The sequence below is a fragment of the uncultured Helicobacter sp. genome (assembly GCF_949282165.1).
In the GTDB taxonomy this organism is placed as follows: domain Bacteria; phylum Campylobacterota; class Campylobacteria; order Campylobacterales; family Helicobacteraceae; genus Helicobacter_F.
The window spans coordinates 1-110,663 of sequence record NZ_CASDOV010000002.1; the positions used below are offsets into that span (position 1 = coordinate 1).

Sequence of the window (110,663 nt, forward strand, 5' to 3'; positions counted from 1 at the left end):
TAATCTCAAAAAAGCAGGAGAGAATCCTAGCATAAACTCCCCCACAAGAGAACTCATCAATAAGATCACAAGTGAGGTCAATGAGGCACAAGATGAGATGATAGAGGGCTTGGAGAGAGAGGGGCATAAGCAAATCCTGCGCGCGGAGCTAGCCACCACACTAGAGCCACTTATAGGCAAGGATATTGTGAATGCAAACGATGGACGCATAGCACAAATCTCTAAGAAAAACATCGCTAAAATGGGAGTGATGCAGCTATACAAAAGAGTGTGAATAATGGATTTAGCCCAGAGCAACATTTTGAAGCCTCTAAACAGGTGGATTCTCTTTTTGAAAAAGCAACATTTAAACAAAGTTCACAAGATACCAAAAGCACAAATCCAAATGTATGGATACATCGCTACTCCGCGCAAATAGACAAAGATACAAGCGCACTCATAACACTAAAAGAAAGCATAGATAAAGACACTACGAGGATTTACACGCTGGAGTTAGAAAGTTTGGCTAAGCCTAATGCTACCCAATGGGGGGATAGCAACTTAGCCAAAGAGTCTAAAGATTTTGATACTAGCCCAAATTCTAGTATGTCTTTAGACACTAGCGCAGATTCTACCACAACTCTACAAAAACCACAAGCAAGGAGTGATAATGAACTTATTCCAAATAATATTTTCAATCACATTGGGAGCAACCATCGCGGTGATGGGCTACCAAACTACGATACAACAATTCCAAGCACAGCTAGAGCTAACCAAAGAGGAGAATATACAACTAAAACACGAGATAGAGATACTCCAAATGCTGATACAAGCTCTCAAGGAGAGAGACAAACCACAGGACAAATAGAGGACATACCTTTTAGGGATTCTAAAGGCAAAGAGCACACACTGACCAAAGAGACACAAGCGCAGTGGCTAAAGACTTTTGAGCTAGAGAATCTGGAGCAAAGCTATATCCCAAAACATAGCGAGGAGATAAGGCAAGCACTAGGTGGTAAGGAAATACGACTACAAAAAGGAAGCTTGCTAAAGCTCGTTTCACAAGGTAGGGAGGAATTTATACCGCAGATTAAAGCAGTGCTAGATGAGCCTGAAGCAATTTTGCGCGATAGTGATAACTCATTTTTGTTTGTCAAGCACTTGAAAGATGAGGATTATTTTGTCAATGTAAGCGTGGATAAGGGCGAGTATGCAGTAAGTATCTCAAATGGGATAAAAGAGGCGTTTTATTTTTACAAACCATTTTTAGATTCTAAAGGCGTTTTAAATCTTGTTAGTGTGCAGATACCAAAGAGCAATAGACTACAATACAAAACAAGTTACATCGCAAGCAAACAAAGAATGATGAAAATACTAACGGAATATGAGTTGGTGTATGATGATTTTACATAGCGTATCAAGACCGCTTCAGCAAAGGGCTGGATTTACAGCACTTACATTGCGTATCTTACAGCTCCAAGCCTTGATACTTAGGGTGTATTATAACCACAGATTCATAGGAATTTTTGCAATGCTAAGAAATAATTTACACAAAAGCACCTATAATACAAGAAGTTTTCTAAAGGGGTATTGTGTGTCCGAGATTTTGAGAGAAAAACGATATTTTAGAGGATTTATTGCTTGCCAAAGCAAATGAGGATTATGAAACAAAATACCTAAAGGTTTTGCATAGCACAGAGCGATCGTTTTGGAATATGATATGCTCCTAGCCGACGCGCTTAACTCTATAAGCGGGGAAAGATTGGATTCTAGATTTAAATGTAACCTAATCCTATAGTTTCTAAAGCCATTTCAGAATCTACTTCCAAAGAATCCAATCAAGATTCATAAAACAAAATCATAAAATCTCAAGCGTTTTACAAAATCCCATTCAATAGATTCAGAATCTACGCAACTTACAGAATCCCCCAACACCAAAATCCCAATAAGACTTTGCCCAGCTCAAGTAATGGGCACGCAAGCACAAGGCCCAAGCGCAATTGCAAAATTGCGCCGTTTCTGCAGAGCAAAAACCAAATCAAAATGCTTTTAAGATTCTAAACTCACTCTTTCATCGTAACAGAATCAATAAAAGCCGCTACAAAAAGCAATCCAAGCAACACAAAAAAGCCAAAGATAAGCCCAATCACATAATACACTACAAAACAATCAAGCCAATTCCTAGCAAAGGTCAATCGGCTACGCTACACAAAGGAAACCCGATTAGAAAAACAATCCCAAAAAGATATGTATAAAAATTACTCAAGCTTTTCACCATAGCACATCCCTTGCGTTTTATCCAACACCACTGCCTTTTTAAGCCTCTTTGCGCTTTGCCTCTTTGAGAGCATCACACATACCCAAATACGCCGAACTCATAATCTCCCACACAAACTCCAAACCAATGCCAACAACAGCAATACCATAAAACAAAGTCAAAGAAAGCACAGCACAAATAGACAAACCTAGCAGCCACACGCCGCCCACATAGGCAAAGAGTTCATTATATCCGCCAAATATCGCTAGTCCCAAAGCCACAACCGTAGCAATCCCACCACCGATACCAAACACCTTCCAAAATACCTTTAACGCCCTCGTATAAGATTCTAGTATCCTATCTGCAAGAAACATCACGCCACCTCTTACCTTCGTTATGTTTTGTCTTCTTTGTATCGCTCATACTCCTCATCACTGACAAATTCTACAAAAATACTAAAAATCCCTTGCACAATCTTACAAGGCACATAAGATAGCAAAAACATAGGCAAACAAAGATAAAATAAAGCGACTACCAAAACGGCAGATAGGGCGACTAGCGCACCACCCATAGCCACATACTCTGCTAAAGATTCAAGTGAGGGGAAAAAGAAAGCTAGCACAATCAGCACAGGCATAATGCCAAAAAATCCTAACACAAGCAATGCCCCTAGTCCCACAAAAAAGTCTTTGATAGATTCTAGGTGCGAAAGTCGTATCTTTATCATTTTGCCTCTTTGTATAATTATAAATCGCAAGCCACCCTTGCGTTTTATAAAGCCTATAATGCCTCATTAATAACACAAACACAAGGATATTTTATGCAAACCGAATTAAGTCTGAGGATAAAGCCCGAGCAAGATTCTGTGAGTGATACTTGAGCATTTTGCGCTTTGCTCTCACCCCGCCTACTTCTATCCAAATGATACAATCGTGAGCAAAACGAGGCAAGCTCCTCATTTATTTAGCAACTCCGTATTTGACAAGCTAAATTCAGAATCTAGCCACTGCCTATACCTTCCTAATCCACAAAGATATACCGGCATAATGCTTTGCCATAGGCAGATTTTTGGCCACTTCCTCGTTATAGAGTTGCCCTAAATAGTTGTTAAAAAACACAATTTCAAAAGCAGTATTGTATGCCAAAAAGCTTCTAACCAAATACACCTCATTCCAGCCTCTTTTTTCTCTAAGCCAAGGTATTGGATTTTCAAACGGATAACCTATATCGTGAAAATGCACATACACACCACTACGCAACCGCGGCAAAATCTCAAACACGATTTTATTCACATCAGAGTTGATTTTAGACACATGTGAGGAATCCACAAAAAGAATATCGTTTTGGCCTAACACATCAAAAACATCTAGCGGGACTTCTTGGAGTCTTTTTTCGTATAGATTCAGTGTTGAAAAATCTTGAGGTTTTAGGAGGGATTTTAATCTATCTGGATAGGGCTCTATATGGGTAATATTTACCCCCCCCCCCCCCGATCTACAAAAAATCTCTCATTCACATCATGCATAAGTGCCGAGGAATACCCACTGCCAATTTCTACAATATTTTTTGGCTCAAGATAGCGCATAAAGCTATACAAAACAATCCCATCTCCATACCCAAAGAATCCATTATCTAGCCGATAGCGCAGCCCCTGCTCACCCTTTGGCGTAAAAGGCATCTGCTCATAAAATTTAGAAAATGCACGCAAAAGCCCAAGCTGCTTTTGTGTATTTAGCTCAATACCTTTTAGCATATTTGGATCGTAATTAAGATTTGCTATTCTCTCTTGCACATCCAGATTATTAGCAATAGGTGAATAATAATGCCCACTAGGCACAAAATCAACCTGACCAAATATCTGCTGCATCTTTCGGTATGGCTTACGCACCAAGGCGTAATAAGGCTTCCTAAATATGTTTCTCATTTTCCATTCTAGCAAGGCTATTTTTTGTTTTGTGCTCAACGACACGGCAACTCCTTTCATTGGCTGATTTCAAAAGCCGCCAATTATCTCACAAGTAAGCTAAAGCAAATCTTGATTTTTACGGCATAGGATAGTAAAATAACATTTTTATACTAACATTTTGCATTACTATCACAAAAAAGGATTATAGAAGATGTTTGAAGAATCGATTTTTTTTCTCTGTCAAAAGCTCGTGTTTATCACAAAAAATCACTTTAAACAGATGATTGCGACGCAATTTGGCTTTAGCGATGGCAGGGAGGTTGGCATACTCTTCATCGCGATGGACACGCAGCTCTCGCAGACAGAGATTGCTAACATTATGGAAATCGACAAAAACACCACGCGCTTTTTGATAGACAGCTTAGAATCTAAAGGCTTGCTAGAGCGGCGCAAAAACCCCACTAATCGCAAAGAAAACCTCATCATCATCACAGAAGAGGGCAAAAAACAAGCCAAAACGATCTTTGCTGCGACACTCCAATGCGAGCGAAGTCTCCTAAACGCACTTAGCGATGAGGAGTTCGCCACCTTGCACAAACTCCTTGTGAAGCTTTACCAATCTAGCAGCAAAATCTGCCACTGCTCCCACGACTAGGATTCCCACACCGCCTTTTGACACAACGACACTGCAGAATCTTAGATTTTAGAATCTAAGACTATCCCAACATTACTTCAAAAAATTCTTCACATCTCCAGAATACTTCATTTGCGCAATGGGCTTGGTATCGATAAGCTCGGCGATTTCATTCATATCTAGCCTACATTCCTCCAAATCCTGCATATAGCTTAGGTGCATATCCGCGCTTAGCACCCCATTTAGCGCGCTTATTTGCTTGAGCGATTGTATATCTGCTCCCGTATCGGGGGCTTCTATGGTAGCGATGATGACGCCCTTAGCCTTATCCTCTAGCGCGACTTCGCTATACTCTATCGCGCCAATCTCCTCTAGCAGCTTCTCCCAATCCTCGCGCTTAGCGCGCACGATTATGCTTGAAATATTCATAACACTCCTTGTAAAGAAAATACATAAATCTTGCTATCATCACAGCTCACAAGCACGCTTGTTTTGTAAAACACAATGCTATTGACAACGCCAGAAATCCCCTCAAGTGTGGCGATGGGCTTCTTGTCTTTGGCACGCAGGATTCGCACAGAGCCATTTTCATCGCTCATATAGCCGATATATTCACCTCTCTCATCTATCCCCGCTGCATAGATGAGAAACTCCGACTTCACCATCGCAGCATCCACAAGCCTACTGCCATTTTGCAGTGTATAGATGCTAAGCCGCTTATCCTGCCCCGCCCCCACGAGCCTATCGCCTCCAAAGCTGATAGTAAAGACTTTATCCTTATTGATACTATCATACTGCCCCACAAGCGCGCCACTCTTAGAATCTAGCGCATACACCACGCCAGATTCACCACTTGTGTAGAGGATAGAATCTCGCGAGTTATACGCCATATCGCTAAAGCTCGCTTGGGTGATTTGAGTCTGATACACCACGCGTCGCTCCTGTGTGCTAAAAAGCAAAATCTCATGACTCATCAACGCCACAAGCACTTGGGTTTGGCTCACCCACAAAGCCTTGGCGATACTCATATTTTCTAATAGCACCTCGAGATTCTCATCTTTGCACACATACAGATTGCGGCTTCCGTTTGCTCCTGTAGCGATAATGAGGATTTCCCCGCGCGCGTTGGTATCGGTATTAAACACCTTTGGGCGAAACGATGAGCCAAACAAATCCTCATAGCTAGGCAGCTCTATGCGCCGCACCAGTCGCAGTTTAAGATTCACATCGCCTGCAAGCGCATAGATTTGCACTTCGCCCTGTGAAGTGGAAACATAGAGATTTTCGCCCTTTTGCCGCATAGAGGTAACCTCGGCGTGTGTATCAAGCACCTGTGAGGGCAGCACACCTGCATACGCACTCGCGCACGCCACCCACACAGCTACACAAAGCCCAAATAGCCTCACGATTATTTCACCCCTTGGTTGAGCACCTCAAGCAAGTTGGATTGGTGCTTTTGGGACTGATCACTAAACTCGGGGCTAAAGGTGTTTTCTACAAGCGGTTTTGTCTGTGCTTGTGGCACGTGGCATTGCGTGCAGTTATAGCGCGCATCCGCTATGCTGCTTGCCGCCTTTTTCATCGTGCGCAAATCATAGATATGCGATGCTGGCACCGGCGTCGCACCCACGCCTTCAGCCACTTCCCTATCGTGGCAGCTAAGGCACATATTATCCTGCTGCGTGATAGGGAGCATACCCTCTATATCGTGGGGGATAAGCGGCGGGGCATTCTCAAAAGATCGCTCTATTTTCTCGCTCTCGCCCGCTGCCTTGGTAGTAAATGTATAATCCACAAGCTTCACGCTCTCGCCCTCAAGCGGCGCACTGCGCAATCCTAGCTGCGTCTCATCGACGCCCTGCATCTTTGCGCTCTCTACTTGTCTCTCCTCCTTACTATCGCCACAACCCACAAGTAGCACGCCCATTCCCAAAGCCACTATCACGGCTTTCCACACTAATGAAGTTCTCATCTTTTCTCTCCTTTTTGATAATGTAATAGACTAAAGCTTAGTGCGTCATCATCGCACACTTCGATACAACGACCGCACTTGATGCACGCCATATCCGCCACGCTCGCACTATGTTTGCCCACCATATGCAGGACTTGATTCTCGGGGCAGATTCTCACGCACTCCATACATTTGGTGCAATTTTGCACATTGTGCGCAACCTTTAGCATAGCTTTTGCACCAATAAGGCTATATGTCGCTCCTAGCGGGCATAAATGCCCACAAAACCCATTTTTGAGCACAAACAAATCGAGCAAAAACACGCACAAGATTCCAAAAAATCCCGCACCCATACCAAACACAACGCCACGATGCAACATAGAAATAGGGCTGATAGCCTCCCACGCCAACACGCCAAAGACAAATGAAAGCAAAAGGCTCAAAAATAGCACACCAAACTTCGTCCTGCGTGAGATGGCTAAAAAGCGCACATTTTGGATTCCAAGTTTCCTGCGCAAGAAGTTTGCCAAATCGCTCACCATATTGATAGGGCAGACAAACGCACAATACCCACGCCCCAAAAACACGCCATACACCACGACTACCACGAGCACACCAAGTAGCAAATCCATACTCATCGCCCCGCCAGCGAGGAAAATCTGCAAAAATGCCAGCGGATCGCTCATAGGGATAGATTCTAAAACCTTAGAACCGCTCAAATCGCCCTCTAGAATCTTAAAGGGCAAAACCTCGTGTTTGCTTTGTGCGATAGCGAGGTTTCTCTCCCCGCTAGTGAGCGAGCTGATATCGCCCTGTGCTACAAAATACCTCGTGCCATCGATAAAGACAAAAGAGCAATTTGCCACAAAAAACAACGCCAAGATTCCAATCTGTGTGAATCGGCGCAGGAGCAAAAATCTGTGTTTTCTTAACCACATCATAGCTCTCCATTGAGATATTCTAAGCTCTGCTTTTTATCTCCCTGCAGCTTGCGTATGGGGGCAGATTCTAGTCGCTGCTCATCGCGCTCTTCCCAGCCTTTGATATAGTTTGTCCCCATTTTGCCTAGGAGAGAATCTCTAGGCAGCACTCTAATGGAGGCGAGCTCTGTCACACAAGCCTTTTCGCATTTGCCACACCCAGTGCAGACATCATTTGCCACCATAGGCAATATCATAGAGTGCTTGCCGGTGCGCTCGTTAGACTTGTATTCTAGATAAATCGCCCTATCTATCAAAGGACAAGCGCGATAGCACGCATCACACTGAATCCCCGCATACGCGATACAATTGAGTGTATCCACCACCGCCACGCCCATACGCGCTTTTGTGATATCTAGCGCGCCCTCTGTGCTCACGAGATTCTCATCAAGTGCGTCAGTAGGGCAGGCAGTAACGCAGGGTATATCCTCACACATAAAGCACGGAATCTCACGCGGCACAAACACCGGCAAGCCCTTCAATCCATCTTGTGTAAGCCTAAGCGTGTAGTATGGGCACGCCTCCACGCAAAGCCCACATTTAATGCAGGTATTGACAAAATTCTCGCGCGCTCCCGGAGGATAGAGCCATAGGGGATTGGATTTGGCTTCTAGGACATACGCGCCCCATACCAATCCACCCACAGCCGCAAGCCCCATAGCCTGCAGGATAGAGCCGATTGCCTTTCTGCGTTGCAAATCCATAGGATTATGCCTTATACACCTTCACGGCGCATTTTTTAAAATCCGTCTGTTTAGAGAGCGGACAAGTCGCATCAAGGCATACTTTATTGATATAGACATTTTCATCAAACCAAGGCACATACACCAAGCCCTTTGGCGGGCGGTTTCTGCCATTGATATCCACGCGCGCCTTTACCTTGCCCCTGCGAGATTCTACCCATATGTGATCCCCGGCTTTAAAGCCCTGCTCTTTCGCATCAGATTCATTCATATAGCACAGTGCTTCTGGCACAGCGCGGAATAGCTCTGGCACCCTCATCGTCATCGTCCCGCTATGCCAATGCTCCAAAACCCTGCCAGTTGAGAGCCACAAAGGATAGTCAGAATCTGGCATCTCGCAGGGATCCATATACGGACGGAAGAAAATCTTTGCCCTATTTTTGATGGGCTTTTTCTCGCTGCCGGGCTTACTCAAATCGCCTTGCAAAAGCGCGGCTTCTTTATTGCCATAGAAGGCAAATTCTTTGCCCTCGCCGTATTTGCGTGCATAAGGATCGTATTTGGCATTAAACCTCCATTGTGTCTCCTTACCATCGACTACGGGCCAACGCAATCCACGCACTTTGTGATACACATCAAACTCCGCCAAATCGTGTCCGTGTCCAAGCCCAAAAAGTCGGTATTCTTCCCACAAATACTTTTGCACAAAGAATCCATAGCCCTCAAAGGCTTTATCATCGCTGCCCACGACTTTACGCGTATCGCCAAAGACTTCGGAGTTTAGCTGATCTTTTAGCATTGCATCTTTGGTGCTAAATTTCTTAGCCCTTTCATTAGCAAAGAGCACCTCAAAGAGCGTAGAATCTTCGCTATAGCCAAATGCCTTAGATTCAGCTAGCACACTCTTTAGCCCCAACGCCTCATAGTCCTTGCCCCACACTTCTTTGAGCGTGAATCGTTTGGCAAACTCTAGCACCTGCCAAGTATCGCTCATCGCGTTGCCCTGCGGGAGGACTTGCTGCTTCCAATGCTGCGTGCGTCGCTCGGCGTTGCCATACGCACCCCATTTTTCATAAATCATCGCAGAGGGCAGGATCAAATCCGCGACTTTAGCACTAATCCCCGGATAGCTATCACTCACCACGATGAAGTTATCAAGCTCCCTAGCGGCTTTTACCCAATGGTTAGCGTTTGCAGTGTTTTGCCACGGGTTATTAACCTGCACCCACACCCATTTCACCTTTTGATCCTCTAGTGCGCGCATAATGTCCAGATACGCATAGCCGGGCTTGCCATTGAGTGTGCCGGCGGGGAGATTCCATATCTTTTCAGAGATCTCTCGGTGCTTTGGATTTGCCACCACCATATCCGCGGGCAATCTGTGGCAAAATGTCCCCACCTCACGCGCTGTCCCACACGCACTAGGCTGCCCTGTGAGTGAAAACGCGCCATTGCCGGGCTTAGCCTGCTTGCCAAGGAGCATATGCACCATATAGCTTTGCTCATTGACCCAAGTGCCCCTTTGGTGTTGGTTAAAGCCCATCGTCCAAAAACTCACAACCTTGCGATCTTTTTGTGTGTAGTAATCAGCGAGTTGTTGAAGTTTAGCCTTAAAAGAATCGAGGCTTTCGGACTCATCGCCCTTAGCAAGTGTCGCGACAAAATCAAGCGTGTAGGGTTCTAGGGCTTTTTTAAAGTCCTCAAAACCAATCTCCCAATGCGCATCGGCTTCCTTTGCCCTGTCGTTAGTGAGTGTATCGCCGGCTTTTAAGCCCAAATATTGCAGCGTGATGCCCTCATTCTCGCTGAGCACTTTGCTCACTTGCTTTGCCACAATCTCTCTTTCTTGAGGTGCGAAGCTCTTGTGCTCGGGATTATCGCGCATACCATAGCCGATATTGACATATCCGGTGCTAAAGGTGCAGTAGTTTTTGACAAAGTCTTTGTCGATAGATTCTGGCTTGTTATACACGATCTCGCGCGCGATGAAGTTCCAAATCGCCAAATCGGTTTGGGGTTTAAAAATAATCTCGATATCCGCGATATCTGAAGTCCTGTTGGTAAAGGTTGAGAGATTGACAATCCTTACTTTGTTGGAGTTGGAGAGCTTCCTATCGGTTACGCGACTCCACAAAATCGGGTGCATCTCCGCCATATTCGCGCCCCAAGTAACAATCGTATCGGTGAGCTCAATATCATCATAGCAGCCCGCTGGCTCATCGACACCAAAGGTTTGCATAAAGCCCACCACCGCACTCGCCATACAATGCCGCGCGTTAGGATCGATGTTGTTTGAGCGAAAGCCAGCTTTCATAAGCTTGGCTGAGGCATAGCCCTCTTGGATCGTGTATTGCCCACTGCCCAAAATCGCCACGCCCGTTGGTCCTATCTCCTCATAGGCTTTTTTGAACTGCTTTTCCATCTCATCAAAAGCCCGTTTCCAACTCACAGGAGCAAACTTCCCTTTCTTATCAAATTCACCCTTTGCATTTACGCGCAAAAGCGGCTGCGTGAGGCGATCCTGCCCATACATAATCTTTGCACAAAAATATCCCTTAATGCAGTTGATACCACGATTTACGGGTGCTTCTGGATCGCCCTTGACAGCGACTATCTGCCCATCTTTGGTGGCGACCATTATCCCGCACCCCGTCCCACAGAATCTACACACGCTCTTATCCCATTTCCAAGACTTTTGGGCAGTGTTGGATTCTGCTAGGAGTGTGCTTGGCACGCCTAGTCCCGCAGCTGAAGCAGCTGAGGCAATGGCTGCACTTTTTATAAAACTCCGACGACTTACATTTGTTTGCATATTTCCTCCTTACAGAATGTCTAATTTCAAAGTTTATGTAATAATCCAAACAAAAGGCATTTGAAGAAAATCGCTTGTGCTCCCACCTCCTTTTTCTTTAGATAAACTGCGGATTTCCTAAGGCAGATTCTGCACAGAATCTAAACCTAAGCCATTACGCGACAGAAAATGTGGATTTTTCGCAGTTTTCTTAAAGTTTTATAAAACGAAAAATTATAACACAAAGCCGCACAGATGGAATCTATATCAATTCTTATATATAAATTTTTTATAAAACTTTCAGCTTTAAAGCTTAGAGATTCATTAACTTAAGTTAATTTTCAGAATAAAATTCTTATAATGCGTGCTCTTAAAACAATTCAAGTCAGCAAGGATTCTCTATGGAACTCACAAAAATAGCAACACAAGAGGACATCAATCGTCAGTGGATTGTGCTTGATGCTAAAGATCAAGTATTTGGTCGTCTCATCACGCAGGCAGCCACTCTATTGCGCGGCAAACACAAGCCCTGCTTTACGCCAAACATCGATTGTGGCGATTTTGTCGTCATCATCAATGCCACCGAGGTGAAATTCACCGGTATGAAACTCAAAGACAAAGAATACTTCACGCACTCTGGCTACTTTGGCAGCACCAAGAGCAAGACGCTTGAGGAAATGCTCCAAAAATCGCCCGAGAAGCTCTTCCACCTCGCGGTGCGTGGTATGCTCCCTAAGACAAAGCTCGGCAGAGCAATGCTCAAAAAACTCAAAGTCTATCGCGGTAACGAGCACCCCCACAGCGCGCAAATAAGCAAATCAACCCAAGCAGCTAAAGGAAAATAATATGGCAAAAGTATATGCAACAGGAAAAAGAAAAACAGCAGTCGCAAAAGTATGGCTACAAAGCGGTAGTGGCAAACTCACTATCAATGGACAAAGCCTTAATGACTGGCTTGGCGGACACGAAGCCATCAAGATGAAGGTAATGCAGCCCCTTATCCTAACCAAGCAAGAAAAATCTGTGGATATCATCGCTCGCACGCTTGGTGGCGGGTATTCTGCACAGGCTGAAGCCCTAAGACACGGCATATCAAAAGCACTCAATAGCTACGATATCGCATTCCGTGCGATACTCAAGCCAAAGGGCTTGCTCACACGAGATTCAAGAGTAGTGGAGCGCAAAAAATATGGTAAGAAAAAGGCTCGCCGCTCACCACAATTCTCAAAACGCTAAGATTGTGGGCTATGGGGCTCTTTGGATTTATCCCAAAATGCCCCATGGTGGTGCTCCTCTCACGAACTCGCTAGCTAGGTGTATTGCTAGGCAAAGAGTGGTGTTTGTGGGATAGGAGGCTTAAGATTCACAAAGGAGTTAGTATGCTAAAAGAAGCGCAATACATTTGGAAAGACGGCAAGCTCGTGCCGTGGGCGGAGGCTACCACACATATTTTGACTCACACTCTGCATTATGGCAACGCCGTGTTTGAAGGCACGAGGGCGTATATGACGCCTGAAGGTTTGGCGATTTTTCGCTTGCAAGATCACACAAAGCGACTGCTCAACTCGGCAAAAATCGTGTGTATCAAAAGCCCCTACACGCAAACAGAGCTCGAAAATGCCCAAATCGAGCTTTTGCGCGCCAACAAAGACGACTACAAAGCCAATGTGTATATCAGACCGCTCATCTATCTAGGCTATGGTGTGATGGGGCTCTATCACGCGAACGCGCCTGTGAATGTCGCCATTGCCGCGTGGGAGTGGGGCGCGTATCTGGGCGATGATGCGCTCAAATATGGTATCAAAGTCAAAACGAGCTCCTTTGTGCGCAACTGCGCCAAATCCCATATGGGCAAGGCAAAATCCGCGGGCGGCTACCTCAACTCCCAAATGGCAAAATACGAAGCCATAAGCGCGGGTTGTGAAGAAGCCCTACTCCTTGATGATAATGGCTTTATCGCGGAGGGAAGTGGCGAGTGCTTTTTTATCGTGCGCGATGGCGTGCTCATCACCCCGCCACACGACAACAGCTTAGAATCCATCACACAAGCCACCGTGGTAGAGCTCGCCAAAGATCTCGGTATCCCGCTAGAGCAGCGCAGAATCTCGCGCGATGAGGTGTATATCGCCGATGAAGCGTTTTTCACCGGGACAGCCGCAGAGATCACGCCGGTGCGCGAGCTAGATTGGCGCGTGATTGGCGAGGGCAAAGCCGGAGCTATCACTAAGAGATTGCAAGAAGAGTTTTTTGCCATCGTGCAGGGCAAAAACCAAAAATACAGGAAATATCTCACACTTATTTAAAGGACTGCTATGCCAATAGATCTCAATGAACATCTCAAAAACAAGCGCGCACAGATGAATAGCGACAATAAGTCATCAGAGCCAAAGCGCGACAATAATAACAAACCGCCTTTTGGTGGTGGCAGCAACTTTGATGGCTTTAATAACCTCAACAACTTCGTGCCTAGTGGCAAAAAGCTCACGATTTTGCTCATTCTCATCGCTATTGTTTTGATCCTTGTCATCCAACGCCCCTTTGTGATCATCAACTCCGGTGAAGTGGGGATTAAGGCTACTACGGGTAAATACGAGCCCACGCCATTGCAGCCCGGACTGCACTTTTTTATCCCATTTTTTCAAGAAGTGATTGTGGTGGATACGCGTGTGCGCACGATAAACTTCTCTCGTAGCGAAGATATGGGGGCGATAGCCAAAAACCAAGGGATATTTAGAAACGATGCGATCAATGTGCTAGATTCTCGCGGACTCACGGTGATGATTGAGCTCACGGTGCAATACCAACTAAACGATACCAACGCCCCGCTCACAATCTCTGTTTATGGATTGTCGTGGGAGCAAAAAATCATCAATCCCGTGGTGCGTGATGTCGTGCGCAGTGTCGTGGGGCGTTATCCCGCCGAGGAGCTGCCCACCAAGCGCGATGATATAGCCAAAGAAATAGCTCTCAATATGGAAAATGAAGTCAAGCGGTTTAAAAACGATCCCGTGATACTCACCTCCGTGCAGCTGCGCGAGATCGTGCTACCTGAAAAGATAAAAGCCCAAATCGAGCAAGTCCAAGTCGCAAGGCAAGAAGCCGAGCGCGTGCGCTATGAAGTCGATAGAGCCAAGCAAGAAGCCGAAAAAGTCGCTGCGCTTGCTAAGGGGGAGGCGGACGCAAATCGTGTCAAGGCTCAAGGTGTGGCAGACGCGATAACCATCGAAGCCAAAGCCCAATCCCAAGCCAACAAACTCATCGCCGATAGTCTTAGCCAACGCCTGCTAGACTTGCGCCAAATCGAGGTGCAGGGCAAGTTTAATGAAGCACTCAAAGAAAATAACAACGCCCAGATTTTCCTCGCTCCGGGCGGCTCTGTGCCAAACATCTGGGTAGATTCTAAAAGCAAGCGACAAAGCACCGTGAGCGCGCAATAGATGAACCCACACCCCACAGAATCTACGCAATCCACACACGAGGCAAGCACCGCGCACGCTCTCGCATCGGATTCACTCGCGCAATGCCTTGGTGCTATTGATTGGGAGAAATCCCCTCTAATCCCCACCATCGCCCAAAGCATAGAGGACAACTCCGTGCTAATGCTCGCCTACAGCAGCAAAGAATCTCTGCGCTTAAGTATGCAAAGCAAGCTCGCGCACTACTTCTCGCGCTCCAAACAGCGCATTTGGCAAAAGGGCGAGCAGAGCGGACATCTCCAACATATAGAATCTATCAAGCTAGATTGCGATGGCGACACCCTGCTCTTTATGGTGCGTCAAGTGGGCGTGGCGTGCCACACGGGGGCAAAAAGCTGCTTCTTTACAACCCTAGATTCTATAGAATCTACCAACAATTCTCACGCCACTTCCACGCCACTTATTGATACCACCAAGCTCTATGGCATTGTGGATTCTCTCTATCATACGATTATGCACAAACGCTCTAGCGATCCGCAGAGCTCTTATACCGCGTCTTTGTATGCTAAGGGTATCAATACCATTTGCAAAAAAATCATCGAGGAAGCTGGGGAGCTGACTTTCGCGCTCAAAGACGGCAGGAGTGAGGACATCATCTATGAATGTAGCGATCTCGTGTATCACGCACTTGTTGGGCTTGGGCTCTATGGCATAAGCCCCGATAGAATCCGCCAAGAGCTCCAAAGGCGGGAGGGTGTAAGCGGGATAGAGGAGAAAAACTCCCGCCAAGGCTAGATTATGCAAGATATCATAGTCCTTATCCAAAACTTTTTTGACACTTTCGCCTTTTATGAAATCGCCATTATGAGTATGCTCTTTGTAGTGTTTATTTTATTTTTTATGCTCGGGCTGCTGCTGCGAGGGCGTAGGTTTTCTTCTAAATTTTTCTTTTTTCTTAGTATCGTGCTTTTTATTAGCGCGCCTTTTATCCTGCAGTTTTGTATGCAGCAGCTCCTCTATAAGAGCGATATTGAGGTATTGCAGAGCAAACGCCTCGAATACACCAACGCATTTTTTGTGCAAGCAAATGTAACAAACATAGGCTTTGCGCCATTTAGCCTGTGTGAGGTGAGTGTAGATATCCTGCACGATGGGTTTTTAAAGCCCCTTAGCGGTATTTATCCCAAACGCCATTACAAGCAGATTATCCCCCTAGCCCTTTCGCCCGGACAAAGTCAAGAGTTTCAGCTCATCTTTGACAACTTCACTCCCACGCTGCCCTTTGACTACACCCTCCACATCGACTGCCATAGTAGCAATGGGCTAAACAAGCTCCTCCAATCCTACCAACACACGCCCTCTCATCAAGCCACAGAATCTAGCGCGCCTCACGCAGACGCTCAAGCACTGCCATAACGCGCAAGGTGTGCGCCCGATACTCCGCCTCGCCCCATAGCAGAGACTGCACATCTTTGTGAATCTCTAAGCGGGATTGCGTGCCGTTGTGCGTATTTTGGTGTGCCGCCTCGCCCAAACCACCCAAGCCATCCGCATTGCCCGCCTTATCTGTCTTATCCACGCTACTATCGGCGTTTTGCACGCTCTGGGCATTTTTCACGCTCCTAGATTCTGTATTCTCACGCATTTTTGTGCGCACCAATCGCACAAAGGTTTTGATACTCCTATCAAGTGCAAGCTCTTTAGTGATCTCTGGCGTTTGCACCTCGCCTAGGCGGTATTTAATCATCATTTGGTGCAGGGTAGGGGTTTGGAGGTTTTGCTCTAGCACTACGCCGCTTGTGTAGATTCTGAGTTTATCAGAGCGCGTCTCATCATAGATGGCAGTCTGCCTACTCCCACCAATGGTAATCTCACGCACCTTAATAGGCGAGAGCCACGAGACATTAATCATCACGATAACATTATTTGTAAGCTCTAAGCTTAGCACGGCAAAGGCGTCGTTGGGGTAGTTGAGGTATTTTTGCCTAAAGACACTCACACGCCTCACATCAAGCCCTATGAGATAATCAATAATACTCAAATCATGGATCGCTAGATCCCACACCACATCAGTAGCACTCTGAAACAACCCTAGATTGATACGCCGCGCGGTAATGGAGACGATATTGCCAAAATCAGCGATATGGGCTTTGAGATACTCCACCGCAGGCGCGTGCAAAAAGATATGATCGCAATAGAGCACGACATTATGCCTATCCGCTAGCTCATAGAGTATTTGTGAATGCGCATAGCTCATACACAGGGGCTTTTCGACAAAGAGATGCTTTCTAGATTCTATAGCCTTTTTGGCGAGGGCAAAATGCGTGTGTGGCGGCGTGATGATACACACGCACTCGATATTCTCATCGCCCAAAAACTCTTCAAAATCCTCATAAATGCGCAAATGTGGGAATGCTCCCAAAGCCTCCTTAGCGCGCGTAGATTCTATCTCACACAGCGCATAGAGCTCCGCGCACTCAAGAGATTCTATCGTGCGCGCCACATTCACACCCCAATACCCATACCCCACGACTCCACATCGCAACATCGCTAGCCTTTGTCTTAAATTGTCGCGCTATTGTAGCCAAACCACCGAGATTCTGCCAAGAATCTCCACAAAACCCCCACGCAAGCCTGTATTTTTTGACATTTTAAGGAAGAGTTAAAAATCTTTTGGCTAAAAACACTACTTTATACTTTCAAGGAGGCATAATGGCGTTAATGATAAATGATGAGTGTATTGCTTGCGATGCGTGCAGGGAGGAATGCCCAAATGAAGCAATCGACGCAGATGATCCATTTTATATCATAGATCCCGATCGTTGCACCGAGTGCATAGGGTATTATGATGAGCCAAATTGTATCCCGGTATGCCCCGTAGATGCGATAATCCCAGATCCTGACAATATAGAAAACATCGAAGAACTCCGTTACAAATCCGAGCAGCTCAAAAGGTCGGAGTGATGGCAAAGGTTACCAGCGTCATTGACATTGGTTCTAACTCCGCGCGGATGGCGATATTCCGCAAAACAAGCCGTTTTGGCTTTTACCTAATCCACGAGATAAAATCCAAAGTGCGTATCTCTGAAGGCTGCTATGAAAATGGCGGTATGCTCCAAGAAGCCCCTATGCAGCGCGCATTAGGCGCAATCAAAGAATTTTTAGACATAGCCAAAAGCTACAAAACCACCAAGCTCTTTTGTGTGGCGACTTCTGCCATTAGAGACGCGCCAAATGCTAGAGACTTCCTTGCACGCGTAAAAAAAGAATGCAAGCTTAGTATCAAAGTCATAGACGGACAAAAAGAAGCCTTTTATGGTGGCGTGGCGTGCGCTAATCTCTTACACAAAAAAGATGGTATCACAATTGATATCGGCGGGGGTAGCACGGAATGCGCCTTTATCCAAGGGGGCAAAATCACCGATCTTATCTCGCTTAATGTCGGCACGATTCGCATAAAAGAATTGTTTTTTGACAAGCGCAACGATATTGAGGGTGCGAGAGCCTACATCAAGCAAGAGCTTGCCAAAATCCCCGCGCATTACCACCACGAAAGAGTATTTGGCATAGGCGGGACGATTAGGGCGGTGGCAAAAATGCTCATCAAACACACAGAGTATCCGCTCAATAGAATCCACGGCTATGAGTTTAACCCCAAAGAGCACAAAAAGCTTTTTGACAAAATCACCACTTCCCCCCTCCACAAGCTCCAAAACCTCCCTATCCCGCAAGATAGGCTCGATACCATCACAAGCGGCGTGCTGATTTTTGCGAGCTTCCTAGAGCATTTGGGTGCAAAGGAAGTCATCACAAGCGGTGTGGGCGTGCGCGAGGGCGTGTTTTTGGCAGATTTGTTGCGCAATCAGCACTACCAATTCCCCAGCGGATTTAATCCCTCTGTGGCAAGCCTCCAAGAGCGATTTTGCCTGCAAAAAAAATACGCAAATGCGCTCAAATCCCTAGCCCTAGAGCTTTTTGACACGCTTGCGCCCTGCCATAAATGCGATGAGAATCTGCGCTATGTGCTTGGCATTGCCGCCTACCTTAGCCCCATTGGCACGACTTTGAACTTCTATCAGAGCAATCTGCACGGCGCGTATATCCTGCTTAATGGGCTAGAGTATGGATTCTCACACGCGCACAGAGAGCTCATCGCCCTACTTATCGAGTATAGTGACAAAAAAATCCCAAAGCTCGCCCCAATTTTAGAATCCCATATGCCTCCGCTGCCACAGATTCAGTGGCTTAGCTTTATCCTAGGGCTAGCCCAATGCCTCCTAAAAGCCCGCGATTTGCGCCAAAAAATCACTCTAGAATGCGAGCGTATGGGCGAGGACATCTACCTGCACATCCACTCCACACACCCCCTCTACCTCGCTAGAGAATACCTCCCACGCCTCCAAAAGCCCACCCCTAGGCTCTTTGTTGAGATTCACTAAAGGGCGCGAAAATGGGAGCAACTCTGCGCGTGGGCATTATCCGCCTTTCAGCCTTGGGGGATTGTATCGTGAGCGCGGCGTTTTTGGCGGATTTTGTGCAAGAACTCAAGCGAGCTTATACAATCCACCTCACTTGGTTTGTGGATTCACGATTTAGCGATATTTTGGCGCACTCGCCCTGCATAGATTCTCTAGAAGTCATCACGCTCAAACGCCAATCCCTAGCCCAAAAATTCCAACTTGCAAAGAGGCTTGCCAAACTCCCTGCTTTTGACATACTCATCGATATGCAAGGACTTATCAAATCCGCACTTATTGGCGCATTTTTGCGCAAACGCCACTTTGTGGGCTTTGGTTTTAGTTCTGCCAAAGAACCTTTAAGCGCGCTTTTTTACACCCATCGCGTCCAAATCGCCTATGAAGAAAATATCCTAAAGCGCAACGCGCTCTTGCTCCACAAGGCAAAAGAAATTTTGCACATCGCTAAAGATTCACAGCCCTCACTCCCTGATATGCTCTCACACAAGGCTCTATCCTTTGCCCACACGCCACACGCCCTCGCCCCTATCGCCCCCAAACTCCAATCTCGCCCCTATATCCTGTGCGTTTTAGAATCTTCCCTGCCCTCTAAGACTTATAATCCCACGCTTTTTGCTAAAGCCCTCGCGCTAATCTGCGAGCATTTGCGCAGCGCACAGATTTTGCTCCTCACTCATACAGATACCCACAAAGCCACCCAAATCCTACAATCCCCCGCCCTCGCGCCCCTTAGAGATTCACACACCATCACGCCACTTAGCAACCTCAGCCTAGATAGCATAAAAGCCCTCATAGCGCAAATGGATCTCATCATCGGCGGGGATACGGGTATCACGCACCTAGCGTGGGCATTGGGGCGAGATTCACTCACGCTCTATGGCAACACCCCGGCACAGCGATTTAAACTCCTAGGAGAGTCCAACCTCACGCTAAGCGGTAGCGACAAGCCCACCTATGACAAAAATGACTTTTCGATAAACAACATCGCGCCTAGTGAGATTGCCAAATGCGCCCTCACATTGCTTAGCCAAAAACACAAGGAGATTGTATGCTAAAGCCCGCGATTTTGCTCCTAGAGATTGCTAGCGGAGTGCTTGGGCGGTATCTAGCCACAATCCCGCATAGATTCTTTGTGTGGCATATACGCGCGCTTGGTTGGCTTTTTCACACACTCGATAAACGCCGATACGCCGATGCGTATGCAAACCTTGAGTTTGTCTATGGGGAGAGCCTCACACACGCCCAAAGGCACGCCATTATCCGCCGCTGCTATGACAATTTTGCCTTTGTGCTGCTAGAGAGCATTCGCGTGGTGTATCTTAATCCCCACAAATACGCTGCGCGCTTTAGATTCACAAACGAGCATTTCATCACAGAATCTATCGCCAAAGACGGCGGGGCGGTGCTCATCTCCGCGCATTTTGGGTATTGGGAAGCGATGGCGACGATCCTCCCTCCGCGTTATCGTATGTGCCAAATGGCGTCTCTTGGGCGACTGACACAATTTGAATCTATCAATCATATGATTATCAAGCGGCGCGAGAGCAATGGCGTGCGTATGATAGACAAAAAGGGGGCGTTTAAGCACCTGCTCAAAATGTATGCCCAAAAAAACGCGCTTGTGGGGATTTTAGTCGATCAAAATATCGGGCTAAATGAGGGGGTGGAAGTGGAGTTTTTTGGCAAACGCGCCACGCATACCACCATCGCTTCTGTGCTCTCGCGCCGCTTTGGTGTGGCGATCGTGCCCGTGTTTATTGATTTTAACGACGATTATTCTCGCTATGAGGTGCGTTTTTTTGAACCAATCAGAGCGCAAAACACTGCCGATATGGCTAAAGACATCTTACAAGCCACGCAAGCCCAAGCGCGCATTACGCAAAAAGCGATAGAATCTAGCCCAAGTAGCTGGTTTTGGTTTCACAAACGCTTTAAGGTGTTTTATCCACAAATCTATCAAAAGAAAGACGATGGGCAGATTTAAGATTCTTAAATCCACGCCGACTTTGCGCCTAGTCCTTAGCGGAGAGTGGCTCTATAGTGCGCCAAAGAGGGATTTGCGTGCTTTGCGCGCGGCTTTGCGCAATGCTAGAGAGGTAGAGATCGATTTTAGCGCGCAGCCTGTTGTGGATTTTGCCTTTTGCGCGTTTTTACTCTCACTCCTTGAGGGCAAATCCTACACTTTTCTCAATCCCAATTCCCACATACAAGAGATTTTTGCCACTCTAGAGCGATATCCGCCAAACCTCCCTGCACAATCCCACAAGCCCTCGGCTCTCTTTACATTTTTTAGCAATATCGGGCTATGGGTGGCAGATTTTTTCCAAAATATGCTAGATTTTTTGCATTTTTTTGGTATGAGCTTGTATTACCTCGGGCTTAGCGTGCTCCACCCACGGCGCTTTAAAATCGCCTCGATTTTTTATCACATCTCAGAATCTGGGCTAAAATCCCTGCCTGTGGTGCTCACCACAAGCTTTATCGTAAGCTATGCCATAGCCCTGCAGGGCGTGATACAACTAGACAAAATGGGCGTGCCCATTATGAGTGTGGAGATCGTAGCAAAGCTCTGCCTGCGCGAGCTGGGACCCTTTGTGCTAGCACTTGTTATCGCGGGGCGTTCAGCATCTAGCTTCAGCGCGCAAATTGGCGTGATGAATCTCAATGAAGAAAATGACGCGCTAAAAACAATGGGCTTTAGCGTGATAGATTTTCTCGTTACCCCTAGGATCTTAGCCCTCATCATCACGATGCCCCTGCTTGTGTTTCTCTCAGATGTGGTGAGCCTGCTTGCAGGAATGCTCGCTACTAATGTGCAAGCAGGGATAAGCTTCACGCAGTATTGGGAGAGATTCTATGAATATGTCGCCATCACGCATTTTTGGGTGGGCATAGTCAAGGCACCGTTTTTTGGACTAGCTATCGGGCTTGTGGGGTGCTTTAGAGGGCTAAAGGTGCAGGGCGATACAGAATCTCTAGGCAGGCAAACCACGCTAAGTGTCGTCAATGCCATTTTTTGGATTATCGTCATCAATGCGATATTTTCATTTTTTACCACGACTTTGGGGATTTAAATGGCAGAGATTATCAAAGTCAGCCATCTCACTACCCAATACACGCAGGGCGTAATAATCCACGATGATATTAGCTTTAGTATCCAAAAGCGCGAGATTTTTGGGATATTAGGCGGAAGCGGGAGTGGCAAATCCACGCTTTTGCGCAATATGATCTACCTCCAAAAGCCCGTGAGCGGAGAGATACACATATTTGGGCGCAATATCTGGGAGCTAGAAGATTCTAAGCGGCATTTGGTGCTAGATAAATGCAGCGTGATGTTTCAATTTGGCGCGCTTTTTAGCTCTATGAGCGTGCTTGATAATGTCGGTATGCCGCTTGTGCAGCGCGGGAGCCTGCCCCAAAAATGTATCGATGAGCTCGCCGCATTTTGGTGTGAGCGCGTGGGGCTGCCCGCACAAAGCGTGTATAAATACCCATACGCCCTAAGTGGCGGTATGAAAAAGCGCGTAGCCCTAGCGCGCGCACTCATCACAAGTCCAGATATTTTGTTCCTCGATGAGCCCACAAGCGGGCTTGATCCCAAAAGCGCGCAAAACTTCGATACGCTTATCTTAGAACTCAAAGAAATGCTAAATATCACTATTGTGATGGTAACCCACGATTTGGATTCTATAAAAGATAGCGTGGATAGGTTTATCCTGCTAGAGAATAAACAAATCGCCTTTTGCGGGAGTTTAGAGGAGCTAAGAGCTCGTGGTGTGCGCACGGAGATTTTTTCGGGCAATCGCGGGGAGAGGATACTAGGGTAGATTCTATAAATGCTTAGAATCTAAATCTATGGAGCTAGATTCTCTCTTTGCTCCATTATGAGCCTAGTATGCCCCACAAAGTCGCCGCTAGATTATTGCTTGATACCAAGGAGCGTTTCTATCATTCTATCAATAGTCGTGATGACTTTGGCATTTGCCGCGTAGCCTCCTTGGAATTTTATGAGATTCACCATCTCTTCATCCACACTTACTTGTGAGATGGACAAATGCTCCTTTTTCACAGCTGAAAGCACAGAATCTTTAGTCTCTTTGGTGCGCTGGGTTTGCTCTGTTTGCGTCGCCACGCGCCCGGTTAGGAATTGAAAAAACTCCGGAATGCGCATTTTTTTGCTATCAAATTTACTTGTATAAAAATCCACCTCATCGTATTGGAGCTGCTGCATCATATTTGCCACATCAAAGTTTCCATTTATGGGCGCAAGCCACGGGCGTATCAGCGTAGAATCCCGCACATACTCGCGGTTTAGCTCGATATCTTTGGCACTATTGCCATCAAAAAACCGATTGAGCCCAAGCGCCCCGGTGAAATTCGTGCCATTGTCTTTAATCGAGACATACAAGCCCTTTGCGGGATCTCTAGCCTGTATCACAAATTCTCTAGCCACATCGTCATAATACGCGCGAAAATAATCATCGACATCATTAAGTGAGTTGTTGTCTTTGTTGTCATCGGTGTTGGCATTAATGGCATTAACAACATCATAGATGGTGGTGATTCTATCGATATGGATAGTTTTGCGCACCATCTCATCGCCCGTGGTGTTATACACGATGATATCAAAGCTCCCTTCTTTGAGATTGTAGTTAGAATCTAGCAGCGCGTATTTGCCCCAAATATCAAGCTTATCGCTTTTTATCACATTTGTCGCACTCTGGGCGTATATCGCGTTTGTCGCCTCGATAAAGCCCTTAGCAAAAATATCAAGCTGATTGATATAATCCTGAATCTTGCCCACCGGCGTGCCATCTATACCGCTACTATAAAGCCCAATAAGCGATCCCGCCTTGCCCTGTGTGATTTTCTCAGTGATCTCTATGCGCTTGAAGTCATCGCCCTGAAAATACACGCGCGAGAGGTTGTTGGCGTTATTGTCCTTTTCTAAGATGATGGGGTGATACATCGAGCCATCAACGATATTAAAGCCCCTGCCGATATTGAGCACATACTCATCGTCAAAATCCGCGCGCTGAGGGTAGGTAGAATAATCGCTCTTTAGGTGGTTTTTGAACACATTTGCACCGATGAGCGATTGGAGGTTAAACTCCAGCTCATCGCGCCTATCGCGCAACTCATTAGCCTGCTTGAGCTCTAAGCCATCTTCCATTTCTTTGAGCTTTTTGTTTATCTCGGCGATTTCTTTGGCGGCGAGATTGACTTCTTTTACCACCACTTCTAGCTCATCGCTCGCCTTGCGCTGCAGGATTTCAAGCCGCCTGCGCGTCTCTTGGATATTGTTAGTTAGCGTCTTGGTATCTTTGGCGAGGTTTTGTTTTTGAGCAGGATCGCTAGAGTTTTTAGCGAGATCCTTCCACGCGTCAAAATACCGCTCTAAGTCGTTATAAATCCCCACGCCATCAACCTCTGGGAAAAACGCACTCGCCTCACGCAAATAAGTAAAATGCGTATCATAAAACTGCGATTCTTCATTGGCACGCCTGTATCGTGAGAACACAAACTCATCGTGTGCGCGGGCAATCGTCTCGACACTCACGCCTCGCCCTAGGTTGTAGTCTTGGAAATAAATGGGCTTTTCTGGGCGCACGACGACTTTTTGGCGACTATAAAACTCATCGCTTGCGTTTGAGATATTATTGCCCGTCACATCTACCATTACCTGATGGGCTTGCAAACCGCTATATGAGGTGCTAAGAGAGGAGAGAATACCGCCCATTATGCCCCCTAGACTTGAATCTGCACGAGGTGGCTTTTTGCCCTGCTGGTGTTGGTGTATCCGCTATCCTCACAAGGGATAAGCCTGCGCAAAAGCGAGTCGTAAAACTCGCTCACAGCAAACACGCTCTTTGCATACGCGCTATTGAGAGTTTTTAGCTCCTGAAGTGCTTGGCGCAAATCCCCTAGCCCCTTGTCAATCGCTGGTTCAAGCTGCAGAATCTCGGCAAGGGGTTTGTTGTCATAGGATTGGATAAGCTTTTGCATCTCTTGTTCCATAAGAGATTTTTTTTGTTCAAAAGATTTGATGAGAGAGTTTTTTTGTGGATTGCGAGCAAATATCGCTTCGTTGTTGGCGACTTGGATATCTGCTATGTCTTGGTTGGTAAGATCTATGAGGCTACGCACATCAGCGATAGCACCATCTAAATACTGCTGCAACATCTGCACTCCCTAATCCCCGCCCATTGGGTTTAGGGCGAGTGTTTTTAGAGATTAAGCAAATCTGATGCCATTTTCCTAGAAGTTTTGTCCATATCGAGAGCATAAGTGCCTTTGGCGATTCTTTCTTTGATATCACTCACTTTATCAAACGCCACTTCTTTGCTCTCCTCGCTACCCTGTGCGCGCACATCGCTCGCGCCTTTTAGGTTGCGATTACTCCCTAGAGAGTTGGTGGCTGCGATAGAAGAATTCACACCTGTAATCATATGTTCCTATCCTTGTTTTCTTTTTATTGTAACACAAAATCGACGAAAGCCCAATGCTTTTTAAGCCTCAATTTGTGTAGCGATTGAGCTCCTTTTTGAAATCCTCAATGGTGGTTGTGCTGCCCTGTGCGCCCTCAAAAAGCGGCGTTTTAGAATCTTTATAAGCAAAAATCGCCAAAAGCACCATCACATACAAAAATAAGAAAAAAGCAATGCTAGGAATAAGCCAATTTTTTGTCGTGATATCCATTGAAATCCTTTAGATTCTATACATCTAGCCACTGCATAATAGCGTGCTTTAGTCCCTCAATCTCCACCACCTCACTATGCACCACGGGCTTTTTGAAAACCTCGGCGATATGCGGGCTAAGCCTCCGCGCAGAATCCAAAGACAAAACAAACCTAATCGCCTCTTCATCTCCAAGCCCAGCCCTAGCACCTAGCGCCTCTGCCGTGGTGGGTGCGAATTTACTCCACTCCGCGGTGGAGCAGAGCACAAACTGCTCGCCCTTGTGGGATTGCGCAAACTCCTCGTATGCCTTTATCCCGCACGCTGTGTGAGGATCTAGCAAGTAGCCCTTAGCAAAGGATTTGGCGATGAGCTCCTTGCACTCTCTATCCTCACAAAAGCTCGCCGCAAAATACCCCTGCAACGCCTCCAACTCCACAGAATCTAGCGCATACACTCCCTCATCTTGGAGTGAGCGCATACATTCTCTCGTGCGCTGCGCACCAAAAAGCTCAAACAATACCCGTTCCACATTAGAGCTTTTAATAATATCCATCGCGGGCGAGGAAGTTTTACGCAGCTGTCTGTGGCGTATATCATACACGCCGGTGGTGATAAAGTCATAGAGGATATTATTGGCATTTGAAGCACTGATGAGCTTACCTAGTGGCACGCCCATCTTTTTGGCATAAAACCCGCCTAAGATATTGCCAAAATTCCCGCTAGGCACGATGAGGTGAAGAGGCTGCATACGCGTGAGTGCGCCCTCTTTGCACAGCTTGCAATACGCCCAAATGTGATAGATTATCTGAAACGCCACGCGTCCGATATTGACAGAATTTGCCACTGAGAGCGCGACGCCTTTGACTTGCAAAAATCCCAAAAACTCTGAATCTCGTAGCAAGGATTTGAGCATTTGCTGCGCGTCATCGAAATTCCCCTTAATCCCAAGCACCTTGAGATTTGGAGAATCTTGCGTCACCATCTGCAATCTTTGGACATCCGAAGTGCCATCTTTTGGGTAAATGCACACGACTTTGATACTACAATCCTGCCCCAAGTTCTCCCTAGCAAAGCTCTCCAAAGTCGCTGGTCCCGTATCGCCGCTAGTGGCTACAAGTATGAGATACTCCCTGCCCTGTGCTAAGCCCTGCACGATACGCCCAAAGGGCTGCAGTGCCATATCTTTAAACGCGCGCGTGGGTCCGTGATAGAGCTCTAGGATAGAGAGATTCTCATCATAGCGCGCTAGTTGAGCAGGTGCGCTAGATTCATCAAAGCCCTCATAAGTCTGCAGCGCAAAGTCCAAAAGCCCCTCATCAAGCCCCAATCCCAAAAGCCCAAACACGCGTTTGCAAAGCTCTGTGTAGCTTAGATTCTCAAACTCTTCTAGCATTTGCGGTGTGAAGCGCGGCAGGGTAGGAAATGTATAAAGTCCCCCAAAACTCGCGCTTGGGTGCAATACCGCATCAGCAAAGCACACATCCTCTCTCTCGCCCTTGCCCCGCGTCTGTATCATCTCTATCATAGTGTTCCTTTGTTTGATAGCTTGTGGTTAATCTAAATGTATTACCTTTTTGCCTCACAATTTTAACACAAAGGATTTGAAAATGAAGGCGAAAATATGGCGTTCTTTTGTCGTGGGGTTGGTAGCGGTGGCGATGCTCACACTTAGTGCGTGCAGCGAGGCTAAAAAAGAGCAGGGCACACAGAGCGGTGCGCTAGATTCTATCAAGCAGCGCGGTGAGCTCATCGTGGGCGTGTTTGGCGATAAGCCGCCCTTTGGCTATGTCGATGCTAATGGTGCAAATATGGGCTTTGATATCGTGATAGCTAAACAAATCGCCAAAGACTTGCTAGGCGATGAAAACAAGATAAAATTTGTGCTCGTGGAGGCGGCTAATCGCGTGGAGTTTTTGCGCGCAAACAAAGTCGATATCATTATGGCAAACTTCACCAAAACGCCGCAGCGAGAGGAAGTCGTGGATTTTGCCAAGCCTTATATGAAAGTCTCGCTAGGCGTGGCGAGCAAAGATGGCACGATAAGCGATGTCGCGCAGCTTGAGGGCAAGACACTCATCGTCAATAAAGGCACGACTGCGGATTTTTACTTCACCCAAAACCACCCAAATATCAAGCTGCTTAAATTCGAGCAAAACACCGAGACTTTTGCTGCGCTCAAAGACGGCAGGGGGGACGCGCTCGCACACGATAATACCTTGCTCTTTGCGTGGGTAAAGGACAATCCCGAGTTTGGCGTGGGGATTAAGGAGCTGGGCGAGCGAGATGTCATCGCACCGGCGGTAAAAAAGGGCAATGCCGAGCTTTTGGAGTGGCTAAATAGCGAGATTGATACGCTTGTGCAGCAGAAGTTTCTCACACAAGCCTATGAGCAGACGCTTGCGCCTGTGTATGGGGAGGATGTGAGGGCAGTGGATGTAGTGTTTGAGTGATTCAAAGAAATTCGGCTTGCACGCAATCTTTAAATGAGTGCAGCGGCTCGGCTTAGTCACTACCGCTTAGGTAGCTCCTTGCGCCTCGCCTTGCACAACATTTAAATCTTACGCGCAATCCTAGAATTTCTAGCAAGCCGAGCAACGCAAATTTAGAATCTAAACAAAACTTAGATTCTAAATTTAAGACTTCAGATTCACAATCTAACCTCGTAGAATCTACTCGCACAGAATCCACACAAGATTCACAAAAGCAAAATACAAAATCTCAAACTTTTACAGAATCCAACTCCACAGATTCTAAGACATTTACAGAATCCACAATGTCAAAAACCTCGTGCGTGGCAAGCGTTGGGGAAAAGGGAAGTTGCTCTCTCCTAGCACCAAAATAATGCTAAAATCCCGCTATGAAAAAGATGTTTTTTGCAGCCCTAGAGGACATACTCCAAAGCACGAGTTTTACGCAGATAAGTGAGAAGTTCTCGCATTTGTATGAGGATTTTCAATGCGCTTATCTAGACTTCGCTCCGCACACCCCTGCGCGCCCCACACACGAGCTCCAAAGTCTCTCTATAATGCGCGACAACCTCGCCCCCGCACTCAAAATCCGCCGCCCAAATCACGCCAAATCCAAAACTGCCATAGCAAAGATCCTGCACTCAGTAGCGCATATAGAATCTAGCGCGATTGTGCTAGCCCTCGATGCGTGCTATCGCTTTAGGGATATGCCTAGGGAGTTTTATGCGGATTGGCTCAGCGTGGCGGATGAGGAGATAAGGCATTTTGGGCTACTAGAGGGGCTTTTGGCGGAGCTAGATTCTGCGTATGGGGCATTCCCCGTGCATAACACGCTCTTTGCGGCGATGGAGGCGACGCAAAATAGCCTAGAGTGGCGTATGGGTGTGGTGCATAGGGGGCTAGAGGCAAAGGGACTAGATGCCAACCCTTTCGTGCTAGAAAAGCTCCTGCAAACCCCGCTTGCGCTAAAGCCAAAGATCAAAGAGGTGTTTGGGATAATCCTGCGCGATGAGGTGGGGCACGTGCAAAAGGGCGATAAATGGTGGCGCTATGCCCGCAAGGATTTGTCTAGCCCCAAGCCCTTTGTCGCGCTGTGTGAGCAGTTTGGGGAGTTTAGCCTCGCGGGGAGGGTTTTGAACACTAGGGCGAGGCTGGAGGCGGGGTTTAGTGAGGGGGAGATGGGGGAGTTGGAGGCGTTTTATAGCCGTCGTGGATTATAAAAATTTAGCTTGCACCCGACAAAAACTCCACAAGCACCACCGCTAATGACTAATTTTATTATTTGCAGTGGCAAGCTTATAGAATCCACACCAAGCTAAGAGGCAAAGCCTTGATGAGATTCTCTAAAGTGGTAGATTCTCAAATCTATTGTTTTAGAATCTATAAATGTGAGGGTTTGTGAATCTATAGAATCTAAGTCTTTCTTAGATTCTAAACTTCTGAATCTAGAAGTGAATCTTTTAGTAGATTTTAAATTTGTCTTAGATTCTGTGTGTGGCTTGCTTGAGCATTTTAGAATTTACTAAAGAACCTATGGCTTTGCGTGCAAGCCAAATTTCCTTTGTCACGGAAAGCTAAATGCCACTAATACAGAATCTAAAACCCAAAAAGGAGGCAGTAATGGAACTACTTAGCGTATTTGCCATAGGCTTTATAGGAGCACTCACCCCCGGTCCTGATATTTTGTTTGTCCTGCGCACGAGTTTGTGCAATGGTGCTAGAGCGGCTTTTAGCGCGTTTTTGGGGATTGCGAGCGGGTGGGCGATATTCCTTGGCGCGCTGTATCTCGGGCTAGGGCTCGTGCTGGGCAGTGCGGAGGTGCAGAGTGCGCTAATGCTATGCGGGGGCGTGTATCTCGCCTATCTCGCCTATGCGCTCCTCACTAGCCAAGCACCCGTGCTCCCACAGACTTCCTCCCACACACGCGCCCTAGATGCTTCTCGCCCCCGCGCTCTGCTAGGGTTCTATCTCAAGGCACTAGGGATCAACCTCTCTAATCCCAAGGCGATTTTGTTCTTTGGCACGATCATCGTGCCCTTTATGGAGGTGGATTTGGGTGCGCGGATTGGCGTGCTTTTTTGCGCGCTTAGCCTGCCGTTTTTGGGCGTGATCGCGCTTGGCGGTGCGATTGGTGGCTACCTCACGCCCAAAGTCTTTGTATGGATTGATAGAATCTGTGGCGTGGTGTTTGCGGGCTTTAGCGCGTATCTGCTCTATACGAGTTTGGGGGCGTGGTGGGCGGTATTTGGGGGTTAGATTCTCTTTTGTTTTGGCTTTTAAACTTCCTATAAAGGGGGGCTATAATGGAGCGGTTTTTTGTCCTAGCAAGACATAATTTTTCACAAGGAGCAAAGATGAAAATATCGCTTATCGCTAGTCACCTACTTTTGGGCGCGAGCTTGGGAGCAGCAGCCCTGCACGCCGCAGATTCTCAAACCCCGCCACAAACCACCCAGCCACCCTCACCGCTAATTATCAATCATTATGACATATCGCTTCGCACGGAAGCTCGCATTGATGAGAATAATTACTTTTCGTATGTAGTAGATGAGGCTAAAAAGCCCACAGGCGAGTGGGTACTAGAAGCCAATGGGGAGACATATGTGGAATTCAAAGTCGATCCCTCAAATATCTTTGATATCGGCAATGGGCATCATATCAAACATTTGTATGCCAATGTGCAGGATTATATCTCCATTAAAGATTTCTTTGGACCCACACCAAACCCTTTGCGCTACAACACTTGGGGCTTTGATATCACTGGAGATGTATCTGTGGGCAGTGGATTAAGAGAAATCCCAAACCAAGGCGGAAGTGGAACCACCACAGAGCAGACTATGGGCGCACTCTCTGTCTCTCAAGCCTCAAGCATCACTGGCAATCTCGCAATCCATGGAGAAACTCCTATCGCTAGTGCTCAAGACTTTCCACTCTTAACAATCCAAAATGCTGGTGTAAATAACTACTACAATGGCTATCTCAAGGTAAATGGGCATTTCCAGCTAGAAAATGCCGGATTAGCATTGATAAACTCGGGCAGTCGCGACTCGCTCCTAGATATCAGCGGTAGAGCACTCATTACAGATTCACTCATCGGCGTGGGCGTGAATGATCTCAGTAAGGCAAATCTCACAAACCACACGATCCTCACAGCCAATCAGGGCGTGTATGTGGGCAGATGGGAGGATACCAATGGCAATAAACTCGTAGATGCCAATGAAGTCGTTAGTACAAATGATAGGACAGAAATCAGAGGCGCGCTCAATGTCGATCTCATCGACTTGCTCCAAGAGAGCCAAGTATTTAAAGATAAAAATCTCGATCTCTATCGCGGGGCGTTTTTTGGCTCTGCGGATTTGGAGAATCTCACGAGCTATGAGTATGAGATCGTGGGCAATGAGCTGCTTATAAGCGGCGGGCTAGATGCCTCTAAGCTCACAGCGAGCAGTATGCTAGATCTCGAGATCGCCATACGCGAGAGTCTCGTGAGTGGCGCAGATTCTAATGACTACACGGGCTTGCTAGGATACCTACAAACAGACTTGAAAAACGACACAACCTCCTATCTAGGAATCTTCACCGATGAGGCTAAAAAGCAGGAATTTGAGAGTTTCCTTGCCAATGCGATTGCTGGATTAAGACACAAATAAAAGAGTTAGAGGACAAAAAGAAACAGATTGGCACCGGTGGTGGCGAGAGCAATGCCGATACCAACCAAGGCTGGCTAGATGTCGCACTAGGCAATACCCACACCACAGAGGACAAAACCTACCTAGCGGGCGTGCTTGACAAAATAACCGCGCAAGATTCAGTGATAAATGAGGACTTTGTCTCGCTTAAAGTCGAAACCAAAAAACTTAGCGATATTATGACAAGTATCAATGCCACAGGCGATACACAAGCCGCCAAAGAGGACGCCAAAAAGACTTTTGAAGTGATTTTGGGCTCAAGCAAGGGCGAGTATGTCAGCCAAAGCATCGCGCAGATGACTGATACTACATTTTTCCGCGATCTCACCACTGCACTAAATACCGGCAATCGCGCGCAAAATGACGCGATCCTAACAAGTCTCATAGGCTCCTCCACAGATGCGGCTATCGGTATGGGTGCTATCACAAACGCAGGGTTTTTCAAGGATATGCAATCCACAGCGCACGCTAGCACCAACACCACGAGTGAGCAGAGCTCCGCTAACGCCACGATGAACATCGCTAATGATATGGCAATTGGCGGCAGGATCGCCAAAGCCAACAACCCGTATGAAAAGCAAATGCGCTTTGCGCGTATGCTAAAAAATAGCCTATTTGCCGCAGCGGGCAGCTCCGATGCACGCTATGACTACTACGGCAATGCCACCTATGACAACAGCCTATGGGCAAATGTCTTTGGCGGGGCAAATATCATAGGCGACAATAGCGGCGGACTCTATGGTGTGAGCGTGGGCTATGATAGGGACTTTGCCGATAAGGTATTGCTAGGTGTGTATGCCACCTACGCAAACTCCACGATAAACGATACCAACCTCACCCAAGGCAGCCACAACTACCAAATCGGGCTCTATACCTCCTATCGCTTCGTGCCCAAATGGGAGCTAAACGCGAAAGTCTATGGGCAGTTTGCCGACACGACACAAAGCATCAGTCTCGCAGGCACGGGCGCAAACTCGGAATTTATGCGCACATTTGTGGGGGCAAACCTCAATGTGGGCAGGGTGTTTGACATCTCTAGCGTGTTTTTGAAGCCATTTGTGGGGCTAAACTACTACTACAGCTCCACGCCCGCACAGACACAAACAGGCTCTTTGGCGCAAAACATCTCAGCCTACGCAAACAACGCGATGAGCGTGGAAGTGGGGCTAGAGACGCGCAAATACTTTTCAGAGAGCTCCTATCTCTTTGTGATCCCAAAAATCGAGCAATATGTGCTAAATAGCGGTGGGGACTACATAGCGAGCTTTGTAGGATCGAGCACCGCCTTTAGCATCGCAAGTGCGGATGTGAGCAAAACCTATGGGCGGCTCATCATCGGGGGCAATATCGCGTTTGGAGATTCCTTTAGTATGACTGTGGGTGTGGGGGCTAAGCAGCTCTTTGCCGGGCAGGTGGATAACAAGAGTGAAACATACCTAAGCGGGAATCTAGGGGTGAAGTGGAAGTTCTAGCATTGCTTGGGCAATTCTCTGATAGAGCATTTGGTATTTTGTTTTGCCATATTTGCAACAGCAAGCCAAGCGCAGAATCTTGAGGTAGATTCAGAATCTAAGCTCAACAACTTAGATTCAAACTTAGAATCTAACCTTAGATTCTAAAACCGCTACAAAGTCCATTCCCACAGAATCTAACTAAGATTCACAAAAGCATTACAGAATCTAGCTCGACAGAGCAAGCGTTAGGAAAAGGGAGTTTGCTCTCCGTGAGCAAGGAGGATTTGCCAAAGGCAAATTGCATCAAATAAATGATAGACTTGCACTAAAACAATCCCAAAACAAAGGACAACCTATGCAATGCAAAATCTGCCAAAGCCCCGTGCAAAAAGCCTTTGAAGCGACGATACTAGAGCGATACCTCGAGCCCTTTTATAAATGTGAGCGTTGTGGATTTTTGTCAGCTAGCGAGGTGCATTGGCTCTCTCAAGCCTACACAAACGCCATCAACGCCTCGGACACGGGCATAGTCGCTCGCAATCTCCATCTCTACAAAATCGTGAGTGTGATCGCCTGCGCACTCTTTGGCTTTTCTAAGAGCGTAATTGGGGGGGGGGGCGAGGACACGCCTAGATTCTAACCCGGATTCTAACCCCGATTCTAATGCCACAGATTCTAGCTCCACATCGCAGGGCGCGCATTCTCGCGATACACACTCTCACAGCACACATTCCCCCTTGCTCGTGGATTTTGGCGGTGGCACGGGGCTGCTTGTGCGCTTGCTGCGCGATGCGGGGATTGAGGCATTGTGGCAAGATGAGTATTGTGAAAACCTCTTCGCACGCGGCTTTGAGTGGGATCATCACGCCAAGCCAACGCTCCTAAGCAGCTTTGAAGTCTTTGAGCACCTCCCAAACCCGATGGAGCAAATCTCTGCTATGCTGACACTATGTCCCAATCTCCTCTTTTCCACAGAGCTACTTCCCTGCCCTATCCCGCCACACCAAGGCAAAGAGGCGTGGTGGTATTATGGCTTTGCGCACGGGCAGCACATTAGCTTTTATGCCAGAGAGACGCTAGAATACATAGCGAGACAACAAGGCGTGTTTTTAGTCTCACACAATGGATTGCATCTCTTTAGCCAGCGCAAGATAAGCCCTTTTGTGTTTGCCACGCTCGTGCGCCTCGCTCACAGGGGCGCGTTTTGGATTCTCAAACGCCTCTTAGGGAGCAAAACCCTAAGCGATCATCAGCTCCTCTCCCCGTCCTCACGCCCCGCCCCTAATTAACCAACTTTGACTACAATACCCCAAAAACCATTGGGAGGCACCTCTATGGAGTTTAAGGGCAAAAACAATCCATCATTAGCAAATCCAATCTACGCGCCGGATTTGGCAAATATGGAGTTTGATATCATCGATATACGCGATGAGAGCGATTATAGCTACGCACATATAAAAGATTCTAAGCATTTTAACAACGCCCAAGATGTCTATAACTACGCCCAAAAGCACAAGGACAAAAATATCCTGCTTGTGTGCTATAGCGGGCATACCGCGAGCGTGCTGGGGACTCATCTCATAGAAGCAGGGTGTGAAAATATCTATTATTTTGACGATTATTTCACGCATTTTGAGCTCTTAGGTATGCTGGGCTAGTTTTAGATTCAAAGCTTAGAATCTAGATTCTAAAATTTGGCTTGCCGGGCATTCTAGGATTTACTAAAGAAACTGCGGCTACACCTTGTTTTGAGATGAGATGCGGGAGCGAAGCGACCAAATCCCAGAGGGTAAATGCCTAAATATTATTTTAGAAAGGAGAACCTATGGTTCTTTCCACATTTTTACAAGCCATCGCGACTATTGCGAGTATGCTGCTTAATCTCTACATTTGGATTCTCATCATCGCCACATTGCTTAGCTGGGTGCGCCCCGATCCTTATAATCCCATCGTGCAGGTGCTCTATCGCCTAAGCGAGCCGGTTTTTGCCAAAGTGCGTGCGCTTATCCCCACCAACATAGGCGGGCTGGATCTCGCCCCGCTGATTGTGATTGTGGCATTAAAATTCATCGATCTCACATTTATCAGAATCCTCGAGAACTTCGCACAAGGTATGCGATGAGCAGACAATTTGCGCTTTTGCGCACTCTTTTGTGTGCTCTTTTGTGCGTGCTTGGGACACAAGCACTCGCCAAAAACATCGATATAGCCTTTTTAGAATCTAAGCCCAAAGGTTTGGCGCGGGATTTTTATATCTGGCGATTTTTGAGTGAAGAGAGCACCTCCCTGCAAGACGCGCTCAAAGCCTATGAGCTCATCCATAGAAAAACCCCAAAACTCAAAGCCCTCCTAGAAAAAAAGGGAATGCCCAACGAACTGCCAAAAGAGCTGCAATGCGCGCGCCTAGAGTTTAGCTCTCTCCTCACACAGGATTTAGAATGCATAGGCTATGGGCTAAAACTTAGCCAAATCCCAAGCCTCTCGCCCCAAAACCTCAAAGCCCTCAAAGACAAAGTCGCCCCAAACAAAAGCCTTAGCACAAAGGTAGAGATTCTAAGCTCTAAGACTATCCTCACCAAAATGCTCCAAAGCGATGCCAAGACTTTCGCACAGATTTATAACGCCCTCACACAAAAGCAAAAAGAGAGTATCATAAACCAAGCTATAAAGCCCCAAAGGCTCAAAAAGCTCGCCGATGAAAACGCCCCGGCGTTTGATAAAATGCTCCAAGGCATTATCCTATCGGATTCACTGCCTAGATTCAAAAAATCCCTGCTAAATGCCCACATCACTAAAGCAAGCCCCTATACGCTCTTTTTGCTTGGCATAAACGAGCTGATGGCAAAAAACACAAAAAACGCCCTAGCCTACTTCAAGCTTGCCCAAAGTAGTAGCAAAGACGCGCTGCTGCACAACAAGGCATTGTTTTGGCAATACTATGTGAGCAAGGACAAAAAGCTCCTCACAAAACTCGCCCAAAGTAGCAATATCGATATTTATAGCATTTATGCTGCCCAAAAGCTCCACACCACCCCGCAATACACCATCATCACGGATTTTACACCCCTAAGCGAGCAAAAACCGCCCTTTGATATCCAAGATCCTTTTGAATGGGAGATTTTGCGCGCCAATCTCTTGCAAGTAAGCGACACAAAGGCTCTAAGCGAGCTCACGCAAGAATTTGCCTTTGTGGATTCTCTGGCGCATATGGCGTATGTGCATAACCGCGCGACAAAATACCAAAACAACTACTTCCTCTCGCCCTTTGCCCAAAATATCAAATGGAAAAGCACCCACCAAAAATCCCTCACTTACGCCATCGCTAGGCAAGAGAGCAATTTTCTCCCCGCCCTCATCTCGACTTCGTATGCGCTTGGTATGATGCAGATTATGCCCTTTAATGTCGCGCCCTTTGCCAAAAGTATGGGGCTAGAGGATATCAGGCTAGAGGATATGTTTAACCCCATCATCGCGCTAGAGTTTGGGAGATTCTATTTGGAGGAGCTAGAGCGCGAGTTTAAAAACCCGCTTTTTGTGGCGTATGCGTATAATGGCGGCCCGGGGTTTTTACGACGCACGCTAGCACAAAAAAAGCTTTTTATCAAAAAGCGCAAATACGAGCCATGGCTAAGTATGGAGCTTATCCCTTATGAAGAATCGCGGGTGTATGGCTTGAAAGTTCTGGCTAACTATATTGTTTATCAAGAACTTTTTGGTAATAATATCGCCCTAGAGCAGTTACTCAAAACGACTTTGATTAATTAACAAGGAGCTAGAATGATCGATAAATGTTTATTCCCCGCAGCGGGGTATGGGACGCGATTTTTGCCCGCGACAAAGGCGATGCCAAAGGAAATGCTCCCTATCCTCGTCAAGCCACTCATACAATATGGCGTAGAAGAAGCCCTAGAGGCTGGCTGCCACACGATGGCAATCGTTACAGGGCGCGGCAAGAGGGCGATTGAAGATCATTTTGACAGAAACTATGAGCTCGAGCACCAAATCGAGGGCACGGACAAAGAGGATTTGCTCAAAGATATCAGACGCCTCACAAATCTCTGCAAATTTTCCTACACACGACAAGAGGAGATGAAAGGACTAGGGCACGCGATCCTCACGGGCGAGGTGCTCATCGGACAGGAGCCCTTTGCCGTGGTGCTAGCCGATGACTTGTGTGTCAATAAAGGCTCACAAGGCGTATTAGCCCAAATGGTGGATCTCTACAAGCGTTACCGCTGCTCCATCGTGGCTATCGAGGAAGTGGATAAAAAAGAAGTGGATAAATACGGGATTATCGATGGCGAGATGATAGAGGAGGGTGTGTATCGTGTCAATAATATGGTAGAAAAGCCAAGCATAGATAGCGCACCAAGCAACCTCGCCATCATCGGACGATATATCCTAACGCCCGATATTTTTGATATTTTGCGTGTGACTAAGCCGGGCAAAAAGGGCGAGATTCAAATAACCGATGCCTTGCTAGAGCAGGCTAAGCAGGGCAGGGTGCTTGCTTACAAATTCCAAGGCTCACGCTATGATTGTGGCTCGGTAGATGGCTATGTCAAGGCTACCACGGATTTATTCAAGACTTTCAAAGCCTAGATTCTCTACACCTAAGTAATGTTTGATGTAGTGTTTTATGTGATGTGCTGGTTAGTGATGTTTATCCTAACCACGCCCATTATCTTTGCTGGGCTTTTGAGCGTAGCACTAGAGGACAGAAATACACCCATACCCACCAATCCACTCGCCGAGCTTCACGCAGCAGTCCTCGCACACAAAGATAATAAAGAAAAGCTCAAAGAATGCTACACGACTTTCACAGACAAATTTACCAAATGCGCACAAAATAGCCCTGACTACAACCTATGGCTAGAGATTATTTATAACTTTTCTCTCAATCCTATCCTTATGGAAACCGATGAGGTGGCAAAGTTTCGCGATACACTAGAGGATGAAAATCCAAGTATCGCCAAGCAGATTCAGACTAAAGTAGGCACCGCCCTACAACACAGAGAAAAAAAATAAAGGAATGCTATGGACTACCTTACCATCACCCAATCCCCAAACCTCTGCGGCAGTATCGCCATATCGGGTGCCAAAAACGCCGCACTCCCGCTCCTAGCCCTCACGCTCCTAAGCAAAGACGATGCGCAAATCTCAAACCTCCCCGATGTCGCCGATGTCAAGACGCTCTCAAAGCTCCTAGAGCACTTAGGAGCGCGCTTGCAGAATCTAGATTCACACACGCTACGCATAAATTGCGCAGATATTATCCACACAAAAGCCCTCTATGATATCGTGCGCAAAATGCGCGCCTCCATACTCGTGCTAGGAGCACTTTTAGCGCGCTTTAGGAAATGCCAAGTGAGCCTGCCGGGGGGCTGTGCTATCGGGGCGCGTCCAGTGGATTTGCACCTCAAGGCTATGGAAAAAATGGGCGCGCAGATTCACATAGAGGGCGGCTATATCATCGCCAATGCCCCAAAAGGCTTGCAAGGTGCGGATATTTTGTTTGACAAAATCTCGGTAACAGGGAGCGAAAATGTGATTATGGCGGCGGCTTTGGCTAAGGGCAAAACGCGTATCATCAATGCCGCCAAAGAGCCAGAAGTCGTGCAACTCTGCGAGGTGCTAGCACAAAATGGCATAGAGATTGAAGGCATAGGGAGCAATGAAATCTCTATCTATGGGAGCGATGGCGAGCTGCCTAGATTTAGCCCCTTTAGCGTGATCCCCGATAGGATTGAGGCGGGGACATACCTATGTGCGGGGGCGATCACCAACTCACGCATTACGCTAGATAATGCCAATAGCACCCACCTCCAAGCGATTTTAGAAAAGCTTGAGGAAATCGGCTTTGGCTTTGAGATTACAGAATCTAGCATCACCATACTGCCTGCCAAAAAGCGCAATGCCTTTGAGCTCATCACCACAGAATATCCCGGCTTCCCCACCGATATGCAAGCGCAATTTATGGCGCTCGCCACGCAATGCGAGGGTGTGAGCGTGATAGAGGAGCGATTGTTTGAGAACCGCTTTATGCATGTGAGCGAGCTCCAAAGACTTGGCGCAGATATTAAGCTCTCTGGCAATATCGCTAAGATAAGTGGGGCAAAGCCCCTTATGGGTGCTAATGTGATGGCCACAGATTTGCGCGCCTCATCAGCACTCGTGCTCGCTGCGCTGATTGCCAAAGATACTACGCAAATTCACAGAATCTACCACCTCGATCGCGGCTATGAAAATCTAGAATCTAAACTAAAGAGTTTAGGTGTAACCATCTCACGAGACAAGGAGTAAGTATGTCAATCAAAATAAAATCTTTTGGGCGGGCGTTGGCTTTGTGGGGGCTTTGTGGGGGCGTTGGAGTGGCGCAGATTCTCACACACGATGAGGGAGGACATCACCACCACCATCACAGTGATCCCGTGGAGTTTCGCGCTCATATCGGGCTTTTTGGCAAAAGCTCCGCACTCGCCTCATCGCGGGATAATGCGAGGCGAGATTCTTACTCGATGCTTTATACCACAATGCTGATGAAAGCCCAAGCCTTTGAGAGTCTTGACTTTGGGCTTGGGATTAGCGCGTTTGTGCCCTTTGGTATGGACACCACCTTTGGTGGGACGCGCTATGAGTATATAGAATCTAAATTCATCACAAACACCGCGTATGTGGGCTATGAAAAGAAGTTTGAGAATCTAAGCCTTGGGATTAAGACTGGGCGGTTTGAAGATGAGTTTGATTGGGTGGGGCACTCACTGCAGGGTGCGCACGCCTATATACAAATCCCCTATGCCAAGCTCTATGGGCTTTGGATAGATGAGCAAGCCCATATCACGCGCGAGTTTGCCACGGATTTTGACTTCTATAGGCATCTTTATGATGGCAAAAACCTCTTTGCAGGCGGGCTAGAGCTCACACTGCCTTTTGTGCAGCTCTCGCCCTTTGCCTACCATATGCAGGAGTTTTTTGATGTCTTTGGGGGCAAGGCGATACTCTCATTTGGAGGCGTAGATGGCTGGCATAGCACCACGCTTTTGCATTATGCTTACCTCCACTCCACTTTCGCACACCACTCCCATCACGAGCACGATCATAGCCACGATGATGGGCACGGGCACACCATAGGCGAGCGGGGCGATACCTACCTCATCTGGCTAGAGCAGGGTATCGCGTATGGCAATCTCCTAGAATTTGGCGCGGGCTACCAAAAGGTAGGCAATCACTTCTTTGAAATCGCCAATATGGGCTCTACCTCGCGCTTTGAGGCGCACAACCACGCGCACAATGGCTTTGGGGTGATCCAGCCCGGCGGTATGCATAGCGGGAGCCAGAGCACAAATATGTATGAGGAGCGCGCAAGCACCATCTATGGCTTTGTGGATATTGGCTTTAGCAAAGGCGCGATAGAGATTTTGGGGCGTGATAGCCGCAGTGCGCATAGGATTCAGAGTGCGTATTCGCTAGGGGTGCGCTATGCCGCCACACTCGATGTGGAGCTAGGAGCCATTGGCGTGTATATGCTTGAGAGACTAGAGCACCAAAGCGCGATAAATAGGAGCTTTGGCAAGGCGTATGTGCAATATAGTTTTTAGAATCTAGGGATTGTGGTAATGCGCATAAGCAAAGATTCTATCGAGCGATTAAAAGAGCAGGTGGATATCGTGGATATCATTAGCTCTTATATCGATCTTAAGCGCGCAGGGAGCAACTTCTCGGCGTGCTGTCCCTTCCACAATGAAAAAACCCCAAGCTTTATGGTAAGCCCTAGCAAAAATATTTTCCACTGCTATGGCTGCGGTGTGGGGGGCGATAGTATCAGCTTTGTGATGCAGTATGAAAAGCTCGATTTTGTCGCGGCACTAGAGCGCGTGGCGGAGATGAGTAACTTCAAACTCCAATACGAAAACAACTACCAAAAAAAGCCCCAATCCACGCTACTAGAGGATATGGCGAGATTCTATCAGCAGCAGCTCCACAACAATCCCCAAATGCTAGACTACCTCCACAAGCGCGGAATCTCTGCGGCAAGCATAGAATCTTTCCGCCTAGGCTTTAGCCCACAGAGCTTTGAGAGTATGAAATTTATCAATACCCACCACGCTCACAACAAACAAGAAGCCCTAGAGCTAGGCGTGATTGGCAAAGATGAGGCGCGAGAGTATGCGCGCTTTTCACAGCGCGTTATGTTCCCTATCCACTCATCAAGTGGTAAAATCGTGGGCTTTGGCGGGCGTAGTGTCGATCCACAAGCGATGGCAAAATACATAAACTCCCCCCAAAGCAAGATTTTCAACAAATCCAAGCTCCTCTATGGCTACCATATCGCCAAAGAATCCATCTATCGGGAGAAAAAGATCATCGTGTGCGAGGGCTATATCGATGTGATTATGCTCCACCAAGCTGGGTTTAGAAACGCCGTGGCGACGCTAGGCACGGCTCTGAGCAACGATCATATCCCATTGCTCAAAAAAGGCGATCCCCAAATCATCTTAAGCTATGATGGCGATAAAGCCGGGATTAATGCCGCCTTTAGGGCTGCAAAAATGCTAAGTGCTATCAGTGCGAGTGGGGGCGTGGTGATATTCCACAACGATCTCGATCCCGCCGATATGGTAGCCCAAAACAAACTAGAGGAGCTAAAATCGCTTTTTGCGCGCCCGGTGAGCTTTATAGAGTTTGTGCTCGAGCGCATCATCGCGGGCTTTAATCTCTCCGATCCGCTCCAAAAGCAGCAAGCCCTTAGTGAAATCACCGCTTTTAGCAAGACACTCACGCCCCTGCTCCAAGCCGAGTATGTGCCATTTATCGCGCAGCGACTGCGTATCGCCCCAAATCTCATCAAAATCCACCGACAAAACCCCAAACAAACGCCTATCCTAGCCCAAGATTCACAAAAGCACCTCGCAGAGGGCGTGCTCATACGCACCCTACTCGAAAATCCCGAGTGGATTCACACAGCGGTAGAATACCTAGAGCCAAGCGTGTTTGAATCCTATGGCAGGGAATACCTCTTGCTTTTAGATAGCGCGCAGGGCGACATCGCGCAAAGCCCGTATTTGCGTCCATTGCTCATCGATGAGAGTATTAAGAAGATTGGGAGCTTTGAGGAGTTTAGGGAGCATTTAAAAGTCCTCGTGCTCAAAGCCTATAAGAGGGATTTGGCACTTATCCCACGGCTCAATCTCCACACCAAGCAAAAGCTAGAATCTATCAACACTCTCAAAGACAAAATCGCCAAACTTACACAAGGAGAACTTATCAGCTATGAAAAAAGCATTAGCACTTTTTAGCGGGGGTTGCGATAGCCTCATCGCTATGAAACTACTCAAAGATCAAGGGATTGAAGTCATCGCCCTACATTTTAATATAGGCTTTGGTGGCAACAAAGACAAACTAGAGTATTTCAAAAACGCCACGGCACAAATCCCCGTAGAGCTAAAAATCATCGATATTAGAAAGCAGTTTTTTAACTCCGTGCTCTTTAGCCCCAAATACGGCTATGGCAAGTATTTCAACCCCTGCATCGACTGCCACGCCAATATGTTTGGCAATGCCTTTAACTATCTGCTTGAGTGTGGCGCGGACTTCGTCATCAGTGGCGAGGTGCTAGGGCAGCGCCCCAAATCCCAACGCGCCCAAGCACTCGATGAAGTCAAAAAACTCGTGCGCGAGATTGGCAAAGATCCAAAGTTTGATGTAATCCTAAGCCGTGATGGGAGCGATCCAAATAAGCCAAAGACGCTCGATGAACTCCTACTGCGCCCTATGAGTGCCAAGCTCCTCGCCCCAAGCTTCCCCGAAAAAATGGGCTGGGTGGATAGAGAAAAGCTCCTAGATGTCAATGGACGCGGACGGACAAGGCAACTTGCGATGATTGAATCTTATGGTTTTAAATACTACGAAAAGCCCGGTGGTGGCTGCCTACTCACTCAAGATTCTATCGCCCAAAAGATAAAAGATCTAAGCGGGCACAGAAAGATGGTGTTTGAAGATGTGGAGATGATAAAGGTGGGGCGATATATGGTGCTAGAAAATGGTGCTAGGTGCGTGATAGGGCGCAATGAGGAGGAAAATGAGAAGCTAAAAAGCCCAAATCCGATGATGGAGCAAATCACGCTTTTAGATTCTATTGGTCCCATAGGACTTATCGAAAAGAATGCCTCTAGGGAGGATAAGCTCCTATCGGCGCGCATTATCCTCAGCTATGCCAAGACACAAGAGGGCGTGGAATACAAGGTGCGCGTGGGCGAGGAGGTGTATCACACGCAAGCCCTGCCTAAGGAGAAAAGCGCGCAATACCTGCTGCTAAAGAGCTAGATTCTGATCTCATAATGGTTTGGCTTTTTGCGCCACGAGCATTTTCAAGCACTTGTGAGCATTTGGGAGCTTTCATCACAGAATCTAAACCACGGCAGCTAGCCTAAAAACCAACACAAGGAGTTCAACGATGAATATGTTTTGCATTTTAGTAACTTACACAAAGCCCATCAGTGAGATTGAGCAGATTCTAGCCGAGCATCGTGCGTATTTGCAAAAGGGCTATGACGCGGGGGTTTTGCTCCTCTCTGGTCCGCAAAATCCAAAGGTGGGTGGGTGCATCATAGGGCGTTTTGCTGACAAAGAGAGCGCAGAGGCTTTCACACAGAGCGATCCCTACTACCTCAACAACGCCGCGACTTATGAGATTATAGAATTTAGCCCCGTGCTGCACTCGCCGCTTATCAAGGCGTTTGTGCAGGGCTAAGCTAGCCGCCAAGAACAAAATTAAGGATAAAAAATGAAAAAAGCTCTCTCCTTAGTGCTCCTAATGTGTGTGGGCATAGGTATCGGCGTGGGAATCTCTGAGCTAGGCAAGCACTTACACACCCAAGAATTTATCCCCAACCAATACGAGCCAACCGCGCAAAGCACGCTAGATTCACAAACCCTTGTGCAAGGAGCGACGCCTCTCCTAGATTCACAAAACCTTAGAGCAAGCCCCTCCCAAAATGCGCAAAGCCAAGATATACTAGATTCTAAAAATCCAAATATGGCAGATACGACGCAAGAAAATGCCCAAGATCCCGCACTTCAGAGCGCAATCGCACAAGATATTTTTAGCCAAGAGCGGCAAATCCCTCAATTCCAAGAATACCCCGCAAATCTCTACCAAGGGCAGTTTATGAGTGCTGATGAGAGCTGTGTGAATTGCGAGGGTGGTCCCCAAGAGGCACTCAAGCGAGGGATTATCGATTTTGGGGGTAAATACGCGCTTTATAAAATCCAGCCAAATAACGGCGAGATCATCGTAGGTGCAGTAAATGTGGAAAATGGCGAGGTGCTAGAGTTCCCCACAATCTATAAAGAAGTCGCGCCGCCATTTGATGTGAGCGTGCTTGCAAAGCCAGATAGCGCGCTCATTTGGCTAAAAGGCGTGGATAGCAAAAATCCTGACGCTTATAAGATAGAAGCCTATGTGCTACAAAATATCAACCTCAAAAGGGTGCAAAGCTTTGCCATAGGATTTACAATCCCTGAGAGCCTAGATTCACCATCCACGCCAACGCAGGAGCAAAGTCAAGATGAGGAGCAGGAAGTGGGGTTTTAGATTCTGTATTGGCGGCATTTAGCTTTCCGCGACAAAGGAAATTTGGCTTGCACGCAAAGCGTCGCTTTTTAGAAAACGAAGTTTCTTTAGAAATTTTTCAACCTTGTGCATTGCAAGCCTGCGGAGCCATTTTCCTGCGCGCAAAAGCTGGATTTATAGAATCTACCTCAACCGCTGGGAATGCGTAATCGCCACGGCTATGGCATCGGTAATATCAAGCGGCTTAATCTCGCCCCTAATGCCAAGCAGGCGTTTAACCATAAACGCGACTTGTGTCTTATCTGCTTTGCCATTGCCTGTGAGAGCTTTTTTGACTTGTAGCGGTGTGTATTCAGCAAAATTCCCAAAATCTTGGAGGATTTTTAGGCTCAGTGCCCCGCGAAACTGCGCGAGCTTAATCACGCTTTTGGGATTGTAGGCATAAAACATATCTTCAATCGCCACTTCATCGATCCTATGCGCCTTGAGCACGATGTCGATACCCTCGATGAACTCCACGATTTGGGCTTGCAAAACCCGCTCTTTTATCTTGATAAACCCCGCCTCGATGAGCTTAAGCGTGTTGTTTGTGTAGCTAATCACAGCATAGCCACAATTCCTCGTCCCCGGATCGATCCCTAAAATTTGCATTTTAAATCCATTTTAAAACTTTTTTTCCTATGATTTCAAGAACTTTTCACATATCTTTCACATCTTTTCCCAAAACTACAGAGGTAAGACAAAGGGCTTTTTGAATGAGTATAGATGATATACTAAACCAACTTAAAAAAGAGATATCCGAGCACGAATACGACACATATTTTAAGATTCTAGAGTTTGATGAAAGTGCCTCCAGAGAGGACTTACTCGTCTTTTATGCACCCAATAGCATCATAGCAGATTGGATAGAGATACACTACCTCGATAAGCTCCAATCTTGCGCACAAGAAATCACAGGTATCCCGCCAAAAATTCACATAAAAACAAAAAAAATGACAGGTAATGTGAAAAGTTTAAAAAACAATAAAAACCTCAAAAACTCCCTCCAAGAATCTCACATCAATTACCAAGAGACTTTTGAGAACTTCGTCGTGGGGAAATCCAACCATCTCGCGTGGGATTCTTGCCAAAAGGTGGTAGAGATACGGGGCAAAATCAACCCCCTGCTTATCTATGGACACACCGGCGTGGGCAAAACGCACCTGCTCAATGCCATCGCAAACGCAGTGAAAGAAAAAAACGAAAAAGTGGTTTTGATAACCGCCGAGCAGTTTTTGAACGATTTTCAACTACGGCTTAATAACAAAACGATGGATACTTTCCGCAACAAATACAGAAAATGCGACTACCTCCTCATCGATGATGTGCAGTTTTTTGGCGGGAAAGATCAGATTTGTGAGGAATTCCACAACACCTTCAACGCCCTGCACCAAGAGCAAAAGCAAATCGTGATGACAAGCGATCAACCACCAAAAAAGATCAGAGGGCTAGAGGAGCGACTGCGATCGCGCTTTGAGGGAGGGATCGTCATAGAAATCGAGAAAACCGATCTTGACACCAAAAAGGAGATTATCCGCTCAAAATGCAACCTAAACTCCATCGTGCTCGATGATGAGACAATCAACTTCATCGCAACTAAGCTTGACAATTCACGGCAGATTTTAGGGATCATCCAAAATATCAACCTCCAATCCAACCTAAATCCCGATGTGACAAAACTCGAGATCGCCACAAGCGTGATAAAAACCTACCAAAGAGACATATCGGGCAACATAACTATCGATAAGATTCTCTCATCTGTAGGCAAAGAGCTCAATATCAAGCCAAGTGAGATCACCTCCAAGGCAAAAAACCAGCGCATAGCCAAAGCACGCAGGATAAGCACCTACCTCACGCGCAAACTCACGCACAATTCTATGCCAATGATTGCCAACAAACTCAATATGAAAGATCACAGCTCAGTAAGCAAAGCCATAAAAGCCATAGAAGAAGCAATAAAAGAAGATGAGAACCTCAAAAACCTCATCGAGGAAATCGAAAACAACATAAAAAACGACAATATCCCGCAAGTTTAAAGCAAAGCTTACGCAAATTTAAGTATAATTTAACACTTTTAGAGCATAAGAGTATGGGAATAAATGTGAAAGACGCATTGACATTTTGTGAAAACTTTAACCCCCCAAAGATAAGCAAAATAGGGAAAGATGACAACATTTCACATTTTCACACACCCTACTACTACTACTAAAATTATTTAAAACAAAGGGGAGCACGATGAAACTTAGTATTTCAAAAACACCTTTTGAGATCATACTCTCAAACTTTCAGAATTTTTTAGAAAAGCGAGATATCTCACAAATCACTTCACATATTTATTTTGAATGTGTCAATAACACCCTCACACTTAAAGCTACTGATTATGAAATCGCCATCCAATCCCAAATCGAAGTGCATACACAAGAAGAGGGCAGAGCTACAGCAAATGGACGCGATATACTCAATTTTGTCAAAAACCTCAAAGAAGACGATATCACCCTAGAAACCCAAGACGATTTGCTTTTCATCAAACAAGGACGATCAAAATCCAGCCTCCAAATGTTTAATGTCAATGAGTTTCCTAGCTTGCCAGAGTTTTCCCAATCCCAACAAATCAACATAGAATCCCACAAATTCCTAAGCTCGATGAAAAAAATCAACTCCACCGCCGAGACAAACAACGCAAAATTTGAGCTAAATGGCGCACTTATTGACATCAAAGAATATTCCTTCAACTTCGTAGCCACAGACACCAGACGCCTTGCTATCGTCAAATACGACACACAAGGCATCAATACCCTCTCACTCATCATCCCCAAACGCGCTATGAATGAGATTCAAAGGCTTTTTGTCGATAACATAGAGATATTCTTTAACACCACTTATATCATCATCAAATCCCCTAGCTATCTCTTCTTTAGTAAAGTCATCAATGGAAAATATCCAGATTATGAAAAAATCATCCCAAAAGAATTTAAAAACACTATCAAGCTCCCAAAAGACAAATTTATAGAATCTATTAAAATCGTGAGCTCGCTTTCTAATAAGATTAAAATCACACTTCGCGCTAATGAAATCCTCTTTGAATCTATGAGCGATAGAAATCACAAGGCAAGCACACAGCTTGACATACAGACAAATATCCAAGAAGAATTTGTCTTTGGCGTGGATTCTAAATATATAACAGACTTTTTGGCACAAGTAGAGTCGGCAGAATTTACTATGGCACTCAATGAACAAAACGCCCCCCTTACCTTTATGGATAACAACTTCAACACCATCATTATGCCTATCATTCTATAAGTTTTGAGATTTGCTAAGGAGCTAGGAGAGTATGCAGGATTATAGTGGAAAAAATATCAAAGTCCTAAAAGGGCTTGAAGCTGTCAGAAAACGCCCGGGAATGTATATCGGCGATACTAATGTCAGTGGCTTGCATCATATGGTGTATGAAGTCGTGGATAACTCCATAGATGAGGCGATGGCAGGGTTTTGTGATAGGATTAAAATCACGCTTACTCGTGAGGGTAGTGCCATCATCGAGGATAATGGACGCGGGATCCCTGTGGATATCCACCCCACAGAAAATATCCCAACTGCTACGGTGGTTTTGACGATTTTGCACGCAGGCGGGAAGTTCGATCAAGATTCTTACAAAGTCTCGGGCGGTTTGCACGGCGTGGGAGTATCGGTGGTTAATGCCCTCTCTTCAAAGCTCATTATGACGATCAAAAAAAATGGCAACGTCTATCGCCAAGAATTTGCCAAAGGCATTCCCCAAAGTGAGCTTGAAATCATCGGGCAGACAAACGAGCAGGGCACGACTATAGAATTTTTTCCCGATGGCGAGATTATGGAGGTGTTAGAGTTTAGTGCAGACACACTCGCACGGAGATTCAAAGAAATCGCTTACCTAAACAAAAACATTACCATCACTTTTTATGATGAGCGCAGTGGAGTGGAGGAGGTGTATCACTTCGAGGGTGGGCTCTCGCAGTTTGTCCAAGATCTCAATCACAAGCCCCTCGTCTCTCAAATCATCACTTTTGAGACAAACGATCAAGAAGTCGAGGTGGAAATCGCGCTCACTTATAACGATGGCTATGATGAAAAAGTGCTAAGCTTTGTCAATAATATCCGCACACCAGAGGGCGGCACGCACGAGGCAGGATTCCGAGCGGGGCTTTCACGAGCGATTATGAACTATATCGAGGCAAATGCGAATGCGCGCGAGAAAGATTCTAAGGTTACAGGTGATGATGTGCGAGAGGGCTTGGTGGCGATCGTCTCGACAAAAGTCATTGAACCGCAGTTTGAGGGACAGACAAAGGGCAAGCTAGGGAGCTCCTTTGTCAAGCCAATCGTCCAAAAGCTCACCTATGAAAAACTCAATAAATTTTTTGAAGAAAATCCAAATGATGCCAAAGCAATAATGCAAAAGGCGATAATGGCGGCACGTGGGCGTGAAGCAGCCAAAAAAGCGCGGGATTTAACGCGCAAAAAAGAAAGCTTTTCAGTAGGGACATTGCCGGGCAAGTTAGCGGATTGTCAGAGCAAAGATCCCGAGCAGTCTGAAATCTACCTCGTGGAGGGGGATTCTGCGGGTGGTAGTGCTAAGCAAGGGCGCGATAGAGGCTATCAGGCGATTTTGCCATTGCGCGGGAAAATCCTCAATGTCGAGAAATCGCGCCTTGATAAGATTCTCAAATCCGATGAGATCAAAAATATGATAACAGCCTTTGGGTGCGGGATTGGCGATGAGTTTAATATCGAGAAACTGCGCTATCACAAAATCATCATTATGACGGATGCGGATGTCGATGGTAGCCATATACAAACACTTTTGATGACTTTCTTTTATCGCTATCTTAAGCCCCTTATCCAAAATGGGCATATTTATATTGCCCAGCCGCCTTTGTATAGATTCAAAAAAGGCAAAAAGGAAGTCTATCTCAAAGACGAGAAAGCGTTGAGTGAGTATCTCATCGAAAATGGGATTGGGAATTTTGCGTTTGAGGGTATAGGAAATGCTGAGCTTTTGGAGATTTTGAAGTTTATCTCGCACTATCGCTTTGTGCTAAAAGAGCTTGAGAAGCAGTATCCGATGATTGAAGCGGTGAAATTCCTTATCCAAAATCCACAGATTCACACAAATGATTATCAGCAGCTATATAACGAGCTTGAGAAGTTTCTAAAAACCCAAGAGTGCAATATTTTAAACAAAGAAATCACGCAATCCTACCTGCGACTTTATGTTCAGACGCGTGTGGGGCTCGTGGAGCTTTTGATAGATGAGAATCTATGGAGTGATAATTTTTTCAAAGAGGGCTTATCTATTTATAAAACCATACAGGATCGTGGCTTGGAGTTTTTGGAGGACAAAGATCCTATCGTGCTGCTAGAAGAGATAGAATCTAGTGCCAAAAAAGACGCCTATATCCAGCGATATAAGGGACTAGGAGAGATGAATCCAGAGCAGCTATGGGAAACGACGATGACTCCGGCAAACCGCACTTTGCTCCGTGTAAGCTTAGAAGACGATAGCAGTGCCGATGAGGTTTTCACACTCTTTATGGGTGATGAAGTCGAGCCACGCAGGCTCTACATACAAAACAACGCAAAGAATGTCAAACACCTAGATGTCTAGGTGAATCTGTCGATGAAAACTCTCACGATTATCGATACTTTTGGATTTTTTTTCCGCTCCTTTTATGCCCTCCCACCGCTCAAAAACAAAGAGGGCTTTCCCACTGGGCTATTGCTTGGGTTTTGCAATCTCTTAAACAATCTTTATAAAAACAAAAGTTGTGATTATATTATCTTTGCGCTTGAGGGGCAGGGCAAAAATCGCCGCAAGATTCTTGATCCGCGCTATAAGCAAAACCGCCAAGAAGTCCCAAAAGATTTGCTCCTGCAGCTCCCAATCGCCATTGAGTGGATTAGCAAGATGGGCTTTGTCAATCTTAGTGTAGATGGCTATGAGGCTGATGATGTGATCGCTTCAGCGAGTGTGCTAGCGCGCCAAAAGGGCTTAGATGTGCGCATTATCAGCCACGATAAAGATCTCTATCAGCTCATAGATTCACACACCTATATCTACGATCCTATCAAAAAAATCGAGATTCGCGAGGAGCAGTGCCAAGAAAAATTTGGCGTGTTGCCTTGTGAGTTTATCGACTACCAAAGCCTTGTGGGCGATAGCAGTGATAATGTCTGTGGTGTCAAAGGTATCGGAGCCAAAAGCGCACAAAAGCTCATCAAACATTTTAAAAACATAGAATCTCTGTATGAAAGAAGCGATGAAATCGCCCAAGTGCTCACCCCGCGCTTGCAACAGGTGATTGTGGATTCTAAAGACGAGGCGTTTCTCTCCAAAGCCCTTGTAACGCTTGTCAAAGACATTCCCCTTCATATCGACTTTAGCCAATGCGCGATGCCAGAGCAAAACCCGCTCTTACAAATCGTCGATGCCCTGCACAAGTATGAGTTTAATGGAATCCTCACAAAGATTCAAGGACCCAAATACAATTCCCTCTCGACTTCTCCGAGTTTCAAAAACGCTGCCAATCCCCCCAAGCCCCATACAGAATCTACAAGCTTTGCGTATGAATATGAGATGATAGATTCTCAATCTGCGCTTTTTGCGCTTATAGATTCTATCCCTAGAGATGCCCTTATCGCCTTTGATACCGAGAGTGATGGGCTCGATACCAAAGAGGCAAATATCGTGGGCTTTAGCTTTAGCTTTGACAAAAAAAAGGGCTATTATGTGCCCTTGCAGCACACTTATCTAGGCGTGCAAAATCAAATCAGTATGCAAGATGCCACTCTCGCGCTCCAAAGGCTCTTTGCCCACACGCTCATAGGGCATAATCTCAAATTTGATATCGCGCTTGTGTATCACAACTTCGCCCTAAAGCCTAAAAACGCGATTATCGATACGATGGTGTTAGCGTGGCTTTTAGATAGTGGTAAGCCTGTGGGGCTTGATAAGCAAATGCTGCAATGGTTTAACCACAAAATGATTGGCTTTGATGAGATTGTGGATAAAAAGCAGACTTTTGCAAGTGTCGATGTCGCGATAGCCACGCGGTATGCCGCTGAAGACGCCGTGGCGACATTTTGTCTGTATGAACGCCTCAAGCAAGAGTTTGAAAAGCGTAATCTCGAGCCTATTTTGGAGCTTGCTATGGAGCTAGAATTCCCCTTTGTCAATGTGCTCGTGCAGATGGAGCAAGAGGGGATTAGGATAGATACGCATTTGTTTGAAGAATACGACAAAAGCCTTACGAAGATTCTCAATTCCCTCACACAGCAGATTTATGAATATGCGGGGGAAAATTTTAATATCAACTCACCCCAGCAGCTCTCACAGATTCTCTTTAATAAGCTAGGCTTGCAAAGTGGGCGCAGTGTCAAAGGGGGGCTAAGCACCGATGAGCGCACGCTAAGCAATATCGCGGATTCTCACCCTATAATCCCGCTCGTGCTAGAATACCGCGAGATGAACAAACTCAAAAACACCTATATCGAGCCGCTTTTAAAATACGCCAACAAAAACGCCGAGCACAAAATCTATACTTCGTTTTTGCAGACAGGCACGGTAACTGGGCGGCTAAGCTCCAAATCCCCAAATCTCCAAAATATCCCCGTGCGTAGCGAGTATGGGCGCAAGATCCGCGAGGGGTTCATCGCAAAGGAAGGCTATAAGCTCATTAGCGTGGATTATTCACAGATAGAGCTGCGCCTGCTTGCGCATTTTAGCCAAGATTCGCATTTGATAGAATCTTTTAAACAACAAAAAGACATACATTATGAGACGGCTCTAAAGCTTTTTGGCGAGAGTGAGGCGCATAACAAACGCTTTATCGCTAAGACGATTAACTTTGGGCTTATCTATGGTATGGGTGCGCGCAAGCTTAGCGAGACGCTAAAAATCAGCTTTAAAGAGGCAAAGGCGTATATCGATAGCTATTTTGAGCTTTTTCCAACGGTGAAAGACTATCTGAACAACCAAAAGGAATTTTTGCTAGAAAATGGTTACACACAGACGCTTTTAGGGCGCAGGCGGTATTTTGACTTTAGCGATGTGACGGAGTTTATGAAGGCAAACTATATCCGCGAGGGGATAAATTGTATCTTTCAGGGCAGCGCGGCAGATCTCATCAAACTCTGTATGTATAAAATCCACCAACAATACCAAGATAGTGAGCTGCAAATGCTTTTGCAAGTCCATGATGAGCTGATTTTCCAAGCTCCAGAATCTAAGATAGAGGAGTTTTTGCCCCATATAGAATCTCTTATGAATTCCATATACACGCTTTTGGTGCCGCTAAAATGTAGTGTGAGTGTGGGGGATAATTGGGCGGATTTGAAGTAGATTGCGTATCAAAAGATTCACAAAAATGCCGATGTTAGAGACTAAAAACTTTTTGTAAAGGAAGTGCTATGACAAAAGAGATGTTTGATGATGAAAAAGATATGGATATGGATCTGGGTGGCGATGTGCCCCAAGCTACCGATAAACAAAACAAAAAAGCCAAAGAAGTGATGCAAAGCCTCGAGGCGTTTTTCAAAGAAGAGGAGAGCAGCTATGTCACTTATGAAAAAATCGCACAGATTCTCGCCAAAGCTCCAAGTGGCGCGCAGGTGCGAAAGATTAGAGAAATGGCAAAAAAGTATAAAAAGGAACTCTTGAGCTCATCAGAGGCTGCCAAAAAGCTCAATATCCAAGAGCAGATAAAATCCCAAGAGGAGCGCAAAAAAGTCGTCGATGAGGAGCTCGAAGAGGAGTTTGACTTCACCAAAGAGCGTGAGCTGCTAGAGTGGAGTAGGAGTGATAGTCCGGTGCGAATGTATCTGCGTGAGATGGGGCAAATCCCGCTTTTGACAAAAGAGGAGGAAGTCGATCTCTCTAAAAAAATCGAATTGGGCGAGGGGACAATCCTCGATGCGATTTGTTCAGTGCCTTATCTCATCGATTTTATTTATGATTACAAAGACGCGCTGATTAATCGAGAGAGACGCGTAAAAGAGCTCTTTAAGAGCTTTGAAGATGAGGAAGAGGAGAGGGAAGATAGCGAAGATGAGAGCGATGAAGTCGAGAGCGAGGAAGAATCTAGTGGCAAAAAGCCCATCAATAAAAAGGATCAAAAGCGCATAGAAAAGGTGCTTGAGAACTTCAAGGCACTCGATAGGGCGAAAAAAGATTGGCTAAAAGTGCTCAATGCACAAGAGGAAAATGCGCAAAAAGATGAAGATGAGCTTATCTATATCCTGCTTTTGGCGCACAAAAAGCAGATTCTCAAAGAAAAATTGCTCGATTTGGGACCTACGAGCAAGCTCATCAATGAGCTTGTCAAAGCGATGGAAAACACCCTAAAAAGCGGCGATGGCTTTGAAAAGGAGCTCAAGCGGCTTGAGTATAAACTGCCACTTTTTAACCAAGCTCTGATAGACAATCACAATAAGATTCTAGAAAATATCACCAATATGACTCGTGAGGAAATCGCCGCAGCAGTGCCAGAAACGACGATGGTAAGCGTGTATATCGAGCTAAAAAAACTCTTCCAAACCAAAGAGGCGAGCGAGGGGGGATTTAACCTCGAGCCAGAGAAGCTAAAGGAGATTTTAGAGCAGATAAAGCGGGGCAAAAATATCTCTGATAAGGCAAAGGCGAAGATGGCGCGATCCAATCTGCGCCTTGTGGTGAGTATCGCCAAACGCTATACAAATCGCGGCTTGCCGTTTTTGGATCTCATACAAGAGGGCAATATCGGGCTTATGAAGGCGGTAGATAAGTTTGAATACAAAAAGGGCTTTAAGTTTTCGACTTATGCGACTTGGTGGATCAGGCAGGCTATCTCGCGCGCTATCGCCGATCAAGCCCGCACGATCAGAATCCCTATCCATATGATAGAAACGATTAATAGAATCCACAAGATTATGCGCAAATATATGCAAGAAAATGGCAAAGAGCCCGATGTGGAGTTTATCGCACAGGAGGTGAATTTGCCGGTGGATAAAGTCAAAAATGTGATAAAAATTACCAAAGAGCCAATCAGCCTCGATGCGCCTATCGGGAATGATGATGATGGGAAATTTGGGGATTTTGTCGAGGATAAGAGCTCGATGGGACCGATGGATTTTATTTTAAAAGAGGATTTAAAAGCCCAGATTTATGAGGTGCTTGATCAGCTAAACGATCGCGAAAGAGCAGTGATTAGAATGCGATTTGGGTTGCTTGATGATGAGAGTGATAGGACGCTAGAGGAGATTGGCAAAGAGCTCAATGTGACGCGTGAGCGCGTGCGACAGATAGAATCTAGCGCGATTAAGAAGCTAAAACATCCAAAAGTGGGACGGAAGCTTAAGAATTATATAGAGGAGTAGTGTCTTAGATTCTATAATTTTACGCAAGTTTGCTAGGGCAAACTTGATACCGCTCGAGCGACTGAATCCGCTCTCGCTCCGCTTCGCGTTCATACACGCAACTTTTAAGCGAGATTCTGTGATTTTCTAGTGTCAGCGCGTCAGGAACGCGATTTAACAATGGCGTAGATTCTATAAATCCGCCTTTTGTGCGTAAGGAAAATGGCTCCTTTGCTTGCCCTACACTCAGTTTAAGCCAAAGCGGGTAGCCGTTGCAAGGATTTGGCGGGTTTGGGGGGTGCTCGCTTATCTCCTAGGTAGCTCCCACCCCCGCACCCGCTAAAACTCCACAAGCCTCACTACGTCTATTGTGATAGCAATCCCCCTACTTACACACGACTAATTTTTGCTTGTCGTAGCGAGCTTACACAATCCGCACCAAGCACGGAGTCTAAGAAACATACAGAATCTAGCGTAGGCTTAGAATCCACAAAAACAAACCAAGATTCACAAAAGCAAAGTTCAGAATCTAAAGCACTCATAGAATCTAAAACACCATAGACCTCATCAAGGCTTTTGAAGTGGTGGATTGTGTGAGTTGCTTAGATTCTGAAAAACTAGATTCTAAACGCACATTAGATTCTGAATCTGCGCTAGATTTTGTGTGTTTTTAGAATCTCTTTTGTTTAAACCAAAATGTTGCTTTTGTAAATTTTAGTTGGATTCCGTCCTATGGATTGCGTATTTGCAGAACTCTCAGTGATTTTATATAAATAAGTTTAGTATAAAAGACTAAATTTTTCTTACTCATTTACTATAAGATATTGACTTATTTAATAAAATCCATTAGAATTGTCGCACTTAAGTTTTTTAAGTGCTAATTTTTGAAACCACTCACAAGGAGAAACTATGAAATTCACACCACTTGGAGAGAGAGTTCTCGTGCAGAGACTAGAGGAAGACACCAAGACGAGTTCAGGTATCATTATCCCCGATAATGCTAAAGAAAAGCCGCTTATGGGCACAATCAAGGCTTTGGGCGACAAAGCTACCAAAGAATGCCCAGAGCTCAAAAAAGATCAAGTTGTCGTGTTTGAGAAATACAAAGGCAATGAGATCAAGCTAGACAACCAAGAGTTTATCGTGCTAGAAGTCAAAGACATTCTAGGCATTATCGCAAAATAATCCACTAAACAATAAGGAGTTTATTATGGCAAACAAAGAAATTCACTTCGCAGATTCTGCAAGAAACAAGCTTTATGAGGGTATCAAGCAACTTAGCGACGCCGTCAAGGTAACAATGGGACCAAGAGGGCGCAATGTGCTTATCCAAAAGTCTTATGGCGCACCAGCGATTACCAAAGATGGTGTGTCTGTGGCAAAAGAAGTCGAGCTCGCCGATCCAATCGCAAATATGGGCGCGCAGCTTGTCAAAGAAGTGGCGAGCAAAACCGCTGATGCCGCCGGAGATGGCACGACGACTGCCACGGTTTTAGCACATAGCATCTTTAAAGAAGGCTTGCGCAATATCACAGCAGGTGCGAATCCTGTGGAAGTCAAGCGCGGTATGGATAAGGCAAGCGAGGCAATCATCGCCGAGCTCAAAAAGGGAAGTAAAAAAGTCGGCGGCAAGGACGAGATCGCGCAAGTAGCAACTATCTCGGCGAATTCTGATGACAAAATCGGCAGCCTCATCGCTGAAGCTATGGAAAAAGTGGGCAAAGATGGCGTGATCACCGTCGAGGAGGCTAAGGGTATCAACGACGAGCTAAGCGTGGTGGAGGGTATGCAGTTTGATAGAGGCTATCTCTCTGCGTATTTTGTAACCAACACCGACAAAATGGTCGCACAGCTTGAAAATGCCTATGTGCTTTTGACTGATAAGAAAATCTCTAATATGAAAGAGATTTTGCCATTGCTCGAGGCGACTATGCAAAGCGGCAAGCCACTGCTCATCATCGCTGAGGATATCGAGGGCGAGGCACTCACGACTTTGGTTGTGAATAAGCTCCGCGGCGTGCTCAATGTATCAGCGGTGAAAGCTCCGGGCTTTGGCGATCGTCGCAAGGCAATGCTCCAAGATATCGCAATCCTCACAGGTGGGCAAGTCATCAGTGAAGAGCTTGGCAAAACCCTTGAGGCAGCGAGCTTGCAGGATTTGGGACAGGCAGCACGCATCGTGATTGACAAAGACAACACGACTATCGTCGATGGCAAGGGCAAGGCTCAAGCAGTCAAGGACAGAATCGCACAGATTAAGACAGAGATTGCCAACACGACAAGTGATTACGACAGAGAAAAGCTCCAAGAGCGTTTGGCTAAGCTTAGCGGCGGGGTAGCGGTTATCAAAGTAGGCGCGGCTACGGAAGTGGAGATGAAAGAGAAAAAAGACAGAGTAGATGACGCACTCTCAGCGACAAAAGCGGCGGTTGATGAGGGGATTGTCATCGGTGGTGGTGCGGCACTCATCCACGCAGCGCAAAAAGTCAAGCTCAACCTCGAGGGCGATGAGGCGATTGGCTATGATATCATCAAGCGCGCTATCAAGGCTCCTCTAGCACAAATCGCGGCAAATGCGGGATTTGATAGCGGTGTGGTGGTCAATGAAGTGCAAAACGCCAAAGAAACCATAGGCTTTAACGCTAGCAAGGGCGAGTATGTGGATATGTTTAAAGCAGGTATCATTGATCCGCTTAAAGTAACGCGTATCGCGCTCCAAAACGCCGTGTCTGTCTCTAGTTTGCTCCTCACTACCGAGGCGACAATCAATGAGATTAAAGAAGACAAGCCAGCTCCAGCTATGCCAGATATGGGCGGTATGGGAGGAATGGGTGGTATGATGTAATCCACCCAGCATTTGCGGATTTCATCTTTGTGGCCTAAGTTTTTACATAAAATTTTAGAGGGGTGTGTGAAAAAGATTCTTCTTAGTTTAGGTGCGATGGTGCTATGTGCGCAAATGAGCGCAAAAGATTTGCACACGATAAAAAGTGGGGCTTTTGTGGGATTTGCTACGGGCTATAGTATCGGCTTTGAGCACGGGAATGCAGGATTGCAGGTTATTGCGCCGCGCTATCTTAATGTCGGCGCAAAGCTTGGCTACAATCTCTATTTTTCAAAAGCCCTTGGTTTGCGCGGCTATGTCGATTATATCTATGGTATGAATCTACACTCTAGTGAGAGTGGCACAAATGGCAGCTATCTGCACTATGTCAATGCTAATGTGGATTTGCTACTAAATTTTTATGAGAGCGAATCTGTGGTGTTTGGCTCGTTTGTGGGGCTTGGTGCTGGGTATGGTGTGCTAAATAAAAGACGCAGCGGGACACAGCGGAGGTTTTATACTACCGCTCAATCTCGGGCTTAGTCTCATCGCTAGCGGGACACATCGCGTGGATTTAAGTATGAAAATTCCAACGCTTAGTCTCGCCCACGCCGGTAGCACGCAGCGACATTTAATCGGAATGATTGGGTATAGCTATAACTTCTAGATTCTATAGAATCTCATGCAAGTTTGTTTCACAAACTTGATACCGCTCGTGGCAAGTGAATTGCCACTTGCTCCGTGTGGAGAGATTGGCATACATCACTTTGTGGATTTGTGCGCCGATAGTCTCTCCTTAAGCTTCATATTGTGTATCAGACTTCTTACTCGCTCCATCGGGCTTACTCCTCCAAACATCATCGATTACTTTCCAGCCCTCACACTGTATAAAATCATTAGGCAATGTATCGTGATTGTGAAACCACGAGTTGGGCATGCACACGATTTTTTGTGTGTGATTGATGAGATAGGCTGCCCACCAGCTAAATGTGGAATTTGCGATAATGGCGTTTTTGCAGCTTCGCATTAGCTCCATCTCTTGGGCGGCATCTGTCTCGCTATTGCCCTCTATGAACTCAAAGCACACATTTTCGCGCACACTAGATTCTAAGCTATCGAGAAAATACGCCTTGCACCACGCGATGTCGTTGCTAAAAATAAAGATATGGGGATTTGTGATATGGGATTTGATAGCGTCTATGGCGTTGTTGTAGTAGGTGCTTCCGAGTTTTTTAAACTGCCAATGTTTGGATTGCAAAAAATCCCCGCGCCGTATGTGCAAAAACACAGAATCTGGCGTGCGTGAAATCCTTGCTTTTAGCGTTTTATTGCGTGCAGAGAGTGCTTTGCTAAGGGTAAAGTCCGTCTGCAAGTGCGCGCATATAGAATCTGCAAAGTGATGGTGTGTAAAATAGCTATGGACGATGTAGGCGTTGTCGCCAAACACGGGCTTGTGCTCTGAAATCTTTGCAAGGAATCTCTTGTAGGCTTCTCGCGTCCTTGGCTCGGTGGCATAGAGCCATCTGCGCCAAAAGTGTGAATCCCAAAATATGCGCACTATCCCAAAAGCCTTGAGTGCTCTCCACTTGAGCGCGTGATAGTAGCGATATAGCAAAAGATGAGGGTGTTTTAGGGAGTGTTTTTCAAGGATTAGCGATGAGTCGATGTCAAAGCACTTAAGCTCAAAGGCGCGGTTATGCCCTGCCCCCCCCCCTAGTAATCATTACAGAATCTAGCAATACTTCATAGCCTTGCTCCTGCATAAACTTCGCAAACGCATACATAAACATTTGGTTGCCAAGTCCGCCATCTAGGCGGATGATGATTTTGCGTTTTTTCATCTAGTCTCCTAAAGTTTGGCATAAGATTCTATGAACGCAGTCCAAAATGCACAGAATCTCTTAAGAATTTTTTAGCCTCTCTGAAAGCTTTTGTATGCGCTCGCTTAGTTCATCGAAGTCCTTTGCCCCATCAAGATAGCTAAAAAAATCATTTTTGAGTGCTTGGAGACTCCTAAAGGTATCGATAGCCTTTTGCCCCTCTGGCGTGAGGCGCGTGCCGCTGTCCTTGCCCCCGCCGGCATTTGAGATGACGAGCGGATTTGGCACGGCGAGTTTGTTGGCGATGTCTATGCTATCCCACGCCGCTTTGTAGCTCATTTTCATCTGTTTTGCAGCCTTGGAGATCGAGCCGCTCTCTTTGATTCGCTCTAGTAGCTCGATCCTCCCCGCACCCAAATAACTCTTAGAATCCTTTGTAATCCACAATCGAGAATCTACATTCATATTCCACCCCCTAATATTAAAATCTAATACACCACCACATACACCACACGCGGTCCATGCACGCCAAACACCGTTTGTAGCTCGATATCTGCCGTGCGTGAAGGTCCGGCTACAAAGATGATATTTGTGGGCAAAATCTCCGTGCCACTGCGCTCCCTCTCATAGCTCTTGATATGCTCTATCCCCGCATAAAGTGTCTCTACGATAGCCTCTTTTTTGAGCAAATAAATGCAGTTATTGGTGATGAGTGAGCTTAGACGCGGAGCTTGTGGATTAGCACTTAGCCCAACGATCCCTAGATTTGCCACGCCACAGCGCGCCTCCACGATAGAAGTGTCAATTTTAAAAAGCTCCTCACGCACAGAATCTACGCTTTGGGTATAAGGGATAAGCGCGCAATCCACGCCCTTAAACTCCAACTTCACATCAGCGTTATAGAGCACCTGCTTTGCCTGCACTTCTTTTAGAATCTGCTCTATGGTGGATTCTAGCTCCTGCGGGCTAGATTCACGCACGATGGCTTTATTGTTGGTTTGGTTGAGTTTGTATTCCTCCAAAAGCTCCTTGTGCGTGTAGTTCATCGGATTAGCATAGCACACGCTTGGGGCTGGGATATGGGCGTTGTTTTTCAGAGAATCCCGCACACGCCCTAAAATCTCATTTTTACTCATAAATCACTCCTTGCATTTGGGATACTTTTTTGTGAAGCCCGCCGCTAATGTGTGGGAACTCGCGGTATTTCACCCAAGTCTTTAGCAATGGCACAAAGGGCGCAAACACCTTGCCAAGTGGGGCGAAAACTCCCGCTAAGCCTAGCGCAAACCGCCATTTGCTAGGGCTTGTCGCTAGGTTTGCAAACTGCGCCATTGCTTTGATTTCAGCGGGATTTTGTGTGGTTACATCTGTCCCCACCACGCTTTTACGCCCCTGCCCCACACGCTCAGAGCGCAAATCCCTAATGAGCTCTGCAAGTGGGATTTTCACCGGACACACTTCAGAGCACCGCCCACAAAGCGAGCAGAGATCAAGCATAGGACTAAATTTATTTAGCCCAAAAAGTTGGGGGGAGATCACCTCGCCAATAGGTCCGGGATAGGTGCTCAAATACGCGTGCCCGCCGATTTTGTCATACACGGGGCAGTGATTGAGGCAAGTGCCGCAGCGGATACAGCTAAGCGCGCGGTAATAGTGTGCATCGCTTAGCATTTGTGAGCGGTTGTTATCAAGCAGGATGATATGCACCTCTTTGGGTCCATCAAGCTCGCCGCTTTTGCGTGGGGAAGTGATGATGTTGTTGTAGCAGGTTACGGGTGCGCCAGTGGCAGAGGGGATTAGCAGGGCATTAAGCGTGCTAGCGTCTTCAAAGCTCTCAATGACTTTTTCGATCCCACAAAATGCGATATGGATATCACACGCCGTGGTGCTCATACGCCCATTGCCCTCATTTTCTAGTAGCCATATTGCCCCTTCCTTAGCAATGGCAAAATTCACGCCACTAAGCCCTAGCCTAAATTCCTTAAACTCTTTTCGCAAATGCACGCGCGCAATTTCATTGAGTTTTTCGGGCTCTGATTCTAGCGGCGCGCCAAGCTTTTGGTGGAAAATCTCGCCGATTTGGTAGCGGTTTTTGTGGATTGCTGGGGCGACGATATGCACGGGTGGCTCATCAATAAGCTGGATAATAATCTCGCCCAAATCCGTTTCAATAGGCTCTAGTCCCTTAGCTTTCAAAAACGCATTGAGGTGAGTTTCCTCGCTCGCCATCGACTTGCCTTTTAGAATCTTAGTAATGCCATTTTTTTGCATCACTTCAAGCACGATTTGGTTTGCTTCCTCGCTGTTTTTTGCCCAATGCACGATAAAGCCATTTTTTAGCGCGTTAGATTCAAACTCCTCTAGCAGGCTATCGAGTTTGGAGAGGTTTTTTTGCTTAATCTCCTTGCCCTTTTGCCGCAGAGCTTCCCAATCCAAAAACCGCGTAGAGATGAGCTTTTTGCGATTGCCCTTAAGCGTATCCATCACACTTAAGAGATTTTTGCGTAGCTGGGCGTCCTCTAGTTTGGTATGCACGATATCGTGGTATTGCTGCTTGATACTGCTCATATTGCCTCCTTATAGTCCGATTCGCTGTGCCAAAAAATCATACCAATGCATAGGCTTGACGCCCACGCCCTGCTTTTTCATCGCACCAGATATGTTTAGCAAGCACCCCGCATCCGCGCTTAGGATATACTCCACGCCTCTTGAGGCGATGTCTTGCACCTTTTGGGTTACCATAGCGTTTGAAATCTCGGGCTCTTTGACGCTAAAGGTGCCGCCAAACCCGCAGCACTCCTCCTCCCTCTCTAGCTCGATAAGCTCGACATTGCTAAGGCTTCTAATAAGATTTTTTGCAGAATCTATACATTTGGCTGTGCGCAGCGCGTGGCAGTTGCTATGCCAAGTAACCTTTGTAGGCGCGCCCCTATCCTCATAGCGCACTTTAAGCACAGAATCTAAAAACTCGCTAAGCTCATAGATTCTGCTGCTAAATGCCCGCGCCTCCTCCTCATACTCACTGCCCTCAAATAGCTCGATGTAATCGACTTTCATCATACCCGCACAAGAACCGCTAGGTAGGATAATAGGCTCACTACCTTTAAAAAGATTCATATTATGGAGGGCGATTTTTTTGGTCTCCTCATAATAGCCGGAGTTAAAGCTAGGCTGTCCGCAACAGGTTTGATCCTTTTTGAAGACGACTTGCACGCCCTCTTTTTGCAAAAGCTTGATACTATTGACACAGGTATCGGCAAACGCCGCCGCACCGATACAGGTCGAGAAAAAATACACTCTCAAGATTGTCTCCTTGCTTGAAGTTTGTCGTTGTCTGCGTATGATACCCCAGTCCTGCTTCAAGCAATATCAAAAGTGCTCATTTCTTTTAGAATTTATTAAGTTTTGTTTCAAAACTACATTCTTTGCGGATTTGTGCGCGAAGTTTTTGGCGTTTGTCTTTTGCTTTTATAAAAAAAATGTTAAGCTAGTAAAGATAAGGCGTGGATAAGATTCTATAACACACAGAATCTAACGCTTTGGAGTTTTGACTATGGAGGTGCTTCTTATGGAGACTCAGGTGCTTGGGTGGGTGCAAAACTATGATCCACTAAATATGTGGCTAAGCGCGTTTGTAGCGTTTTTACCTATTGCGATGTTTTTTGTCTCGCTTGTGGTGTTAAAGACAAAGGGACATACTGCAGGATTTTTAACCGTTGCGCTTGCGGCGATTATCGCGGTGTTTGTGTATGGTATGCCTGCAGACAAAATGCTTTGGAGCTTTGTGTATGGCGGGCTGTATGGTGTGTGGCCTATTGCGTGGATTATCATTGCGGCGATTTTTCTCTACAAAATCACTGTAAAATCGGGCTATTTTGATATCTTGCGTGAATCTATTATCGCTATCACACCCGATCAGCGGATTCAGGTTATCCTCATTGGATTTTGTTTTGGGGCGTTTTTGGAGGGGGCTATCGGCTTTGGTGGTCCCGTGGCGATTACTGCGGCATTGCTCGTGGGGCTAGGCTTGCGTCCATTGTATGCGGCGGGGCTGTGTATGATTGCCAATACCGCGCCGGTGGCTTTTGGGGCGGTTGGGATACCAATCACGGCGATGGCAAAGGCAGTCGATGTCCCTGCGATTGAGATTTCTGCGATGGCAGGGCATATGCTCCCACCACTCTCGCTTTTTATCCCCTTTTTCCTCATTTTTTTGATGAATGGTTTTAAGGGGGTCAAAGAGACTTGGCCCGTGGCACTTGTGGCAGGTGGGAGCTTTGCGATTGTGCAATATATCACCGCAACATACCTAGGGCCAGAGCTACCCGATATCGCTTCAGCGGTGGTATCTATCATCGCAGTGGCAGTATTCCTTAGATTTTGGCAGCCAAAGAATGTTTTTAAATTTGATGAGAGCGTGGGTGGCAGTGCGAGCATAGAGGCGAAAAAATATTCTACCAAAGACATTGTGCTTGCGTGGTTGCCATTTGTGCTACTTATCGTAGTCATCGTGATTTGGACACAAGGTTGGTTCAAAGATCTCTTTGTCGCAGCAGGCGCGAAGCTCTCCACGGGTGGCGTGGCACAAGAAGCCGGAATCTTGAATTTTTCTGTGTTTAAAGTCGCTTTCCCAAGCCTTGCTGAGATTTTGCAGCATTATCCTGTCGTGCCAGAATCAAGTGGCAATGTGCCGGTAAAATCCGTGCTTGAGTTTTCACTCATCAACGCCACGGGGACCTCTATCCTCATTGTTGCCATCATCACGATGTTTTTGCTCAAAGTCAAGGTTTCCACTGCGGTGGCGACTTTTGGCGAGACTTTAAATGAGATGAAATTTGCCATTCTTACCATCGTGCTTGTGGTGGGCTTTGCGTTTGTTTCAAACTATAGCGGCTTATCAGCGTCTTTAGCCCTAGCTCTAGCGCAAACCGGCGATGCCTTTGCGTTCTTCTCGCCTGTGGTGGGTTGGATTGGCGTGTTCCTAACCGGTAGTGATACAAGCTCAAACCTCCTCTTTGGGACATTGCAGCAGCTTACTGCAAGGCAGCTTGATATACCAGAAGTGCTGTTCCTCGCGGCAAACTCTGTGGGTGGAGTTGTAGGCAAAATGATCTCTCCACAAAGTATTGCAATCGCGTGTGCGGCGGTGGGATTAGTCGGTAAAGAATCCGATCTCTTTAGATTCACGATTAAATACTCCATAATCTTTGTGATTGGTATTGGTATCTTTACCTATGCTATCGCGTTTTGGATGCCTTGGCTAATCCCCTCGGCATAGAGACTAACCCCCTAGATTCTAGGGGGCTTAAAAGATATATTTATGATGAGATTGTGTAGGCATTGTGTGCGCGTTTGGCTTTTTGCTCTTATTATAAATGTATCTTTGGCGCAGGCAAAAAGTGGCTTTGAGATTTTTGGCGATGCAATGCAGGTGCTGCCCTTTGTCATGATGGCATATAGCTATGCTAGTGATGATATGGAGGGTGTGAAACAACAAGCTCTAGGCTCGGCGGTTACCCTAGCGGGCACATATCTCATCAAGCAGGGCTTTGTGATCCTCTCGCGCTCTAGTGAAAATCTCGCAAGTATCTCCCAACGCCCAAATAATGGCAGCTATGATGGGTTTCCCTCTGGGCACACTTCATTTGCGTTTTCTGCAGTGGGCTTTGCACACAAGCGATATGGGTGGAAATTTTCCGTGCCTTTGGGGGTTTTAGCTACGCTCACGGGTGCTTCGCGCGTGTATGCGCAGCGACATACCACAGAGCAGGTTCTCGCTGGTGCGGCTTTGGGGTTTTTTGTCTCATACGCCTTTGCGAGCAAGCTAGAATCTCACAATATGGCACTTGCCGTGGGTGTAACTCCTCATAATGGCTATATGCTTAGCGTGTATAAGCGTTTTTAAAAGTTGGAATCTCTTTTGCTTTAAGCAGAGTAAAAATCACATCAAAGGAATGAAAATGAAAGACAAAGTGCTTAGAGGTTCTATCATAGCAGCTATCGCATTAGCGATGGGTGGTTGCAGTTTGCTTGAAGTAGGAGGCGAGACGCGCGGTGCTAGCAATGGATTGATCCCACCAAGTGCGCAGCCAAACTACGCACCAATCCAAGCACCCACATACCCACCTATGCCCGGGTATAACACAAACCCAAACCTTATGGCACAGCCTGCCTTGGCACAGCCACAGCGCGTGAATACAATGGTGATTGATAAGGTCGAGGTTTCGGGTATGCGCGATCACGATCGCGATCCAAAGTTTGAGCGAGATGAGATCCTCACACCTAAGCAGTCAGAATCTCTTATCCCAAATTCCCCAATGCTCACAGAAAACAATGTCATCGAGCTCAATGCAGTGGGTATGGGGATACCACCAGAAAACACGATTTCGCCCGGTCAGGCTATGGCTCTTGCCAAGCGCGCTGCGATTGTCGATGCGTATAGACAAATCGGCGAGAAAATGTATGGTATCCGCTTGAATGCACAGGATACGGTAAAGGATATGGTGGTGCAAAACTCCACAGTCAAAACAAAAGTCCAAGCCCTTATCCGTAATGCCGAGATTAGCGAGAGCATTTGGAAAGATGGTGTGATGCAAGTGAGCATGCAGCTAAAGCTTGATGGTAGAATCTGGCACAAAGTCCTCTCTGGCGGTAAATAATCCCTAGCGCAATGCACAAAATAACCTCCTATTTTTTTTGCATTGTTTGTGCCGTCTTACTAAGTGCGTGTGCGGAGCTAGGCGATAGCTTCTCCACGCTCTTTCAGACAGATACCCAATCCTCCCAAGAAGAAGTCATCAAGCCCACAAAGTTTAAAATCCTAGAGATTCGCTCCCCCCAAATTTCTTTTTATGATTTTGCCACGATCACTTATAAGAAAAAAGCCACAGAGCTCAAACTCTATAAGCTAGGCAAAGTCGTGGGGAGTATCACGATAAAGCCCTCATCAATCTGCTTTAATGATGATTGTCTAGGCAAGTGGAATGCGGCAAAAAACTTCTTTGGTGCGGTGAGTTATGGGAATTTGTTTGAGGATATTATCTTTGGGCGCGATATTTTTGATGGCGAGGGCAAGGGGATAGCCCCAAATGGGGCGATGATGCAATGGTTTGTGAAGTCTGGACAGGAGATTTATTATGAGCGTAATGAGGCTTACACAATATTCCAAAACAAAAGTAACGGCGTGCTCATAGGCATACAGCAATACAATGTCAAAAGTAAGAAAAATAAGCCTAATGCAGAGCAGCATTAAGCTCGATTTTTCTATTGCTCCTAAAGGCGATCATTTTGCCGCTTGTAGAATCTTGCCTAAAATGCACGCCATTTTTGCCTGAAAGCTCTCTGCCTTTGTAAAGCCCGCTTGGATTAATCACAAAATCTGTGTTGATTTGGGTGAGCTTCTCTGCCTCTGCTTTAGGGATCTCAAAAATCGTGCCCGCTAGCACCGCAATCCCACCATCGACGATGCACCCATCGCCTAGACTGATACCCGTGGAGCTATTGACGCCTAGTAGGCAGTTTTTGCCAATGCTAATGGGCTCGGAGTTCCCACCGCTTAGCACGCCCAAAATACTTGCGCCACCGCCGATATCGCTTCCTTCACCCACCACGACGCTTGAGGAGATTCTGCCCTCATTCATACACGCGCCCATCGCGCCGGCGTTAAAATTCACATAGCTAGCCCCGGGCATTTGTGTGTAGCCACCAGTGCCTAAATACGCGCCAAAGCGAGTTTTTGCACTATCAAGCAAGCGGATATTATCATACTGCGGGATCACCTGCATTAGGTATCGGGGGAATTTATCGACAAAATCGATAGTGGGGAATTTGTTTTTGAGTTTGAGGGCGATCTCTTTTTTGCGTAGCCACTCTAGCTCATAGGGCTTATTGCCGCTCCACGCGACATTGCTAAGTAGTCCAAAGATTCCATCGAGGTTGAGGCTGCGCAGAGGGGCTTTGCCTAGAGAGAGAGCTAAGAGTTTCATATACGCGCTCTCCACGCTTTGACATACAGAATCTGCATACAGCACGCAGAATCTATACTTCGCCTCGCCACGGCAGTTTCTAAGCTTGCCCTTTTTGGCGATTTTGTGCAGCTCTAAAATCACTTGGATATTTTTGTGTGTCTCGCTATCGCACAGAGATTCTCGCAAAAATGGCTCATAGAGTTCCAAGGCTTTTTGCAAAAAGCTCTCATTGACGCCATATACGGATTCATTTTCATTTTGTGAGATGAGTGAATCTGCCTGCTTGGCAGCAAAGCTAAGCACGGCGTAAGTGCCTAGATTCTCCCCCTGCCAATTAAGCAATGGATAAGTCGCACAAAGGATTTTTTGCGAGCATTTGCCTATATCCACGCGTGCGATACCAAAGCCTAGTGGCTGCCTATAGCTAGGATCTTTTTGGAAGGAATCAACGAAGTTTTTAAATTTTTCCATTTTTGTCTCCTATTGTCTTCTAAATGTGGGCTATTTTGTGTGCAAAAAGCAGGAATTGTAGCAAAAATTTGACGAAGAATGCTTAAGCAAGCCCAAATGCCAAAGTGGGTAAAAAAGTAATGCAGTATAGGATTTGTTTGCAAAATTTACTTTGTGTTTAGGGTTTAATAGAGCCTTAATATTGAAATTTATAGAATCTTTAAGTGTTCAGAGATACCAAAAATAAGGAGTGGATATGCAGAATAATAGTCCTGCTTTAGAATACGACTACAGCATAGCGAAGTTATTCGTGTTTTCTGTGCTAGCATTTGGTTTTGTTGGATTGCTTCTTGGCGTGGTTGCCGCGTTTCAGCTTGCGATCCCAGAGCTTAATTACCTCGCATCAGAGTATGGGACTTTTGGGAGAATAAGACCATTGCACACTAATGGGATTATTTATGGATTTACCTTGAGTGGTATTTGGGCGTCTTGGTATTATTTGGGACAAAGAGTGCTAAAGATAAGCTATCTTGAGCACCCATTTTTGCGTGCTGTTGGGCTATTGCACTTTTGGCTTTATATCGTGCTTATGGTTTTGGCAGTGATCACGCTTTTTGGAGGTTTGACACAATCTAAAGAATATTCTGAGCTTATTTGGCCCCTTGATATTTTGGTGGTTGTAGTATGGGTGCTTTGGGGCGTTAGTCTCTTTGGCAGTATGGGCGTGAGGAGAGAAAAAGTCATTTATATCTCATTATGGTATTTCATAGCGACATTTGTAGGCGTTTCTGCTCTGTATATCTTTAACAACCTCTCAGTTCCCACAGGTTTGGTGGCTGGAGTGGGCAGCTGGTGGCATTCGATCTCATTTTATGGCGGGACAAACGATGCGATGGTGCAGTGGTGGTGGGGACACAATGCTGTGGCATTTGTATTCACTTCTGGTATTATCGGGCTTATCTACTACTTCCTGCCAAAAGAATCTGGACAGAGAGTGTTTTCGTATAAGCTCACACTCTTTTCGTTTTGGGGCTTGATGTTTGTGTATATTTGGGCTGGCGGGCACCACCTCATCTACTCGACGACTCCTGATTGGATTCAGACACTTGGCTCGGTATTTTCTGTGATTTTGATTTTGCCCTCTTGGGGGACAGCGATCAATATGCTCCTTACAATGCGTGGCGAGTGGAATCAGATTAAAGAATCTCCGATGATTAAGTTCCTAATCCTTGCTTCCACATTCTATATGCTCACGACACTAGAGGGACCCATTCAGTCTATCCGCTCTGTAAATGCCCTAGCGCACTTCACTGATTGGATTATCGGGCACGTGCATGATGCGGCACTTGGCTGGGTAGGATTTATGGTAATCGTGGCTGTGTATCATATGGTGGCTAGAATCTTTAAGCGCGAGATTTATTCCAAAAAGCTTATGGACGCGCAATTCTGGGTGATGACTACGGGCATTATCCTCTACTTCTCAAGTATGTGGATTGCGGGTATTACCCAAGGTATGATGTGGAGAGCGACAAACGAGTATGGAAGCTTGATTTATAGCTTTATCGATACAGTGCGCGATATCGTGCCATACTACTATATCCGTGCGATTGGTGGCTTGCTCTACTTGGTTGGCTTTATCATATTCCTCTACAATGTCTTTATGACTATCACTTCAGGTAGAGTGCTTGACAAAGAGCCTGCCAACGCTACACCTATGGCAGCTTAAGTAAGGAGGTAGGTTATGTTTAGTTTCTTAGAAAGAAATCCATTCTTTTTCACGCTTGCTTTTTTGGTTGTGTTTGCTATCGCGGGGCTTGTGGAGATTCTACCCGGGTTTGCCAAGACAGCGCGTCCGATTGAGGGATTGCAGCCTTATAGTCTGCTAGAGACTGCAGGGCGACAAGTCTATATCGCAGAGGGTTGTTATAACTGCCACTCTCAACTTGTGCGCCCCTTTAAGGCCGAGACAGATCGCTATGGTGCCTTTAGTCTTAGCGGTGAGTATGCGTATGATAGACCATTCCTTTGGGGATCTAAGAGGACAGGTCCGGACTTGCACAGAATCGGGGACAAGAGCTCCACAGATTGGCATGATGGGCATATGTGGGAGCCCACTTCGCGTGTAGCGGGTTCTATTATGCCTGCATATAAGCATCTTTATACAAAAGATGTGGATTTTGAGACTGCCTTTGCTGAAGCCTACACACAAAAGGTTGTCTTCAATGTGCCTTATGATGTAGAGGGTGGTGTGCAAATTGGTGCAGATGAGTATGTCAGAGGCGATGCCAATACGCTTGCAAAGGCAAAAGAAATCTTTATGAAAGAAGCCAAAGTAATCGTCGATGAAATGGTAAATCAAGATGTCAAGGCGGCATTTGAACGAGGCGAGGTTAAAGAAATCGTCGCGCTTATTGCGTATATGAATAGCCTAAGCCAAAAGCGTCGATCACCACTACAATAAAAGGATAGCAGATGTTCGTAGAGTTCATAAGTGAATATGCAGGCGTGCTTTACACGCTTGGCACACTTGGGCTTGTGGTGTTTTTGTATAGCTATGCTTATCATATGTATGTTGCGCAAAAAAGAGGCGAGAGGGATTATGAGAGATATGCGGACTTGGCATTGCACGATGGCTTAGAAGACGAACTCATCGAACCACGCGAGGCAATACAATCAAAAAGATAAGTAAGGAGGAGTTTCAATGCAATGGTTTAATTTATCAGACAGCGTAAATGCCTTAGCACTCTTAGGCGCGGCGGTCATTTTGGTGCTTACTGTGTTTATTATGGGCTTGTATCTCAAAAAGATTAAAGACGCAAAGCAGAGTGATGGCGAGCAGCTCGAGCATACTTGGGATGGTATAGGCGAGTTTGCCAACAATATCCCCATTGGTTGGGTGGCTTGCTTTGGCGCGGTTATCCTTTGGGGATTTTGGTATTTTTTCCTAGGCTATCCGCTCAAATCCTTTTCACAGATTGGTCAATACAATCAAGAAGTGCAAAAATACAACGCCGCGTATGCAGAAAAATGGAATGGTTTAGAATCTGTAGAGCTTAGAGAGATGGGGCTTAGTATCTTCCAAGTGCAATGCGCGCAATGCCACGGCCCGGAGGCGGATGGAATGGATGGCAAGGCACAGAATCTCGTGATTTGGGGCAAGGAAGAGGGTATCATCGATGTGATAAAAAATGGTAGCAAAGGACTAGGCTATATGATGGAGGAGATGGCTCCTGTGGAAGTCAGCGATGAGGAAGCTAAAGCGATCGCGGCGTATGTGATGAAAACTTTCTCTGCTAAAAAAGAGACAAAATACCCCCTAGAAGTGGAAAAGGGCAAAGATCTCTTTGAGATTCATTGCACCGCGTGCCACGGCGATGATGGTAAGGGTATGGAAGGCATGGCTTTGGATTTGACTACTTATGGCTCGACCTCCTTGTTGCATAAGGTGCTAAATCAAGGCAAGCGTGGCAATATCGGGATTATGCCTTCTTTTGGTTATGCCAACTTCGCGCCAGCCCAAGAGGAAGCGCTCAATGAATATATCCAGTCATTGACTGCTCAAGAATAAGGAGGAAGCTTATGGATAAATTGTTTGGTATCAATGGATTAGCCGGATTTTTGATAGCGGTTGTGGCGTTGCTCGCGGTTGTTGGGGTTTTGGGGACTTGCGCTATCAAGACGCAGCAAGCCCAAGCGACAAACTTCTACAAGATAGAATCACAAAGCAGCATTGAGCAAAATGTCAAAGATGCCTCTGCGTATTATAAAAATGCAAAGGAGTAGTCTATGAAGCTAACACCTATGGAAAAAGTGCTTGCGACACTTATCATCATCACTATCCTAGCGACGATTGCTATGCCTTTTATCCCCGATCTCTTTTTGCATCTCGTGTAGATGAGAGTTATTGCATTGTGCCTTATGTGTTTTGGGTTGGCACTAGCCCAAAACACGATGAGTGAATCTAAAGCCGTGGGCTATGCGCCCATACAATTTGCCCAAGATGATGATAATCTACTCGTGCCTAAGACAAAGGAGTTTATCGATAGGCTAGGGGCGGAGCTTTTAGAGAAAACGGGATTTTTGCTTAAGGTAGTTGTGGTAGAAGATAGCCAAAAAGCCCTTGCTGCTTTAAGCAAAGATCTCGCCATAGAATCTACAGAATCTATACCAAATTTTGCACCCACTACAAAATCAGATTCTCGCACTTCTCGTGATGCCCGCGCACAGGCGCGAGAGCTCTACAGGCAGTATCTGCAAGATTCTGCCCTTTCCAAGCCCTATGCGATGATAGTAATGTATGTCAAAGATCAGCAGATTGAATTTGTGCTAAGCGATAGGGAAGTGTTTGACAAAGAATTAGAGGAGCGCGTGTATTTTGAATATATGGTGCCCCTGCTCCCAAAGCGCGGCGAGAGCCCTAAGAGAGAGCAGATTTCAGCCATTATGTTTAATGGATATAGTGAAGCGGCGGATTTGGTAGCACTGCATTATGGCAAAACCCTAGAGCTCAATGTCCCGCGCGATGAGAGTGGGGGCAAGGAATTTGTCAAAATCAGTATGATGAGTATGCTTGTTGTCCTGCTTGGCGTGCTGGGATTTGTGTATATCACATCGAGATTTTTGAAAAAATAAGGATAAAAATGCAAAAAAACTATTGGCCTATAGCGATTGTGGGGATTATCCTCTTTGGGATTGTGATTATTAGCGTAGGCGTGATGATAGCGGTAAAAAATCCCGTGGTTGATGAGCAAATGTATGGCGGCAAGAAGCGCGATATCGATGAGCAGATAAACGCCATACTTCAAGAGCAAAGAGACTTTGAATCCAGAGCCAAAGCCACATTGCATATGGGCGATGAGAAAATCGCGCTCCGCACGCCCTATCTTATCAAAAAACTCCCCAAGCACTCCGCTGCCCTAATTCCCGAATTTAGCGAGCCTTTTATCGTGAGCATTGGTTATGAGGGCATAGGCATTGCTGCGGTGAATCTTAGCATTACGAGCTTTATGCAAGGGGTAAAAGATAGCGAGCCTATAGCCCTTAGCCTTGATACCAAAAATGTAAGAAAGTCTGGTTCAGACTACATCTTACCCGCACCCTTGGTATTTGCCAAAGATGGTCGCTATAAGCTAAATTTTCACATCATTTATAAGGATTTTGCAGATGCCAATGCCACAAAGTCCGCGTATTTTGAGCAAGAAATTTTCTATCGTGCCAAATAGATGAAACCTCCAAAGCCCATAAGCCCCAAACCCACGCACTGCCTAAGCGCGCAAAATAACCACAGCTTAGAATCTAATCCATACAAAAGCACTAAGCCTGCGTTTATTATGGTGGAGTGCGTGCTTGGCTTGGTGCTATGCGCGTTGGCACTTGGGATTGTCTTTAGCTTCCAGCAGTATATGAGCCACAGACTTGCTTCCCTCCATACACGCACGAGCAGCGGGGCGGATATGCTCCATATCCTTGCTACCACTCCACACCCCTCTAGTCTCCAGACTAACACCCACACTTACCAGACACACCACCATATTTATCGCGCGCCCACGGCGCTACCCTATAGTCTGCATTATCTCCAACCCATCTCTGTGCGCTAGGGGCTATATGCGCAGAGCCTTTGTCGCGTTTGAGATGCTTTGGAGTATCGTGATTTTTGGCATTGTTGGGATTGCGTGTGTGAGCGTGGCACTGCACTTCACACGCTTTTTGCTAGCGAGCTCGCCACAGAGGTTGCTAGATTCCCAAATCGCACTTTTGCGCATTGAAAACCTCCTAAGCCAAAGCGTGGATTTGCGCCTAAGCCCTAGTAGTGCGAGCTTTTTGCTCCTAGATTCAGAGCGGCTGCTAGGCTATGGGGATAAGACATTTGCTAATGCGCGTTTTTACAACGACACGCTTTTGCCCCAAGCACCTATTGAGATTTTTGCCCTGCAGGGCGATGAGATTGTTTTTAGCTCGCCCCTTGCCCCGCAGAGCTTTAAGCCTAGCCAAAATCTCGTGCTTGTGTGCCAGAGCGCGGTGGATTCAGAGGATTTTATAGAATCTATCGTAAAAGTCGTGAGTGTGGGGAGTGATAGGCTTAGGCTAGATTCTGTGCCCTCATCTCTGTGTCGCGCCGCGCTGCCTCTGCAAGAGAGGCGCATAGAGATTAGCCACCACCACGACGCGCTTTGGCTCAATCAAGAGCTTTTGCTAGAAAATGTGCGAGACTTTGCCCTGCAGTTTTACCCACAGGAGCGTTTTGTGGGCTTTAGATTCTGTATTGGGCAGCGCTGCTTTGAGGGCGGGAGCTTCGTGGGTGTGAAAGCCGCGTTTTTGTAGGGGGGATTTGTGAGCGATATGGGAGTTAGGATTGTGCGGGAGAAACCTATGCGCGCGGCGTTTTGTAGCTATTATGCGGTGTTTATGCTCGCCTTTGTATCGATGTGCGTGGGCTCCATCATCGCGCTCTCGCCAAACGCGCCACTCTCGCATATCCACGCCTACACTCAGCTCCGACTCTATGCCAAGAGTATGTATGAAATGCAGATTTTATGCCTTAGATCTTTTGATTATGCGCGCTGCCAGCACCAAGAGTTTCGCCCAAGCGCGCATTATCGTATCCAGAGCCACCTCACGCCCTTTGGGGATTCTCTCTTACTACTTGATGTGAGCGTGCAGGCACAAAACCCCATCACCTCCTTGCAACAAAATGTCCTAAATAGACACATTGTCCTAAAAAGATAACTCTTTAATCATCTCTTTTGCAAATTTATCCTACAATGGCGCATATTTTTGTCAAAAGGAGTTTGTATGTTTCACGAATACAGAGATGAGGTTACCCAGCTAAAGACACACGATGCGCATTTTGCAAAGATTTTTGATGAGCACAACGCGCTTGATGATAGGATTAAGCGCATAGAAGATGGCGATGAGTTGCTCACAGATATGGAGCTAGAAGTGCTCAAAAAGCAAAAGTTGCGCTTGAAAGATGAAGCTTATGCGATGATTCTCAAATATCGCAAAGAGCAGGGCAAATAAGCACCAAAGCAAAATCTATGCATATTGATGATACGACTTTGGCGAAGCTGCAGCGGCTTGGCAGTATTAAAATCGATGGGGATAAGCACGATGAGATAAAAGCCCAGCTTGATGAGATTCTAGGATTTGTAGAAAATCTAAACTCCCTCAAACTTGATGAGATAGCACCACTTGCAGAGCTAAAAACCCCATTGCGCGATGATGTGGTGGTGGATTCTCATATCGCTACAGATGTGCTAGCGTGCGCACCCAAAGCCCAAGATGGCTTTTTCATCGTCCCCAAAATCATCGAATGAATCTCGATTCTATCAAGCTCCCTTTAGAGTGGAAGGAACTGCTCAAAGAGGAGCTTGAGAGCGCGTATTTTGATGAGATCAGAGACGCCTACTACGCCCAGCTAAAGCTTGGCAAAACCCTCTACCCACCCCCACGATTACTATTTAACGCTTTTGAGAGCACGCTTCCCCAAGAGGTGCGCGTCGTCATACTCGGACAAGATCCCTACCACGGCAGCGTGGCGGTGCGCGATGGGGAGCGTCTCGTGGAGATTCCACAGGCGATGGGCTTATCTTTTTCTGTCCCCTCTCCCTTGCCGCCCCCACCTTCACTCAAAAATATTTACAAAGAGCTCGCGCGCACCACGGATTTTATCCCGCCCCCACACGGGGATTTGAGTGCGTGGGCGCGGCGGGGCGTGCTGCTGCTAAATAGTATCCTAAGCGTGGAGGCAAATGCCCCCGCCTCTCACAAGCACTTGGGGTGGCAGCGATTTAGCGACGCGGTGATCTCTAGGCTTTGCGCATCGCGCGAGGGGATTGTCTTTATGCTATGGGGCAATTACGCTAGGCAAAAGGCTTGGCTCATTGATAGCGCGCGGCATTGTGTGATCACCGCGCCGCACCCCAGCCCGCTTGCTAGGGGCTTTGTGGGGAGTGATTGTTTTGTGAAGGCAAACGCCTATCTGCGCGCGCGCGGGGAAAGCGTGGATTGGAGCTTGTGAGTGCGGGCTGTGCTCTGTGTGTGTCTGTGGGTGAATCTAGCCTTGAGCACGGGGGCGTTTGAATCTATGCGCGCGTATTTTTGGTATAAAAATGGGCATTATGAGCGTGCCTTGGGGGATTATGAGCGTATTTATGCCGCGCAGAGGCATTGTGAGAATGCCTACAATCTCGCCAATGTGTATTACAAAATGGGCGTGTATGCGAGCGCGGTGCGATTGTATCAGGAGGGCTTGGAGCTGCCCTGCGCACACGCCTACTACGCGCTTCTGTGGCACAATCTAGGCAATGCTCTCTTTATGCTTCATCGCTATGTGGAGGCGCACCACGCCTTTGAAAACGCACAGAATCTCGCGCCAAGTGCTGCCACACAGACAAATCTCGCCATCACGCGCGAGCTTTTGGAGCAAAGGAGGGCGGTGGCTGCCATCATTACCAAACCCAAAGCCCGAGATTCTCGCGAGATTGAGAGCACCGCCCCGCTCCTAGCTCTACAAATCGCCAAGTCAGAGGAGATGAGCACAAAAGATGTGGGCTTAGATTCTGTGGATTCTATAGAATCTATCAGCCCCGAGGCGGATTCTACGCCTAGCCAAAAGTCCGGGCTAGAGCGCAAATTAAAGCCGTGGTGAAACAAGAAAATGGCATAATGTGGGGATTTTGAGAATACGGAGACAAAGGAGCGGATAATGGCGATTTTTGCAGCGAACTTCAAATGCAACCTCACGCGCGCGCAAACTAAGGCGTATATCGCCGAGCTTGAGGCGTATCTTAGCAGGCGTATGGGAGTAGATTCTAACGGGGCGGATTGTAAGGCGGATCTTACGAGAGATTCTAAAGAGCGCGCGGAGGTGTTTGTTTTCCCCAATCAGGCGGCGTTGCTTGAGAATGCCTATACATTCGTGCGTGTGGGCGCGCAAAACGCGCATTGTGTGGAAAATGGTGGCTTTACCGGCGAGATAGGCGCGCAGCAGCTCAGGGAATTTGGGATAGATTCTATCCTCATTGGGCATAGCGAGCGGCGCACGATTTTTGGGGAGTCTCAAGCGTATATCGCGCAGAAGTTTGCGTATTTTGCCAAGGCGGGATTTAGGATAATCTATTGCATAGGCGAGGATCTCGCGGTGCGTCAGAGTGGGGGCGTGGAGGCGTTTTTGCGCGCGGAGTTTGAGGGGATTAATGCGCAGTATGAGAATCTCATCGTGGCGTATGAGCCGATATGGGCGATTGGCACGGGTGTGAGCGCGGGGCTAGAGGATATAGAGCGCACGCATAAGTTTTTGCGCAGCTTCCTCAGTGTGCCGCTGCTCTATGGGGGCAGTGTGAATGAGAAAAACGCAGGGGAGATTATGCGCTTGGCAAATGTCGATGGCGTGTTGGTGGGTAGCGCGAGCCTAGAAGTCGCGAGGTTTTGTGAGATTATATCCATTATTTAGTGCAAGTTTTGCGTGGTAAAGCTTGTTATCGGCAATGTGGGCTTGCCCACATTGCCTCCGCTTACGCGAACACACACGCAATCTTTAAGTGAGATTCTGTGGCTGTCAGCGCGTCAGGAACGCCCCTTGGATTAACATCTTTTCTATAAACCGAGCTAGATTCTAAGCAACTCACAGAATCTACCACTTCAAAAAACCTTATCAAGGCTTTGCCCGATTCAAATAATAGTGCGTGCGGTAGCACGAGCCTAGCAGAATCTATGCCAATAGATTCTGCCATTTTTGCAACGCAAAAATCAAATGAGATGTGTAGCGCGGCAGCGCATACCGACACTCGCCCGCTTCGTGGTGCGCAATCGTTGAGAAAAGGAGGCAGTAGTGCCCTCCGCAACGATTGCGCTAGAAGCGGAAAGAGCGAGGCTCTCCCCTTGTTTGCCGAAAAAGAGCCAACGGGCTGCAAGCGTAGCGCAGCAAAAACGCGGCGCTTTATCTTTTTCGGGGCTAAGGGGAGCGGGGAGGGGATAAACCCCTTTTCTTTTGCGCAAACAAGCGACTTGAAAAATTAGAAAGTATTCGTGAGAATGCGACTCTAAGAAGCTTAGAATCTACAGAATCTAGGGAGCACAGAATCTAAAGCAGATTTAAGGCGATTACAGAATCCAACGCGGAGATTCTAAAAGACGCACAACTTTCAGAATCTAGCCACTTAGATTCTGAAATAAGCACAGAATCTAAAGGGGTTCCAAAAAACGAGCAAGGACAGAATCTAAACAATGCGGAATTTGGGGAATCCAAAGCAGATTCAGAATCTAAGACATTTACAGAATCTAAGGTGGAGATTCTCAAAAGCGTAGAATTGAAAGAGGCTTTAAAAAACGAGCCAATACAGAATCTAAGCCCAACACAATCCACGTAATCCCCCCACAGATTCACAAATGCAAAATCAAGCCTCCAAACAAAGCAGATTCTAAAACACAAAGGCAATCACAGAATCTAAAAAAAGAAAATCTAAGAAGCCTAGAATCTAAAGGAGGTAGAAGCTAAGACATTGCAGAATCTAGCCCGAGAGATTCTTAAACACGCACAGAATCCAAGGAGATTCTAAACAACACATAAAGACAGAATCTAAACTCCAAAAACCCTACAGAATCCAGCGTAGATTCAGAATCTAAAGAGCACACAGAATCTAATCAAACCTTAGAATCTAGCCTCTTAGATTCACGCTCTCACGGATATTTTTTAGATTTTCAAAATCGCTTGTTTGCGCAAAAAGAAAAGGGGTTTCCCCTCTCCCCGCTCTCCCCAGCCCCGAAAAGAATAAAGCGCCGCTTTTTCTTTTCGGCAAACGGGGAGAGTGCCTTGCTTTTTCCTTGTCTAGGCAAAAATGCTAAAAATGCACTACTGCATTTTTTTAACGCATTTTTACCACCACGACAAGGGCGAGGGGCGGTTGGTGCTAGCGCACCTCCATATTGATGTGATTTTTGCTTTGCAAAAATGGCGCAATTTTGCAATTGCGCTTAGGCATCGTGCTTACGCACGCACTATTATTTGAATCGGGCAAAGCCTTGATAAGGTTTTTGGCGTTGTGGATTCTGTAAGTTGCTTAGATTCTAAAAAGTTAGATTTTCTATTTTGTTTTTGTGAATCTTTAGAATCTATGGAGGTAGATTCTGTAATTGCTTGAGAGAATCTACAATTTAGAATCTCTAAAACTCCTCTATCAGGGCTTGGGCAGCCCCCTCGCCTATTTTGCCTCACTTCTTTTGCTTTGGTGGCTTTTCCCTCCTTGTTAGCTCTGCCTCGAGTATGTCTAGTGCCTCTTGGAGCTTTTGTGGGTGGATATAGACATTTTCTTTTTGCGGGTGGGGCGAGGTGTCGCGTGTGTGCCTTACCCCACCCAATGCAGTGCGTCAAAGTGCTCCTTTATCGCAGAATCCACCATCACATCGCTCACAAAGGTGTATTGACTCTCTTTGTTTTTAATCAGCACGCGCAGCTCCCTAGCCCCCTTGTGTGCGTGCGCAAATGTCTTGATCGCCTCAAAGGTGTGCGAGATGGCATTTGCCTGCATCGCTTCAGAATCTATCACGAGAGTAAGCGGCGTGCAGGTGTCAATCACTTGCGGACGCAAATCAAGCGGGATAGACTGAGGGGCTTTGTCTGGCTCGTCTTTGTGCTTTTTGAGGCGCACCTTTTGATCCTTTGCCTCCTCAAGCGTGAGGATCTCCATCACGCGCACTTCCTTTTTGTCATTCATCTCCTCGACTTTGCATTTAAAGGCAAGTGGTTCATCGGGATCGCGGTTTGTGGCTCGCAATTCCTCGATTTTTGCCAAATGCTTTTCAAAAATCGTGAAATTCGAGCTCCCGCCAAAATCTAGCAGCCCCACGCTGCCATAGGGCTTGCCCTTTTTGCTAATCCTGCGCTTGACTTCAATGACTTTGCCAACTAACATACATTGGCTGCCTATCTCGAGGCTGTGGATATCTGCCATCATACTCACGCCCTTAAGCGCGTCTATTTGGGCTTTGAATCTATCGAGCGGATGTCCGCCCAAATACACTCCAAGGCATTCAAACTCATACTGCAAAAGCATATTAGAATCGTATTCTTTGGCGTTGCTGATACTAAGATTCACACTCGTGGTGTCAAAATCCTCTTTGGCAAAAAGCGAGGAGGTATCAAACTGCGCGTTGCCCTTGTCTTTTTGCCGCCCTGCCTCGCAAATGGTGTCGATATTCTCTAGCATACTTTTGCGTGAAAATCCAAGTCCATCGAGGCTGCCGCTTTTGATCAGTGGCTCTAGGGAGCGTTTGGTGAGTTTGGAAAAATCCACGCGCCCGATGAAATCCGCCAAATCCTTGTAGTTGCCATTTTTTTCACGCTCGGATATGATATCTTCAATGGGCGCTTCGCCAAGCCCCTTAATCGCGCTTAGTCCAAAGACGATTTTTTTTACCCCATCAATCTCGCTCACGCCAAAGTCGTTTTCGGAGTAATTCACATGCGGGGGGAGCACCTCGAGGTTTAGTGCCCTCACTTCGTTGATGTATTTTGCTACCGATTCTACTTTGTTCGTCTCGCTGGTAAGCATTGCTGCCATAAACTCGTGTTGGTAGTAGGTTTTGAGATAGGCGGTTTGGTAGGTTATCATCGCGTAAGCTGCCGAGTGGGATTTATTGAATCCATAGCCGGCAAACTTGACGATGAGCTCCCACAAATCCTCGGCTTTTTGCCTATCTAAGCCATTTTTTTGCGCCCCATCGGCAAATTCTTTTTTGAGGCGCAGCATTTCATCGACTTTCTTTTTGCCCATCGCGCGGCGCACGAGATCCGCCCCACCTAGTGAAAATCCACCCACTGCCTGCACGATTTGCATTACCTGCTCTTGATAGACGATGATCCCATAAGTAGGGCGCAAAATCGGCTCGAGTATATCAAAGGCGTAAGCGATGGGTTCTAGCCCGTGCTTGCGCTTGATGAAGTCATCTAACATACCAGATTCCATAGGACCGGGGCGATAGAGCGCGAGCATCGCGATGATGTCCTCAAAAGAGCTTGGTTTTAGCTTTTTGCTGAGATCTTGCATACCCTCAGATTCTATTTGGAAGAGCCCAAGCGTGCTGCCGCTCTGAATCGTCCCAAACACCGCGGGATCTTCCATAGGCATAGTTGTAAAGTCGATATCTATATCATAACGCTTTTTGATGAGCTTGAGTGCATCATCAATCATCGTGAGCGTTTTTAGGCCCAAAAAGTCAAATTTGATGAGATCCACAGGCTCAAGCCAATCCATAGAATACTGCGTAACCACGCCCTTTGTCTTGTCATTAGCATACAGCGGGACTTTGTGCCAAAGCTCTTGGGCAGAATCTATCACGATAGCCGCGGCGTGGATACCTGCATTGCGCTTTAGTCCTTCAAGGGCTAGGGCGCGATCCCACACTTCTTTTGCCTTAGGGTTGTTTTGCACAAGCTCGCGGATTTTGGGCTCTTTTTCCCACGCGCCATCTTTTTCCTTGCCATCTTTGCCCACTTGTTTGGTAAGCGTGATACCTAGCTCATTTGGGATAAGCTTAGCAAAGGCATCAGCCTCGGCATAGGGCATCTCGAGCACGCGCCCTACATCGCGTATCACGCCTTTGGCTAAAAGAGAACCAAAGGTGATGACTTGGGCGACATTGTATTTGCCATACACGCGCGTAACATACTCGATCATCTCGCCGCGCCGCCGTTGGCAAAAGTCCATATCAATATCGGGCATACTCACGCGCTCGGGGTTTAAAAATCGCTCAAAGAGCAAGTCGTATTTGATAGGATCGATATTGGTGATAGCAAGGCTATAGGCTACGAGGCTCCCCGCCGCCGAGCCTCTGCCCGGTCCTACGGGGATACCATTAGTCTTGGCAAAATTCACAAAATCCCACACGATAAGCATATAACCCGGGAATTTCATATTGGTAATGATCTCGATTTCTTGCTCTAGTCGCTCTTTATAGCGCGTGTGCTCACTTTGTGGCACATTTTGGAGTCGCTTAGCTAGCCCCTCGCGGCATTTGTAGGCAAAATACACAGAATCTGTGATAGATTCTATATCCATTCCTAGCACAGAATCTAAGCCCTCTTTTTTGGCGTATTCTTGGGTGTTTTTGAAAGTCGGCGGGGTGGCGGGGGTGTTGTGCAGGATAATCTCGCCTGTGTGCTTGTTTTTTATCTCTTTGTTTTTGAGGCTGATATTTAGCTGGCATTTTTTGGCAATCTCTTGGGTGTTTGCGAGCACTTCTGGGATATCTAAGAAGAGCTTTTGCATTTGCTCTGGGGATTTGATATAAAATTCCTTAACGATATGCTTTAGCCCCTTAGAATCCCCCATAAGCACGCGGAATGCGATGTTTTGCGCGTCGGCATCATCTTGCAATGTGTAGTGCGTGTCGTTGGTAGCAATGACTTTGATCCCTAGCTCTCTGCCAAGCCGCAGAATCTGCTCATCGATAAAATACTGATCGCCAATCCCGTGGCGCATAATCTCTAGGTAAAAATCCTCGCCAAAGATGTCCTTATACTCAAGTGCTATGTCCTTTGCCACTTCATAGCCCTTCGCCCCAAAGCGCACATTGCGCTCGTTTTTGGTATTAAGATGCCAATTTATCTCGCCCTGCAGGCACGCCGAGCTACACACAAGCCCATCGCTATGCTCACGCAGGAGCTTTTTGTTAATCCTAGGGTAGTAGTAAAAGCCATTGATGAAGGATTGGGAGCTAAGATACATAAGGTTTTTGTAGCCTGTCTCGTTTTTGGCAAAAAGGCAGAGATGAAACCGCTGCTTGATACTTTTGTCGTTGAGCTCATCGCCATTGTGGATATAGGCTTCTAAGCCGATGATGGGGTTTATGCCCTCTTCTTTCATCGCGACATAAAACTCTAGCGCGCCAAACATATTGCCGTGATCAGTGATAGCCACAGAATCCATACCAAGCGCGCGGATTTGCTTAGCGAGATTTTTGATTTTGTTCAATCCATCTAAGAGAGAAAACTCGGTGTGCAAATGCAAATGTGTAAAGCTCATATTACGCTCCTTGCGAGGGCTTATTTGGCGGGGCATTATAATGAGATGTTTATTTAAAGCCCATAAATCCGCGCTACAATTTTCCACGATTTTTACGATTATGCGCTAACACTCTTTAATATTCTTTGTAAGGACTTTGGTTGAAAATAAGCTTGGGATTTTTGCCACGAGGCGCGCGGTGGGCTGCCTTTTTGTGTGTGCTTGTGGGGCTGTATAGCTGCTCGCCGCAGACAAGCTCGCTTGATACAGGCTCTCACTCCGCCACGCTTGCGCACTCTAGCGCAGATTCACAGGCTGCTCATACAGGAGATTCTAAAGATTCTACAACCCCTCCAAACGCCCCCAAATCGAGCGCACCCAAAAGCGCGCCAAAGTCTAAACAAAAAGATTCTATAAAGCCCCCAAAGCCTAAGCCAAAAGATTCACAAAAAGCCCCCGCCACCGCTCTTAGCACAGAATCTGGCGCGGCACCTCAAAGCGAGGGCAAGGGCGATGAGAGCGATGATAAGCCAAAAGATTCACAGGGCTTGAAATTCTCTTATAAAGATCTCATCGCGCAAACTCCCGAGGGGGGCGAGGGCGCAGAGCAGAGCGTGGATTATCACTACACGGGCGTGGTGCGGCTCTATCATAGCAATGGCAAGCTTGCGTGGGAGATTAGCTTCAAAGAGGGCAGGCAAGATGGCTGGACGAAGTGGTATTATGACAACGGACAGATACGCACGCAGATGTTTTTTGTCAATGGCGATGCCAATGGCGAGTCGCTGTGGTATTATCGGCACGGCGTGGTGCGCGAGCGGGGGAGATATGTCAATGACTTAGCCGATGGAGAATCCCATCTCTACACGCCAAGTGGCGCGCTCAAATACACGATTGTGTATCGCAATGGCAGGGAAATCTCACGCCAAGAGCACACGCCCCCAAACTCGCGCCAAAAACGCTAGCGTTATCACAATGAGCCCAAAGATGAGCCCAAAGCAGCCCCGATATTTTGCGCATTATTCCCATATCAGCCTAGGGATTATCAATATGTTCATCTCCGCGCTGTTTTTTGCGATGATGAATGCGTGCGTGAAGATTCTATCGCCTAGCATGAGCGCGGTGGAGAGCATATTTTTTCGCTCCATCATTATGGTGGTGCTGCTTTTGGGGTGGTTTGTGTATAAGCCCCCGCGCAAAAAATCCAAGCAAGGCGGCTGGTGGCTGCTGTGCTTGCGCTCGCTCTTTGGCGGGCTTAGTATGCTCGCGCTTTTTTATAATATCACGCATATCTCGCTAGGCGTGGCTTCTACCTTTTCACAGACGATGCCTATCTATGTCGTGCTGCTCTCAATGCTGTTTTTAAAAGAGCGCGTGGGCTTTGTCGTGCTGTTTGCGACTTTGCTAGGCTTTGGTGGGATTGTGCTTATTTGCGATCCGCATTTTAACTCTATCCCGATGCTAAATATTATCTTAGGGATTTTGGGCGGGTTTATGATGGCTTTGGCGTTTATTAGCCTGCGCAATCTTAAGGGCTATTTTGATGATAATGTCGTGGTGCTTGTCTTTGGTATCACGATGAGCGTGGTGAGTCTGGGCATACTCATCGTGCAAGCGAGTATGCAATCTTGGCAAGCGGTATGGCACACGCCTAGCCTAAGCGAGTGGGGCATAGTCATTGCTATGGGGATTTTTGGCACTTTTGGGCAGTATTTTTTGACAAAAGCCTATATGCTCGCACCCGCTGGGATAGTCGCGCCTATCGATTACACGCGCGTGGTGTTTGGACTGATTTTTGGCATTATGCTAGGCGATGCGCTGCCGCATTTTGGCGTGGGGCTTGGTATGGTGCTTGTGATCCTCTCTGGGATTATCATAGGGCTGCCAAATCTACTTAAAGATCTAAGAAGTATCAAAAGGAGCAAAAATGTCTGAATCTAATAACGCCATAGTCTCACTGCTCAAAAACGCCAAGAGCATAGCCATCTGTGGGCTAAGCCCCAATCCGCAAAAAGACAGCTTTCAAGTGGCGCAGTATTTGCAGGAGCATAGTTTTGTCATCACGCCCATTTATCCCAAAGAAGAGATGATACTAGGCCAGAGGGTGTATCGTAGCCTAAGCGAGGCGGTGGCGGATAAGGGGCGTTTTGATATCGTCGTGGCATTCCGCAATGCTAGGGCTTGCGAGGTGCTTGCTGAGGAGATTCTAAGCCTGCCTAGTGGGAGCGTGGGGGCGTTTTGGATGCAGCTTGACATACGCAGTGATGAGGTGGCTAGGCGTCTAAGCGAGCGGAGTATCCCTAATGTGCAGGATAAGTGCATACAAATCGAGCATGCTAGATTGCAATCTAGCACAAATGCAAGGGAAAATAAAGTATAATGCGATTTATATTTAATTTAAGGAGATTTTAATGAAAAATTTATCGGTGCGTGCGCAGCTAAGTGTGGGCTTCATCACGCTTGTTGCGCTTATTTTAATCATCGTCGTCGCTGGGTATATGAAAGTGCATTCTATCTCTGAAACTCTAGAAGACATAAGCCAAGTAAATGATGTCAAGCAAAGGCATGCTATCAACTTCCGAGGGAGCGTGCATGATAGGGCTATTGGCATTCGCGATATTATTTTGCTTGTGGATTCTAAGCACATGCAGCAGACTTATGCCCTTGTTAAAAAGCTTGAAGAAGACTACGCCACCAACGCCGTGCAGCTTGATGAGATTTTTAAAGACGCTTCGATGGTAGATGACAAAGAAAGGGAGATTTTAAAGAGTATCAAGGCAGTGGAGGCAAAGACTATGCCTCTGACAAAGAAGCTCATTGATTTGGCGCTTGCCAACGACAACGCCAAGGCTACCGAGCTTTTGGATTCTAAAGTGCGAGAATATTTTGTCGAGTGGCTTGCGGTGATAAATCAATTTATCGACTACCAAGAAGCCAAAAACCAAGCGGCTAATGAAGTCACTCAAGCATCGGTTTCCTCATATCTCACGACAGTGATTTGGCTCACTATCGTTGCGGTTATTATCGCTCTTATTGTCTCAATGCTGATTATCAAAAACCTTATGTCCTCGCTTGGTGGCGAGCCCAGAGTGGTGGCAGAGATTATGCGCAATATCGCACAGGGCAATCTCCAGCAAGACATCAGCACCAAAGTCCCAGATAGCCTGCTTGATGCCACTGCAAAAATGCAAGATCAGCTAAAATCTATCGTGCGAGAGCTCACAAGCAATGCCCAAGATCTCAACCTCAAAGCCCAAAGTGTGGCAGAATCTTCAGACAAAGCGAGCAAGGCATCCACACAGCAGGTAAGCTCCTCTTCCGATTCGGCTAAGAAGATTCAAGAAATCGCCCAAAGCACAGAAAATATCGCGCAAGTAGCCAATCAGACAGAGGAAAACTCCTCACGCACCACCGAGCTTTCACAAAAGGGACGCGATGCGCTCATGCAAACCGTGAGCGAGATTGAAAAAATCGCAGAGACTGTCAATAGCTCTAATGAACACATCAAATCGCTTGAAAAGCACGCCCAAGACATCAGCTCTAGCACACAACTCATCAAAGACATCGCCGATCAGACCAATCTCCTCGCGCTCAATGCCGCGATCGAGGCGGCGCGTGCAGGCGAGCATGGACGCGGGTTTGCTGTGGTGGCAGATTCTGTGCGGCAGCTTGCTGAGCGCACGCAGGACGCCACTTCAGAGATTGCTGCGATGATTCAGATTATCCAGAGTGAGACACAAACGAGCGTGGAGGCTATGGAGGCGGCAGTGCCACAAGCCGAGAAGGGCTTGCAGCTCGCACACGAGGCGAGGGGTATCCTCAATGAGATTTATCAGCAAGCCCAAGATTCACTCACGAAAGCAAAAGATGTCGCTAGGGCTTCAAACCATCAGGTGGAGGCTATGGGGCAGATTAATGCAGCGATTTCTAAGATGGCAGATATCTCTAAGCAAACCGCCGAGCTTATGGAGCAAAACACGAGTGTCAGCGAGAGCCTAGAGCAAATCTCATCTACACTCAAAGCCCATATCTCGCATTTTAAAATCTAGTAAAGTCGCGGGGAGAGGATCGCCTCTCACTTTGCTTGACTACTTTAAAAACACTGCTTTTTTATCCCTTGTTTTTAGAATTGGTGATTATAGAATCTAAAGCCCCATTTGGTATGGAGTGATTGTAGCGGGCGCGCTTGGGTTTAGCTTTTCGCGCGTGGCATAGGGCGAGTTTGCGCTTAGAGCTTAGCTTTTTGCGCACAAGCTTGTGTTTTTGCCCCTCACACTCCATAATCCACCCAAAAAGCCTATTTGCATTAGCCTCTAGCCCCCATTTGCGCACAAAGTTTAGAATCTCTCCCTACGCTTTGCGCCCTTTATGGCTTTATTTTCCAAACCAAGGCGCGCGTTATAGAATCCACGCGCCTAAAATCTTTGTGGAGAGGGTAACCGCCTAAAGAGGAGCGCGGCTTATCTGTCTGTCTTTGCTTGTGATTTGTCTTTAGTTATGAGGGAGCTTGTCAGCGAGGAGCTCTAGGGGGTGGAGGACGCGCACGGGGGAATTGATAGAATCTAGCGCGTTTGTGAGCTGCATTCGGCACGCGCCACATTCTGCGCTCACTATCTGCGCGCCGCTTGCGTGGATACTTTGGGCTTTTGGGATACCGGCTTTGAGTGTGAGGGCGTAATTAGAGCTTTGCATACTAATCCCCCCAAACCCGCAGCAGCGCGCACAATCTGACATTTCATTAATCGTGAAGTTTTTGGCAAGCAGGGCGCGCGGTTGCTTATACACGCCCAGCACCTTGCGCGCGTGGCAAGGATCGTGGTAAGTGATGGCATAATCCGCGCGCGTGCCCTCAAGGCGCGTGAGGATATCGGTGTGTGCCTCAAGCCACTCGCTTGTCATAAAAATCTTTGGCAATAGCCGCTCTAATCGCTCAACCCATTGCTTAGATTCTCCTGCCTCCTCGCCAAGCTCTAGCGCGTGCTTCCAATCCACCTTTACCATCGCCGCGCAAGTCGCCTCGGGGATTATCATCGCGTCTATATCCTCCCAAAACTGCTCAAAATACTCGATATTGCGCTTTATGAGCGTGGTGACGGTGCGTATATCGCCCGTGAAAAACGCCGGTGCGCCGCAGCATTCCTGAAACTTTGGGACAAAAGCTTCTATATCGAGGGCGTTTAGAATCTTTAGCAAACTCTCGCCCACATTGGTGTAGTTGTAGTTTGCTAAGCACCCGATAAAAATCGCCACGCGTCGTTTGTTTGGCTTAGGGCTAGATTCTATGTGTGCGCTAGATTCTGTATTTTGTGCGCTAGATTCTATGTCGCGCGCTTGTGGTGGATTGGTAGCGGGTAGTGGCGTGCCGTATTTTTGCAAAAAGGATTTTTTGGCAAAGGGAAAAACACTGCGCTTAATGGGAAGCCTTAGCTTGCTCTCATCGCTTTTAAAGAGGCAGGGAGCCACAAAGCCCACAAATGAAAACACAATATCAGCGATTTTTCTGTGTCGCAGGAGAAAAAAATACAATCGCTTATACCAGCTTATGCCAAATTCACGCGCGATGTCGATACGCACGGATTCTATAGCCGTATCCACGGGCAGTTTGGAGGGGCAGTTTTGCACGCAGGTGGTGCATAGGAAGCAAGATTCAAAGATTTTCTTACTTGTAGAATCTAGGGGCAGCTGCCCCGCCTTATACGCACCGAGGAGATCCAAAAACCCGCGTGGCGAGGTGGTTTCATCTCGATTGACTTGATAAATGGTGCAATCAGGGATACATTTGCCGCATTTGACACAAGAGAGCGCGGTGTTTTGCAAATCAAATGGCATTCTGTCCTCTTAAATCGTCTTACTAAAGCGTTTTTGCTCGCTTGCATTGTGCAGATACGCATCAAAGCACATTGCGATATTGCGGATGAGCATCGCGCCCGTTTGCGTGGTGGTGATGGAATCTTGGCGTATCTCAAGCAATCCCGCCTCCTCATACGGAGCCAAAAGGGCGAGCTCTCGCGCAAAATAGCTCCTAAAATCTATGCCAAATTCCTGCTGCGTGTGTGAAAACTCAAGACTAAGGTTGTTCATAAGCTCCATAATCACGCTTTTGCGCAGCCTATCCTCTCGCGTGAGTTTGATGCCTCGCTCGGTGGGTAAAACCCCGCGATTAAGTGCCGCCTCGTATGCCGCCATATCTTTATAATTTTGCGCATAATACTCCACGCCCTCGCTGATGCTTGTGAGCCCGATACCTATGGTTTGTGAAAAGCCCCTAGTTGTGTAGCCTTGGAAGTTGCGGCGCAGCTGTTTTTGTTGCTTGGCGCGATAGAGCTCATCGCTTTTTTTGGCAAAGTGATCCATACCTATCATCTCATAGCCTGCCGCGCCTAGCACCTTTATACTCTCTTGGAGGATTTTTAGCTTCTCTTGTGGTGGCGGGAGGGTGCTCTCATCGATTTTGCGCATTGTTTTTTTTATCCATGGCACGTGAGCGTAGTTAAAGATCGCCAAACGCTCGGGCGAGAGTTCTAGGACAGAATCTAGGGTTTGTTTGAAGGTGCTTAGATTCTGAAAAGGCAGCCCATAGATGAGATCGAAATTTATAGAATCTATCCCAAACTTGCGCGCTAGCTCCACCGCCTCGCGCACGAGCTCGGGGCTTTGGTGCCTATGCACGGCTTCTTGGACTTTGGGGTGAAAATCCTGCACGCCAAAGCTTAGGCGATTAAAGCCCCCATCGTGCAATACCTGCATTTGCTCCTGTGTGAAATACCGCGGATCCACCTCGCAGCTCACCTCCGCATTGGGCGTGAAGTTGGGGAATGTGGCGCGGAGAGATTCTATAATCTCTTGGAGCTCGTGGGCGTTAAAAAATGTCGGCGTGCCCCCACCGAAGTGAAACTGCACCACCTCTCTTGTCGTATCCATACTTTGGGCAAGCAGGGCTAGTTCTTTTTTAAAATACCCTATATAGCGCGCTTTTTTCTCCTCTTTGCTCGTATAGACGACATTGCACCCGCAGAAATAGCACGCAGAGCGGCAAAATGGCAGATGCACATACACAGAAAGCGGTATGTGGGCGTATTGCTTGTCGCTTGCTTGGAGATTTTCTCTATATTGTTTAGCGTCAAAATCGCTGTGGAATTCCACGGCAGTGGGATAGCTCGTGTATCTTGGTCCGGGCTTGGAGTAGGCGGCGAATTTTGCAAAGTCAATCATCGCTCATACCCTGCTTTTGTCGGAGGATATACTCATCGAGGTTAAAAAACAAATTGGGGTGCTGCTTTTTAACCTCACGCACCACAGAGGCGACATTTACCATAGGTAGCGTGCCATCGCTTTGGCGATGGGATTCTAGATACATTTTTGCCACGCTCATCGCGTCATCAAAATCGATTGGCATTTGTGTAGCCACTTCTCGCTCTAGGCGCATTAGGAGCTTTTCTTCTTGCACCTCTTTGATACGCCCTAGGAGTTTGTTTAGCATATTTTGGGGCATAAGCACAAACTCGCGATTGTCCCCATCTTGCAAAAACCAAATATCTTTGTTGCTCTCCAAACTGCCCTCTTGGAGCTTTAGTAGCGCGCTTTGGTTATCGATTTTGCTCAAATAGCCCATACCAAACTGCTGATGCACATCGTCTTGGAGCAGGAGCTCCTTTTTTGTGGGTTTCATCGTGTGTTTTGCCTTTGTAGCCATACCATAATGCCCTTTTGGGCGTGGAGGCGGTTTTGTGCTTCCAAAAACACTCTGCTTTGCGCGCCCTCTAGCACCTCCTCGCTGACTTCTTGTCCGCGATAGGCGGGCAGACAATGCAAAAATATCGCGTCTTTGTGTGCTAGAGCCATTGTAGCACTATCGACACAATAGCATTTAAATGCCTCTTGGCGTTCCTTTTTTTGGTCTTCTTGTCCCATAGACGCCCAAGTATCGGTTGTCACGACATTTGCGCCCTGCACCGCGGCGTGTATATCATCGCTAATGTGAATGCTCGCCCCACTCTTTGTGGCTTCTTGCAGGGCTTGCTCTAGGATTTGGGCTTTGGGCTCATAGCCCTTGGGCGAGGCGATACGCAGCTCAAAGCCGAGTTTGGCACACAGCCATAGCCACGAGTGCGCCATATTGTTGCCATCGCCTATGTATGCGACTATGGGCTTTTGTGGGTTTGACGGATAGAATCTGCTTGCGTGTGGCAGGGCAATTCCGCATTCTACCATCGTCATATAATCCGCCATAAGCTGCACGGGGTGGTAATCATCGCTTAGCCCGTTGATAACTGGCACGCTAGAGTATTGGGCGAATTCCTCGATTCTTGAATGCTCGCTGGTGCGCATCATTATCATATCAAGCATTGAGCTCACCACGCGCGCAGTATCTTTGATAGGCTCGCCGCGCCCAAGCTGTATGTCTTTATTAGAGAGAAAAATCCCCATACCGCCGAGCTGATAAATCCCCGCTTCAAAGCTCACGCGCGTGCGCGTGGAGGATTTTTCAAACACCATACCTAGGGTTTTGCGCTCTAAATACAGAGGTTGTGTTTGATTATGCCATTCTTGCTTGATTTGCAGTGCGAGATCGATGATGGCTAAAATCTCATCTTTGCTAAAGTCTCTAAGTGTCAAAAAATGTCGAATCTTGCTCACTCACAAATCCCTCCAATCCTTAAAATCCAAATAAAGCGCAGATTGTAGCAAAAAACGCCGAGTTTAGCCATAAGTTTGGGATAAAGATTCAAAACTTTGCGCAAGCCCGTGCGTGTTTGTAATGTATCGGGCTATGGGGGATTGTGCGCATACTAGCGCAGCTTGATGGGAGGCAAGCGGGGGCAGTGCTAGGTTTTTAGGCATTCTCACTGCTTTTCTAGCAGGGATTGAATCTTTGGCGCATTTGTCTTGCTCACAAAGAAAAATATCTCCACGCGATTGTTTTTTGCGCGATTTTGCGGTGTGTCGTTTGGCGCGATAGGATCGTAGGGTCCATATCCGGATATGGAGATTCTGTGGGGTTGTATGCCCTTTTGGACGAGCTCGCGCATCACATTAATCGCACGCGCGCTTGAGAGCTCATAGCTATCCTTATAGGGCGAGCGTGCGGGCAGGGGCGCATTATCAGTGTAGCCGCGCACATCGAGATGCACATACTCGGGATAGGCTTTGATGATGGTAACAAGCCGCTCTAGGTAAGTGAAATTATCACTATTGGTGATCTCTGCCACGCCGGGCTCAAAGAGAATCTGACTAGGCAGCCGCAAAAATGTCCCAGAATCTATCTGCTCTAGCACACCACCGATATCAGCCTGTATGTCTGAGGGTATGCTTGCCTCCGAGATGGGACCAGAGGAGGGCGAGCTCTCATCGGCATCATTGCCCTCATAATTGCCAGAATCTTGATCCACTTCGGAGGGCATAGGCATCGTGATGGGGAAGTCAAATACCGTGACAAACGCCTCTTTGAGTGCCTTTGCTTTCTCCACGCTTGTAGAGGAGATCGCCCACAGAGCGATAAAAAGTGCAAGCAAAAGCGAGAGGAAGTCTGCATAGGGCACCGCCCACTTTTCGCCAGCGGGGCATTCGGGGCATTTTTTCTTTTTTGCCATTTGCGCTCCTACTCAAATTGTGAGATTTTTGGCTCGCCGGGCTTGATAAATCCAAGCAGCTTCTCTTCGAGGTTGCGCGGATTGTCGCCATTAGCGATACTCACTACGCCTTCTACGATGAGCACCTTTTCTTGCACGATGTCCTTGCTTTTGGCATTGATTTTCTGCCCCAAGGGACCAAAGAGCGCGTATGCCCCAAAAATCCCCGTAACCGTCGCGGTAAAGGCTCCCGAGATACCCGCCGCCATCGCTTTGGGATCATCTAAGAGTTGGAGGGCGAGGATGAGACCGCACACCGCGCCCACAAGCCCAAATGTCGGACAAGTCTCACCCATAAGCATCCAATAATGCGCACTGCCGTGGTAATACTCCTCTAGCACTTCTATTTGAATCTCCATATCCTCGCGCACCGCGTGTGCGTCGCGCCCATCGATGATCATACCAAGTGCCTTGCGCAAAAAATCATCTTCTATCTGCGCTGCCTTGCCTTCCAGCGAGAGCACGCCGTCTTTGCGCGCCATAGTCGAGAGTTCCACTAGCTGCCTGATGGTTTCGTTGAGATTCACACTTGAGCCCAAAAAGGCGAGTTTGAGCTCTTTATACGCGCCCTTGACATACGCGCCATGTGTCGCGGTAATCGCAGAGAAAAGCGCGGTGGGGATCACGATGAGCACGGAGCTTAGATGTATGAGGTGCAGGGGATTGCCACCCTCTAAAATATCCCCGACAGAAATACTTGTGATAGACAAAAGTATGCCCATAATCGTTGTTAAATCCATTGCAAGCCCTTAAAAAGTTTAGGCTAGAAAAGCAAAAAGCGTTCTCAAAAATGAGTGGGCTGCTGTTAGCTTTGTTTAGAATCTTTGGAGCAAACGGGACAGGAGGGATTTTTGCGCGCAAGGAGTTTATTAAAATACAGATTTTGCGTATCAAACACACCCAGACAATCCACAAGCAACGTATCGCGCAAATATGGCGTGTCTTTGTGTAGGAAGTATTTGATAGCTTCCCCTGCCTGCATAGAGCCCACAATCCCGGTGCTAAAGCCATAAACGCCGCTTTGGATAGTCCTGCGCAGCTCTTGGGGGAGGAGATTCTCAAACACACACGAAAAGCACGCACTACCCGGAATATGCGTCATAATCTGCCCTTGGTATTGGTAATACCCCGCGGTGCTAAAGGGTTTATTTGTGGCTACACAAGCTTGATTAACCAAAAAAGTCGTATGGAGGTTGCTAGTCGTATCGATGATGAAGTCATAGCCCTGTATGATTTTGAGTGCATTGCGCACATCAAGGGCTTGGAAGTATCCCTCTATAACAATATCGGGATTCATTCTTTGGAGCTTGGCTTGGGCGGAGCGGACTTTGGGGCGATTGAGGAAAGAAGTCTCATACAGGACTTGGTGCTGCAAATCCTCTATATCAATCGTATCAAAGTCGATGAGCCCTATCCTGCCCACGCCCGCGGCGGTTAGATAGGTGCTTGTGATAGAGCCGATAGCCCCCACGCCCACGATGAGCACGCTCGCGCCTAGGAGCTTTAGCTGCCCTTCCTCGCCGACATTTGGGAGATTGATAGCGCGCAAATATCGCTGTTTGTGGGATTGGCTAAGCATTTTCTATCCTAGGGAGCCAAAATTTCACATTGGCTTGTTCATCGCGCGCGATTGTCCGCTCCCCGTGCCCGGGATAGAGAGGCATATCCGCGATTTCTTGTAGGGATTCAAAGCGCAGGAGGGACTCTCGCATATCTTTGGGGCTAGAGTAGGCAAAATCACTCCTGCCGATACTGCGATAAAAGATAAAATCCCCGCTAAAAATCTGCCCCGCTATCTCTATCATACAGCAGCCCGGCGTGTGCCCCGGAAAGTGATGAAACTTCACTTCTACGCCCTCTAGCGTGAGTGTTTGGCTAGTGTTGTGGGATTGTATCAGCGTGGTGGGGTGGCTTGGGGTGAGTCCGAGGCTAAACACATCGCTCTGTAGTAAAAACGCATCGAGCTCGTGGCAGATGAGTGGGATACCATCAAAATGCTCTTGGAGCTTGGCATTATCCCAAATGTGATCAAAATGCCCGTGTGTGTTGAGAATCGCTATGGGCTTTGGGCAGTGTGTGATCACCCATTGGTGCGCGTTTTCGCCCGGATCGATGATAAACTGCCCCTGTGGCAAATCTAAGATATAGCAGTGCGTCTGATACGCTCCAAAAGACTGCTGCAAAATCTGCAAGCTCCACTCCTTCATACAAACAATCTTTGCAAAATAAACCCAAAAATCTCATCAAAGCACGAAAATGCGCTAGAATCTAAAAACTAGATTCTATAACATTTTAGGTGCAAAGTGCTACAAAAAATCCTATTTTTTCTCCTAAGCATTACTTTATTACAAGGCGCGGATACAATCCTTGTAGATTCTACACTCTCTACGCCAAAGGCTTTTGTGTATGAGCAGGTTGTCTATTCTGTCTCAATTAAGATTCACAAAGATATTTTCACGCAGATTCACTCCCTAGATATCGCGCGCTTGTATGTCTTAGGGGCGCGGGTTGTGGAGGTGGAGCGCGTAGAGGGCGCGCACAGAGGCGAGTATATCGTCTATGAGCTGCGCTACTGCCTCTATCCGATAGAATCTGGCACATTGACTATCGAGCCTCTAGCGGTGCAGGTGGGGCTAGAGGATTTTTCATCTAAAGATGAGCAGACGCACGATGTCTTTTTATCGCCTCGCTCCACACACCCTCGCACGCTCACACACACATATTCTAGCGCGCCACACACGCTAGAGGTCGCCCCTGTGAATCTAGACTCCCTTGATAATCTCTACACCCAAACCCCGCTCTATGGCGCAAGCCGCCTCACTACCCAAGCCCTCGCGCGCGATGTGGGCGCGGGGGAGCCGCTAGAGTTTAGCATTGCGCTAGAGAGCTATGGCGATATTTTTGACTTGGATTTTGTGCTTGATATTCCTAATGTCAGCATTTACGCCGCGCCCGCGACGATTAGCTCAAAATGGAATGATGGGCGATATCTCCACACGCTAAGCAAGCGCTTCACACTCATCGCACAAGACACCTATGAGATTCCCTCATTTGGGTATAGCTATGTGCAGGGCTCTAGGGCTTATCCCATCGCTAGCACGCCCTATGCGATCCATATCCACGACGCCCCGCCGCCCATACACGAGGCAAGAGATTTTGTGTCGCTGTGGTGGGCTAGCCTAGGCGTCGTCGTGGCGATGATTGGCGCAGGGCTGTGGTGGTGGGCGCGCCCTAGTAGGAGGCTTTATAGGCTTATTGCTCGCTCGCGCTCTTATGGCGAGCTTTTGGGGGCGATACTAGCACACACGCCCCGCGCGTATATGCCTTTTGTGCGTGCTTTAGAATCTCGCCTCTATGATGACAAATCCCCCGCGTTTCCCAAAACCTCATACGACAAAAAGTTCCTATACGCCCTTGCCAAAGAGTTTTATGCCAAAAGGAGTAGTGTATGAATCCATTTGCCAAAGCCTTGAGTGAGATAAAAGCGAGGCATAGCCTCCGAGAGCTGCGCTCCTATGAGCACGAGGGCGTGTTTGTGCGAGGGAGCTTAGGAGAGCGACTGCTCAACCTCGCTTCTAACGACTATTTGGGCTTGCAGATTCTGTGGCGGGAGCGTATCGCGGAGTTTTTGCACCACGCAAGTAAAGAGGGCGCGTATATGAGTGCGAGCTCTTCGCGTTTGCTAAGCGGGGATTTCCCGATTTTTTCGCGCTTAGAATCCCTCATCGCGGGCTTGTATGGCAGAGATTGTCTGCTTTTTAATAGCGGCTATCACGCAAATGTTGGTATGATGAGCGCGCTGGGCAGGCTTGGCAATGTGCTTTTCCTCATCGATGAATACGCCCACGCAAGCGTGTTTGATGGTGTCAGCCTCTCTCGCGCCCATTTTAGGCGATTTGCGCACAACGACACACACGCCCTAGAAACTCTCCTAGAGTGCTACCATAGCAAATACGATATGCTTATCATCGTGGCGGAGGGCTTGTATTCTATGGACGGGGATTTTGCCCCCATAGCCGAGCTTGTGGCGTTAAAAAATCGCTATGACAATGCCTATCTCTACCTTGATGAAGCCCACAGCATAGGCGCGTGTGGCGATGAGGGCTTAGGCTTAGCGAGGGAGCTTGGCGTGAGTGAATCTGTCGATTTTTTAATCCTCACCTTTGGCAAGGCTCTAAGCTCGGTAGGTGCGTGCGTGGTGTGTGATAGCGAGGTCAAGGAGTATTGTATCAATACCGCGCGCAGCCTCATCTACTCCACCGCCCTCCCGCCGCTCAATATCGCCTTTAGCGCATATGTGTTTGCCTCTTTAGCGCAGCTAGCCCCGTATAGAATCCACTTGCGCACTTTGAGTGTGGAGCTAAAGCGCGAGCTAGCCCTGCGCTGCAAACACACTCGCGTGCTAGGGGAAGCGCATATCCTAAGCCTCGTAGTGGGGAGCAATGAGCGTGCCCTAGAGCTAGCACAGCATTTGCGAGTGTGTGGAATCTTCGCTCCAGCAATCCGCTATCCGAGCGTGCCCAAAAACCTCGCGCGCGTGAGAATCTGCCTCAATGCCGCCCTAGAGCCCACGCATACACACGCACTACTAGAGGCGATAGAGAGGGCGGAGCTATGAGGGTGCATTTTTTTAACGGCGCGCCACACACGCCTTTTAGGCTCTTTATGAGCGGGTTTGGCGTGCTGCCACGCGCATTTAGCCCCACGCAGCCCCTAGCGATGGTGTATGATTATCGCGATTTTGCTAATTTGAGCGAGATTCTCACTCTGGCCAAAGACGCCAAATCCCTCATCGCGTGGTCTATGGGCGTTGCCATAGCCTCTAGGATTTTCACAGCCCCCCTTGCTTGCTTGGATCGGGCAGTGGCGATAAATGGCACGATTGCGGGCATAGATTCTAGGCTTGGCATACATCCGCGGCTTTTTAAGCGCACGATTGCGGGCTTTGATAGGGAGGCGTTTGCGCGTGGGTGCTTTGGGCAGCGTGCGGAGGGCGAGGAGTGTGAGGAATATGGGGCGTGTGAGGAGGGCGCGCGTTTAGATGAGATTCTATCGCCCGCGCAGAATCTTACAGAGGAGCTACAATCCCTGCAGGATTTTTGCTCCCGCACGCCTCTAGGCTATGTGCCCAAGTGGCGCGAGGCGTTTGTGAGTGAGGCTGATGGGATTTTTAGCCCCCTCGCACAGAATCTCGCGTGGGAGGCATACGCCAAAGCGCACGAGGATTTCACGCTCCATAAGCTTGCGTGTGCGCATTTTGTGTTTTCATCGCTTGAGGTTTTGTGATGCCTAGCCTGCCTGCCCAGCGATTTTTGCGCCACGCTCATACTTATGAGAGTAATGCCATCGTGCAGCGCGCTATGGCTCAGAGGCTTGTGGAGATTCTGCGCACGGATTTCCCGCAATGCACGGAGATTTTTGAGTTTGGTTGTGGCAGGGGGAGCTACACGAGATTGTTACAATCCCTCTACCCCCACGCGCATTTTGTGTGCAACGACATCAACGATTACGCGCAATATTTTGGCGGGGATACAGAATTTTTGTGCTTTGATATGGGGCTTGTGGGCGAGGCTTTGCCCCCGCGTAGCTTTAGTCTCATCACGGCAAATGCGGCGATCCAGTGGCTCAATCAGCGCAAATGCTTGCAGGCACTGCCGAGGTTTTTGCGCCCTCGCGGGGCTTTGCTCCTCTCGAGTTTTGGGACGCACAATCTGTGGCAGATTCGAGAGCTATGCGGAGTTGGGCTAGAGTATCTGAATCTAGAGGAGTATGAGGAGATTCTAAGCAAGGATTTTGAGATACTCCACCTCTCGCGCAGCAGCCACACACTGCGCTTTAGCTCTAGTATCGAGGTTTTTAGGCATTTGCACGCTAGCGGGGTGAATGGCGTGCAAAAGGGCTTTTTCCTAAGCAAGGCACTTCTCAAAGAATACACGCAGAGGTTTGCCAACGCGCTAGAGTATGAGAGTGTGTATCTCTATGCGAGGAAAAAATCTTGACATAAGCCCTAAGGAAGGGGGATTGCGAGCGAGTGCCCCCTTGTGGAGATTGTGTGGCTTGTGTGGGACTACCTCCCACCGATACCGATTTCTAGCATACCCACGAGATTGTTGGCAGTGGGCAGCGTGGGATTGTAGGTAACATTTTGGTATTTTGCCCTAAGCTTGACATAGTAGAACAGATCGTCTTTGAATTGGTAAGAAAATCCCACAGAGGCGCGCAGCCCGTAGCTACCATCGCCACCCGAGTAATATCCCGCAAAGGTATTTGCCCCCGTGCTATATGCGTATTCTTTGCTTGTAATGTAGTCATAATCCGCACTATATTCCCAGCGTAGCCTCTCCCCGGCACTCAGCCAGCCATCTATGCCTAGAGTGAGAGCATTTGTCGAGGCTTGGACTCTGTCATTATCGCGTGTCGAGCCTGTGGCACCACTATCGCCAAAAAATCCGATATTAACATACAAGGGATTTTGACTTGATAGAGTGTTAAATCCAAATTTTAGCCAACCATCTCTGCTGCTAAAGCTGCCTTGTGTGCTGTTACCAAAATGTGCCTCAATAAATACTTGAATCTTGAAGCGCTTGCAGAAATAATCGCCACCACCGATGATATACCCTCCATACGCGCTCATATCGCCAAAGCTGCTTACACTATTGCTATTAAAAACCGGGAAATCCTGCTTGGTATAGAATCCACCCACGCCGATACGCCACTCTTCTCTACTCACGCGCTCTTGCTCCGCGAATGCAAGGTTTGCAAACACGCTTAAAGTCATTATCATCGCGATGATATGTTTCATTTGAACTCCTTAGTATAAAATGCACGAGACTTTATGACAAATACAAACATTCATATTTTGAGCACTCATAGTATCTTTCACTATGAGTGGTGTTCTATGGATTAAAACCCAATGTTTGGTGATTGTATCTTTATACTGCAGTTTCCGTTGAAAATACATCCAAGAATACTACCGCCGAGCGAAATGCCAACGGCAGCTAACCAAGACTCGCCCCTAGTCTCGCTCATCTCCTGCTCACTAAGCACTTGAGTTTTGACTTCATTAGAAGCGAACAAAAATTCTCTATCACTTTGACTAAGAGTCTTAGACTCCACTGCTGATAGAGAACTTAAAACCTAAACCTGCTGCCAATACAAAAGAAACTACGCCCTTCATATTAAACTCCGTAAAATTTTGTCCCACCTAAAAAGCGGGACAGAGCCCATTATATAAATAAAATATTGTATTGTCAAGTGAATTATTCTAAGGATAATTTTACTTTTTGTAATTTTGTAACACCATAATCTAACAACTTTCTAGATTCCACAACGCCGCTAGTGGGCTTAGATTCTGTCAAGCATCAAGGCAAGCTTACCCCCACTTCCAAAGTCGCCATAAGGCGCGTGCTATGAGGATAGGACACGAGATCGCCCACATAGTTTCTCGCAGGCGAGGCAGAATCTAGGATTTGGTATTTGGCACTTAGGCACGTGTAGATTCCGTATTTTTTGTCGTGTTGCAAGCCGATAAAAGCGCGGATTTCGTGGTTGCTTGGCTTGAGCGTGGAGACATTGTGCCAGAGATCTTGACTCCTAAGATAGATATAGCTCCCATACACGCCATATCCGTAGCTTAGGGCGTATTCTAGGTTGAAAGCTTCACTAAGTCTTTGTATGCCAGAGATTCCAAGCCCTATGGTGGCAAGTCCATTGTTTGGGATTTGTGATTGTGCTTGATACAGGGAGACATTTGCCCCTATGAGAATCTCTACAAAGAGGGGATTTTGCATAGTGCGGAGGTTTTTGCCAAAATGTAGCAACATATCGATAAATCCGCTGTTTGTGGCGATGTGGGATTGGGTAAAGGCGATGGGGCTTTGGGGCGTGTTGGTAGCGTGTGTGTAGGTATAGCCGGCTTTGGCTTCCCAGCTAAAGCCATACTGACTATCCCACCTACGCCACGCCCCAGCGAGAAACGCCCCGTGATTGGTAATGTCGGCGGGAGCGGAGGTGTGTGTCTCATAGCTATATCCCACACCGAGTTTAGAATCTATGCAGTAGGTGTCGCAGCGATACTCTGCCTGCACACTTATCACACACAGACAGGAAACAAACACGATGCGATATAGCCTTATCACGTTCCCTAATCCTATACAGAATCTGTGCTAAAACCCCACGCCAAGCTCTAGCATACCGATATATTGCTGCGTATGGGGGTGGATACCACTTTGGGCGAGATTGTAATATTTAGCTTTAGTTTCATATAATAATGCACATTTTCACTCAAATTATACGCAAAGCCTAGCGAAGCCCGCACGCCATAGCTATACCCACTAAGGTTAGTCTGTGTCCCATCAGCTCGCGCACGATAAAATCCGCTAAAGACATAATCATAGCCCGCGCTATACTCATAGCGAAGCCTCTCACTGCGCCTGATGATACCCTCCAGCTCTGCGCCCACTTGGTGGAGATAATTCACAAAGCCGTTGGTATTGTTTTTGCCAGAATCGGAGTTGGTGAGGTTAAAGGTATAGGTGATGTTGAGATAGAGCGGGAAGCTTTGGGTGAGGAGGTTTAGCCCCAGCATTGGGCGCACTTCAAAAAACACGCCGAGTGTGTCGGAGCGATCCGCGCTCACAGGGAAGTTACCCATATTGCCCTTATTTGCCCCAAAGTGCGTATCGAGCACGAATTGCACCCTTTCTTTGGGCGAGGCGCCTCTAGCATAGAAGTTTATATACCCTCCAGCGAGATTTATTCCCGCAGCCTCTGTATCCGCATACTCCCCATACATACCGCCCACGCCAAGGCGCACGACATTATCAGGGCAGCTCTCGCAAAATAGATGGCACACGCCGTGGTATTCACACATATGCGAGTAGTGCAGTGCCGCAAAAGTCGCAGCCATAGCAGAAGATGAGGAATGCGCCCAGCCAAAGCCACAAGCCCACAACGCATATAGGATAAGAAACTTTAATGTTTTCATTATGATACCTTTATGTGGAGATTCTGTATTGCTTAGATTCACAAACTAAATCCAAGCAGCAAAGAATCTATTGTATAAAACCAAGTATGGTATTGTCAAGCCCATCGCCCTACGCCCTAAAGGCTTTGTCTTTTGTAACTTCGTAACACCCGTGCTTGAGGCGTCTAGGCTAGGGGGGATTCTAGCTTTTGCTTAAGCCGCACCACTCTCAAGACTAGCCACCACACATAGCCCGTATATGGCACAAGCACGATGAGTGAGTGTGCCCCATAAAATCCCACCGGATAGAGCACTAGCCCAAGAGTGACGAGAATTTTTTGGTAAGTGTGCAAATGTCTTAGATTCACAAACAAATACCATAGGCAGAGTATGGACAAAAGACAAAGCCCTATCCATAGCCCTTCCATAGTATTACCTACCACCTAGTCCGATTTCTACCATACCTATGAGATTGCTCGCAGCGGGCGAAGCGGGATTATAAGTGATGTTTTGGTATTTGGCTCTAAGCTTGACATAGTAGAATAGCTTTTCTTTAAGTTGATAAGAAAAGCCAAGTGAAGCGCGTATGCCATAGCCATCACCATAACCAAACTTCACATCATTGTACCTTCCACCAATATAATTGTAATCCACGCCATATTCATAGCGAAGTCTCTCCCCCGACTTTATACTGCCCTCCACTCCTGCAAGCAGTCCAAGCGTATTGATTTTGAACGCATTGCTTCCGGTATCATCATAATATCTGTCCGTAGCAGTGCCAACATAAACAAACAACGGATTATCATACGATGCGAGGTTTAACCCGAACTTGAGCATAGTATCATAAAAGTAAAATGGCTCATTAATCCTAGAACTATTTCCAGCCCCTAGATCAAAGACTACACTAAACTTGAATCGTTTATAAGTCTCACTTGCATAAAATGATAAATACCCGCCAGAGTTTGTTACATCACTCATGGGAGCTAAATCTCTTTTGCCATATAGCCCACCTATGCCGACACGACCCTCCGCTGACCAATCATTGGCGGATACAAGAGTAACAAGACAAAGACAGGATACGAGCAAGATTTTTATTAAAACTTTCATTGCCACTCCTTATGTTGAAAATACAAATCATCAAGCAAGGCAGTAACCCTGCCTTGCCCTTAGAGGGTTAAAATTTAAACTCCCACCAGCCTTTATCATCAGTAATTTGATAGAGCGCAGCCAGAGCGCCCACAGCACCCCAAAATGTACCCCAAAAGCTTTCCCCTCTAGTCTCACTCATCTCCTGCTCACTAAGCACTTGAGTTTTAGCTTCATTAGAAGCGAACAAAAATTCTTTATCACTTTGGCTAAGGGTTTGAGACTCCACAGCAGATAAAGAACTTAGACCTAAACCTGTTGCTAATACTAGCGATACAACTTTTTTCATTTTGCAACTCCTTGCTGTGAATTTGTAAGATTTGTCTCACTTGCACACTGCACGACTAGTATAGCAACGATACCAGCGAGACAGCTTAAAGAGTAGCAAAATTTAGAAAGACGAGTCAAGAGTTAAGATAAATAAATTTTAATTTTAATAGATTTTGTAACATTTTAGTAGAATTTTTGAAAAATCTTTGTCTAGTGTAAGAGCCCATTAAATATTTTTTGATTACACTAAGGAACGGCTTAAACTTAAATTTAAGGACTTAGTTATGAAAACTGTGCAGATTCTATGCGTGTGCCTGTGTGTGCTTCACACTCGCCCCGTGAGCGTCGATGAGATCTTTGTCAAGCGCACGCAATTTAAGATAATGGGGAGCTTCTCATATATCAATATCCAGCGATCTGATGTGAATCTAGCCTCGGTGTCTGTGCCTATCAATGGCGGAAGCTCGTATGTGCAAATCCCCCTAAGCTATGCGCAAAATACCAATCAAGATTATCTCAACTTCTCGCTTTATGCGCGCTATGGGATCGCTAAACGCGTGGAAGTCTTTAGCACGCTCAATAGCTTTTGGCAGCATAGCAGCGTCTCTAGCGATCTCTCTAGTGCGCCCATCTCGCAGAGCTATGGGGATTTTGGCTCGCTAAATCTCGGGATGTTAATCCAAGCCAAAAAAGAGGGCAAACTCCCCGCCCTGCTCCTAGGTGCGAGCGCTGATGTGCTCGATAAGGCTTACTTTTCTGCCACCCAAAAGCAGCTAGATTCACTCAAAGGCTATTCGTTTTTTGCCATGAGTTTTTATACGATTGATCCCATTGTGTTACTTTTGCAGGCAAATTTTCGCCTAAACCTCCCGGCGCGAGTTTGAGGGATATAGGCTTGATAATGGCGAGATTTTTGCTCTAAGTCCTATGGTGTATTTCGCGGTCAATCCCTATATCTCGCTAAATTTTGGCGTGCGCTACCAATACGCCACGCAAAATAGCATAAACGATACTTTGAGCAATACCACGCGCTATGTCCCACAAGGCTCATCGGTTGGCTATATCTTTGGGCTAGCCTATGAGATAAAATCGCGCTTTATCCTCTATGCGAGTGCCGAGAAGCTCGATACGGCGCAATACTCTAGCGATATGCTCTCTTTCACGCTCTCATACAGAATCTAAGGCTTAAAGGACTCTCCACAAATGCGCTTACCCAATCTCCCACGATACGTTCTCATCTCTATCATTTTAGTTACTTTTAGTAACCTATATAGCGCAAGTGTGCATATCCATAATGAATCTGTTACTTTTGAGCAAGAAGTGCAATCGTGGGAGGAGCTCAAAAACACCAATCTCACGCGACAAAAATACGACTATAGCTGCGGGGCTGCCTCACTCTCGACGATTTTAAGCCATTACTATGGGATTAGCACGAGTGAAAAGGAGATTTTGGACTTTCTTTTAGAATCTAAGGGCATAGATGTGGATCTCAAAACACAGATTGAATCTAACGAGGATTTGCGCGAGATGGCGCATCTCTCATTCCTCGATCTCGCGCACTATGCCCAGCACAAGGGCTTTAGGACTATGGGGCTAGCACTAGATCTGCCCACACTCTCCACGCTCAAAGCCCCCGTGATCATCTATGTGAATGTGCGCGATGTGGAGCACTTTAGCGTGTATAAGGGGATTGATGAGCATTATGTGTATTTAGCCGATCCAAGCTTTGGGAATATCAAAGTGAGCATTGCGAAGTTTGTAGAGATGTTTTATAAACGAGAGGATCTAAGCTATCCGGGCAAGATTCTCGCTATCCTCCCGGGCAGTGCAGGGGCGGAAGTGAATGCGGAGTTTATGCAAAAGCATAGGATAGACACATTTTTGCTTGAAGTTTTGGTTGATAACGTTATGCGTTAGAATCTTTTGTGTGAAATTGGAACAAGCCTCATCAAGCACGCCCATTTTTATTGTTACCTTTATACACATATGGGAATCCTGCCTGCCCTTATATAGCCCCTCACAATCCCTCACTCCCTCACATACTGCGGATTCTAGCTATCTCATCGCGCAGGCGTGCGGCTTCCTCAAACTCTAGCATTTTGGCGGCTTGGTGCATTTTGGCACTGAGCTCTTTAATGATTGAATCCCGCTCGCTTTTTGGGATTTTTTTGCCCTTAGCACCCTTTTCATACAATCGCGACAAGCCGCTAGATTCTATCTTTAGCTCCTCCTCGATATTGCGCTGCACGGATTTGGGCGTGATATTGTGAATCCTATTAAACTCCTCCTGCTTGCTTCGGCGATAGTCGGTGATCTCAAAGGCGCGTTGCATAGAGCCCGTGATGTGTTTGGCATACAAAATCACCTTACCATTGACATTGCGTGCGGCACGCCCCATCGTCTGTATGAGGCTTGTCTCACTGCGCAAAAACCCCTCTTTGTCCGCATCGAGTATCGCAATGAGGCTCACCTCGGGCAGATCCAGTCCTTCGCGCAAGAGATTGATCCCCACAAGCACATCAAACTCCCCTAGGCGCAGGGCGCGTATGAGGTGGTTGCGCTCGATAGAATCTATATCGCTGTGCATATAGCGCACCTTGATGCCTAGCTGCGTGTAGTAGGTGCTCAGCTCCTCCGCCATTTTTTTGGTAAGTGTGGTGATGAGCACGCGCTCTTTGCGCTCTATGCGTGCTTTTATCTCATCGAGCAAATCCAGCACCTGCGAGTCTGAATCCCGCACTTCATAAAGCGGATCGAGCAGCCCCGTGGGGCGGATAATCTGCTCGGCAATGTGGCTTTGGCTAAGCTCTAGCTCTAGCTTGGCAGGCGTGGCAGAGACGAAGAGAAAATGTGGGGCTTTGTTGATAAACTCATCAAAGCGCAAGGGGCGATTATCCAGCGCGCTAGGGAGGCGAAACCCATACTCTACTAGCACTTCCTTGCGACTTCTATCGCCCGCATACATACCGCCAAATTGCGGCAGGCTCACATGGGACTCATCGACGATGATAAGATAGGGCTTGTTTTTTTGCGCAAAATAATCAAGGAGCGAATAGGGTGTCTCGCCGGGAGCCTTGCCTGTGAGGTGGCGCGCGTAGTTTTCAATCCCCTTGCAAATCCCAGATTCTCTAATCATCTCCAAATCAAACTCGGTGCGCCCCTTTAGGCGTTGGTGCTCGATTTGTTTATCCTGCGCGCTAAACTCCGCTAGTCGTGAATCTAGCTCGGATTCTATCTCTCTAATGGCTTGCTTTAGGCGGTTTGCCCCCACGATGAATTGGTTTGCCGCATAGAGCACAAAGGAATCTAATCGCTTAAGTTCTGTGCGCTCGAGGCTATCATACACGCTGATACGATCGATCTCATCGCCAAAAAACTCCACCCGCACGAACTCTCGCTCATTGTATGCAGGGAAAATATCGATGACCTCCCCCACCACGCGCACATTACCGCGCTCAAAGGTGCTGTCATTGCGCGTATAGCCCATATCGATGAGTTTTAGCAAAAATTCTCGTTGGGAGCGTTGCTCGCCCACTTGGAGCTTTTCTATCATCGTGAGGTATTCTGCGGGATTGCCTAGGCCATAGTTTGCCGACACACTCGCTACTACGATGATATCGTCATAGGCTAGCAATGAAGTCGTCGCGCTTAGGCGCAGTCGCTCAAGATCCTCGTTGATACTAGAATCTTTTTCTATAAAGAGATCACGGCGCGGTATGTAGGCTTCAGGCTGATAATAATCAAAGTGCGAGATGAAATACTCCACCTTGTTGCTTGGGAAAAAGCCCTTAAACTCGCTATAAAGCTGCGCGGCGAGGGTTTTGTTGTGCGTCATAATGAGGGTTGGCATTTGCAGGGTGGCGATGATGTTTGCCATACTAAAGGTTTTGCCACTGCCTGTAACGCCAATGAGCGTGGAGTATCGCGCACCGCTGCGGATAGAATCTACGATTTTTGCGATGGCTTGGGGCTGATCCCCGGCTGGCTTGTATGAGGAATTTAGCCTAAAACTTGCCATAATTCTCCTTTAGACTTTAGGGGCTTTGTGTTATAATTTGGGGATTTTACCCCACAAATACTTAGAAGGACACACGATGGACACGCAGATTATGGAGAAACTCTCGCAAAAAATCGAGCAAATGCTACAAAAAATCTCTAGCCAAAAACTCGAGATAGATTCACTACGCACTAAAGTCCGCGAACTCGAAGCGGACAAGGAAGCCAAAGAATCCCAAATCTCAAATCTCTATGAAATGCTAGGCTCACAGAAAAAAGGCATAGAAGATCTCTTTAGCAAAATCGATGAAAGCTTGCGCTATGAGTGAGCAGCTAAAAATCAACATAGATGGCAAGCTTTTTTCATTTTGTGTGGATAATCTCTCGCAAGCCGTGAGGGAGGAGCTCGAGGCGTTGTTTTATACCGATGGGCAGTGCAAAAGGGTGCCCATAAAAGATCTCCTGCAAGCCTATATCGTGGCTGCTGAAAAATACGCCAAGATTCACTCATCGCTAGAATCTCTCTACCTCGAGATAGAAAATGCCTCTATCCCGCCCCAAAACATCACCGCGCAAGAACTCTAGATCCAAAACCCCCAAGTCTATGTTATGGACTACATCGTGGGGGTGTCTCAAGGGCGGGCTATGTTTGTCCTCATAGCACCTCTAGGCGTCTCCTCCCCCGCACTTACCTACGAGGTGCGCTCCCCCTGTGAGCGCGGGGATCTGCTACAAATCCCGCTTAAAGGCAAGCAGATTCTAGGCGTAATGCTAGAGGAGCAAACACAGCCAATCGATTTTGCCTGCAAGCTAGCGTGTGAGAGCGGCTATGCGTTTTTGCCCACACAAAAGCTTTTGGCAGAGTTTATCGCACGCTATTATTGTTGTAGCTTTTCACAGAGCTATGGGCTCTTTACCCCCCAAGCACTCTCTAGCCAACCTCAAAGCACGCAGAGCGCGCTAGATTCACAAACTAGCGATACGATAGGCACACCCACGCTCTCCCAAGCCCAAAGCGACGCGCTAGCGTTTATCAACGCCACGACAAATCCCCTGCTTTTTGGCGATACGGGCAGCGGCAAGACAGAGATTTATATCCATCTCATCGCCCAATATTTGCAAAGCGGGCAAAAAGCTCTTTTGCTAATGCCAGAGATCTCGCTCACACCCCAAATCGAGCAGCGGCTAAGGAAGGTTTTTGGGGATAAGGTGGGGATTTGGCACTCCAAAATCACGGCTAAAAAAAAGCAAGAGATTCTCACAAAGCTCCAAGATGGCACGATACACATCATCGCGGGCGCGCGCTCCGCACTTTTTTTGCCGCTCGAAAACTTCGGGCTTATCGTCATCGATGAGGAGCACGATGACGCGTATAAATCCCAATCCGCCCCGCGCTACAACGCCCGCGATCTCGCCCTATATCTAGGCAAGCACACACGCATTAAAGTCCTGCTGGGCTCTGCCACACCCAGCCTAAGCTCCTATGCCAACGCACGCAAGGAGGATAGAATCTATCGCCTTAAGGGGCGGTATTTTGGCACGCAAAAATCTTATATTTTTGACAACGCCCCGCTTTATGCGCCCTCGCTCTTAGATTCTGTATATCAAGCCTATCAATCCCACAAGCAAATCATCGTGTTTTTGCCCACGCGCGCGCATTTTAAAACGCTTCTTTGCCAAGAGTGTGGGAGCAAGGTGCAGTGCGTGTTTTGCAGTGTGAGTATGAGCCTGCATTTGGATAAAAACGCGATGGTTTGCCATTATTGTGGCTACACGCAGGCTATCCCTAGAGCCTGCCCAAGCTGCCAAAGCCCAAACCTCCAAAGTAAGCGCATAGGCACACAAGAATTTGCTAAAGAAATGCAAGAGCACTTCCCCACGATGCGCATAGGGCTCTTTGATCGCGATCATATCACTACGCACAACAAGCTCCAAAAAACGCTCAAAGACTTTAACGAGCATAGGCTCGATATGCTTGTGGGCACGCAAATGCTAAGCAAGGGGCACGACTATCACAATGTCGCGCTTTGCGTGGTGGTGGGCATAGACTATGTGCTAAGTAGTGTCGATTATCGTGCTAATGAACGCGCGATGAGTCTGCTCACACAGATTGCCGGCAGGAGCGGGCGCAAGGAAAATGGCGTGGTGTATATCCAGACGCTGCATAGGGAGTTTTTTGAGCCATTTATGCAGGATTATGAGGAGTTTTTGGAATACGAGCTTAGGCACAGACCGAGATTCTATCCGCCATTTGTGCGCCTTGCCAATCTTAGCTTCACGCACAAGAGCAAAGACAAAGCGTGTGCGCAAATGCAAGAAGTGCTAGCAATCTTAGAGAATCTAGCGCGCGCACAAAGCGCACAAAGCCACGATACGCCGCTAGATACGCCCGATACGCCAAGTGCGCCGCCCAATGCGTCCTTTGAAATCGTGGGGGCAAAAGCCTGCGATATCGAGCGGCTTTATGGCAAATATCGTTATAATATTTTGCTGCGCTCGCCCTCCGCACACGCGCTTTTGCGGGCGATTGTGTGTGCTAGGGAGAGTGTGAAATTTGGCTTTGAGATTGATATCGATCCGCTAAGCACGATATAATCTGTCAGAATCTAAAAGGAGTGTGAAGATGAAAATATCCCTGCAGTGTGAAAACCTCCTACTACAAAGCACGCTAGAGTATTTTTTGCGCCAATATTTAAGCCCGCAAGAATCGTGTGATTTTATCCTTAGCGATACCAAAAGGCACTCCGATAAGCCCGTGTGCGTGCTAGGGAGCGAGGATTGTGATTTGCGCCAGCCTTTCACGCCCCAAGCCCTCCTTAGGGCTTTGCAGGACTTTTATGCCACGCATTTGGATTCTGTGCGAGCACCCACGCAACTCCCCACAGATTTAGAATCTGAAATCGCTACACTCCTTAGAGAATACACCCACAAACTCTATGAACTCTTCAAAAAACACGCCTAGTATCCTCATCAACGCAGGCACGCTCAAAGGGCTAAAGCTCGCCCTGCCACCCTCGCTAAGCACGCGCCCCACAAAGGCGATAGTGCGCGAGTCGTTTTTTAACACGCTTGGGGGCGAGGTGGTGGATTGTGTGTTTGTAGAGGGCTTTGGGGGCAGTGGCTCGATGGGGATAGAAGCCCTTAGCCGCGGTGCGCGTGAGGGTGTGTTTATTGAGCGAGATTTGCGCAGCGCGCAGGTTTTAGAGCGCAATCTCCTAGGCGCAAAGCAGCGCGATAATTCCTTGCGC

General features: G+C 47.1%; 125 protein-coding genes and 1 pseudogene (1 of these 126 running past the window's edge). 78 read left to right on the top strand and 48 right to left on the bottom strand.

Annotated features, from left to right (window positions below; genetic code table 11):
• The coding region (locus ACH2BK_RS01925) for a hypothetical protein (protein ID WP_395001876.1) at positions 1 to 274 on the top strand (274 nt) is incomplete at its 5' end.
• Positions 271 to 1,392, top strand: a complete 1,122-nt coding sequence (locus tag ACH2BK_RS01930) for a PBECR2 nuclease fold domain-containing protein (RefSeq protein WP_395001877.1) — start codon at positions 271 to 273, stop codon at positions 1,390 to 1,392. The genes ACH2BK_RS01925 and ACH2BK_RS01930, both read left to right, overlap by 4 nt.
• A 903-nt stretch (positions 1,393 to 2,295) precedes the next feature.
• On the opposite strand, the gene ACH2BK_RS01935 is transcribed toward ACH2BK_RS01930, so the two are convergent.
• From ACH2BK_RS01935 to ACH2BK_RS01950, 4 genes are all read right to left on the bottom strand, one after another.
• Complete coding sequence (locus ACH2BK_RS01935; RefSeq protein ID WP_395001878.1) at positions 2,296 to 2,610, bottom strand: hypothetical protein; 315 nt, start codon at positions 2,608 to 2,610, stop codon at positions 2,296 to 2,298.
• Positions 2,611 to 2,630: 20 nt separating this feature from the next.
• A complete protein-coding gene (locus ACH2BK_RS01940; RefSeq protein WP_395001879.1) occupies positions 2,631 to 2,963 on the bottom strand; it encodes a hypothetical protein in 333 nt (110 codons plus the stop codon).
• A gap of 283 nt (positions 2,964 to 3,246) precedes the next feature.
• Positions 3,247 to 3,741 (bottom strand): class I SAM-dependent methyltransferase, encoded by a 495-nt coding sequence (locus ACH2BK_RS01945; protein WP_395001959.1) that lies wholly within the window; start codon positions 3,739 to 3,741, stop codon positions 3,247 to 3,249.
• Complete coding sequence (locus ACH2BK_RS01950) at positions 3,711 to 4,199, bottom strand: hypothetical protein (protein ID WP_395001880.1); 489 nt, start codon at positions 4,197 to 4,199, stop codon at positions 3,711 to 3,713. The genes ACH2BK_RS01945 and ACH2BK_RS01950 overlap by 31 nt, the downstream gene beginning before the upstream one ends.
• 154 nt (positions 4,200 to 4,353) lie before the next feature.
• Here ACH2BK_RS01950 and ACH2BK_RS01955 point away from each other — a divergent pair, with 154 nt between their 5' ends.
• A complete protein-coding gene (locus tag ACH2BK_RS01955) occupies positions 4,354 to 4,797 on the top strand; it encodes a MarR family winged helix-turn-helix transcriptional regulator (RefSeq protein ID WP_394995729.1) in 444 nt (147 codons plus the stop codon).
• 72 nt (positions 4,798 to 4,869) lie between these two features.
• Here the strand turns inward: ACH2BK_RS01955 and ACH2BK_RS01960 are convergent, their stop codons facing one another.
• From ACH2BK_RS01960 to napA, 6 genes are read right to left on the bottom strand one after another with little or no spacing between them, the layout of a single operon-like run.
• On the bottom strand, positions 4,870 to 5,205 hold the full coding sequence (locus ACH2BK_RS01960; protein WP_394995726.1) for a chaperone NapD: 336 nt from the start codon (positions 5,203 to 5,205) through the stop codon (positions 4,870 to 4,872).
• Positions 5,202 to 6,182 carry a WD40 repeat domain-containing protein gene (locus ACH2BK_RS01965; protein ID WP_395001881.1) on the bottom strand — a complete coding sequence of 327 codons (981 nt, stop codon included), beginning with the start codon at positions 6,180 to 6,182 and terminating at the stop codon, positions 5,202 to 5,204. The genes ACH2BK_RS01960 and ACH2BK_RS01965 overlap by 4 nt, the downstream gene beginning before the upstream one ends.
• A gap of 2 nt (positions 6,183 to 6,184) precedes the next feature.
• Positions 6,185 to 6,703: a nitrate reductase cytochrome c-type subunit gene (locus ACH2BK_RS01970; protein ID WP_395001960.1), complete on the bottom strand. Its 519-nt coding sequence runs from the start codon at positions 6,701 to 6,703 to the stop codon at positions 6,185 to 6,187.
• A gap of 41 nt (positions 6,704 to 6,744) precedes the next feature.
• On the bottom strand, positions 6,745 to 7,668 hold the full coding sequence (gene napH, locus ACH2BK_RS01975) for a quinol dehydrogenase ferredoxin subunit NapH (RefSeq protein ID WP_395001882.1): 924 nt from the start codon (positions 7,666 to 7,668) through the stop codon (positions 6,745 to 6,747).
• Positions 7,665 to 8,411: a ferredoxin-type protein NapG gene (gene napG, locus ACH2BK_RS01980; RefSeq protein WP_395001883.1), complete on the bottom strand. Its 747-nt coding sequence runs from the start codon at positions 8,409 to 8,411 to the stop codon at positions 7,665 to 7,667. Before napG ends, napH begins: the two co-directional genes overlap by 4 nt.
• A 4-nt stretch (positions 8,412 to 8,415) precedes the next feature.
• Entirely contained in the window at positions 8,416 to 11,202 is a 2,787-nt protein-coding gene (napA, locus tag ACH2BK_RS01985) for a nitrate reductase catalytic subunit NapA (protein WP_395001884.1), read from the bottom strand.
• 380 nt (positions 11,203 to 11,582) lie between these two features.
• On the opposite strand from napA, the gene rplM reads away from it, so the two are divergent.
• The 6 genes from rplM to ACH2BK_RS02015 all read left to right on the top strand — a co-directional run bounded on the left by rplM (position 11,583) and on the right by ACH2BK_RS02015 (position 16,013).
• Positions 11,583 to 12,026 (top strand): 50S ribosomal protein L13, encoded by a 444-nt coding sequence (gene rplM / locus ACH2BK_RS01990; RefSeq protein WP_395001885.1) that lies wholly within the window; start codon positions 11,583 to 11,585, stop codon positions 12,024 to 12,026.
• Position 12,027: 1 nt separating this feature from the next.
• Entirely contained in the window at positions 12,028 to 12,417 is a 390-nt protein-coding gene (gene rpsI / locus ACH2BK_RS01995) for a 30S ribosomal protein S9 (RefSeq protein ID WP_394995708.1), read from the top strand.
• A gap of 143 nt (positions 12,418 to 12,560) precedes the next feature.
• Positions 12,561 to 13,484 carry a branched-chain amino acid transaminase gene (locus ACH2BK_RS02000; RefSeq protein ID WP_395001886.1) on the top strand — a complete coding sequence of 308 codons (924 nt, stop codon included), beginning with the start codon at positions 12,561 to 12,563 and terminating at the stop codon, positions 13,482 to 13,484.
• Positions 13,485 to 13,493: 9 nt separating this feature from the next.
• The gene (locus ACH2BK_RS02005) at positions 13,494 to 14,618 is read left to right on the top strand and encodes an SPFH domain-containing protein (RefSeq protein ID WP_395001887.1); all 1,125 of its coding nucleotides are present in this window, start codon (positions 13,494 to 13,496) and stop codon (positions 14,616 to 14,618) included.
• Positions 14,619 to 15,392, top strand: coding sequence for a bifunctional phosphoribosyl-AMP cyclohydrolase/phosphoribosyl-ATP diphosphatase HisIE (hisIE, locus tag ACH2BK_RS02010; protein WP_395001888.1), 774 nt, complete (start codon positions 14,619 to 14,621; stop codon positions 15,390 to 15,392).
• A gap of 3 nt (positions 15,393 to 15,395) precedes the next feature.
• Positions 15,396 to 16,013 carry a DUF2393 family protein gene (locus tag ACH2BK_RS02015; protein ID WP_395001889.1) on the top strand — a complete coding sequence of 206 codons (618 nt, stop codon included), beginning with the start codon at positions 15,396 to 15,398 and terminating at the stop codon, positions 16,011 to 16,013.
• Here the strand turns inward: ACH2BK_RS02015 and ACH2BK_RS02020 are convergent.
• Complete coding sequence (locus ACH2BK_RS02020) at positions 15,976 to 17,145, bottom strand: Gfo/Idh/MocA family protein (RefSeq protein ID WP_395001890.1); 1,170 nt, start codon at positions 17,143 to 17,145, stop codon at positions 15,976 to 15,978. The genes ACH2BK_RS02015 and ACH2BK_RS02020 overlap by 38 nt on opposite strands.
• Before the next feature lie 164 nt (positions 17,146 to 17,309).
• Here ACH2BK_RS02020 and ACH2BK_RS02025 point away from each other — a divergent pair, with 164 nt between their 5' ends.
• Genes ACH2BK_RS02025 through ACH2BK_RS02050 form a run of 6 tightly spaced genes read left to right on the top strand, consistent with a single transcriptional unit; the run spans position 17,310 to position 22,902 of the window.
• On the top strand, positions 17,310 to 17,561 hold the full coding sequence (locus ACH2BK_RS02025) for a YfhL family 4Fe-4S dicluster ferredoxin (protein ID WP_394909651.1): 252 nt from the start codon (positions 17,310 to 17,312) through the stop codon (positions 17,559 to 17,561).
• Complete coding sequence (locus tag ACH2BK_RS02030) at positions 17,561 to 19,036, top strand: Ppx/GppA phosphatase family protein (protein WP_395001891.1); 1,476 nt, start codon at positions 17,561 to 17,563, stop codon at positions 19,034 to 19,036. The genes ACH2BK_RS02025 and ACH2BK_RS02030 overlap by 1 nt, the downstream gene beginning before the upstream one ends.
• Positions 19,037 to 19,047: 11 nt before the next feature.
• Positions 19,048 to 20,130 (top strand): lipopolysaccharide heptosyltransferase I, encoded by a 1,083-nt coding sequence (waaC, locus tag ACH2BK_RS02035; RefSeq protein ID WP_395001892.1) that lies wholly within the window; start codon positions 19,048 to 19,050, stop codon positions 20,128 to 20,130.
• A complete protein-coding gene (locus ACH2BK_RS02040) occupies positions 20,124 to 21,059 on the top strand; it encodes a lipid A biosynthesis lauroyl acyltransferase (protein ID WP_395001893.1) in 936 nt (311 codons plus the stop codon). Before waaC ends, ACH2BK_RS02040 begins: the two co-directional genes overlap by 7 nt.
• A complete protein-coding gene (locus ACH2BK_RS02045; protein ID WP_395001894.1) occupies positions 21,046 to 22,149 on the top strand; it encodes an ABC transporter permease in 1,104 nt (367 codons plus the stop codon). The genes ACH2BK_RS02040 and ACH2BK_RS02045 overlap by 14 nt, the downstream gene beginning before the upstream one ends.
• Positions 22,150 to 22,902 (top strand): ABC transporter ATP-binding protein, encoded by a 753-nt coding sequence (locus ACH2BK_RS02050; protein ID WP_395001895.1) that lies wholly within the window; start codon positions 22,150 to 22,152, stop codon positions 22,900 to 22,902. It abuts the gene before it with no gap.
• A 92-nt stretch (positions 22,903 to 22,994) separates the two neighbouring features.
• On the opposite strand, the gene flgK is transcribed toward ACH2BK_RS02050, so the two are convergent.
• From flgK to thrC, 5 genes are all read right to left on the bottom strand, one after another.
• Entirely contained in the window at positions 22,995 to 24,815 is a 1,821-nt protein-coding gene (gene flgK / locus ACH2BK_RS02055) for a flagellar hook-associated protein FlgK (protein ID WP_395001896.1), read from the bottom strand.
• A gap of 8 nt (positions 24,816 to 24,823) precedes the next feature.
• Positions 24,824 to 25,258 carry a hypothetical protein gene (locus tag ACH2BK_RS02060; RefSeq protein ID WP_394995678.1) on the bottom strand — a complete coding sequence of 145 codons (435 nt, stop codon included), beginning with the start codon at positions 25,256 to 25,258 and terminating at the stop codon, positions 24,824 to 24,826.
• Positions 25,259 to 25,302: 44 nt separating this feature from the next.
• Entirely contained in the window at positions 25,303 to 25,524 is a 222-nt protein-coding gene (locus ACH2BK_RS02065; RefSeq protein WP_394995675.1) for a flagellar biosynthesis anti-sigma factor FlgM, read from the bottom strand.
• Positions 25,525 to 25,591: 67 nt separating this feature from the next.
• Complete coding sequence (locus tag ACH2BK_RS02070) at positions 25,592 to 25,774, bottom strand: hypothetical protein (RefSeq protein WP_395001897.1); 183 nt, start codon at positions 25,772 to 25,774, stop codon at positions 25,592 to 25,594.
• A 16-nt stretch (positions 25,775 to 25,790) separates the two neighbouring features.
• The gene (gene thrC / locus ACH2BK_RS02075; protein ID WP_395001898.1) at positions 25,791 to 27,281 is read right to left on the bottom strand and encodes a threonine synthase; all 1,491 of its coding nucleotides are present in this window, start codon (positions 27,279 to 27,281) and stop codon (positions 25,791 to 25,793) included.
• 82 nt (positions 27,282 to 27,363) lie between these two features.
• Between thrC and ACH2BK_RS02080 the strand changes: the two genes are divergently transcribed.
• The 20 genes from ACH2BK_RS02080 (at position 27,364) to ACH2BK_RS02175 (ending at position 44,960) form a co-directional block, all read left to right on the top strand.
• Positions 27,364 to 28,206, top strand: coding sequence for a cysteine ABC transporter substrate-binding protein (locus tag ACH2BK_RS02080; RefSeq protein ID WP_395001899.1), 843 nt, complete (start codon positions 27,364 to 27,366; stop codon positions 28,204 to 28,206).
• A gap of 407 nt (positions 28,207 to 28,613) precedes the next feature.
• Positions 28,614 to 29,444 carry a ferritin-like domain-containing protein gene (locus ACH2BK_RS02085; RefSeq protein ID WP_394995661.1) on the top strand — a complete coding sequence of 277 codons (831 nt, stop codon included), beginning with the start codon at positions 28,614 to 28,616 and terminating at the stop codon, positions 29,442 to 29,444.
• 168 nt (positions 29,445 to 29,612) lie between these two features.
• Entirely contained in the window at positions 29,613 to 29,750 is a 138-nt protein-coding gene (locus tag ACH2BK_RS02090; protein ID WP_394995659.1) for a hypothetical protein, read from the top strand.
• Positions 29,751 to 29,844: 94 nt separating this feature from the next.
• Positions 29,845 to 30,480 carry a LysE family translocator gene (locus tag ACH2BK_RS02095; protein ID WP_394995656.1) on the top strand — a complete coding sequence of 212 codons (636 nt, stop codon included), beginning with the start codon at positions 29,845 to 29,847 and terminating at the stop codon, positions 30,478 to 30,480.
• A 98-nt stretch (positions 30,481 to 30,578) separates the two neighbouring features.
• Positions 30,579 to 31,874 (top strand): hypothetical protein, encoded by a 1,296-nt coding sequence (locus tag ACH2BK_RS02100; protein WP_395001900.1) that lies wholly within the window; start codon positions 30,579 to 30,581, stop codon positions 31,872 to 31,874.
• A 131-nt stretch (positions 31,875 to 32,005) separates the two neighbouring features.
• The gene (locus tag ACH2BK_RS02105) at positions 32,006 to 33,385 is read left to right on the top strand and encodes an autotransporter outer membrane beta-barrel domain-containing protein (protein ID WP_395001901.1); all 1,380 of its coding nucleotides are present in this window, start codon (positions 32,006 to 32,008) and stop codon (positions 33,383 to 33,385) included.
• A 6-nt stretch (positions 33,386 to 33,391) separates the two neighbouring features.
• Positions 33,392 to 33,532: a hypothetical protein gene (locus ACH2BK_RS02110; RefSeq protein WP_394995650.1), complete on the top strand. Its 141-nt coding sequence runs from the start codon at positions 33,392 to 33,394 to the stop codon at positions 33,530 to 33,532.
• A gap of 190 nt (positions 33,533 to 33,722) precedes the next feature.
• Positions 33,723 to 34,007 carry a hypothetical protein gene (locus ACH2BK_RS02115; RefSeq protein ID WP_395001902.1) on the top strand — a complete coding sequence of 95 codons (285 nt, stop codon included), beginning with the start codon at positions 33,723 to 33,725 and terminating at the stop codon, positions 34,005 to 34,007.
• Positions 33,973 to 34,656, top strand: a complete 684-nt coding sequence (locus tag ACH2BK_RS02120) for a class I SAM-dependent methyltransferase (RefSeq protein WP_395001903.1) — start codon at positions 33,973 to 33,975, stop codon at positions 34,654 to 34,656. The genes ACH2BK_RS02115 and ACH2BK_RS02120 overlap by 35 nt, the downstream gene beginning before the upstream one ends.
• Before the next feature lie 45 nt (positions 34,657 to 34,701).
• Complete coding sequence (locus ACH2BK_RS02125; RefSeq protein ID WP_394959489.1) at positions 34,702 to 35,025, top strand: rhodanese-like domain-containing protein; 324 nt, start codon at positions 34,702 to 34,704, stop codon at positions 35,023 to 35,025.
• A 167-nt stretch (positions 35,026 to 35,192) separates the two neighbouring features.
• On the top strand, positions 35,193 to 35,489 hold the full coding sequence (locus ACH2BK_RS02130) for a YggT family protein (RefSeq protein ID WP_394959491.1): 297 nt from the start codon (positions 35,193 to 35,195) through the stop codon (positions 35,487 to 35,489).
• Complete coding sequence (locus tag ACH2BK_RS02135) at positions 35,486 to 37,132, top strand: lytic transglycosylase domain-containing protein (RefSeq protein ID WP_395001904.1); 1,647 nt, start codon at positions 35,486 to 35,488, stop codon at positions 37,130 to 37,132. The genes ACH2BK_RS02130 and ACH2BK_RS02135 overlap by 4 nt, the downstream gene beginning before the upstream one ends.
• 12 nt (positions 37,133 to 37,144) lie before the next feature.
• A complete protein-coding gene (gene galU / locus ACH2BK_RS02140) occupies positions 37,145 to 37,969 on the top strand; it encodes a UTP--glucose-1-phosphate uridylyltransferase GalU (protein ID WP_394953828.1) in 825 nt (274 codons plus the stop codon).
• A gap of 39 nt (positions 37,970 to 38,008) precedes the next feature.
• Positions 38,009 to 38,395, top strand: coding sequence for a hypothetical protein (locus ACH2BK_RS02145; protein WP_394959495.1), 387 nt, complete (start codon positions 38,009 to 38,011; stop codon positions 38,393 to 38,395).
• 9 nt (positions 38,396 to 38,404) lie between these two features.
• Positions 38,405 to 39,670 (top strand): UDP-N-acetylglucosamine 1-carboxyvinyltransferase, encoded by a 1,266-nt coding sequence (gene murA / locus ACH2BK_RS02150; protein WP_395001905.1) that lies wholly within the window; start codon positions 38,405 to 38,407, stop codon positions 39,668 to 39,670.
• A gap of 2 nt (positions 39,671 to 39,672) precedes the next feature.
• Positions 39,673 to 40,965: an outer membrane family protein gene (locus ACH2BK_RS02155; protein WP_394995635.1), complete on the top strand. Its 1,293-nt coding sequence runs from the start codon at positions 39,673 to 39,675 to the stop codon at positions 40,963 to 40,965.
• An 18-nt stretch (positions 40,966 to 40,983) separates the two neighbouring features.
• Positions 40,984 to 42,663 (top strand): DNA primase, encoded by a 1,680-nt coding sequence (gene dnaG, locus ACH2BK_RS02160; protein WP_394959501.1) that lies wholly within the window; start codon positions 40,984 to 40,986, stop codon positions 42,661 to 42,663.
• Entirely contained in the window at positions 42,638 to 43,690 is a 1,053-nt protein-coding gene (locus ACH2BK_RS02165; protein WP_394959503.1) for a 7-cyano-7-deazaguanine synthase, read from the top strand. Before dnaG ends, ACH2BK_RS02165 begins: the two co-directional genes overlap by 26 nt.
• Before the next feature lie 130 nt (positions 43,691 to 43,820).
• Positions 43,821 to 44,117 carry a YciI family protein gene (locus tag ACH2BK_RS02170; protein WP_394953834.1) on the top strand — a complete coding sequence of 99 codons (297 nt, stop codon included), beginning with the start codon at positions 43,821 to 43,823 and terminating at the stop codon, positions 44,115 to 44,117.
• Positions 44,118 to 44,150: 33 nt separating this feature from the next.
• Positions 44,151 to 44,960, top strand: a complete 810-nt coding sequence (locus ACH2BK_RS02175) for a hypothetical protein (protein WP_394959505.1) — start codon at positions 44,151 to 44,153, stop codon at positions 44,958 to 44,960.
• A 162-nt stretch (positions 44,961 to 45,122) separates the two neighbouring features.
• Here the strand turns inward: ACH2BK_RS02175 and ruvC are convergent, their stop codons facing one another.
• Positions 45,123 to 45,590: a crossover junction endodeoxyribonuclease RuvC gene (gene ruvC / locus ACH2BK_RS02180; protein ID WP_394959507.1), complete on the bottom strand. Its 468-nt coding sequence runs from the start codon at positions 45,588 to 45,590 to the stop codon at positions 45,123 to 45,125.
• A 104-nt stretch (positions 45,591 to 45,694) separates the two neighbouring features.
• Between ruvC and dnaA the strand changes: the two genes are divergently transcribed.
• From dnaA to rpoD, 5 genes are all read left to right on the top strand, one after another.
• Positions 45,695 to 47,014 carry a chromosomal replication initiator protein DnaA gene (gene dnaA, locus ACH2BK_RS02185; RefSeq protein ID WP_394959509.1) on the top strand — a complete coding sequence of 440 codons (1,320 nt, stop codon included), beginning with the start codon at positions 45,695 to 45,697 and terminating at the stop codon, positions 47,012 to 47,014.
• 199 nt (positions 47,015 to 47,213) lie between these two features.
• Positions 47,214 to 48,278, top strand: coding sequence for a DNA polymerase III subunit beta (gene dnaN, locus ACH2BK_RS02190; protein WP_394995620.1), 1,065 nt, complete (start codon positions 47,214 to 47,216; stop codon positions 48,276 to 48,278).
• A 31-nt stretch (positions 48,279 to 48,309) separates the two neighbouring features.
• Positions 48,310 to 50,622: a DNA topoisomerase (ATP-hydrolyzing) subunit B gene (gyrB, locus tag ACH2BK_RS02195; RefSeq protein ID WP_395001906.1), complete on the top strand. Its 2,313-nt coding sequence runs from the start codon at positions 48,310 to 48,312 to the stop codon at positions 50,620 to 50,622.
• 12 nt (positions 50,623 to 50,634) lie between these two features.
• Positions 50,635 to 53,355 carry a DNA polymerase I gene (polA, locus tag ACH2BK_RS02200; protein ID WP_395001907.1) on the top strand — a complete coding sequence of 907 codons (2,721 nt, stop codon included), beginning with the start codon at positions 50,635 to 50,637 and terminating at the stop codon, positions 53,353 to 53,355.
• Between the two features lie 68 nt (positions 53,356 to 53,423).
• On the top strand, positions 53,424 to 55,367 hold the full coding sequence (gene rpoD, locus ACH2BK_RS02205; RefSeq protein ID WP_395001908.1) for an RNA polymerase sigma factor RpoD: 1,944 nt from the start codon (positions 53,424 to 53,426) through the stop codon (positions 55,365 to 55,367).
• Positions 55,368 to 55,386: 19 nt separating this feature from the next.
• On the opposite strand, the gene ACH2BK_RS02210 is transcribed toward rpoD, so the two are convergent.
• Both ACH2BK_RS02210 and ACH2BK_RS02215 read right to left on the bottom strand, forming a co-directional pair.
• Positions 55,387 to 55,527: a hypothetical protein gene (locus tag ACH2BK_RS02210; RefSeq protein WP_395001909.1), complete on the bottom strand. Its 141-nt coding sequence runs from the start codon at positions 55,525 to 55,527 to the stop codon at positions 55,387 to 55,389.
• A 208-nt stretch (positions 55,528 to 55,735) separates the two neighbouring features.
• Complete coding sequence (locus ACH2BK_RS02215; protein ID WP_394953805.1) at positions 55,736 to 55,888, bottom strand: hypothetical protein; 153 nt, start codon at positions 55,886 to 55,888, stop codon at positions 55,736 to 55,738.
• Between the two features lie 367 nt (positions 55,889 to 56,255).
• On the opposite strand from ACH2BK_RS02215, the pseudogene groES reads away from it, so the two are divergent.
• The 3 genes and pseudogenes from groES to ACH2BK_RS02230 all read left to right on the top strand — a co-directional run.
• Positions 56,256 to 56,525 (top strand): annotated as a pseudogene (gene groES, locus ACH2BK_RS02220) (co-chaperone GroES); the annotation flags it as partial.
• Between the two features lie 31 nt (positions 56,526 to 56,556).
• Complete coding sequence (gene groL, locus ACH2BK_RS02225; RefSeq protein WP_395001910.1) at positions 56,557 to 58,191, top strand: chaperonin GroEL; 1,635 nt, start codon at positions 56,557 to 56,559, stop codon at positions 58,189 to 58,191.
• Positions 58,192 to 58,257: 66 nt separating this feature from the next.
• Positions 58,258 to 58,713 (top strand): outer membrane beta-barrel protein, encoded by a 456-nt coding sequence (locus ACH2BK_RS02230; RefSeq protein WP_395001911.1) that lies wholly within the window; start codon positions 58,258 to 58,260, stop codon positions 58,711 to 58,713.
• A gap of 253 nt (positions 58,714 to 58,966) precedes the next feature.
• Here ACH2BK_RS02230 and ACH2BK_RS02235 read toward each other — a convergent pair whose 3' ends face one another.
• The 6 genes from ACH2BK_RS02235 to ACH2BK_RS02260 form a co-directional block, all read right to left on the bottom strand.
• On the bottom strand, positions 58,967 to 59,728 hold the full coding sequence (locus ACH2BK_RS02235; protein ID WP_395001912.1) for an alpha-1,2-fucosyltransferase: 762 nt from the start codon (positions 59,726 to 59,728) through the stop codon (positions 58,967 to 58,969).
• Positions 59,729 to 59,864: 136 nt separating this feature from the next.
• Positions 59,865 to 60,011, bottom strand: a complete 147-nt coding sequence (locus tag ACH2BK_RS02240) for a hypothetical protein (protein ID WP_394995601.1) — start codon at positions 60,009 to 60,011, stop codon at positions 59,865 to 59,867.
• A gap of 60 nt (positions 60,012 to 60,071) precedes the next feature.
• Positions 60,072 to 60,455 carry a winged helix-turn-helix domain-containing protein gene (locus ACH2BK_RS02245; protein WP_395001913.1) on the bottom strand — a complete coding sequence of 128 codons (384 nt, stop codon included), beginning with the start codon at positions 60,453 to 60,455 and terminating at the stop codon, positions 60,072 to 60,074.
• A gap of 23 nt (positions 60,456 to 60,478) precedes the next feature.
• A complete protein-coding gene (locus tag ACH2BK_RS02250; protein ID WP_395001914.1) occupies positions 60,479 to 61,126 on the bottom strand; it encodes a lactate utilization protein C in 648 nt (215 codons plus the stop codon).
• The gene (locus ACH2BK_RS02255) at positions 61,119 to 62,558 is read right to left on the bottom strand and encodes a LutB/LldF family L-lactate oxidation iron-sulfur protein (protein ID WP_394995594.1); all 1,440 of its coding nucleotides are present in this window, start codon (positions 62,556 to 62,558) and stop codon (positions 61,119 to 61,121) included. Before ACH2BK_RS02255 ends, ACH2BK_RS02250 begins: the two co-directional genes overlap by 8 nt.
• A 9-nt stretch (positions 62,559 to 62,567) precedes the next feature.
• Entirely contained in the window at positions 62,568 to 63,293 is a 726-nt protein-coding gene (locus tag ACH2BK_RS02260; RefSeq protein ID WP_395001915.1) for a (Fe-S)-binding protein, read from the bottom strand.
• A gap of 265 nt (positions 63,294 to 63,558) precedes the next feature.
• Between ACH2BK_RS02260 and ACH2BK_RS02265 the strand changes: the two genes are divergently transcribed.
• Genes ACH2BK_RS02265 through ACH2BK_RS02280 form a run of 4 tightly spaced genes read left to right on the top strand, consistent with a single transcriptional unit; the run spans position 63,559 to position 67,242 of the window.
• A complete protein-coding gene (locus tag ACH2BK_RS02265; RefSeq protein ID WP_395001916.1) occupies positions 63,559 to 65,268 on the top strand; it encodes a lactate permease LctP family transporter in 1,710 nt (569 codons plus the stop codon).
• Positions 65,269 to 65,310: 42 nt separating this feature from the next.
• The gene (locus ACH2BK_RS02270) at positions 65,311 to 65,895 is read left to right on the top strand and encodes a phosphatase PAP2 family protein (RefSeq protein ID WP_395001917.1); all 585 of its coding nucleotides are present in this window, start codon (positions 65,311 to 65,313) and stop codon (positions 65,893 to 65,895) included.
• Positions 65,896 to 65,950: 55 nt separating this feature from the next.
• Positions 65,951 to 66,649, top strand: coding sequence for an LPP20 family lipoprotein (locus ACH2BK_RS02275; protein WP_394995585.1), 699 nt, complete (start codon positions 65,951 to 65,953; stop codon positions 66,647 to 66,649).
• 11 nt (positions 66,650 to 66,660) lie between these two features.
• Complete coding sequence (locus tag ACH2BK_RS02280) at positions 66,661 to 67,242, top strand: hypothetical protein (RefSeq protein WP_394995582.1); 582 nt, start codon at positions 66,661 to 66,663, stop codon at positions 67,240 to 67,242.
• On the opposite strand, the gene ACH2BK_RS02285 is transcribed toward ACH2BK_RS02280, so the two are convergent.
• Positions 67,223 to 68,428: a tetrahydrodipicolinate N-succinyltransferase N-terminal domain-containing protein gene (locus tag ACH2BK_RS02285; RefSeq protein ID WP_395001918.1), complete on the bottom strand. Its 1,206-nt coding sequence runs from the start codon at positions 68,426 to 68,428 to the stop codon at positions 67,223 to 67,225. The genes ACH2BK_RS02280 and ACH2BK_RS02285 overlap by 20 nt on opposite strands.
• Before the next feature lie 235 nt (positions 68,429 to 68,663).
• Here ACH2BK_RS02285 and ccoN point away from each other — a divergent pair, with 235 nt between their 5' ends.
• The 15 genes from ccoN (at position 68,664) to ACH2BK_RS02360 (ending at position 77,861) form a co-directional block, all read left to right on the top strand.
• Positions 68,664 to 70,133: a cytochrome-c oxidase, cbb3-type subunit I gene (gene ccoN, locus ACH2BK_RS02290; protein ID WP_394995578.1), complete on the top strand. Its 1,470-nt coding sequence runs from the start codon at positions 68,664 to 68,666 to the stop codon at positions 70,131 to 70,133.
• A 15-nt stretch (positions 70,134 to 70,148) separates the two neighbouring features.
• Positions 70,149 to 70,868, top strand: coding sequence for a cytochrome-c oxidase, cbb3-type subunit II (ccoO, locus tag ACH2BK_RS02295; protein WP_394995576.1), 720 nt, complete (start codon positions 70,149 to 70,151; stop codon positions 70,866 to 70,868).
• An 11-nt stretch (positions 70,869 to 70,879) separates the two neighbouring features.
• Positions 70,880 to 71,092 carry a cytochrome c oxidase, cbb3-type, CcoQ subunit gene (locus ACH2BK_RS02300; protein ID WP_394995574.1) on the top strand — a complete coding sequence of 71 codons (213 nt, stop codon included), beginning with the start codon at positions 70,880 to 70,882 and terminating at the stop codon, positions 71,090 to 71,092.
• Between the two features lie 16 nt (positions 71,093 to 71,108).
• Entirely contained in the window at positions 71,109 to 71,975 is an 867-nt protein-coding gene (ccoP, locus tag ACH2BK_RS02305; RefSeq protein ID WP_394995572.1) for a cytochrome-c oxidase, cbb3-type subunit III, read from the top strand.
• 11 nt (positions 71,976 to 71,986) lie between these two features.
• Positions 71,987 to 72,190 (top strand): DUF4006 family protein, encoded by a 204-nt coding sequence (locus ACH2BK_RS02310; RefSeq protein WP_395001919.1) that lies wholly within the window; start codon positions 71,987 to 71,989, stop codon positions 72,188 to 72,190.
• A 111-nt stretch (positions 72,191 to 72,301) separates the two neighbouring features.
• Positions 72,302 to 73,039 (top strand): hypothetical protein, encoded by a 738-nt coding sequence (locus ACH2BK_RS02315; protein WP_395001920.1) that lies wholly within the window; start codon positions 72,302 to 72,304, stop codon positions 73,037 to 73,039.
• Positions 73,040 to 73,047: 8 nt separating this feature from the next.
• Positions 73,048 to 73,629: a hypothetical protein gene (locus tag ACH2BK_RS02320; protein WP_395001921.1), complete on the top strand. Its 582-nt coding sequence runs from the start codon at positions 73,048 to 73,050 to the stop codon at positions 73,627 to 73,629.
• On the top strand, positions 73,630 to 74,004 hold the full coding sequence (locus ACH2BK_RS02325; protein ID WP_395001922.1) for a hypothetical protein: 375 nt from the start codon (positions 73,630 to 73,632) through the stop codon (positions 74,002 to 74,004).
• 7 nt (positions 74,005 to 74,011) lie between these two features.
• The gene (locus ACH2BK_RS02330; RefSeq protein WP_394995560.1) at positions 74,012 to 74,728 is read left to right on the top strand and encodes a hypothetical protein; all 717 of its coding nucleotides are present in this window, start codon (positions 74,012 to 74,014) and stop codon (positions 74,726 to 74,728) included.
• Between the two features lie 9 nt (positions 74,729 to 74,737).
• Entirely contained in the window at positions 74,738 to 75,133 is a 396-nt protein-coding gene (locus tag ACH2BK_RS02335; protein WP_394995558.1) for a hypothetical protein, read from the top strand.
• Positions 75,134 to 75,199: 66 nt separating this feature from the next.
• Positions 75,200 to 75,427 carry a YdcH family protein gene (locus ACH2BK_RS02340; RefSeq protein ID WP_394995555.1) on the top strand — a complete coding sequence of 76 codons (228 nt, stop codon included), beginning with the start codon at positions 75,200 to 75,202 and terminating at the stop codon, positions 75,425 to 75,427.
• A 17-nt stretch (positions 75,428 to 75,444) separates the two neighbouring features.
• A complete protein-coding gene (gene gatC / locus ACH2BK_RS02345) occupies positions 75,445 to 75,723 on the top strand; it encodes an Asp-tRNA(Asn)/Glu-tRNA(Gln) amidotransferase subunit GatC (RefSeq protein WP_394995553.1) in 279 nt (92 codons plus the stop codon).
• The gene (gene ung / locus ACH2BK_RS02350) at positions 75,720 to 76,427 is read left to right on the top strand and encodes a uracil-DNA glycosylase (protein ID WP_395001923.1); all 708 of its coding nucleotides are present in this window, start codon (positions 75,720 to 75,722) and stop codon (positions 76,425 to 76,427) included. The genes gatC and ung overlap by 4 nt, the downstream gene beginning before the upstream one ends.
• Complete coding sequence (locus tag ACH2BK_RS02355) at positions 76,428 to 77,057, top strand: tetratricopeptide repeat protein (protein WP_395001924.1); 630 nt, start codon at positions 76,428 to 76,430, stop codon at positions 77,055 to 77,057.
• A 57-nt stretch (positions 77,058 to 77,114) separates the two neighbouring features.
• Entirely contained in the window at positions 77,115 to 77,861 is a 747-nt protein-coding gene (locus ACH2BK_RS02360; protein WP_395001925.1) for a triose-phosphate isomerase, read from the top strand.
• Positions 77,862 to 77,922: 61 nt separating this feature from the next.
• On the opposite strand, the gene ACH2BK_RS02365 is transcribed toward ACH2BK_RS02360, so the two are convergent.
• The 5 genes from ACH2BK_RS02365 to dnaE all read right to left on the bottom strand — a co-directional run bounded on the left by ACH2BK_RS02365 (position 77,923) and on the right by dnaE (position 83,466).
• On the bottom strand, positions 77,923 to 78,195 hold the full coding sequence (locus ACH2BK_RS02365; protein ID WP_395001926.1) for a hypothetical protein: 273 nt from the start codon (positions 78,193 to 78,195) through the stop codon (positions 77,923 to 77,925).
• A gap of 296 nt (positions 78,196 to 78,491) precedes the next feature.
• Positions 78,492 to 78,773 carry a hypothetical protein gene (locus tag ACH2BK_RS02370; protein WP_395001927.1) on the bottom strand — a complete coding sequence of 94 codons (282 nt, stop codon included), beginning with the start codon at positions 78,771 to 78,773 and terminating at the stop codon, positions 78,492 to 78,494.
• 621 nt (positions 78,774 to 79,394) lie between these two features.
• Positions 79,395 to 79,622 (bottom strand): hypothetical protein, encoded by a 228-nt coding sequence (locus ACH2BK_RS02375; protein WP_394995537.1) that lies wholly within the window; start codon positions 79,620 to 79,622, stop codon positions 79,395 to 79,397.
• Entirely contained in the window at positions 79,619 to 79,765 is a 147-nt protein-coding gene (locus ACH2BK_RS02380) for a hypothetical protein (RefSeq protein WP_394995535.1), read from the bottom strand. Before ACH2BK_RS02380 ends, ACH2BK_RS02375 begins: the two co-directional genes overlap by 4 nt.
• Positions 79,753 to 83,466 carry a DNA polymerase III subunit alpha gene (gene dnaE / locus ACH2BK_RS02385; protein WP_395001928.1) on the bottom strand — a complete coding sequence of 1,238 codons (3,714 nt, stop codon included), beginning with the start codon at positions 83,464 to 83,466 and terminating at the stop codon, positions 79,753 to 79,755. Before dnaE ends, ACH2BK_RS02380 begins: the two co-directional genes overlap by 13 nt.
• Positions 83,467 to 83,570: 104 nt before the next feature.
• Between dnaE and ACH2BK_RS02390 the strand changes: the two genes are divergently transcribed.
• The 4 genes from ACH2BK_RS02390 to ACH2BK_RS02405 are packed head-to-tail and all read left to right on the top strand — an operon-like array spanning position 83,571 to position 87,458.
• Positions 83,571 to 84,374 (top strand): toxin-antitoxin system YwqK family antitoxin, encoded by an 804-nt coding sequence (locus ACH2BK_RS02390; RefSeq protein ID WP_395001929.1) that lies wholly within the window; start codon positions 83,571 to 83,573, stop codon positions 84,372 to 84,374.
• Positions 84,375 to 84,396: 22 nt separating this feature from the next.
• A complete protein-coding gene (locus tag ACH2BK_RS02395; protein ID WP_395001930.1) occupies positions 84,397 to 85,344 on the top strand; it encodes a DMT family transporter in 948 nt (315 codons plus the stop codon).
• Entirely contained in the window at positions 85,337 to 85,789 is a 453-nt protein-coding gene (locus ACH2BK_RS02400) for a CoA-binding protein (protein WP_394995524.1), read from the top strand. The genes ACH2BK_RS02395 and ACH2BK_RS02400 overlap by 8 nt, the downstream gene beginning before the upstream one ends.
• Positions 85,790 to 85,820: 31 nt before the next feature.
• A complete protein-coding gene (locus ACH2BK_RS02405) occupies positions 85,821 to 87,458 on the top strand; it encodes a methyl-accepting chemotaxis protein (RefSeq protein ID WP_395001931.1) in 1,638 nt (545 codons plus the stop codon).
• A 61-nt stretch (positions 87,459 to 87,519) separates the two neighbouring features.
• Here ACH2BK_RS02405 and ACH2BK_RS02410 read toward each other — a convergent pair whose 3' ends face one another.
• The 10 genes from ACH2BK_RS02410 to ACH2BK_RS02455 form a co-directional block, all read right to left on the bottom strand.
• A complete protein-coding gene (locus tag ACH2BK_RS02410; RefSeq protein WP_395001932.1) occupies positions 87,520 to 87,741 on the bottom strand; it encodes a hypothetical protein in 222 nt (73 codons plus the stop codon).
• A gap of 159 nt (positions 87,742 to 87,900) precedes the next feature.
• Positions 87,901 to 89,238: a (Fe-S)-binding protein gene (locus tag ACH2BK_RS02415; protein WP_395001933.1), complete on the bottom strand. Its 1,338-nt coding sequence runs from the start codon at positions 89,236 to 89,238 to the stop codon at positions 87,901 to 87,903.
• A 9-nt stretch (positions 89,239 to 89,247) separates the two neighbouring features.
• Entirely contained in the window at positions 89,248 to 90,621 is a 1,374-nt protein-coding gene (gene hemN, locus ACH2BK_RS02420) for an oxygen-independent coproporphyrinogen III oxidase (RefSeq protein ID WP_395001934.1), read from the bottom strand.
• A complete protein-coding gene (locus ACH2BK_RS02425) occupies positions 90,614 to 91,078 on the bottom strand; it encodes a DUF2603 domain-containing protein (protein ID WP_395001935.1) in 465 nt (154 codons plus the stop codon). Before ACH2BK_RS02425 ends, hemN begins: the two co-directional genes overlap by 8 nt.
• The gene (gene argF / locus ACH2BK_RS02430; RefSeq protein ID WP_395001961.1) at positions 91,075 to 92,037 is read right to left on the bottom strand and encodes an ornithine carbamoyltransferase; all 963 of its coding nucleotides are present in this window, start codon (positions 92,035 to 92,037) and stop codon (positions 91,075 to 91,077) included. Before argF ends, ACH2BK_RS02425 begins: the two co-directional genes overlap by 4 nt.
• Before the next feature lie 72 nt (positions 92,038 to 92,109).
• Positions 92,110 to 92,250 (bottom strand): hypothetical protein, encoded by a 141-nt coding sequence (locus tag ACH2BK_RS02435; RefSeq protein ID WP_394955296.1) that lies wholly within the window; start codon positions 92,248 to 92,250, stop codon positions 92,110 to 92,112.
• A 2-nt stretch (positions 92,251 to 92,252) separates the two neighbouring features.
• Positions 92,253 to 92,999 carry a flagellar motor protein MotB gene (gene motB, locus ACH2BK_RS02440; protein WP_395001936.1) on the bottom strand — a complete coding sequence of 249 codons (747 nt, stop codon included), beginning with the start codon at positions 92,997 to 92,999 and terminating at the stop codon, positions 92,253 to 92,255.
• An 8-nt stretch (positions 93,000 to 93,007) separates the two neighbouring features.
• Positions 93,008 to 93,778 carry a flagellar motor stator protein MotA gene (gene motA / locus ACH2BK_RS02445; protein WP_394995505.1) on the bottom strand — a complete coding sequence of 257 codons (771 nt, stop codon included), beginning with the start codon at positions 93,776 to 93,778 and terminating at the stop codon, positions 93,008 to 93,010.
• A gap of 65 nt (positions 93,779 to 93,843) precedes the next feature.
• Positions 93,844 to 94,617, bottom strand: coding sequence for a HesA/MoeB/ThiF family protein (locus ACH2BK_RS02450; protein WP_395001937.1), 774 nt, complete (start codon positions 94,615 to 94,617; stop codon positions 93,844 to 93,846).
• Entirely contained in the window at positions 94,610 to 95,245 is a 636-nt protein-coding gene (locus ACH2BK_RS02455) for an MBL fold metallo-hydrolase (RefSeq protein ID WP_394995501.1), read from the bottom strand. The genes ACH2BK_RS02450 and ACH2BK_RS02455 overlap by 8 nt, the downstream gene beginning before the upstream one ends.
• Before the next feature lie 96 nt (positions 95,246 to 95,341).
• On the opposite strand from ACH2BK_RS02455, the gene ACH2BK_RS02460 reads away from it, so the two are divergent.
• Genes ACH2BK_RS02460 through ACH2BK_RS02475 form a run of 4 tightly spaced genes read left to right on the top strand, consistent with a single transcriptional unit; the run spans position 95,342 to position 99,037 of the window.
• Positions 95,342 to 96,490 carry a hypothetical protein gene (locus ACH2BK_RS02460; RefSeq protein WP_394995499.1) on the top strand — a complete coding sequence of 383 codons (1,149 nt, stop codon included), beginning with the start codon at positions 95,342 to 95,344 and terminating at the stop codon, positions 96,488 to 96,490.
• Positions 96,487 to 97,656, top strand: a complete 1,170-nt coding sequence (locus tag ACH2BK_RS02465) for an aminotransferase class I/II-fold pyridoxal phosphate-dependent enzyme (RefSeq protein ID WP_395001938.1) — start codon at positions 96,487 to 96,489, stop codon at positions 97,654 to 97,656. The genes ACH2BK_RS02460 and ACH2BK_RS02465 overlap by 4 nt, the downstream gene beginning before the upstream one ends.
• On the top strand, positions 97,653 to 98,324 hold the full coding sequence (locus ACH2BK_RS02470; RefSeq protein WP_395001939.1) for a pimeloyl-ACP methyl esterase BioG family protein: 672 nt from the start codon (positions 97,653 to 97,655) through the stop codon (positions 98,322 to 98,324). Before ACH2BK_RS02465 ends, ACH2BK_RS02470 begins: the two co-directional genes overlap by 4 nt.
• A complete protein-coding gene (locus tag ACH2BK_RS02475; protein ID WP_395001940.1) occupies positions 98,324 to 99,037 on the top strand; it encodes a methyltransferase domain-containing protein in 714 nt (237 codons plus the stop codon). Before ACH2BK_RS02470 ends, ACH2BK_RS02475 begins: the two co-directional genes overlap by 1 nt.
• Before the next feature lie 68 nt (positions 99,038 to 99,105).
• Here the strand turns inward: ACH2BK_RS02475 and ACH2BK_RS02480 are convergent, their stop codons facing one another.
• The 6 genes from ACH2BK_RS02480 to ACH2BK_RS02505 all read right to left on the bottom strand — a co-directional run bounded on the left by ACH2BK_RS02480 (position 99,106) and on the right by ACH2BK_RS02505 (position 103,438).
• Positions 99,106 to 99,840, bottom strand: coding sequence for a hypothetical protein (locus ACH2BK_RS02480; RefSeq protein WP_395001941.1), 735 nt, complete (start codon positions 99,838 to 99,840; stop codon positions 99,106 to 99,108).
• Between the two features lie 559 nt (positions 99,841 to 100,399).
• Positions 100,400 to 101,176 (bottom strand): hypothetical protein, encoded by a 777-nt coding sequence (locus ACH2BK_RS02485; protein ID WP_395001942.1) that lies wholly within the window; start codon positions 101,174 to 101,176, stop codon positions 100,400 to 100,402.
• Between the two features lie 47 nt (positions 101,177 to 101,223).
• Complete coding sequence (locus ACH2BK_RS02490) at positions 101,224 to 102,024, bottom strand: hypothetical protein (protein WP_395001943.1); 801 nt, start codon at positions 102,022 to 102,024, stop codon at positions 101,224 to 101,226.
• Positions 102,025 to 102,188: 164 nt separating this feature from the next.
• Positions 102,189 to 102,431, bottom strand: a complete 243-nt coding sequence (locus ACH2BK_RS02495; RefSeq protein WP_395001944.1) for a hypothetical protein — start codon at positions 102,429 to 102,431, stop codon at positions 102,189 to 102,191.
• Between the two features lie 4 nt (positions 102,432 to 102,435).
• On the bottom strand, positions 102,436 to 103,110 hold the full coding sequence (locus ACH2BK_RS02500; protein WP_395001945.1) for a hypothetical protein: 675 nt from the start codon (positions 103,108 to 103,110) through the stop codon (positions 102,436 to 102,438).
• Positions 103,111 to 103,177: 67 nt separating this feature from the next.
• Positions 103,178 to 103,438, bottom strand: a complete 261-nt coding sequence (locus ACH2BK_RS02505; RefSeq protein WP_394909286.1) for a hypothetical protein — start codon at positions 103,436 to 103,438, stop codon at positions 103,178 to 103,180.
• 265 nt (positions 103,439 to 103,703) lie between these two features.
• Here ACH2BK_RS02505 and ACH2BK_RS02510 point away from each other — a divergent pair, with 265 nt between their 5' ends.
• From ACH2BK_RS02510 to ACH2BK_RS02520, 3 genes are read left to right on the top strand one after another with little or no spacing between them, the layout of a single operon-like run.
• Positions 103,704 to 104,303: a hypothetical protein gene (locus tag ACH2BK_RS02510; protein ID WP_395001946.1), complete on the top strand. Its 600-nt coding sequence runs from the start codon at positions 103,704 to 103,706 to the stop codon at positions 104,301 to 104,303.
• A gap of 43 nt (positions 104,304 to 104,346) precedes the next feature.
• A complete protein-coding gene (locus ACH2BK_RS02515; protein WP_395001947.1) occupies positions 104,347 to 104,601 on the top strand; it encodes a hypothetical protein in 255 nt (84 codons plus the stop codon).
• Between the two features lie 21 nt (positions 104,602 to 104,622).
• Positions 104,623 to 105,336, top strand: coding sequence for a C39 family peptidase (locus ACH2BK_RS02520; RefSeq protein WP_395001948.1), 714 nt, complete (start codon positions 104,623 to 104,625; stop codon positions 105,334 to 105,336).
• Between the two features lie 118 nt (positions 105,337 to 105,454).
• Here ACH2BK_RS02520 and uvrB read toward each other — a convergent pair whose 3' ends face one another.
• Positions 105,455 to 107,437, bottom strand: a complete 1,983-nt coding sequence (gene uvrB, locus ACH2BK_RS02525; protein ID WP_395001949.1) for an excinuclease ABC subunit UvrB — start codon at positions 107,435 to 107,437, stop codon at positions 105,455 to 105,457.
• Between the two features lie 76 nt (positions 107,438 to 107,513).
• Between uvrB and ACH2BK_RS02530 the strand changes: the two genes are divergently transcribed.
• The 5 genes in view from ACH2BK_RS02530 to rsmD are tightly spaced (at most 28 nt apart) and all read left to right on the top strand, a layout consistent with a single transcriptional unit that may run on beyond the window.
• Complete coding sequence (locus tag ACH2BK_RS02530; protein ID WP_394995462.1) at positions 107,514 to 107,744, top strand: hypothetical protein; 231 nt, start codon at positions 107,514 to 107,516, stop codon at positions 107,742 to 107,744.
• A complete protein-coding gene (locus tag ACH2BK_RS02535; protein ID WP_395001950.1) occupies positions 107,722 to 108,000 on the top strand; it encodes a hypothetical protein in 279 nt (92 codons plus the stop codon). The genes ACH2BK_RS02530 and ACH2BK_RS02535 overlap by 23 nt, the downstream gene beginning before the upstream one ends.
• Before the next feature lie 24 nt (positions 108,001 to 108,024).
• Positions 108,025 to 110,010 (top strand): primosomal protein N', encoded by a 1,986-nt coding sequence (locus ACH2BK_RS02540; protein ID WP_395001951.1) that lies wholly within the window; start codon positions 108,025 to 108,027, stop codon positions 110,008 to 110,010.
• A 28-nt stretch (positions 110,011 to 110,038) separates the two neighbouring features.
• Positions 110,039 to 110,377: a hypothetical protein gene (locus tag ACH2BK_RS02545; RefSeq protein ID WP_394995456.1), complete on the top strand. Its 339-nt coding sequence runs from the start codon at positions 110,039 to 110,041 to the stop codon at positions 110,375 to 110,377.
• Positions 110,352 to 110,663, top strand: the 5' portion of a protein-coding gene (gene rsmD / locus ACH2BK_RS02550; RefSeq protein ID WP_395001952.1) for a 16S rRNA (guanine(966)-N(2))-methyltransferase RsmD. Its footprint extends 282 nt past the window's final position; 312 of the gene's 594 nt are visible here — the first part of the coding sequence; the start codon lies at positions 110,352 to 110,354; the stop codon falls past the right edge of the window. The genes ACH2BK_RS02545 and rsmD overlap by 26 nt, the downstream gene beginning before the upstream one ends.

What these genes read in the sequence shown, in the direction of transcription:
- ACH2BK_RS01935 (WP_395001878.1), bottom strand. Translation starts at nt 2,610, where the DNA reads ATGTTTCTTGCAGATAGGATACTAGAATCTTATACGAGGGCGTTAAAG.
- ACH2BK_RS01940 (WP_395001879.1), bottom strand. Translation starts at nt 2,963, where the DNA reads ATGATAAAGATACGACTTTCGCACCTAGAATCTATCAAAGACTTTTTT.
- ACH2BK_RS01955 (WP_394995729.1), top strand. Translation starts at nt 4,354, where the DNA reads ATGTTTGAAGAATCGATTTTTTTTCTCTGTCAAAAGCTCGTGTTTATC.
- ACH2BK_RS01960 (WP_394995726.1), bottom strand. Translation starts at nt 5,205, where the DNA reads ATGAATATTTCAAGCATAATCGTGCGCGCTAAGCGCGAGGATTGGGAG.
- ACH2BK_RS01970 (WP_395001960.1), bottom strand. Translation starts at nt 6,703, where the DNA reads ATGGGCGTGCTACTTGTGGGTTGTGGCGATAGTAAGGAGGAGAGACAA.
- napH (WP_395001882.1), bottom strand. Translation starts at nt 7,668, where the DNA reads ATGATGTGGTTAAGAAAACACAGATTTTTGCTCCTGCGCCGATTCACA.
- napG (WP_395001883.1), bottom strand. Translation starts at nt 8,411, where the DNA reads ATGGATTTGCAACGCAGAAAGGCAATCGGCTCTATCCTGCAGGCTATG.
- napA (WP_395001884.1), bottom strand. Translation starts at nt 11,202, where the DNA reads ATGCAAACAAATGTAAGTCGTCGGAGTTTTATAAAAAGTGCAGCCATT.
- rplM (WP_395001885.1), top strand. Translation starts at nt 11,583, where the DNA reads ATGGAACTCACAAAAATAGCAACACAAGAGGACATCAATCGTCAGTGG.
- rpsI (WP_394995708.1), top strand. Translation starts at nt 12,028, where the DNA reads ATGGCAAAAGTATATGCAACAGGAAAAAGAAAAACAGCAGTCGCAAAA.
- ACH2BK_RS02000 (WP_395001886.1), top strand. Translation starts at nt 12,561, where the DNA reads ATGCTAAAAGAAGCGCAATACATTTGGAAAGACGGCAAGCTCGTGCCG.
- ACH2BK_RS02005 (WP_395001887.1), top strand. Translation starts at nt 13,494, where the DNA reads ATGCCAATAGATCTCAATGAACATCTCAAAAACAAGCGCGCACAGATG.
- hisIE (WP_395001888.1), top strand. Translation starts at nt 14,619, where the DNA reads ATGAACCCACACCCCACAGAATCTACGCAATCCACACACGAGGCAAGC.
- ACH2BK_RS02015 (WP_395001889.1), top strand. Translation starts at nt 15,396, where the DNA reads ATGCAAGATATCATAGTCCTTATCCAAAACTTTTTTGACACTTTCGCC.
- ACH2BK_RS02020 (WP_395001890.1), bottom strand. Translation starts at nt 17,145, where the DNA reads ATGTTGCGATGTGGAGTCGTGGGGTATGGGTATTGGGGTGTGAATGTG.
- ACH2BK_RS02025 (WP_394909651.1), top strand. Translation starts at nt 17,310, where the DNA reads ATGGCGTTAATGATAAATGATGAGTGTATTGCTTGCGATGCGTGCAGG.
- ACH2BK_RS02030 (WP_395001891.1), top strand. Translation starts at nt 17,561, where the DNA reads ATGGCAAAGGTTACCAGCGTCATTGACATTGGTTCTAACTCCGCGCGG.
- waaC (WP_395001892.1), top strand. Translation starts at nt 19,048, where the DNA reads ATGGGAGCAACTCTGCGCGTGGGCATTATCCGCCTTTCAGCCTTGGGG.
- ACH2BK_RS02040 (WP_395001893.1), top strand. Translation starts at nt 20,124, where the DNA reads ATGCTAAAGCCCGCGATTTTGCTCCTAGAGATTGCTAGCGGAGTGCTT.
- ACH2BK_RS02045 (WP_395001894.1), top strand. Translation starts at nt 21,046, where the DNA reads ATGGGCAGATTTAAGATTCTTAAATCCACGCCGACTTTGCGCCTAGTC.
- ACH2BK_RS02050 (WP_395001895.1), top strand. Translation starts at nt 22,150, where the DNA reads ATGGCAGAGATTATCAAAGTCAGCCATCTCACTACCCAATACACGCAG.
- flgK (WP_395001896.1), bottom strand. Translation starts at nt 24,815, where the DNA reads ATGGGCGGTATTCTCTCCTCTCTTAGCACCTCATATAGCGGTTTGCAA.
- ACH2BK_RS02060 (WP_394995678.1), bottom strand. Translation starts at nt 25,258, where the DNA reads ATGTTGCAGCAGTATTTAGATGGTGCTATCGCTGATGTGCGTAGCCTC.
- ACH2BK_RS02065 (WP_394995675.1), bottom strand. Translation starts at nt 25,524, where the DNA reads ATGATTACAGGTGTGAATTCTTCTATCGCAGCCACCAACTCTCTAGGG.
- ACH2BK_RS02070 (WP_395001897.1), bottom strand. Translation starts at nt 25,774, where the DNA reads ATGGATATCACGACAAAAAATTGGCTTATTCCTAGCATTGCTTTTTTC.
- thrC (WP_395001898.1), bottom strand. Translation starts at nt 27,281, where the DNA reads ATGATAGAGATGATACAGACGCGGGGCAAGGGCGAGAGAGAGGATGTG.
- ACH2BK_RS02080 (WP_395001899.1), top strand. Translation starts at nt 27,364, where the DNA reads ATGAAGGCGAAAATATGGCGTTCTTTTGTCGTGGGGTTGGTAGCGGTG.
- ACH2BK_RS02085 (WP_394995661.1), top strand. Translation starts at nt 28,614, where the DNA reads ATGAAAAAGATGTTTTTTGCAGCCCTAGAGGACATACTCCAAAGCACG.
- ACH2BK_RS02095 (WP_394995656.1), top strand. Translation starts at nt 29,845, where the DNA reads ATGGAACTACTTAGCGTATTTGCCATAGGCTTTATAGGAGCACTCACC.
- ACH2BK_RS02100 (WP_395001900.1), top strand. Translation starts at nt 30,579, where the DNA reads ATGAAAATATCGCTTATCGCTAGTCACCTACTTTTGGGCGCGAGCTTG.
- ACH2BK_RS02115 (WP_395001902.1), top strand. Translation starts at nt 33,723, where the DNA reads ATGCAATGCAAAATCTGCCAAAGCCCCGTGCAAAAAGCCTTTGAAGCG.
- ACH2BK_RS02125 (WP_394959489.1), top strand. Translation starts at nt 34,702, where the DNA reads ATGGAGTTTAAGGGCAAAAACAATCCATCATTAGCAAATCCAATCTAC.
- ACH2BK_RS02130 (WP_394959491.1), top strand. Translation starts at nt 35,193, where the DNA reads ATGGTTCTTTCCACATTTTTACAAGCCATCGCGACTATTGCGAGTATG.
- ACH2BK_RS02135 (WP_395001904.1), top strand. Translation starts at nt 35,486, where the DNA reads ATGAGCAGACAATTTGCGCTTTTGCGCACTCTTTTGTGTGCTCTTTTG.
- galU (WP_394953828.1), top strand. Translation starts at nt 37,145, where the DNA reads ATGATCGATAAATGTTTATTCCCCGCAGCGGGGTATGGGACGCGATTT.
- murA (WP_395001905.1), top strand. Translation starts at nt 38,405, where the DNA reads ATGGACTACCTTACCATCACCCAATCCCCAAACCTCTGCGGCAGTATC.
- ACH2BK_RS02155 (WP_394995635.1), top strand. Translation starts at nt 39,673, where the DNA reads ATGTCAATCAAAATAAAATCTTTTGGGCGGGCGTTGGCTTTGTGGGGG.
- dnaG (WP_394959501.1), top strand. Translation starts at nt 40,984, where the DNA reads ATGCGCATAAGCAAAGATTCTATCGAGCGATTAAAAGAGCAGGTGGAT.
- ACH2BK_RS02165 (WP_394959503.1), top strand. Translation starts at nt 42,638, where the DNA reads ATGAAAAAAGCATTAGCACTTTTTAGCGGGGGTTGCGATAGCCTCATC.
- ACH2BK_RS02170 (WP_394953834.1), top strand. Translation starts at nt 43,821, where the DNA reads ATGAATATGTTTTGCATTTTAGTAACTTACACAAAGCCCATCAGTGAG.
- ACH2BK_RS02175 (WP_394959505.1), top strand. Translation starts at nt 44,151, where the DNA reads ATGAAAAAAGCTCTCTCCTTAGTGCTCCTAATGTGTGTGGGCATAGGT.
- ruvC (WP_394959507.1), bottom strand. Translation starts at nt 45,590, where the DNA reads ATGCAAATTTTAGGGATCGATCCGGGGACGAGGAATTGTGGCTATGCT.
- dnaA (WP_394959509.1), top strand. Translation starts at nt 45,695, where the DNA reads ATGAGTATAGATGATATACTAAACCAACTTAAAAAAGAGATATCCGAG.
- dnaN (WP_394995620.1), top strand. Translation starts at nt 47,214, where the DNA reads ATGAAACTTAGTATTTCAAAAACACCTTTTGAGATCATACTCTCAAAC.
- gyrB (WP_395001906.1), top strand. Translation starts at nt 48,310, where the DNA reads ATGCAGGATTATAGTGGAAAAAATATCAAAGTCCTAAAAGGGCTTGAA.
- polA (WP_395001907.1), top strand. Translation starts at nt 50,635, where the DNA reads ATGAAAACTCTCACGATTATCGATACTTTTGGATTTTTTTTCCGCTCC.
- rpoD (WP_395001908.1), top strand. Translation starts at nt 53,424, where the DNA reads ATGACAAAAGAGATGTTTGATGATGAAAAAGATATGGATATGGATCTG.
- ACH2BK_RS02215 (WP_394953805.1), bottom strand. Translation starts at nt 55,888, where the DNA reads ATGAGTGCTTTAGATTCTGAACTTTGCTTTTGTGAATCTTGGTTTGTT.
- groL (WP_395001910.1), top strand. Translation starts at nt 56,557, where the DNA reads ATGGCAAACAAAGAAATTCACTTCGCAGATTCTGCAAGAAACAAGCTT.
- ACH2BK_RS02240 (WP_394995601.1), bottom strand. Translation starts at nt 60,011, where the DNA reads ATGAAAAAACGCAAAATCATCATCCGCCTAGATGGCGGACTTGGCAAC.
- ACH2BK_RS02245 (WP_395001913.1), bottom strand. Translation starts at nt 60,455, where the DNA reads ATGAATGTAGATTCTCGATTGTGGATTACAAAGGATTCTAAGAGTTAT.
- ACH2BK_RS02250 (WP_395001914.1), bottom strand. Translation starts at nt 61,126, where the DNA reads ATGAGTAAAAATGAGATTTTAGGGCGTGTGCGGGATTCTCTGAAAAAC.
- ACH2BK_RS02255 (WP_394995594.1), bottom strand. Translation starts at nt 62,558, where the DNA reads ATGAGCAGTATCAAGCAGCAATACCACGATATCGTGCATACCAAACTA.
- ACH2BK_RS02265 (WP_395001916.1), top strand. Translation starts at nt 63,559, where the DNA reads ATGGAGACTCAGGTGCTTGGGTGGGTGCAAAACTATGATCCACTAAAT.
- ACH2BK_RS02270 (WP_395001917.1), top strand. Translation starts at nt 65,311, where the DNA reads ATGATGAGATTGTGTAGGCATTGTGTGCGCGTTTGGCTTTTTGCTCTT.
- ACH2BK_RS02275 (WP_394995585.1), top strand. Translation starts at nt 65,951, where the DNA reads ATGAAAGACAAAGTGCTTAGAGGTTCTATCATAGCAGCTATCGCATTA.
- ACH2BK_RS02280 (WP_394995582.1), top strand. Translation starts at nt 66,661, where the DNA reads ATGCACAAAATAACCTCCTATTTTTTTTGCATTGTTTGTGCCGTCTTA.
- ACH2BK_RS02285 (WP_395001918.1), bottom strand. Translation starts at nt 68,428, where the DNA reads ATGGAAAAATTTAAAAACTTCGTTGATTCCTTCCAAAAAGATCCTAGC.
- ccoN (WP_394995578.1), top strand. Translation starts at nt 68,664, where the DNA reads ATGCAGAATAATAGTCCTGCTTTAGAATACGACTACAGCATAGCGAAG.
- ccoO (WP_394995576.1), top strand. Translation starts at nt 70,149, where the DNA reads ATGTTTAGTTTCTTAGAAAGAAATCCATTCTTTTTCACGCTTGCTTTT.
- ACH2BK_RS02300 (WP_394995574.1), top strand. Translation starts at nt 70,880, where the DNA reads ATGTTCGTAGAGTTCATAAGTGAATATGCAGGCGTGCTTTACACGCTT.
- ccoP (WP_394995572.1), top strand. Translation starts at nt 71,109, where the DNA reads ATGCAATGGTTTAATTTATCAGACAGCGTAAATGCCTTAGCACTCTTA.
- ACH2BK_RS02310 (WP_395001919.1), top strand. Translation starts at nt 71,987, where the DNA reads ATGGATAAATTGTTTGGTATCAATGGATTAGCCGGATTTTTGATAGCG.
- ACH2BK_RS02315 (WP_395001920.1), top strand. Translation starts at nt 72,302, where the DNA reads ATGAGAGTTATTGCATTGTGCCTTATGTGTTTTGGGTTGGCACTAGCC.
- ACH2BK_RS02320 (WP_395001921.1), top strand. Translation starts at nt 73,048, where the DNA reads ATGCAAAAAAACTATTGGCCTATAGCGATTGTGGGGATTATCCTCTTT.
- ACH2BK_RS02325 (WP_395001922.1), top strand. Translation starts at nt 73,630, where the DNA reads ATGAAACCTCCAAAGCCCATAAGCCCCAAACCCACGCACTGCCTAAGC.
- ACH2BK_RS02330 (WP_394995560.1), top strand. Translation starts at nt 74,012, where the DNA reads ATGCGCAGAGCCTTTGTCGCGTTTGAGATGCTTTGGAGTATCGTGATT.
- ACH2BK_RS02340 (WP_394995555.1), top strand. Translation starts at nt 75,200, where the DNA reads ATGTTTCACGAATACAGAGATGAGGTTACCCAGCTAAAGACACACGAT.
- gatC (WP_394995553.1), top strand. Translation starts at nt 75,445, where the DNA reads ATGCATATTGATGATACGACTTTGGCGAAGCTGCAGCGGCTTGGCAGT.
- ung (WP_395001923.1), top strand. Translation starts at nt 75,720, where the DNA reads ATGAATCTCGATTCTATCAAGCTCCCTTTAGAGTGGAAGGAACTGCTC.
- ACH2BK_RS02360 (WP_395001925.1), top strand. Translation starts at nt 77,115, where the DNA reads ATGGCGATTTTTGCAGCGAACTTCAAATGCAACCTCACGCGCGCGCAA.
- dnaE (WP_395001928.1), bottom strand. Translation starts at nt 83,466, where the DNA reads ATGCCCCGCCAAATAAGCCCTCGCAAGGAGCGTAATATGAGCTTTACA.
- ACH2BK_RS02395 (WP_395001930.1), top strand. Translation starts at nt 84,397, where the DNA reads ATGAGCCCAAAGCAGCCCCGATATTTTGCGCATTATTCCCATATCAGC.
- ACH2BK_RS02400 (WP_394995524.1), top strand. Translation starts at nt 85,337, where the DNA reads ATGTCTGAATCTAATAACGCCATAGTCTCACTGCTCAAAAACGCCAAG.
- ACH2BK_RS02405 (WP_395001931.1), top strand. Translation starts at nt 85,821, where the DNA reads ATGAAAAATTTATCGGTGCGTGCGCAGCTAAGTGTGGGCTTCATCACG.
- ACH2BK_RS02415 (WP_395001933.1), bottom strand. Translation starts at nt 89,238, where the DNA reads ATGCCATTTGATTTGCAAAACACCGCGCTCTCTTGTGTCAAATGCGGC.
- hemN (WP_395001934.1), bottom strand. Translation starts at nt 90,621, where the DNA reads ATGATTGACTTTGCAAAATTCGCCGCCTACTCCAAGCCCGGACCAAGA.
- ACH2BK_RS02425 (WP_395001935.1), bottom strand. Translation starts at nt 91,078, where the DNA reads ATGAAACCCACAAAAAAGGAGCTCCTGCTCCAAGACGATGTGCATCAG.
- ACH2BK_RS02435 (WP_394955296.1), bottom strand. Translation starts at nt 92,250, where the DNA reads ATGCCTAAAAACCTAGCACTGCCCCCGCTTGCCTCCCATCAAGCTGCG.
- motB (WP_395001936.1), bottom strand. Translation starts at nt 92,999, where the DNA reads ATGGCAAAAAAGAAAAAATGCCCCGAATGCCCCGCTGGCGAAAAGTGG.
- motA (WP_394995505.1), bottom strand. Translation starts at nt 93,778, where the DNA reads ATGGATTTAACAACGATTATGGGCATACTTTTGTCTATCACAAGTATT.
- ACH2BK_RS02450 (WP_395001937.1), bottom strand. Translation starts at nt 94,617, where the DNA reads ATGCTTAGCCAATCCCACAAACAGCGATATTTGCGCGCTATCAATCTC.
- ACH2BK_RS02455 (WP_394995501.1), bottom strand. Translation starts at nt 95,245, where the DNA reads ATGAAGGAGTGGAGCTTGCAGATTTTGCAGCAGTCTTTTGGAGCGTAT.
- ACH2BK_RS02465 (WP_395001938.1), top strand. Translation starts at nt 96,487, where the DNA reads ATGAATCCATTTGCCAAAGCCTTGAGTGAGATAAAAGCGAGGCATAGC.
- ACH2BK_RS02470 (WP_395001939.1), top strand. Translation starts at nt 97,653, where the DNA reads ATGAGGGTGCATTTTTTTAACGGCGCGCCACACACGCCTTTTAGGCTC.
- ACH2BK_RS02475 (WP_395001940.1), top strand. Translation starts at nt 98,324, where the DNA reads ATGCCTAGCCTGCCTGCCCAGCGATTTTTGCGCCACGCTCATACTTAT.
- ACH2BK_RS02480 (WP_395001941.1), bottom strand. Translation starts at nt 99,840, where the DNA reads ATGAAACATATCATCGCGATGATAATGACTTTAAGCGTGTTTGCAAAC.
- ACH2BK_RS02490 (WP_395001943.1), bottom strand. Translation starts at nt 102,024, where the DNA reads ATGAAAACATTAAAGTTTCTTATCCTATATGCGTTGTGGGCTTGTGGC.
- ACH2BK_RS02495 (WP_395001944.1), bottom strand. Translation starts at nt 102,431, where the DNA reads ATGGAAGGGCTATGGATAGGGCTTTGTCTTTTGTCCATACTCTGCCTA.
- ACH2BK_RS02500 (WP_395001945.1), bottom strand. Translation starts at nt 103,110, where the DNA reads ATGAAAGTTTTAATAAAAATCTTGCTCGTATCCTGTCTTTGTCTTGTT.
- ACH2BK_RS02505 (WP_394909286.1), bottom strand. Translation starts at nt 103,438, where the DNA reads ATGAAAAAAGTTGTATCGCTAGTATTAGCAACAGGTTTAGGTCTAAGT.
- ACH2BK_RS02510 (WP_395001946.1), top strand. Translation starts at nt 103,704, where the DNA reads ATGAAAACTGTGCAGATTCTATGCGTGTGCCTGTGTGTGCTTCACACT.
- ACH2BK_RS02515 (WP_395001947.1), top strand. Translation starts at nt 104,347, where the DNA reads ATGGTGTATTTCGCGGTCAATCCCTATATCTCGCTAAATTTTGGCGTG.
- ACH2BK_RS02520 (WP_395001948.1), top strand. Translation starts at nt 104,623, where the DNA reads ATGCGCTTACCCAATCTCCCACGATACGTTCTCATCTCTATCATTTTA.
- uvrB (WP_395001949.1), bottom strand. Translation starts at nt 107,437, where the DNA reads ATGGCAAGTTTTAGGCTAAATTCCTCATACAAGCCAGCCGGGGATCAG.
- ACH2BK_RS02530 (WP_394995462.1), top strand. Translation starts at nt 107,514, where the DNA reads ATGGACACGCAGATTATGGAGAAACTCTCGCAAAAAATCGAGCAAATG.
- ACH2BK_RS02535 (WP_395001950.1), top strand. Translation starts at nt 107,722, where the DNA reads ATGAAAGCTTGCGCTATGAGTGAGCAGCTAAAAATCAACATAGATGGC.
- ACH2BK_RS02540 (WP_395001951.1), top strand. Translation starts at nt 108,025, where the DNA reads ATGGACTACATCGTGGGGGTGTCTCAAGGGCGGGCTATGTTTGTCCTC.
- ACH2BK_RS02545 (WP_394995456.1), top strand. Translation starts at nt 110,039, where the DNA reads ATGAAAATATCCCTGCAGTGTGAAAACCTCCTACTACAAAGCACGCTA.